At 38.1% G+C, this 83876-nt stretch carries 89 protein-coding genes, 1 tRNA gene and 3 pseudogenes (1 of these 93 only partly in view); 29 read left to right on the top strand and 64 right to left on the bottom strand.

What is annotated here, in order from left to right; all coding sequences use genetic code 11:
• Nucleotides 1-162 precede the first annotated feature (162 nt).
• Entirely contained in the window at nt 163-576 is a 414-nt protein-coding gene (locus GD441_RS06760; protein ID WP_191992118.1) for a hypothetical protein, read from the top strand.
• A gap of 22 nt (nt 577-598) precedes the next feature.
• On the opposite strand, the pseudogene GD441_RS17150 reads toward GD441_RS06760, so the two are convergent.
• A pseudogene (locus GD441_RS17150) lies at nt 599-1102 on the bottom strand (IS3 family transposase); the annotation flags it as partial.
• An 803-nt stretch (nt 1103-1905) separates the two neighbouring features.
• Between GD441_RS17150 and GD441_RS06740 the strand changes: the two are divergent.
• Both GD441_RS06740 and GD441_RS06735 read left to right on the top strand, forming a co-directional pair.
• Nucleotides 1906-2358: a helix-turn-helix domain-containing protein gene (locus GD441_RS06740; RefSeq protein ID WP_153125015.1), complete on the top strand. Its 453-nt coding sequence runs from the start codon at nt 1906-1908 to the stop codon at nt 2356-2358.
• A gap of 577 nt (nt 2359-2935) precedes the next feature.
• Nucleotides 2936-3349 (top strand): annotated as a pseudogene (locus tag GD441_RS06735) (tyrosine-type recombinase/integrase); the annotation flags it as partial.
• A gap of 107 nt (nt 3350-3456) precedes the next feature.
• Here GD441_RS06735 and GD441_RS06730 read toward each other — a convergent pair.
• The 7 genes from GD441_RS06730 to GD441_RS06700 form a co-directional block, all read right to left on the bottom strand.
• Nucleotides 3457-3529 (bottom strand) — tRNA-Val (locus GD441_RS06730).
• A gap of 146 nt (nt 3530-3675) precedes the next feature.
• Complete coding sequence (locus GD441_RS06725) at nt 3676-4383, bottom strand: hypothetical protein (protein ID WP_153125011.1); 708 nt, start codon at nt 4381-4383, stop codon at nt 3676-3678.
• A gap of 3 nt (nt 4384-4386) precedes the next feature.
• Nucleotides 4387-5199: an ATP-binding cassette domain-containing protein gene (locus GD441_RS06720; RefSeq protein WP_153125009.1), complete on the bottom strand. Its 813-nt coding sequence runs from the start codon at nt 5197-5199 to the stop codon at nt 4387-4389.
• A gap of 423 nt (nt 5200-5622) precedes the next feature.
• Nucleotides 5623-7614: a TRAP transporter permease gene (locus tag GD441_RS06715; protein WP_153125007.1), complete on the bottom strand. Its 1992-nt coding sequence runs from the start codon at nt 7612-7614 to the stop codon at nt 5623-5625.
• Nucleotides 7607-8152, bottom strand: a complete 546-nt coding sequence (locus tag GD441_RS06710; RefSeq protein WP_153125005.1) for a DUF1850 domain-containing protein — start codon at nt 8150-8152, stop codon at nt 7607-7609. The genes GD441_RS06715 and GD441_RS06710 overlap by 8 nt, the downstream gene beginning before the upstream one ends.
• 204 nt (nt 8153-8356) lie before the next feature.
• Nucleotides 8357-9349, bottom strand: a complete 993-nt coding sequence (locus tag GD441_RS06705; protein WP_153125003.1) for a TAXI family TRAP transporter solute-binding subunit — start codon at nt 9347-9349, stop codon at nt 8357-8359.
• Between the two features lie 1057 nt (nt 9350-10406).
• Nucleotides 10407-10949 carry a phosphatidylglycerophosphatase A family protein gene (locus GD441_RS06700; RefSeq protein WP_153125001.1) on the bottom strand — a complete coding sequence of 181 codons (543 nt, stop codon included), beginning with the start codon at nt 10947-10949 and terminating at the stop codon, nt 10407-10409.
• 182 nt (nt 10950-11131) lie between these two features.
• Here GD441_RS06700 and GD441_RS06695 point away from each other — a divergent pair, with 182 nt between their 5' ends.
• From GD441_RS06695 to GD441_RS17140, 5 genes are all read left to right on the top strand, one after another.
• Nucleotides 11132-11857, top strand: a complete 726-nt coding sequence (locus GD441_RS06695) for an alpha/beta hydrolase (protein WP_153124999.1) — start codon at nt 11132-11134, stop codon at nt 11855-11857.
• Nucleotides 11858-12024: 167 nt separating this feature from the next.
• On the top strand, nt 12025-12537 hold the full coding sequence (locus tag GD441_RS06690; RefSeq protein ID WP_153124997.1) for a YjcG family protein: 513 nt from the start codon (nt 12025-12027) through the stop codon (nt 12535-12537).
• A gap of 6 nt (nt 12538-12543) precedes the next feature.
• Nucleotides 12544-12966 (top strand): GNAT family N-acetyltransferase, encoded by a 423-nt coding sequence (locus GD441_RS06685; RefSeq protein ID WP_153124995.1) that lies wholly within the window; start codon nt 12544-12546, stop codon nt 12964-12966.
• A gap of 269 nt (nt 12967-13235) precedes the next feature.
• Entirely contained in the window at nt 13236-13568 is a 333-nt protein-coding gene (locus GD441_RS17145) for a hypothetical protein (protein ID WP_225434155.1), read from the top strand.
• The gene (locus tag GD441_RS17140) at nt 13565-13927 is read left to right on the top strand and encodes a DUF421 domain-containing protein (RefSeq protein WP_263862429.1); all 363 of its coding nucleotides are present in this window, start codon (nt 13565-13567) and stop codon (nt 13925-13927) included. Before GD441_RS17145 ends, GD441_RS17140 begins: the two co-directional genes overlap by 4 nt.
• Nucleotides 13928-13968: 41 nt before the next feature.
• Here the strand turns inward: GD441_RS17140 and GD441_RS06675 are convergent, their stop codons facing one another.
• Together GD441_RS06675 and GD441_RS06670 are read right to left on the bottom strand one after the other, a co-directional pair.
• On the bottom strand, nt 13969-14592 hold the full coding sequence (locus tag GD441_RS06675) for a YdcF family protein (protein ID WP_420849661.1): 624 nt from the start codon (nt 14590-14592) through the stop codon (nt 13969-13971).
• A 291-nt stretch (nt 14593-14883) separates the two neighbouring features.
• A complete protein-coding gene (locus tag GD441_RS06670; RefSeq protein ID WP_153124989.1) occupies nt 14884-15204 on the bottom strand; it encodes a hypothetical protein in 321 nt (106 codons plus the stop codon).
• A gap of 179 nt (nt 15205-15383) precedes the next feature.
• Here GD441_RS06670 and GD441_RS06665 point away from each other — a divergent pair, with 179 nt between their 5' ends.
• On the top strand, nt 15384-17672 hold the full coding sequence (locus GD441_RS06665) for an ATP-dependent helicase (RefSeq protein ID WP_153124987.1): 2289 nt from the start codon (nt 15384-15386) through the stop codon (nt 17670-17672).
• 99 nt (nt 17673-17771) lie between these two features.
• Here GD441_RS06665 and spoVIF read toward each other — a convergent pair whose 3' ends face one another.
• The 9 genes from spoVIF to GD441_RS06625 all read right to left on the bottom strand — a co-directional run bounded on the left by spoVIF (nt 17772) and on the right by GD441_RS06625 (nt 22436).
• A complete protein-coding gene (spoVIF, locus tag GD441_RS06660; protein WP_153124985.1) occupies nt 17772-18026 on the bottom strand; it encodes a sporulation-specific transcription regulator SpoVIF in 255 nt (84 codons plus the stop codon).
• Nucleotides 18027-18253: 227 nt separating this feature from the next.
• Complete coding sequence (locus GD441_RS06655; RefSeq protein WP_153124983.1) at nt 18254-19051, bottom strand: hypothetical protein; 798 nt, start codon at nt 19049-19051, stop codon at nt 18254-18256.
• Between the two features lie 325 nt (nt 19052-19376).
• Nucleotides 19377-19514, bottom strand: coding sequence for a YjcZ family sporulation protein (locus GD441_RS06650; protein ID WP_191992116.1), 138 nt, complete (start codon nt 19512-19514; stop codon nt 19377-19379).
• Nucleotides 19515-19794: 280 nt separating this feature from the next.
• A complete protein-coding gene (gene spoVAE / locus GD441_RS06645; protein ID WP_153124981.1) occupies nt 19795-20151 on the bottom strand; it encodes a stage V sporulation protein AE in 357 nt (118 codons plus the stop codon).
• Between the two features lie 87 nt (nt 20152-20238).
• On the bottom strand, nt 20239-20394 hold the full coding sequence (locus GD441_RS17135; RefSeq protein WP_420849660.1) for a hypothetical protein: 156 nt from the start codon (nt 20392-20394) through the stop codon (nt 20239-20241).
• 98 nt (nt 20395-20492) lie between these two features.
• Nucleotides 20493-20966 (bottom strand): stage V sporulation protein AC, encoded by a 474-nt coding sequence (gene spoVAC / locus GD441_RS06635; RefSeq protein ID WP_153124979.1) that lies wholly within the window; start codon nt 20964-20966, stop codon nt 20493-20495.
• Nucleotides 20967-20982: 16 nt separating this feature from the next.
• Nucleotides 20983-21480, bottom strand: a complete 498-nt coding sequence (locus GD441_RS06630) for a sporulation protein (protein WP_153124977.1) — start codon at nt 21478-21480, stop codon at nt 20983-20985.
• A 353-nt stretch (nt 21481-21833) separates the two neighbouring features.
• Nucleotides 21834-21968: a hypothetical protein gene (locus tag GD441_RS17425; protein WP_263862428.1), complete on the bottom strand. Its 135-nt coding sequence runs from the start codon at nt 21966-21968 to the stop codon at nt 21834-21836.
• A 114-nt stretch (nt 21969-22082) separates the two neighbouring features.
• A complete protein-coding gene (locus tag GD441_RS06625) occupies nt 22083-22436 on the bottom strand; it encodes a DUF1360 domain-containing protein (protein ID WP_153124974.1) in 354 nt (117 codons plus the stop codon).
• A gap of 157 nt (nt 22437-22593) precedes the next feature.
• Between GD441_RS06625 and GD441_RS06620 the strand changes: the two genes are divergently transcribed.
• Entirely contained in the window at nt 22594-23142 is a 549-nt protein-coding gene (locus GD441_RS06620) for a CotY/CotZ family spore coat protein (RefSeq protein ID WP_153124973.1), read from the top strand.
• Between the two features lie 44 nt (nt 23143-23186).
• Here the strand turns inward: GD441_RS06620 and GD441_RS06615 are convergent, their stop codons facing one another.
• From GD441_RS06615 to mgtE, 3 genes are all read right to left on the bottom strand, one after another.
• Nucleotides 23187-23768, bottom strand: coding sequence for a CotO family spore coat protein (locus GD441_RS06615; protein WP_153124971.1), 582 nt, complete (start codon nt 23766-23768; stop codon nt 23187-23189).
• A gap of 220 nt (nt 23769-23988) precedes the next feature.
• Nucleotides 23989-24756: an enoyl-ACP reductase FabI gene (fabI, locus tag GD441_RS06610; protein WP_153124969.1), complete on the bottom strand. Its 768-nt coding sequence runs from the start codon at nt 24754-24756 to the stop codon at nt 23989-23991.
• A 244-nt stretch (nt 24757-25000) separates the two neighbouring features.
• Complete coding sequence (mgtE, locus tag GD441_RS06605) at nt 25001-26374, bottom strand: magnesium transporter (protein ID WP_153124967.1); 1374 nt, start codon at nt 26372-26374, stop codon at nt 25001-25003.
• 224 nt (nt 26375-26598) lie between these two features.
• Between mgtE and prpE the strand changes: the two genes are divergently transcribed.
• Nucleotides 26599-27339: a bis(5'-nucleosyl)-tetraphosphatase PrpE gene (prpE, locus tag GD441_RS06600; protein ID WP_153124965.1), complete on the top strand. Its 741-nt coding sequence runs from the start codon at nt 26599-26601 to the stop codon at nt 27337-27339.
• Nucleotides 27340-27476: 137 nt separating this feature from the next.
• Here prpE and GD441_RS06595 read toward each other — a convergent pair whose 3' ends face one another.
• The 5 genes from GD441_RS06595 to GD441_RS06575 form a co-directional block, all read right to left on the bottom strand.
• On the bottom strand, nt 27477-27656 hold the full coding sequence (locus GD441_RS06595) for a hypothetical protein (protein ID WP_153124963.1): 180 nt from the start codon (nt 27654-27656) through the stop codon (nt 27477-27479).
• 141 nt (nt 27657-27797) lie between these two features.
• Nucleotides 27798-28697, bottom strand: coding sequence for an RluA family pseudouridine synthase (locus tag GD441_RS06590; protein WP_153124961.1), 900 nt, complete (start codon nt 28695-28697; stop codon nt 27798-27800).
• A gap of 18 nt (nt 28698-28715) precedes the next feature.
• Complete coding sequence (locus GD441_RS06585; RefSeq protein ID WP_153124959.1) at nt 28716-29510, bottom strand: NAD kinase; 795 nt, start codon at nt 29508-29510, stop codon at nt 28716-28718.
• Nucleotides 29511-29564: 54 nt separating this feature from the next.
• Nucleotides 29565-30194, bottom strand: coding sequence for a GTP diphosphokinase (yjbM, locus tag GD441_RS06580; RefSeq protein ID WP_153124956.1), 630 nt, complete (start codon nt 30192-30194; stop codon nt 29565-29567).
• A 26-nt stretch (nt 30195-30220) separates the two neighbouring features.
• Nucleotides 30221-30589, bottom strand: a complete 369-nt coding sequence (locus GD441_RS06575; protein WP_153124955.1) for a UPF0738 family protein — start codon at nt 30587-30589, stop codon at nt 30221-30223.
• A gap of 140 nt (nt 30590-30729) precedes the next feature.
• On the opposite strand from GD441_RS06575, the gene GD441_RS06570 reads away from it, so the two are divergent.
• The 5 genes from GD441_RS06570 to GD441_RS06550 all read left to right on the top strand — a co-directional run bounded on the left by GD441_RS06570 (nt 30730) and on the right by GD441_RS06550 (nt 34696).
• A complete protein-coding gene (locus GD441_RS06570; protein WP_153125040.1) occupies nt 30730-31314 on the top strand; it encodes a CYTH domain-containing protein in 585 nt (194 codons plus the stop codon).
• A gap of 30 nt (nt 31315-31344) precedes the next feature.
• Nucleotides 31345-32019, top strand: a complete 675-nt coding sequence (locus GD441_RS06565) for a lytic transglycosylase domain-containing protein (protein WP_225434154.1) — start codon at nt 31345-31347, stop codon at nt 32017-32019.
• Nucleotides 32020-32183: 164 nt separating this feature from the next.
• The gene (locus GD441_RS06560; RefSeq protein ID WP_153124953.1) at nt 32184-32570 is read left to right on the top strand and encodes a globin domain-containing protein; all 387 of its coding nucleotides are present in this window, start codon (nt 32184-32186) and stop codon (nt 32568-32570) included.
• Nucleotides 32571-32652: 82 nt separating this feature from the next.
• Nucleotides 32653-33543, top strand: coding sequence for a ClpXP adapter SpxH family protein (locus GD441_RS06555; protein ID WP_420849659.1), 891 nt, complete (start codon nt 32653-32655; stop codon nt 33541-33543).
• 664 nt (nt 33544-34207) lie between these two features.
• Complete coding sequence (locus GD441_RS06550) at nt 34208-34696, top strand: hypothetical protein (RefSeq protein WP_153124951.1); 489 nt, start codon at nt 34208-34210, stop codon at nt 34694-34696.
• 256 nt (nt 34697-34952) lie between these two features.
• Here the strand turns inward: GD441_RS06550 and pepF are convergent, their stop codons facing one another.
• The 5 genes from pepF to spxA all read right to left on the bottom strand — a co-directional run bounded on the left by pepF (nt 34953) and on the right by spxA (nt 41185).
• Nucleotides 34953-36767, bottom strand: coding sequence for an oligoendopeptidase F (pepF, locus tag GD441_RS06545; protein ID WP_153124948.1), 1815 nt, complete (start codon nt 36765-36767; stop codon nt 34953-34955).
• Nucleotides 36768-36842: 75 nt separating this feature from the next.
• A complete protein-coding gene (locus tag GD441_RS06540) occupies nt 36843-38036 on the bottom strand; it encodes a competence protein CoiA (RefSeq protein ID WP_191992115.1) in 1194 nt (397 codons plus the stop codon).
• Nucleotides 38037-38187: 151 nt separating this feature from the next.
• Nucleotides 38188-39699: a cardiolipin synthase gene (gene cls / locus GD441_RS06535; RefSeq protein ID WP_153124945.1), complete on the bottom strand. Its 1512-nt coding sequence runs from the start codon at nt 39697-39699 to the stop codon at nt 38188-38190.
• Nucleotides 39700-39881: 182 nt separating this feature from the next.
• On the bottom strand, nt 39882-40541 hold the full coding sequence (gene mecA, locus GD441_RS06530; RefSeq protein ID WP_153124943.1) for an adaptor protein MecA: 660 nt from the start codon (nt 40539-40541) through the stop codon (nt 39882-39884).
• Between the two features lie 248 nt (nt 40542-40789).
• Nucleotides 40790-41185 carry a transcriptional regulator SpxA gene (gene spxA / locus GD441_RS06525; protein WP_153124941.1) on the bottom strand — a complete coding sequence of 132 codons (396 nt, stop codon included), beginning with the start codon at nt 41183-41185 and terminating at the stop codon, nt 40790-40792.
• A gap of 605 nt (nt 41186-41790) precedes the next feature.
• Here spxA and GD441_RS06520 point away from each other — a divergent pair.
• Nucleotides 41791-41982: a hypothetical protein gene (locus tag GD441_RS06520; protein WP_153124939.1), complete on the top strand. Its 192-nt coding sequence runs from the start codon at nt 41791-41793 to the stop codon at nt 41980-41982.
• Between the two features lie 132 nt (nt 41983-42114).
• Here GD441_RS06520 and GD441_RS06515 read toward each other — a convergent pair whose 3' ends face one another.
• The 5 genes from GD441_RS06515 to GD441_RS06495 all read right to left on the bottom strand — a co-directional run bounded on the left by GD441_RS06515 (nt 42115) and on the right by GD441_RS06495 (nt 47918).
• Complete coding sequence (locus GD441_RS06515) at nt 42115-43056, bottom strand: ABC transporter ATP-binding protein (protein ID WP_153124937.1); 942 nt, start codon at nt 43054-43056, stop codon at nt 42115-42117.
• Nucleotides 43057-44100, bottom strand: a complete 1044-nt coding sequence (locus GD441_RS06510) for an ABC transporter ATP-binding protein (protein ID WP_153124935.1) — start codon at nt 44098-44100, stop codon at nt 43057-43059.
• A 14-nt stretch (nt 44101-44114) separates the two neighbouring features.
• On the bottom strand, nt 44115-45143 hold the full coding sequence (opp3C, locus tag GD441_RS06505) for an oligopeptide ABC transporter permease (RefSeq protein WP_153124933.1): 1029 nt from the start codon (nt 45141-45143) through the stop codon (nt 44115-44117).
• Nucleotides 45143-46072, bottom strand: a complete 930-nt coding sequence (gene opp3b, locus GD441_RS06500; RefSeq protein WP_153124931.1) for an oligopeptide ABC transporter permease — start codon at nt 46070-46072, stop codon at nt 45143-45145. The genes opp3C and opp3b overlap by 1 nt, the downstream gene beginning before the upstream one ends.
• A 151-nt stretch (nt 46073-46223) precedes the next feature.
• Nucleotides 46224-47918, bottom strand: a complete 1695-nt coding sequence (locus GD441_RS06495; RefSeq protein ID WP_153124929.1) for a peptide ABC transporter substrate-binding protein — start codon at nt 47916-47918, stop codon at nt 46224-46226.
• Between the two features lie 358 nt (nt 47919-48276).
• Between GD441_RS06495 and GD441_RS06490 the strand changes: the two genes are divergently transcribed.
• The gene (locus GD441_RS06490) at nt 48277-48636 is read left to right on the top strand and encodes a DUF3899 domain-containing protein (protein ID WP_153124927.1); all 360 of its coding nucleotides are present in this window, start codon (nt 48277-48279) and stop codon (nt 48634-48636) included.
• A gap of 136 nt (nt 48637-48772) precedes the next feature.
• The gene (gene trpS / locus GD441_RS06485; protein WP_153124925.1) at nt 48773-49759 is read left to right on the top strand and encodes a tryptophan--tRNA ligase; all 987 of its coding nucleotides are present in this window, start codon (nt 48773-48775) and stop codon (nt 49757-49759) included.
• A 48-nt stretch (nt 49760-49807) separates the two neighbouring features.
• On the opposite strand, the gene GD441_RS06480 is transcribed toward trpS, so the two are convergent.
• From GD441_RS06480 to GD441_RS06455, 6 genes are all read right to left on the bottom strand, one after another.
• Nucleotides 49808-49948, bottom strand: coding sequence for a hypothetical protein (locus GD441_RS06480; RefSeq protein WP_153124923.1), 141 nt, complete (start codon nt 49946-49948; stop codon nt 49808-49810).
• 370 nt (nt 49949-50318) lie between these two features.
• Nucleotides 50319-51071 (bottom strand): YjbA family protein, encoded by a 753-nt coding sequence (locus GD441_RS06475; RefSeq protein WP_153124921.1) that lies wholly within the window; start codon nt 51069-51071, stop codon nt 50319-50321.
• Nucleotides 51072-51143: 72 nt separating this feature from the next.
• The gene (locus tag GD441_RS06470; protein WP_338091699.1) at nt 51144-51425 is read right to left on the bottom strand and encodes a YuzI family membrane protein; all 282 of its coding nucleotides are present in this window, start codon (nt 51423-51425) and stop codon (nt 51144-51146) included.
• 333 nt (nt 51426-51758) lie between these two features.
• Nucleotides 51759-52490, bottom strand: a complete 732-nt coding sequence (locus tag GD441_RS06465) for a DUF2268 domain-containing putative Zn-dependent protease (RefSeq protein WP_153124919.1) — start codon at nt 52488-52490, stop codon at nt 51759-51761.
• Nucleotides 52491-52720: 230 nt separating this feature from the next.
• The gene (fabF, locus tag GD441_RS06460) at nt 52721-53962 is read right to left on the bottom strand and encodes a beta-ketoacyl-ACP synthase II (RefSeq protein WP_153124917.1); all 1242 of its coding nucleotides are present in this window, start codon (nt 53960-53962) and stop codon (nt 52721-52723) included.
• A gap of 40 nt (nt 53963-54002) precedes the next feature.
• Nucleotides 54003-54935, bottom strand: a complete 933-nt coding sequence (locus tag GD441_RS06455) for a beta-ketoacyl-ACP synthase III (protein ID WP_153124914.1) — start codon at nt 54933-54935, stop codon at nt 54003-54005.
• Between the two features lie 193 nt (nt 54936-55128).
• Here GD441_RS06455 and GD441_RS06450 point away from each other — a divergent pair, with 193 nt between their 5' ends.
• Nucleotides 55129-55380 (top strand): hypothetical protein, encoded by a 252-nt coding sequence (locus tag GD441_RS06450; protein WP_153124912.1) that lies wholly within the window; start codon nt 55129-55131, stop codon nt 55378-55380.
• Nucleotides 55381-55512: 132 nt separating this feature from the next.
• Here the strand turns inward: GD441_RS06450 and GD441_RS06445 are convergent, their stop codons facing one another.
• The 6 genes from GD441_RS06445 to GD441_RS06425 all read right to left on the bottom strand — a co-directional run bounded on the left by GD441_RS06445 (nt 55513) and on the right by GD441_RS06425 (nt 60693).
• A complete protein-coding gene (locus tag GD441_RS06445) occupies nt 55513-56718 on the bottom strand; it encodes a hypothetical protein (protein ID WP_225434153.1) in 1206 nt (401 codons plus the stop codon).
• Nucleotides 56700-57344 carry a tetratricopeptide repeat protein gene (locus GD441_RS17125; RefSeq protein WP_225434152.1) on the bottom strand — a complete coding sequence of 215 codons (645 nt, stop codon included), beginning with the start codon at nt 57342-57344 and terminating at the stop codon, nt 56700-56702. The genes GD441_RS06445 and GD441_RS17125 overlap by 19 nt, the downstream gene beginning before the upstream one ends.
• A gap of 447 nt (nt 57345-57791) precedes the next feature.
• Nucleotides 57792-57980 carry a ComZ family protein gene (locus GD441_RS06440; protein ID WP_153124910.1) on the bottom strand — a complete coding sequence of 63 codons (189 nt, stop codon included), beginning with the start codon at nt 57978-57980 and terminating at the stop codon, nt 57792-57794.
• An 18-nt stretch (nt 57981-57998) separates the two neighbouring features.
• Nucleotides 57999-58958: a BMP family ABC transporter substrate-binding protein gene (locus tag GD441_RS06435; protein ID WP_153125031.1), complete on the bottom strand. Its 960-nt coding sequence runs from the start codon at nt 58956-58958 to the stop codon at nt 57999-58001.
• A 136-nt stretch (nt 58959-59094) separates the two neighbouring features.
• Nucleotides 59095-59907 (bottom strand): hypothetical protein, encoded by an 813-nt coding sequence (locus GD441_RS06430; protein ID WP_153124908.1) that lies wholly within the window; start codon nt 59905-59907, stop codon nt 59095-59097.
• A 57-nt stretch (nt 59908-59964) separates the two neighbouring features.
• A complete protein-coding gene (locus GD441_RS06425) occupies nt 59965-60693 on the bottom strand; it encodes a hydrolase (RefSeq protein WP_153124906.1) in 729 nt (242 codons plus the stop codon).
• A gap of 283 nt (nt 60694-60976) precedes the next feature.
• Between GD441_RS06425 and GD441_RS06420 the strand changes: the two genes are divergently transcribed.
• Complete coding sequence (locus GD441_RS06420) at nt 60977-61165, top strand: YjzD family protein (protein ID WP_153124904.1); 189 nt, start codon at nt 60977-60979, stop codon at nt 61163-61165.
• A gap of 41 nt (nt 61166-61206) precedes the next feature.
• Here the strand turns inward: GD441_RS06420 and clpB are convergent, their stop codons facing one another.
• Both clpB and GD441_RS06410 read right to left on the bottom strand, forming a co-directional pair.
• Complete coding sequence (gene clpB, locus GD441_RS06415; RefSeq protein ID WP_153124901.1) at nt 61207-63807, bottom strand: ATP-dependent chaperone ClpB; 2601 nt, start codon at nt 63805-63807, stop codon at nt 61207-61209.
• 181 nt (nt 63808-63988) lie between these two features.
• Complete coding sequence (locus GD441_RS06410) at nt 63989-64168, bottom strand: YjzC family protein (RefSeq protein ID WP_153124899.1); 180 nt, start codon at nt 64166-64168, stop codon at nt 63989-63991.
• A gap of 149 nt (nt 64169-64317) precedes the next feature.
• Here GD441_RS06410 and GD441_RS06405 point away from each other — a divergent pair, with 149 nt between their 5' ends.
• Entirely contained in the window at nt 64318-64506 is a 189-nt protein-coding gene (locus GD441_RS06405; protein ID WP_153124897.1) for a hypothetical protein, read from the top strand.
• A 3-nt stretch (nt 64507-64509) separates the two neighbouring features.
• On the opposite strand, the gene argF is transcribed toward GD441_RS06405, so the two are convergent.
• The 7 genes from argF to argC all read right to left on the bottom strand — a co-directional run bounded on the left by argF (nt 64510) and on the right by argC (nt 73959).
• Nucleotides 64510-65463: an ornithine carbamoyltransferase gene (gene argF, locus GD441_RS06400; protein WP_153125029.1), complete on the bottom strand. Its 954-nt coding sequence runs from the start codon at nt 65461-65463 to the stop codon at nt 64510-64512.
• Nucleotides 65464-65465: 2 nt separating this feature from the next.
• On the bottom strand, nt 65466-68591 hold the full coding sequence (locus tag GD441_RS06395; protein WP_153124895.1) for a carbamoyl phosphate synthase large subunit: 3126 nt from the start codon (nt 68589-68591) through the stop codon (nt 65466-65468).
• Complete coding sequence (locus GD441_RS06390; RefSeq protein WP_153124893.1) at nt 68584-69663, bottom strand: carbamoyl phosphate synthase small subunit; 1080 nt, start codon at nt 69661-69663, stop codon at nt 68584-68586. Before GD441_RS06390 ends, GD441_RS06395 begins: the two co-directional genes overlap by 8 nt.
• Nucleotides 69664-69731: 68 nt before the next feature.
• Nucleotides 69732-70895: an acetylornithine transaminase gene (locus GD441_RS06385; RefSeq protein ID WP_153124891.1), complete on the bottom strand. Its 1164-nt coding sequence runs from the start codon at nt 70893-70895 to the stop codon at nt 69732-69734.
• Nucleotides 70892-71665 carry an acetylglutamate kinase gene (argB, locus tag GD441_RS06380; protein WP_153124889.1) on the bottom strand — a complete coding sequence of 258 codons (774 nt, stop codon included), beginning with the start codon at nt 71663-71665 and terminating at the stop codon, nt 70892-70894. Before argB ends, GD441_RS06385 begins: the two co-directional genes overlap by 4 nt.
• A gap of 11 nt (nt 71666-71676) precedes the next feature.
• On the bottom strand, nt 71677-72909 hold the full coding sequence (gene argJ / locus GD441_RS06375; protein WP_153124887.1) for a bifunctional ornithine acetyltransferase/N-acetylglutamate synthase: 1233 nt from the start codon (nt 72907-72909) through the stop codon (nt 71677-71679).
• Nucleotides 72910-72924: 15 nt separating this feature from the next.
• The gene (gene argC, locus GD441_RS06370) at nt 72925-73959 is read right to left on the bottom strand and encodes an N-acetyl-gamma-glutamyl-phosphate reductase (RefSeq protein ID WP_153124885.1); all 1035 of its coding nucleotides are present in this window, start codon (nt 73957-73959) and stop codon (nt 72925-72927) included.
• 250 nt (nt 73960-74209) lie between these two features.
• Between argC and GD441_RS06365 the strand changes: the two genes are divergently transcribed.
• The gene (locus GD441_RS06365; RefSeq protein ID WP_153124883.1) at nt 74210-74905 is read left to right on the top strand and encodes a Crp/Fnr family transcriptional regulator; all 696 of its coding nucleotides are present in this window, start codon (nt 74210-74212) and stop codon (nt 74903-74905) included.
• 254 nt (nt 74906-75159) lie between these two features.
• Here GD441_RS06365 and GD441_RS06360 read toward each other — a convergent pair.
• The 5 genes and pseudogenes from GD441_RS06360 to GD441_RS06340 form a co-directional block, all read right to left on the bottom strand.
• Nucleotides 75160-75279 (bottom strand): annotated as a pseudogene (locus GD441_RS06360) (YwiC-like family protein); the annotation flags it as partial.
• 115 nt (nt 75280-75394) lie between these two features.
• Nucleotides 75395-75847 (bottom strand): respiratory nitrate reductase subunit gamma, encoded by a 453-nt coding sequence (locus GD441_RS06355; protein ID WP_153124878.1) that lies wholly within the window; start codon nt 75845-75847, stop codon nt 75395-75397.
• Nucleotides 75848-77307: 1460 nt separating this feature from the next.
• The gene (gene moaA / locus GD441_RS06350) at nt 77308-78324 is read right to left on the bottom strand and encodes a GTP 3',8-cyclase MoaA (protein WP_153124876.1); all 1017 of its coding nucleotides are present in this window, start codon (nt 78322-78324) and stop codon (nt 77308-77310) included.
• A gap of 263 nt (nt 78325-78587) precedes the next feature.
• Complete coding sequence (locus tag GD441_RS06345; RefSeq protein ID WP_153124874.1) at nt 78588-78896, bottom strand: metal-sulfur cluster assembly factor; 309 nt, start codon at nt 78894-78896, stop codon at nt 78588-78590.
• A gap of 51 nt (nt 78897-78947) precedes the next feature.
• Nucleotides 78948-79715 (bottom strand): prolyl oligopeptidase family serine peptidase, encoded by a 768-nt coding sequence (locus GD441_RS06340; protein ID WP_153124872.1) that lies wholly within the window; start codon nt 79713-79715, stop codon nt 78948-78950.
• Nucleotides 79716-79863: 148 nt separating this feature from the next.
• Between GD441_RS06340 and GD441_RS06335 the strand changes: the two genes are divergently transcribed.
• The 3 genes from GD441_RS06335 to GD441_RS06330 all read left to right on the top strand — a co-directional run bounded on the left by GD441_RS06335 (nt 79864) and on the right by GD441_RS06330 (nt 81162).
• A complete protein-coding gene (locus GD441_RS06335) occupies nt 79864-80676 on the top strand; it encodes a Cof-type HAD-IIB family hydrolase (protein ID WP_153124869.1) in 813 nt (270 codons plus the stop codon).
• Between the two features lie 150 nt (nt 80677-80826).
• On the top strand, nt 80827-80982 hold the full coding sequence (locus GD441_RS16980; protein WP_191992114.1) for a hypothetical protein: 156 nt from the start codon (nt 80827-80829) through the stop codon (nt 80980-80982).
• Nucleotides 80983-81162, top strand: a complete 180-nt coding sequence (locus tag GD441_RS06330) for a DUF3813 domain-containing protein (protein WP_153124867.1) — start codon at nt 80983-80985, stop codon at nt 81160-81162.
• Nucleotides 81163-81277: 115 nt separating this feature from the next.
• Here GD441_RS06330 and GD441_RS06325 read toward each other — a convergent pair whose 3' ends face one another.
• Complete coding sequence (locus GD441_RS06325) at nt 81278-82120, bottom strand: YitT family protein (protein ID WP_153124865.1); 843 nt, start codon at nt 82118-82120, stop codon at nt 81278-81280.
• A gap of 169 nt (nt 82121-82289) precedes the next feature.
• On the opposite strand from GD441_RS06325, the gene GD441_RS06320 reads away from it, so the two are divergent.
• The 3 genes from GD441_RS06320 to GD441_RS06310 form a co-directional block, all read left to right on the top strand.
• Nucleotides 82290-83150 (top strand): DegV family protein, encoded by an 861-nt coding sequence (locus tag GD441_RS06320; RefSeq protein ID WP_153124863.1) that lies wholly within the window; start codon nt 82290-82292, stop codon nt 83148-83150.
• Nucleotides 83151-83229: 79 nt separating this feature from the next.
• Complete coding sequence (locus GD441_RS06315) at nt 83230-83361, top strand: DUF3941 domain-containing protein (RefSeq protein WP_153124861.1); 132 nt, start codon at nt 83230-83232, stop codon at nt 83359-83361.
• A 107-nt stretch (nt 83362-83468) separates the two neighbouring features.
• Nucleotides 83469-83876, top strand: partial view of a YajQ family cyclic di-GMP-binding protein gene (locus tag GD441_RS06310; RefSeq protein ID WP_153124859.1) — the 5' portion only. It continues 84 nt past the right edge of the window; 408 of the gene's 492 nt are visible here — the first part of the coding sequence; it begins with the start codon at nt 83469-83471; the stop codon falls past the right edge of the window.

Below are 83876 nucleotides of genomic sequence, written 5' to 3'. Positions count from 1 at the left end.
TGTCACTTCCATTCTAGGTTTTTGGGTGTGTGGTAACCTCAATTATCCTTAGAATTCAGGGAGTGGCAATTTTTTTGCTTATAAAGCCCTCTATCTAGGCATTTTATAGCCTATTTAATATAAAAGTTTTGACAATACGATCTTTATAGAGAGGGGGATTTTATGAATTTTATTAGTAAATTCATTCGAAAATTATTTTTCAGTGAATTAGATAGATTTAGCCAAAGTTTAGGTTATAAAACTTGGGATGTACTGATGGAGAATACCTATCATATATTTACAATTCCGCCAGATGCAGAATGGTTTGCAACTGAACTACCTAATAAGAATTGGGCGGTGTGGAATGATGAGGGGGAACCGCCGTTTCCATTTACTGAGTTTTCGAAACGGGAAGATGCTATAAGATATTTGAGAAATATTTTTGAAAAGAACGGTTATCCAGAAGAAAATTGGGACCAGAAAGAATTGGTATTAGGTCAATATAGTAGACACAATTTTTTAGGCTTAAATCCTCTACCGCGCTATCGCTTGGTGGCCTCTTCATTCAAGTACAGAATGTCTTCTGTACTTGAATGAAGAGGAAAAGGTTGGTCTTGTGTTAACTGGCTAACTTCTTATAGTACATTTGTTCGTATTCTAAAGGCGATAAATACCCATTTGAAGAGTGTATTCTTTTTGCATTATAGAATACCTCGATATATTTATAGATTTCTTTTTTAGCCTGTTCCCTGGTTTTGTACTTCGTTAATTAGATCAGTTCTTTCTTCAATACCCTATGAAACGATTCTATACATGCATTATCATAACAGTTGCCTTTTCGGCTCATACTTACATCCATTTTGTAAGATTTTAATAGTTTTTGATAATCCTTCGATCAGTACTGGCTTCCTCGATCAGAGTGATGGAGAACAGATTCCTTTGGCGGTTGTTGCCGATTGTATGCTCTTTTTAGAGCTTGTATGACCAATTCCTTTGTCATAGTTTTGTCAACCGACCAACCTATAATCTTACGAGAATATAAATCCATAACGCTTGCCAAATAGATCCATCCTTCCGCAGTCGGGATATAAGTAATATCAGCTACCCAGACTTTGTTCGGTTTTGCCCAAGATAAAAAAGGCAAATTAAAGGATACAAAAGGGTAGCTCTGTTTTATGGATGGCTAACGGGTGCTTTAACAAAGGGTCGCTACTGCGGCTCTTTTTCTTGTTCTTCTAACGGGGCAGGTTACTTCAATAGTGAAACTATATTAATCGGTAATCGTATAGCCATATAACGATTAAACGGGGAGTGAATTTATTGGAGATTTTATATAGTTTTGTAGTAGGAGTTTTGTTCTTAACTGTTGGTATTATTGCTTTTTCCCTACTCCAAAATTGCCTTGGGTAATGAGATTTTCTATTATTTTTATTGGCATAGGATTTATTTTATATTCCCTATTAATGTTGTTCGACTTAATTTCTTCTTAAAGTAAAGGGTGCGTTAGTTGAAGATTATAAGCTTATTTGCATCTGTGTTTTTATTTTGTTATTCCATTAAAGGGCGCGTTCATCGAGCAACGCGTCTTTTTTGTATAGGGACATATTCTGGAATAAGGAAGGAAGGGGACATCTGAAATTGTAAGTTATTCAAGAAATGGGTAGTTTAACGGAATAAGACTTACAATAATTTAAGGTGACCTGACAAAAAGGTCACTTTATTAATATAGTCGTAGTTGATTTTTGTTTTTCAGCAAATGTGCAAGATTGTTCGGACTCGAATATATCTGGTTTTCAAATGGTGATTAAACTAGGATTTATAGATGGCAACTAGGGGTTGCGGGTGTATTGCAACTACCGTTATCTTTACTTTTAGCATTGGGTTTAACAATAATGAATTATAGATTATAGAAAAGTGATTGGTGGAATGATTTTTGGTGAGAAATTAAAAAGTGAAAGAAAGAATAGAGGTTGGTCTCAAGAAGAATTAGCAGAAAAACTTTTTGTAAGTCGACAGTCAGTTTCAAAATGGGAGACTGGTCAGAATTATCCAAGTATTGAAATCATTTTTAAGTTAAGTGATCTCTTTGGTGTAACGATTGTTGAATTGTTAAGGAGTGATGAAGAATTGACAAAGAAAGTAATTAAAGATAGTAAGCAATTGGCTCATCCGAAATTAAAATTTATGTTTGATGTTTTATTTTTAATAGGTGTTGCTCTTTTGGTGATAAAAATAGGTATTGTTATTCTAAACAAATTTACTGCTTTAGATTTTACTTTGTATGGTGGATCGTTTTTTTGGAATTTTGGATCTTTAATTTTAATGTTTGGTGCAGGTATTGGTTCCAGCATTGTTAAAGAAAAATATAAAGAAGATTAAAACATTTTCATCTCATAAGTACTGTTTTAACAGCTTATCCGTAATGGAATAAGTATTGCTATGATCAAAACAAATTAGATTAAATTTTTAAGCAACCGGGGGCTTTAACAGAAGTCCTCTTTTGTTTTTTTTCTAAAATCGATCTTCCGCAAACGGGAGCGATTGTGGAGCAACTTAGGTAGATAACTATCAAACTTTTTTATAAAATCGAAACTTAAATCTGCTAGATAAGAATCCATTTTGAACAGTCTTTTTTCAAAATGGATTCTTTTTGTTTACTGTATAATGTAGATTTTCCGGATATTTTTGATTAATTTTTTTTCAAAATCTTCGAAACTGTCTATATGTCGATGATTATAAAGCTCAAGCCTTATTTGATTTCATCGAAAAATACGGAAAATAAAAGAGAGCCATAATCAATCCTCGAATATAAATTCTACATTTTGAGATATCCATTTACTTACAAAGAGAGATAAAACAAAAAAAATTAAAAACCTCTAAATTTACTCTTAGAACGGCAGAAAACCGAAGCTATAATATCTGAGAATTAACCGGTGTTTATACAAGACTAAAAACAGTTAGATCGAGAAGGCAAATCCCGATTTCTAACGCTGTTGTTTACGAATTGCTTGTATATAAAGCAAAACAAGAACAATGGAAAGAGCGATTAAAAGAGGCTTTTGAAGACAATGATCTTGTCATTTGTACGGAAACAGGTACGCCACAAGATCCTCAAAATGTTTTACGAGTGATGCAGCGTTTTTGTGAAGCAGCAAAAGTTCCTAAGATTCGTTTTCATGATTTACGGCATACACATGCTTTCATTTTACTTTCAACAGGTTTGGATATTGTTAAAGTATCAGCTCGACTTGGACTCGCTAATCCGAGAGTCACATTAGAAATCTACGCTCACATTTTACCAAGCAATCAAGATGAAGTAGCCGAAATTTTTGAAAATGTTATGAAAGCGAAAAGGCACAAATCGTGTTAGCAAAATGTTAGCAAATGACCTTCACGGCTTAAATAAGGTTGCTGTATCACAAATAACAAAAAGCCTGTATCCCTTGCTACACAAGGATTACAGGCTTCTGTTCAATATGATTCCGACTGGGATCGAACCAGCGACCTCCACCCTGTCAAGGTGGCGCTCTCCCAGCTGAGCTACGGAATCGAAATATGGTAAAGACATATATAAATATATCTTTTCAGTACAAGGTTGTCAATATCTTTAGGATAAATTTCTCGCATCTTCCTATCCGTAACCAATCAATCATTCGATCCCCTACCATTTTCATGGGAACGTAGGAGATTCCCTCCTCACCTTTCCCTGCGCAAATACAGCTTCTGGATGATGACTACTGCAACCAGCATGTACGCGATCACAAGAAACAGATCACTGAGGAATTCTTCAGGAAGTCTTCCTGCATCTCCCCCTTTTAACGGTGTATAAAGGAGAGAAAGTGGCGGCAGAACATAAATTGTCCAATCCAGCCACGACGGTAGAGCTTCATGAATTTGAGAGGCTGCTAGGGATGTTGTAACTGTAATAGCAGCGAGCAGCCAGACATATTTGACGGCTACCAATCGAGTGGCGGTAAAAAAACTGCCGGTTAATATACCGAGACTTCCGAGTCCAATATGAGCGTAAAAGGATAGCAGGTGGTGAACCAGCGTAACATTGCCTCGGAAATGTCCGAATACGATAGGGTAAAAATGAGCGACTATAAACAGCGGCAGCATGAACAGAAAAGCTGTCAGCCATTTCCCATACAAAAACCTTGTTTTATCTCGAAGTGCCAGCTGCAGCAAATGCTTTTCATTTTCAGCCTCTAACCGAAAAATACTCATAGAAATCCAGGTCATGATTACAAAAAGGACAACGGCTGAATTCGCATAGCTGCTTAAAATCGGTACATTTCGATAAGCATATAAAACCACGATCCATGTTATATACAAGGCGTATGGTGGAATGATTTGAAGAGAACGGAGAAAGTTTTTGGCTTGGTAGGTGATAAAATGCTTCATTCCTTATTTTTTCTCCTTTACTTCCAGAATCGAACAGCCGCTTTCTAGTAAGTTCATAAGCAGCTTGTCCTTTTCATCTTCACGAACGTCACAAAAGATTTTGTTGTTCTCCTGATGACATGTGTCAAACTTTGAGTCCTTCCATCCTGGTGGAATTTCAGCTAAAACAAAAAACACCTTCTGCTTCTCTCTCATCATACTATCTGAAAGGATTCGGCCGTTTTCTAAATGAATCACACGATCCGCTAACAGCTCCACTGTATCCTGCTCATGAGCTGTAAATAAAATCGTACGGCGTTCTTTTTCTTCCTTAAATATAGTAAGCAATTCTTTTTGCGACGTTTCATCTAAACCGGACAGTGGTTCGTCTAGCAGCAGCAGTTCACTTTCCACAAGCAGAGCTTGCAGAATTCCTGCTTTTTGCTTGGTTCCTTTTGAGCATTTTCTCAGTGGCTGGTTCAAAAAAGGTATTAGTTCAAGCCTCTCTGCATACGCAAGGATCTTTTCTTTTAAATCACTTTCTTCCTTCCCAGCCATTTTTCCAAGCAGTAGCAAATACTCCTGAAGCCGGAATCGAATGTGTTCAGGAAAATGCTCCGGTACATAGGCAATGCTGTTTGTATCTACCTTCCATTCACCCGCATCACAACCGTAAATACCAGCTGCAAGCTTTAAGAGACTGCTTTTCCCAGAGCCATTATGCCCCGTGATCGCGACCTTCTCACCTTTATCAATCTGAAATGAAAGATCCTTTAGAATGGAAATGGAATCGATCTTTTTATGTACATTTTTTGCTACAATAATTGGCTGTTTCATAACTTCCCTCGAGTTTTTCTTTATTTTACCATAATGAAGCTATTTAATTGTATACGTTGATGCGAAAATCAACCTGTACGCTCTGATCCTGTAGTTCCCAATTAAACAGCAAGCCAAAATGAATGACAAATGTAATTCAACCGATAGCGAAAATAATTCAACCCGTTCTTAAAATAATTCAACCCGTTCTGGAGATTATTCAACCCATTCTGGAGATGATTCAACCCATTCTGGAGATAATTCAACCCGTTCTTGAAATAATTCAACCCGACTTCGGAATAATTCGACCCGTTCGGGAGAAAATTCAACCCAATTTTTAACGTATTCAACCTAAATTCGAAATGATTCAACCCGACCGCTACAGAACAGCTCCCCTTAATCCTATATGAAAAAAGCCCTCCGAAGAGAGCTTTTCATCATTCGTTATAAAGAACCTTTAACAGATTGTTCCGTATGAGTATCCTTATTTTTTATAACAATTTGCAACACTAGTAGAGTGGCGAATAGTCCAAGTCCAACCATATCTGAAATGCTTTCCGGATAAATCAGGAGAAGACCTGCTATGATACCAGCAGCTCTTTCGTACCAGAAGAGCTTTCGGAACCAATACCCGATCATTCCTGCTCCGATGGCGATCATTCCTGTAAATGAAGTAAATACAACCCAAATAATCTCTGGAATCGTTGTATCAATCAGAAGCATTTCAGGTGACAGCACAAATACATATGGAATGATGAAGGCTGCTATAGCAAGCTTGGCTGAAATAACGCCTGTCCGGATTGGTTCCCCTCCTGAAACCCCTGCAGCTGCAAAGGCAGCGAGTGCAACAGGCGGAGTGATGTCTGCGATAATACCAAAATAAAAGACGAATAGATGCGCTGATAAATCCGGTACACCCATTAGGATAATGGCTGGAGCGGCAATCGTGGATGTAATAACATAGTTTGCTGTTGTCGGTGAGCCCATCCCTAAAATTAATGAGGCAATCATTGTAAAAATGAGTGTTAATATTAATTTTGCATCTGCACCTGATACAAGCGTACCTGCAAAGGTAATGAGTCCAGTTGCCATTTTTAATCCAAGTCCAGTCTTTGTAACAACCCCTACGATGATCCCTGCGCAGGCAGTGGCTGCGGCTACGGACAATGCCGTTCTCGCACCATCCACTAGTGCATCGATAAATCCTCTTATTCCAATTCTTGATTCTTTTCTGATTTCACTAACCACTACCGTAATCAAGATCGACCAGAGAGCTGCTCTCATCACACTCATATCTGACATAAGTAGAATAATGATGGCCAAAATCGGGATTAACAAATAAAGCTTCTTTAAAACTTCTTTAAGACTAGGCATCTCTTCGTCTGTTAATCCACGAAGTCCTAGTCTTTTTGCTTCAAAGTGCGTCATGATCCAAATCCCAGCAAAATACAGTACGGCTGGGATGGCTGCTGCTTTGGCAATATCCCAATAGGTAATGCCTCCACCGATAAACTCAACCATAAGGAACGCAGCTGCTCCCATGATTGGTGGCATAAGCTGCCCACCAGTTGATGCTGCTGCTTCAACGGCACCTGCGAAATCCTTTTGGTACCCCAATCGTTTCATCATCGGAATTGTAAAGGCCCCTGATGTTACTACGTTTGCAACAGAGCTTCCACTGATTGTACCTTGCAATGCGCTGGAGAAAATCGCTACCTTAGCCGGACCACCAATTCTTTTTCCAGCAATGGCAACGGATAAATCATTAAAGTATTCTCCAACACCCGTTCTGACAAGAAATGCTCCGAATAGAAGGAAAACAAAGATAAAGGTTGAAGACACGCCCAACGGTGTTCCCAAAATTCCTTCTGTTGTAAAAAACATCGTTTGAACTAGACGGTCAAGTGTAAGACCTCGGTGCGCCAAGAATCCCGGCATATACGGGCCGTACAAAGCATAAATCATAAACAAACCTGCAATAATGGTAATCGGTAACCCAACCGTTCTTCTTGTTGCCTCTAAAACCAACACGATGGCTGCTAGTCCAACATAATAATCCATCGGTGTTAGGTTACCTACTCTCATAACCAGATCTTCCATCATAATCGGCCAATAGGAGCCTACAACCACACCCAGTATGGATAAAACGATATCATACCAGGCAACCTTGCCTTTTTTCAGGTTCTTTTTTCTTGCCGGGAAAAGTAAGAAAATTAAGGCCAATGCAAAGCCAAGGTGAATAGAACGCTGAAGCTGTGCCATTAAAGGCTTATCAATAGCTGTGTAGACCTGAAACAACGAGAAAGCGAGCAAACCAAAGAAGACGATCCATCCCATAATGCCGTTGAGCTTTCTCATTCCAGCTTCCGGATCATATTTTTCAATCAGTTCCTGCTGCTCCTCTAATGAAAGAGTTCTTTCTTTTAACTCACTCATGGATGTTCACTCCTTTCATTCTCTTCCAAAAGCTTAATTTTTCAATATCAATCCTGACCCAAGTGCCTGGCTTAACGAAGCTTTTCATTTCATACTCCTGCCCGTTTACAATCAATCTATGGTTTGCACGCACTTGTCCAACTTTTAGATCAATATACGGGAATACACGATTCATGTTTTTTATATAATATTTTCCATCTTCCTTCACAAATTTTTCTCCCTGTCCCGCATTGGCAGGCATCCCGATCGCAAAATCCTCAAACTCTAATTCTGTTTGACGGATCTCACCCTTATTGGTAGCTTCATAGGTTTCGACAACATCAGATAAATGGATCGAATGAGTATATTTAATTTGGAAGGTATGGTTCTTTTCTAAAGGCAAATAAGCAAGCAAGGTGTCGGTATTCTCATAATAGAACACGACTGATTTTTGAAATGGTATAAAAATAAAGAATAAAATCAATACCAAGAATAAGAGGGGTAATAGTATAGAGAGCGGCCTTTTAAAAAGCCTATTGTTTCGATTTCGTTTTTTCATAGCATCTCCACTCTAGGCAGGTGTCCTCAAGATTATTAAAAGAGGTTCTCTACTCTAAAAATCAATAAGTGAGAAACTATTTTAATAGATTTAACTTCAATAAAGCTCCAATCGACACGTAGATTCCTAAACATTTTGCTTAAAGCTAAACAGCAAGAAAAGATAGACCAGCAAGAACCGGCCTATCCTTCACGATTTTAGCGCTTATTTTTTTACGCCCTTTTCATCAAAGTACTTTTGAGCACCTGGGTGTACGTCAATTCCCACACCGTTCAGTGCATTTTCAACTTTGATGATCTTACCTTTTGCGTGAGTTACTTTATCAAGATTTTCGAAGATAGCCTTTGTAATGTCATAAACAAGATCCTCTTCAAGATCGTCACGAACTACAAGCATCGCTTGAACCGCAACTGTTTTTACAGGTTCTTTAATTTTGTATGTGCCTGCAGGAACCTCGTCTTTAGCGTAGTAAGGATATTTCTCAATTAACGCATCAATTTTATCTTCAGCAATTGGAACGATGACAACGTCAGTCGTTGCAGCAAGACCTTCTACAGCACCTGTTGGAGTACCAGCTGTAATGAAAGCTGCATCAATTGTGCCGTCTTGGATTCCGCCTGTAGACTCGTCAAAAGAAAGATTTTGAGCCTTGATATCCTTCATGGTCATTCCGTGAATTTCAAGGATTTGCTCAGCATTTGCATACGTTCCAGATCCAGGAGCCCCAACTGATACGGACTTTCCTTTAAGATCTTCAACAGATTTAATTCCAGATTTAGCAGTTGTAACGATTTGAACTGTCTCAGGATATAAAGAAGCAAGCGCTTTTACGTTTGTTACTTTCTTTCCTTCGAACATTAATTTACCTTCTGTAGCGTAAGAAGCGATATCGGTTTGAGTGAACGCGATATCTGCATCACCTGTTTTAATAGATTCCATGTTTTCTGCAGATGCTCCGGAAGATTGAGCAGTTGCTTCAGCATTTGTATTTTCTGTGATGATATTAGCAAACGACCCGCCAAGTGGATAATATGTACCGCCAGTTCCACCTGTAACGAGGTTAAGAAACTGTTTTTTTCCGCCTTTATCCCCTGAATCCTTGCTCTCCCCAGCATCATCTTTGCCTCCACATGCAGCTAAAACAAGTGAAAGCGTCAGCATGAATACTAGTGATAGTATAAAGTTTTTACGTTTCATTCATATTCCCCCTTTGTATATTTTAAAAGTTACGATTATTATTTTAACACAAAATATTTAGAATATGCTAATTTTTTCTCGGAATAATAATCATTCTAAAAAATCTATAATTAATAAATATTCATTCATTTATAGCGAGTTTACATGCTGAATGCTTACAAAAAGATTCACAACCACCCGACAACACACATCATTGTAGATGTGATAACTCAAACTTTTTTAGGCATGCCAAAAGGCTGCTTGTTAAAACCTAGAAAGTTAAACAAAAGAGGGATTTCATTTAGTAGCTCAAATAGACGTCAACCCTTACACAAAGTTTTACTTGATGTACAACCTAAAACCGTCTGGAATTTGGGAAATAAAAAAGGCCGATTGAGTATATTTCAATCTGCATTTCTTTCAAAGTGCTGAATGAATCATTCGAATTGCCACCTAAATCATTCAACTCGTTCTCGAAATAATTCAACCCGTTCTCAAAATAATTCAACCCATTCTCAAAATAATTCAACCCGTTCTCGAAATAATTCAACCCGTTCTCGATTTAATTCAACCCGTTCTCGAATTAATTCAACCCGGTCTCGATTTAATTCAACCCATTCTCAAAATAATTCAACCCGTTCTCGAAATAATTCAACCCGTTCTCAAAATAATTCAACCCATTCTCAAAATAATTCAACCCGGTCTCGGATTAATTCAACCCGTTCTCTAAATAATTCAACCCGTTCTCGATTTAATTCAACCCGTTCTCGAAATAATTCAACCCGGTCTCGGATTAATTCAACCCATTCTCGATTTAATTCAACCCGTTCTCAAAATAATTCAACCCGTTCTCGATTTAATTCAACCCATTCTCGGATTAATTCAACCCATTCTCGAATTAATTCAACCCGTTCTCGATTTAATTCAACCCGTTCTCGAAATAATTCAACCCATTCCAACATTATTCAATCTGTCGAGTTTATGATTGTCCCCGCACCTCATTAACTGATTGCCCCCTCTCTATTAATCAAAGAAAAAAAGAGCCTTTCAAAATGAAGGCTCTAATACATTCAATCTATCAATTAACTTTCTCTTTTTCTCGTTGATCCATAAGGGCTTCTTCTTCGTCTCTTAATCGATGGGCAAGTCTTGAGGCAGCACTTGCTGCAATGCTTCCCACCATATCATCTAGAAAAGTATGGACTCCGTTACCCTTTTTCGTATCTAATTCTCGAATAATCCCGATTTTATTTTTATCAAGATGGCCGAAGGTTGTTACAGCGATACTTCCGTAGCCTAGTACAGCTCCAAAGGCGATTGTTTCATCGACACCGAACAAGCCTTCGTCACTTTCAATAATACTTTGCAATGGCTCAGACAATTTCTTTTGCTCAGCCAGCTTGTCCAATTCGATTCCGACCAATAAGGCATGTTGGATTTCTCTTTTCTCTAAAACCTTTTCTACACTTTCAATACAATCCTTCAGCGTTAAATTTTTATTATAGGGAATTTGCATTTCATATACGATTTCAGCGATTGCTTCAATGCTTACGCCACGTTCGATTAAGGCATCCTTTGCCGCTTTTGTTACATCTCTTGAATGTACTCGTTTTGCATTCATTTTATCCCGCCTCTCCTTCAGCTGTAATATAGTTTGCTATTGAACCCATTATATCATGTCTTTTCATCTGGCTTGCTAGATTTTGTATAGGTGATCCGAAAGCTTTAAAAAGATATTTTCCCTATGTCTATGTTACAATACTAGTTAAGAAAACCCTTACAAACCATATTAGGAGGTATTTCATGAGTGTTCCAAAGGGGTCTATCAAAGAAGTAACCTTTTACAGCAAGGCTTTAGGAGAAGAATTGACTCTTTTAGTATATTTGCCAGCAGTCTTCTCTCCCCTCTACAAATATTCATTGATCCTTGCCCAGGATGGAAAAGACTATTTTCAATTCGGACGGATTGGCAGGGCTGCAGATGAGCTTCTGCACAATCGAGAAATCGAGAATGTAATCATTGTAGGTATTCCCTATAAGGATGTGAAGGATCGAAGAAGCAAATATCATCCGCAGGGCGAAAAGCATGAATCCTACCTTCGTTTTCTGGCACATGAGCTTGTACCGTTTCTAGATAAAGAGTTTCCAACCTATCAAATCGGAATGGGAAGAGCGTTAATGGGTGATTCCCTAGGGGCAACCGTATCACTCTTAGCAGCCTTGAAGTATCCGCATACTTTCGGGAAAATCATTTTACAATCACCTTATGTAAATGAAACCGTACTTGAATTAGTTGAGAATTTCACCACTCCACATCTCTTACAGCTCTATCATGTTGTCGGTACCAATGAGATTGAAGTGCCTACAACGGACGGTAAGAAAAAGAATTTTATTGAGCCGAACCGTAGACTACAGGAATTATTTAAGAAAAAAGGATTCGCATGTTTTTATGAGGAATTTGAAGGCGAGCATACATGGAAGTACTGGCAAAAGGATCTACCTCGTGCTCTTAAACAAAACTTTCGTTAGGGCAATGGATCTGGTATGTTGTATACATAGTAAAAGGATTAACCGATTTCGTTTTCTTATTGTCCGAAAATTTTGTTATAATAATAAACGAAAGACAGAATGAGAAAGAATGATTCGTTTCAACAGTAAAAATAAACGGATCACACAGATCTTTAGGAGGTATTTGTATGAAATACGGAGTGGCTATTTTTCCATCAAAAAAGCTTCAGGACCTTGCCAATTCATATAGAAAACGTTATGATCCGCATTACTCTCTTATTCCACCTCATTTGACATTGAAAGGACCGTTTGAGGCAAACGACGAGCAAATTAAAGATATTGCTAGAAAAATAGAGGACATCGCCAAAAAATTTGATCCGTTCACTATGAAAATACTAAAGGTTAGCTCATTCCAGCCCGTGAACAATGTCATTTATCTGAAAGTTGAGCTTAACGATACGCTTCAAGGCTTGTATAATAGCTTGCATGACGATTTCTTCGGTGAAAAGCCTGAATATTCGTTCGTTCCTCATATTACAATTGCTCAAAAGCTTTCAAATGACGAGCATTCTGATGTGTATGGTCAATTAAGAATGCTTGATATCAAACATGAAGAGGTCATCGATCGATTCCATTTGCTATATCAATTAGAAAATGGTGCATGGACCGTATTTGAAACATTTCGTCTTGGAAAGGAATAACAAATCGTGAATGTCAAGATCGTTAGCAATGAGAAAGAGCTTCAAGATGCTTTTTCAGTAAGAAAAACTGTATTTGTTGATGAGCAAAAGGTTCCCGTTGAAGAAGAAATCGACTCATTCGAAGATGAAGCGGTGCATTTTGTTTTATATGATGATGAACAGCCTGTCGGTGCCGGGCGTTTTCGGTTGGTAGATGGAATGGGAAAGGTTGAACGCATTTGCGTATTGTCTTCCCACCGGAAAAAAGGGGCTGGCAAAATAATTATGGATGCCATTGAAGAGTATGCTGCGAAGCAAGACTTGAAAAAACTAAAGCTGAATGCCCAAACACATGCCATTCCTTTTTACGAAAGACTCGGATATGAAGTGGTCTCTGAGGAATTCCTCGATGCCGGCATTCCCCACAAAACCATGATGAAAACGATATAAATCCAATCAACACGATTAATTCACATTCAGACTGGATAACGATTGTCATGGGGTAATATCAATAATTAGAAGTTAGAGATCGGGACTTCATCAATCGGTCGGTTTGTTTAATTTATCAGTCAGATTGGTAAATAGATCAGTCGGTTTGGTAAATAGATCGGTCAGTTTAAATAAATGTATCAGTCGATTTGGTAAATAGAATCGGTCAGTTTAAATAAATGTATCAGTCGGTTTGGGTAAATAGATCGGTTCTAGGATCAAAAATTCGGTTGTCTCGAGCAGGATATCGGTCGTTAGGAGCAATATATCGGTCGTCAGGAACAATATATCGGTCGTTAGGACCAATATTTCGGTCGTCAGGAGCAAGATATCGGTCATCAGGAGCAAGATATCGGTCGTCAGGAACAATATATCGGTCGTCAGGAACAATATATCGGTCGTCAGAAGCAAGATATCGGTCGTCAGGAACAATATATCGGTCGTCAGGACCAATATATCGGTCGTCAGGACCAATATATCGGTCGTCAGAAGCAATATATCGGTCGTCAGAAGAGAGCCATCAATTGTCATTCACAAAGGAAAAATCAACTATAAACAGTTGAAAAAAAATCATTTAGACATTAACCAACTTCAGCACTTGCTTCGTTCAAAAGATGTGTTTTCAATTAGGGAATGTGAATACGCCATTTTAGAAACGGATGGAACAATATCTGTCATGAAAAAGCAGCCTTATTCCAATGTAACACTTGAAGATTTAAAGATTTCCAAGAAACAACAAACTCTCCCCGTTTCCTTGATCTTGGATGGAATGGTGATAAAAGACAATTTAGCAAGCATACAAAAAGACGAATCCTGGCTTTTGAATGAGATTCGTCAAAGGGGAGCAAAAACCGTAGAAGAGGTTTTATACGCGGAATGGCTGGAAGAGGAGCCGCTACTTGTTCAAAAATATGAAGGGTAGATGGCTTCCCTACCCTTATGCGTGAATAATATCGTGTAAATTCAAACAGAAAGCCGGAAATATACAAAAGAATCCTGCAAATGAAAAGGTGATAAAATTTGGTAGCCTGTCAGATAAATCCATTCCTTTAAAAAGAAAGGAATTTTTGTTTTGTAGGTTTTATAAGCCGATTCAGGCGTAGGGGATGAATGAACAGCCAAGCCTAAGTCCTCTGCCATAACAATTGCTCTTTTCATATGAAGTGGATCGCTTACAATGACAAAGGTTTTAAGGTTTTCTTTCTCTGCTAATTCTTTTGCATACTTGAGATTTTCTTCTGTAATGGTCGATTGGGTCTCTAAAAATATATCTCCTTCGCTTACCCCTTTTGACATAGCATACAGCTTAGAGGCTTCTGATTCTGACAGCTTTTCGCCTGCCGCCTTTCCACCAGTAAAAATAATCTTATCGACCGTCTTATTTTGATAAAGCTCAATCGCATGATTGATTCTTCCTTCAAGTACTGGCGACGGCTTTCCGTTCCAAGCGGCAGCTCCTAGTACAATCGCTGCATCCGCTTTCACATCGTTCTCTACGACCTTACTATAATACAAGATTTCTGCCGCATTATATAAAATAAACATCATCCCAATGACCAGGATCCACTTTGCTGCTTTCTTCAACAATGTTATTCTTCCTTTACCACCATTCATCTATTTTTTCGATGCTTCGCTTCGAACTTCCTTTTTTTGTAAGGCTTATTACAAGGGTTGCTACAGACACTCGGGACAATGCCCAGGAAGAAAGATTTTTTTGTAGTAGCTGATGAAATTTATTCTACCATGATTTTTCCGATTATGAGGTGACATTTTTCTGTCATTTCTTGGAGACATTGGAGGTTTTTTTTTAACAATAGCTTTATAATAGATTCTATTGAATTCTATTTTACCACTTACAAACCTTTTCTGAACAGTTTGTCAAATTATTTCGTTAAAGAGCCTGCCTTTTCCTGTAATCTCGGCAGCTGTTTTTTGAACAAGTTCAGCCTGCATCGCTTTTTTATACTTATTTTGAATGATATACGGAAGTTTTGTTTTCTGCTTAGGATTCTTAAGGTGTGCTTCCTCACGGGCTTCATCGTCTTTATCTTCTTGATCTTCCGATACCCTATGATACTTAACCGGTAAAACAGGACGCAATCCCTGTACAAATTGGAACGGTTTTTTCTCTCCATCCGTTTCAGTTCTTTTTGCATACTGCAAATAATCATATCGAGTTACTGGCGCAATATACCCCATGATTTCACCCCCTGTACGATGTTCCTTACTATAGGATTCGTATGGCACGATTGTTTTCTTACCTTTTTATATAAATATTAAACACTCGTTGCATAGTGTTTTTTTATTATATGTTCTGTTATCATGTTGTTTGACAGTTTTATCTGAAGATTTTCGCTGGAAAATGAGGTTTTCACTATATGAAATTAGCAAAGTTCAATCAAGAAACTATAGACTTAGCTAAGCTTTCTTCGGACAGGTTTAGCATCATTTATGATTCGGCTAAACGGGATTTAATCACTTGTTTAAAGTGTGGAAAACCCGTTCGACTCTATTTGGGAATGCACGAAGAGCCTTATTTTTTCCATGATGGTTCGATTGAAAAATTCTGTGATGTCGACACTTCAGAGAATTCATCCACCTTTATATCCCAAGAACAAATGTATGTGGAAAGAAATGGATTTCGCATACCTGTTTCAAGAAGTATCACGGCTGAAAAGCCATTGCCTGGAAGTTCATCCTTTCGAGTGAGTACTCGAATTCAGAACAACCCACCCTTTTTACAAAAAGACATACCAAATGAGGACCTTTTGCCGTCTTATCTTGAGAAGCTTCGGCAGGAAGGAATTACCTTAGATCGTGAACAAAGAAGAGCCGTCACGTCCATCCATGGTCCTCTGCTCGTTTTGTCAGGTGCCGGGAGCGGGAAAACGAGAGTGCTGACTGCCAGAACCGCGTATATGATTCAGGAGGAAAAGGTCTTACCTAAAGAAATCATGCTCGTAACCTTCACAGCTAAAGCAGCCAAGGAAATGAAGGACCGTTTGCTTACATATCCAGATATGACCGGTGACATTGTCAATCAGCTTGTAACAGGTACCTTCCATAGCATTTTTTACCGAATCCTGATGTTCCACGAACGTAACAAATGGACCCGGGATGCCCTTATAAAATATGATTGGGAAAAAGAAACGATTTTGAAGGCGGCTGGAAGAGACTTAGGATTGGACGAGAAAGAGTTTGCTTATGATCAGGCTATTGCCCAAATCGGATTATGGAAGAATTCTTTGCTTTTCCCTTCCGATCTAAGAGCTTCTGACGCTTTTGAAGAATCATGCCTGTCCCTTTATGCAAAGTATGAGGAATATAAAAATGAAACGGGACGCTACGATTTCGATGACATGCTTGTAGGCTGTTACAGGCTGTTAAAGGAATCTCCGGATCTATTGCATTTCTATCAAAATCGTTTCCGATATTTCCTTATAGACGAGTTTCAAGATATCAATAAGGTGCAGTACGAGTTGATTAAGCTGTTAGCAAAATCTCACCAAAATATTTGTGCAGTAGGAGATGACGATCAGGCGATCTATTCGTTCCGGGGAAGTGATCCAGCTTACATTTTGAATTTTGATAAGGATTTCCCTCATGCGAAGGTCATTACCTTAACCGAAAATTACCGGTCGTCCCATGAAATCGTCGCAACAGCTAACCGAATCATTTCGAAAAATGAGAAGCGTAAGCCAAAGCGAATGACAGCCCAGCATAACTTCGGAGACGCACCCGCTCTTTTTTATCCTTACGATGAAGAGATGGAAGCGATTATGGTTTTGACAGATATTCAAGAAAAAATCAGACAAGGAGCCAATCCTTCAGAATTTGCCATTCTGTATCGTACTCATACGATGTCACGGGCGATCTTTGAACGACTTGCTCAGTCCAATCTACCATTTGTCATAGAAAAAGATGCGGAATCCTTCTATGATCGAAAAAATGTCAGAAGTATTCTTGCTTTTTTAAAACTGAGCCTGAATCCTCATGATAGCACGGCGATTGGCGAAATTTTGCCGTCATTATTTTTGAAGGGAAGCATCCTTAAGGAGTTAAAGGCTCAAACCATCCTACAGGATTGCGATTACATTTCTGCTCTTGGACACGTGAAGACGGGTTTTTCTTTTCAAGAAAAGAAATTACAAAAGCTCCCTGCCATTCTTCGAGGGCTGAAGGATATGTCACCAGTAGTGGCCATTGAAGTGATTGAGAAAGATATTGGATTTTCGGATTACTTAAAAAAACGGGGAAGCGAAGTTAGCAGGCTCGAAAAAGGCTCGGATGATTTGAAGGACTTGAAGGTGGCAGCGAAAAAATTTCGTTCCGTTTTGGAATTTGTGGAGCACGCCAACCATATGCGGGCAATGAATAAAGAAGTGAAAGAGCTGTCCAAGCATTTTCGGGAAGCCATCTCCCTATTGACCATACATCGGTCAAAGGGTCTTGAGTTTCCTTATGTATATGTGTTAAGTGCAGTTGATGGTTCCATTCCGCATGATTATGCATTAGAAGACCTTCGAAATGGAAATAAAGATGCATTAGAAGAAGAAAGACGGTTGATGTATGTTGCAGCAACTCGGGCTATTAAAGAGCTAAATATCTCCATACCTCAAACGCGGCGTGGTCGAGAAGCCTATCCATCACGATTTTTAAAGATTTGACTAAAGGGACGGAATACTGAAATGAGACAATTTCAGTGTTCTGTCCCTTTTTCCTAGATTTGCATTGCATATGTTCTTTGAAACAAAGCAGGTGAAAAGCTATTTCTTATTTAGCATGTTTGCAATCGTGCTTAAATCAATTTGTTTTCCATCGTTTATAACGGATTGTATAATTTTATCCTCAAGCTCTTGGCTAACAGGCTTATTCGCGATTTGAGATACTCTTTTTATAACACTGCGAATCGTATGTTCATCCTTAAAGTTTGCCCCCTGTAGAGAATTAGCCAATTCGAAAATATCTTTCATATTCACACCGGTCTTATTTTCCATGTTTTTAAAAAAATGATGATCCATTTTCATGCCCTCCTTCTCTGTATTTTTATCTTATGTTGGGCGAAAAAAAAAGTGCAAGTGCTCCTTAAATTTTATGTAAGTCTATGAAAAATGGATATCTCGACTTTTTTTTCGTTATTATTAATATTTATGTTTTTTATCCATAATGCTAGGATACTCGTCCATACCTTTTATTTATCACAACATAATATATGTTGAGTTTAAATTGAAAGGAGAAAAACAAAGTGTCATTTCCAAATAGAAATTCCTTTAAACAGGATAAACATTCTGATTCCATCAAAGGAACTCTTGTGAAAGTGGGCAAGGACTTTATTGAGTTGAAAAAAGACAGTAAGAGAACCATCATTAGATTTTCCAACATAAAAAAAGTCACCTTCTCTAAAGATTGCCGAGTAGATGACTGCCATTGCCATCATAACAAATGTTGCGATAGAAGGGACGATCATGACTTTAGATGCAGGGAGCACCACAAGTGTGATGATCGAAATGATGGCTTCAATTTTTTCGACCATTTTTGGAAAAAGCCGAACCATTTCAAAGACTGTGACAGGATGAGATTTAAACGTGATGACTGGGGCTTCCATAAAGGATTTGATTGTCACGATCATTGCTGTAGGCGTAATGACTGCCATGACTGTTGCAAGCATGATCATGACAAAAAGCATCATGACTGCTTTATGCATGATGATGGGCATTTTGAAAAAGATCCTGATTGGTGGATGAATGATGATTGGGATTTCAAAAAACGTCATGATGGGTGGATACATTTTAAAAAGCATCATAATTGGTTGAAGCATAATGGTTGGGACTTCAATAAGCATCATGATGATGATAGACATGACGATTGCGATTGTCATAAGCATCATGATGGTGATCGGCATAATGACTGGGATTTCAAAAAGCATTATGGATGTGATTTGCATGATGATTGCGATTGTCACAGGCATCATGATGGTGATCAGCATGATGACTGGGATTTCAAAAAGCATCATGGATGTGATTTGCATGATGATTGCGATTGCCACAGGCATGATGACTGCTGGAGGCATGACGATTGTAAGAAATGCTGCGACTGCTGCAAAAAGGATCTCACAACACGTGAAAGGCTGCATTGTTTGATTGGATGCAAAGTAAAAGTTTTTCTATGTTGTAACTAATATTATTGCACCCCTGCATATTTTTAGCGGGGGTGTTTTAATTTCGGTGACGACCTATTCAGATGATGACTGATATTTTGATGCTGACGACCAATATATTCGATGAAGATCGATATCTTAATCCTGACGACCGATATATTCCTTCAAATTAAAACGGAATGGTTTCCCATTCCGTTTTCTGATCCTGTTATTATCAGCAGAAAGATGCACCTACGATAATTAACAAGATGAATAATACAACGATTAAAACGAAGGTAGAGCCGTAACCTCCGCCGTAACCTCCGCCGTAACAACAGCCACCGTATCCACCGTATCCACCGAATCCGTACATTCCATTCACCTCGCTTCCGCTTAGTTCATTTATAACATATGAAAGTTCGGGCAAAGGTGTATGGGCTCTTCCCCATATACAAAGGCTTATTTTTCATTTAATAACAACAACTTATCTTGATTTCTCAGCATTTTTCTAAAGTTAACCTCTCTTTTCCTTCTTTAATCAGAAAAAAATTTTTTTAATTACTGAGCTTTTCTTGCATAACTCTACCATTTCAAATTCCTTCAATCTTCTTCAGTCTCTTTATTTACCGTTCTTACCTAAAGATCGAGCTGCTTCAACCCTTAGGCTTGAACAGAAGCGCTCCTAAAAACCCGAACACAATAGCTGATGAAATACCTGAACTTGTGACTTCAAACATTCCTGTTAGTACCCCAATAATTCCATGCTGCTCTGCCTCGTGAATAGCACCGTGTACGAGCGAATTACCAAAGCTTGTAATAGGAATCGTTGCCCCAGCACCAGCAAAATCAATTAGTGGCTCATACCATCCAAGACCATCCAAAATTGCACCTACTACAACCAATGTGCTTAAGGTATGTCCAGGTGTAAGCTTTGCTACATCAAACAAAAGTTGACCTATTACACAAATAATCCCACCAATTACAAACGACCAAAAAAACATGGGTAGCATACTTCATCCTCCTTTTATTCGATAAGATTCCTAGATGTGTTAAAATTCTCCAGCAACTGCATGAGCTATACATGAAATGGTTTCACCTTACTGATCGGATAGTGGTAATAACAACGCTCCTGTTGCCACAATTACCAGTCTTTTATATTTGACCTTCTTTATTTGATTTAATAAATGACCATTAATAACGGTTACTTTTTCCATCCATAAATCATCATGCAAGATATAAAATTCTTCAGCCAATTTACCGTTTTTCTCGAACGGTCCTCCTGATACCCCGGTTGAAAGGATTACCAGTGTATTTGTAAAGCGCCATGAATTGCTTGCCTATTAACATGTTGTTAGCCTGCAAGCTGCAGGATCAACGTTTTTATTAAAGCTACTACGAATGCGGAAAACACCCCAAAAATAATGACTGAGCCAGCTAGTTTAAAAATATTGCCGCCTACTCCAAGAACAAACCCTTCAGTGCGGTGCTCTATTGCAGCCGAAATCACAGCATTGCCAAATCCTGTGACTGGTACTGCACTTCCTGCACCACCAAATTGCCCTAATCTGTCATATATACCAAAGCCCGTTAATAGCATGGAGATAAAAATCATTGTAGCAACGGTAGGGTTCCCAACTGTCTGCTCAGTAAAATTAAAGAAATAAAGATACATATAAGATATGGCCTGTCCAATGACACAAATAATGCCTCCTACTAAAAAAGCTTTTACACAATTTTTCAACAAAGGTCTTTTCACTTCATGAATATCCTGCAGCTGTTGGTAGCTTTGCTGTTGTGGAGTCAATTTCGCTTTTTTATTGTTCATGTATTTTCCTTCTCTCTCATGTTTGTTCTTTTTGAAGCTTTAAAATCTTTTTAAACCTTTTTTTCGCCTTTTCTCTTGAATAATTAGGATCTTTTAATTTCTCGTTCAGTTCAACCGCTTCAATAAATATTTTGTAGTCGCTTGAAACAACAAATGTATGATGCGGATATTTTTTCTCTAGCTTTTTTTTCAGTTCTTTTTCGATTTTTTTCATGCGAAATCTGTGTAAATGCTTCACCTTGTATGCCACCAATATGTTTTTCTTTCCAGCTATAATGGCTGCATCGTAGATCTCAGGAAAGGATAGCACATATTTATGAAGCTCCTCAGAGAACTGAAATTCTTTCTTTGTCTCATGTAAAACGGCTGGATGTGGATTCGTTGTTTTTATCAACGCTAGCTTTGCTTCCTTTGATTTCTCATCTTTTGAACACCCTGTGATAAAAATAATTCCAAGTGACAAGATAAGAAAAAAAACATATATGTACTTCTTTCCATCTCTTTTGTCCTTCATACAATCACTCCTAATGACAAGTACATGATTTTTTGTTATTCTTTACTGAATCCGGAAAATTATAATTTAGGAACAGAAATATTTTGTCTTGAATAAAAAAAAGAAATGCAGATTGCCCTGCATTTCTTGGGGTGTAGCCAAAGTATATTTCACGCACATTCAGACTGATTGAAAACGCTTGTCAGTCGAGGAACGAACCCGTGCGAGGAGCGGAGTTACCCTAAATGGTAATGAGCACCGGAGTAGGGTGTGTGACGAAGAATGCGAGCGTTTGTCAACAGTCTGAAAAATGCAGATTGCCCTGCATTTCTTGGGGTGTAGCCAAAGTATATTTCACGCACATTCACATTATGTTAGTATGATTTTTTCTGTTTTCCACAGCCACATCCATTCTTTTTCATCATTGGTTGGCTTTGATTTTTGTATTGGCTTTCACTTTTTGGACTTGAATTGGTTCCACCAGAAGTTTTATATATCTTTTGCATCATGTTAATCCTCCTCCCATCCATAATATCTGCTTCATACTTTAGGATATGAGAACGGACAAAGTTTGCCTGTACAAATAGCCTATTGAAATGCTCTTTTTATCCATTTACTCTTCATTATGATTTAAGCCAATTTTGTACAGCTGTTTCAAAGAAGGAAGCGAGTCCTGCTACAGCTAGAACGGTAATGACAGGCCCAGACCAGGACGGTATGAAGTAATACGAAAATACAAGAATGATGGAAACCCAAACTCCTATACACCAATAACAACTTAGCAGTTCCCCAATCCAACCTTTTAAACCATCTTTTTTGGGAATGAAATAAATTTCTTTGACTCCGTTTTCCTCTTCTTCTACTTCATCAAAGAATGGTGATCGCAAAAATTCCGTAATTTTATCAAAAACAATCAGCCGAGTCAGACGAAAGCTGGCTAATCCCAATAATAAAAAGTGAAAAACATTGTCAAACATCTTTACACCTCCATATTATGAATAAAAAGTTTGAGATGCTGTCATTAATTTTGACTTGTCTATCGTTTTTGAAATAGGCATCTATCTCATACCTTTTCTAGTACACTTTCATACTCTGTAAGTGACATAAGTCAAATATATTATAGGAGGAATTTCAATGGGTTGTGGACATGATAGATCTACAAAAGAATGTGTTTGTGATGCATTACGTGCAGTTGCCGAAGCTCAGGATAGAGTTGATCGCGACTGTGATTCAAGTTGTAACCAAGCAGTTAGGGAATTAACGGGTCGTGAAAATAGAGATAATTTTGATACGATCCCATTACTGTTAACTTGCAATTGTAAACCATTTGAAGGAGTAGGTGCTAGAAGAAGCAGATTTGGCAATGATTTATATAATGTTGAGCGTAGTTTTTTATTCCGTGTTAATGAAGTAGATAAAAATTGCTGTGCAACATTAGAATTATTAGAGCCTATAGATTTTTCCCAAGATTCTTTTAGAGATGAAAGTTCAGATTCAAGTGACTCCAGAGAATTCTCTGAATTTCACAAGCATGGTAAAAATGATGATAAATCGGACTTTGATAAATTCTTAAAGAAACTAGATAAGGCTAGAAGAATTAGACGAACTGGCGTTTGTATTACAGTTGATTTAAATGCATTTACTTCCGTTTCTTGCTTATCACCTGTGAAAACCCACTTCTAATCAGAAGGCTACTGCTAAGCAGTAGCCTCCTTTCTTTTTCCTCTTTATAAACTCAATACTTTAATCGATTCAATATCCTCCAATTTACACTCCACCTGTTTTTGTCCAAAACCCGTCTTAATAAGGTAAAGATCCCCTTTTTTCTTTTCGATCGATCCTTGTATAGCAGTACCATTAATAACCATTTCACAAATCGGCTTTGGAACCACAAGAGGAATCCGGGCTAAAAAGTTCATTAACTCTTCTTTAGACATTTCACTGAATTTCTTTTTTTTATTATTTTTTTCAATCGTTTCTTCGTCTAAAATCAATTCCCTAGCAACAGAATTCTCCATGTCCAACTCTTTTTCAGCATTTTGCTCAATACTCGTACTAACCTCAACAACCTCCATTTCTGAAAAGCTTTCTTCATATGCATGTTCTGTTTGACTAATATTGGTAACTTCCATTCCATTTGATGCATGAGGTTTACGTTGAGCATTGCTTTCATCATCTATTTCTACCACTTCTTTGGACTTTCTCTTACTACGGTATTCTGACTGCATATTTTGCTGAGGAGGCGAAATGGATGGCTGAATGATATACATAAATGGCGTTTTCTTTTTTTCATCCTTTTCTCTACTCATTTATTTCCCTCCATGAAATCGTCGAGAGAATAATCCTGAAGGATCCTCTAGACAGTATTTTTTGTAAAATATATTCAAAAACAGAAAATATATGTTATTTTTCTTTCTTCGAAAAATGGAGAACTCAACTAATTAAAAATAGAAAAGGGACAGAACCCCTGTGTCACAATCACATAGCAAGATTGCGCACAGAACGAATCTGTCCCTTATCCAGCAATTTTTACAGGATATGAAAACCAGAGTCAACATGAATATTTTCCCCAGTAATCCCTCTTGACATATCACTGAATAAAAATACCGCTGTGTCCCCTACCTCTTCTTGTGTCGTAGTACGACGGAGCGGAGCACGTTCTTCAATTTCCTTAAGGATGGAATTAAAATCGCTAACCCCTTTTGCAGACAATGTACGAATTGGACCTGCAGAAATGGAATTTACTCGAATTCCTTTCTTTCCTAAATCATTTGCCAAATATTTAACGCTAGCTTCGAGTGAAGCCTTGGCAACACCCATTACATTGTAGTTAGGGACTACTCTTTCTCCACCTAAGTACGTTAACGTAACAATGCTGCCTCCTTCTGTCATTAAACCTTCAGCAGCTTTCGCAACAGCCGTTAAGCTGTATGAACTGATGTTATGAGCCAACAAAAAACCCTCTCTTGTTGTATTCATATAGTCACCATCAAGCTCTTCTTTATTGGCAAAAGCAATACAATGAGCAATACCGTGGATGACTCCAGCTTGCTCCTTAATTGTTGCAAAGCATTTTTCAATATCTTCGTCGCTTGTAACATCACATGGGAGAACGAGGGATTCTCCATCTAGAGATTCAGCCAATTCTCTTACACTTTTCTCTAAGCGTTCCCCTGCATAGGTAAAGATTAATTTTGCACCTACACTGTGAAGTGCTCTCGCAATTCCCCAAGCAATACTTCTTTTATTAGCGACTCCCATTACAACATACGTTTTTCCAGATAAAGAAAGCGTCATTTTTTTGCCTCCTATTTTATACAAGTTATTAGTACCTAGTACTAAGAATATATTATAACGAATAAAAAGAAAAGTAAAAGGCTTTTCCCTTCCTGTATTATTTTTTTGCAAACAAAAAACAGGACCGACCTTCTTAAAAGTAGTGGAGCCTGTCATACTATTTTAATAAAAAAGAGAATGACTGAATCAGTCACTCTCTACTCTTCAAATGCTGCTTAGCTCTAACTCTCACTCTCTTCTTCCTTTATGAAAGATACCCCATAAACAAAGTCGCCATGCCAAAGTATATTAAAATACTAATAATGTCATTAATGGTTGTAATAAATGGTCCTGACGCAACTGCAGGGTCAATTTTCATTTTATGCATAAGTAATGGAACCAAGGAACCTGCAAGTGTGGCAACCACTAGGGTTGAAAAAATGGAAAGGCCTACTAAAAAGCCTAAGAATAAATCTCCTTGCCAAAAATACACAATAAAGGTTACTAAAATCCCACAGGTTGCTCCAGTGATGACACCTGTTCCTGCTTCCCGTACAATCAGCTTCCATTTGCTCTCCTTTTCAAGGTCTCCTGTTGCAATACCGCGGACTGCAACCGCCAAGGCTTGTGTTCCTGTATTACCAGCCATCCCTGCAATTAAAGGAATAAAAACAGCAAGAATTGCTTTTTGATTCAACGTGGCTTCAAATCGGCCAATTAAGCTAGCGGTTAACATACCAAGGAATAAGAGAATAACAAGCCAAGGGAGCCTTTTTTTAGCGGCTCCTAATGGGCTCCGATCCATTCGGTCCATATCAGAAAGCCCTGCCAGCTTGGAATAGTCATCAGAAGCTTCCTCATCCATAACGTCCATAATGTCATCGGCTGTAATGATACCGATTAGATGATTTTGAAAATCCACAACTGGTAATGCCAAGAAGTTATAGTCTCTCATTTTTCTTGCTACTTCTTCCTGGTCTTCACTTACTGACACAGAAACGACACGGTCATTCATAATTTCTGAGATCATCGTGTCGTCATCTGCCACAATAAGGTCACGGAGCGAAATAACCCCCACCAGCTTCTTTTCCTCATCAATTACGTACACATAATAAATCGTTTCTGCTTGTGGAGCTTCATTTTTCAATATATACATAGCCGACCGTACCGTTTGATTGGCAGAGATCGCAATAAACTCGGTCGTCATGATACTTCCAGCTGTATATTCTTCATAATGAAGCAGCCCTTTAATTTCTTGAGCAGCTTCATCATCCATGATAGTTAAATAGCTTACCACCTGATCTTTATCTAATTCATTTAATACGTCTACCGCATCATCTGCGTACATGTGAGAAAGCATGTCTGCTACATAAGAGGGATTCATTTCAGAAAGCAGCTCTTCATATTCGTCTTCTTCAACCTCGAGGTTTTCAAATAAACCTGCCATCTCTTCAGGAGAAAGGTATTGATAAACTTTGGAACGTTCTTCCTTTTCAAGCTTCATGAATACCTTCGCTTGATCGTAAGAATGCAGTTCTGTAAATTCCTCTCTGAACAGATCAATATTTTCTTCTTTCAAGGCTTGAAGAATGAGCTCTTCATTTATTTTTTCTTTTACTCTTTCTTCATGTTCATTCATGTTTGTACCCCCTCTCTTGAAAACGACAATTTTTTTCAACAATCGTACTCATTATACTAACATTTCATATATTTTGTCGCTACCTACTTTTCTTGCTTAAAAGAAAAGAAAACATTGTACAGCTCCTACTATATTATTCCTTTATATTTTCTAAGGTGTGTTAAGATACTACTAATAAAGCTCACGTTCTACATATAAGAAATAAAAGATAAGGATGTTTGCATATGAAAATTGATATTATTGGCGATATTCATGGCTGCTATGAAGAATTTAAAAGCCTAACTCAAAAGCTTGGCTACGGCTGGGAAAAAGGATATCCTCTACACCCAAAAGGCCGAAGACTCGCTTTTGTCGGGGATTTAACAGACCGTGGACCAGAGTCGTTAAAAACGATCGAAATTGTATGGCAGCTCGTTGTAAAAGAAAAAATAGCATACTATTGCCCAGGGAACCATTGTAACAAATTATATCGTTTTTTTCTTGGGAATAAAGTTCAAATTACGCACGGACTGGAAACGACTGTTGCAGAGTATGAGCAGCTCAAGGAGAAAGAACAAAAGGACATCAGGCAAAAATTTATGAGACTATATGAAGATGCACCGCTGTATCAAGTATTAGATGAAGGTAGGCTGATTGTAGCACATGCAGGAATTAAGGAAGAATTAATTGGTAGAAATGATAAAAAGGTAAAAACTTTTGTTCTTTATGGAGACATTACTGGTGAAAAGCATCCAGACGGCTCTCCTGTCAGACGAGATTGGGCAAAATATTATAAAGGAGAGGCATGGATTATCTATGGACATACGCCAGTACGTGAAGCCCGGAAAGTGAACCGTACTTACAATATTGATACCGGCTGTGTATTCGGAGGCAAACTAACCGCACTTCGTTATCCAGAATTCGAATTAGTGCAGGTCCCATCCTCCATGCCGCTAGTAGAAGAGAAATTCAGGAGCTTTGACTAAAGTACATCATTTATTTTTAAAAAATTGGGATGTATCTGTAGACAGACGATAATTAGTTCCGGACGACCGATAAATCGGGATGACGGCCGATCTATTTGAGCTGACGACCGATATATTGGTCCTGACGACCGATATATCTAGCTGACGACCGATATATTGGTCCTGACGACCGATATATTAGTCCTGACGACCGATATATCCTGCCTGACGACCGATATCTCGAAATGACGACCGATATACTGTGCCTGACGACCGATATATCTAGCTGACGACCGATATATCCTGCCTGACGACCGATATCTCGAAATGACGAACATATTTTACCGCTGACGACTGATATCTCGAAATGACGACCGATATATGCTTTGACAAACCTATTTAATCCGTTTACATGTACATAAAATATACCTTGTCTACATCAAAAACATCGGCAGAACTTAATCTGCCGATGTTTTTGTTCACAAATGTAGAATGTTCTTCATATCTTGAGGCAAATCACACGTGAACGTTAGCCACTTTTCCTCAAACGGATGAAAAAATTGCAATTCTTTGCAATGAAGAGCCTGCCTGTTAATGAAGTCTCTTTTCCCGCCATACAGCTCATCCCCCAATAAAGGATGACCCAAATAAGCCATGTGCACACGAATTTGATGAGTCCGACCAGTAAGCAGCTTCAATTCCACATGAGTGAAATCCTGGCCGGTAGCCAAAACGTTATACAATGTACAAGCATATTGTCCATCTTCTCGTACTTCTCTCTCAATAATGCTTGTTGCTTTTCTTCCAATAGGGGCTTCAATCTTTCCTTCTTGCTCTTTCATGATTCCATGGACAAAAGCTTCATACGTCCTTTTTACGGTTCCTTGTTTTTGCTGCTCGCTCATCAGATGATGTACGTGTCTATGCTTTGCAACTAACATCAACCCGGACGTATCTCGGTCTAGCCTAGTGACCACATGAATGGTTGAAAAGATTCCGCGTTCCTCATAGTAGCCCGCTAAGCCGTTTGCTACACTTCCTGTTGGATGCTCTCTTGAAGGAATGGTGTTCATATACGGTGGCTTTTCAAGGACAATAAAAAATTCATCCTCAAACACAATATTGAGCGGTAAGCTTTCAGGAATTAACCCCTCGCTTGGTTTTTCCAGTGGGAACAAAACCTTGATGGTTTCAGTGGCCTTTAAAATATGCCTTACAGTAACCTCACGACCGTTGACTTCAATTTTCCCGCCTTTATACTTAATGTCCGTCAAAGCAGATTTTGATATGTTTTTCTCTTGTAAAAATTCTCTTAAAAGCTTTCCTTCATCCTCCTGAGCAGCTGTCCAGGAGAGGGAAAAAGAATGATTTGTATTCATATATATGGATCAATCTCCTTAATCTGCGATAAAGGAATCACGGACACGTTTCCAAAAAGGGAAAGGTCTAAAGCGGGCGAACCGGATCTTTTCTTGCGCTACACGAAATTGAATGGATTTAACATCCTTATGTAAAATTTGCAAGTGGTCAACTGTCACAATAAAATCCACTTGATTAACGGGTTTTAACATAAAGGTATGATGGTCCGGCAAAATAAGCGGAGAGCCCACTGTCCGAAATACTCGGTTGTTAATAGAAGCCATCTCGGCAACTTGAATAGCTCTGATCGATGGATGAATGATGGCTCCCCCCAATGCTTTATTATAGGCCGTGCTTCCTGAAGGAGTAGAAACACACAAGCCATCTCCCCGAAACGTTTCGAATTTCTGACCTTTAATCTCCACATCCATGACCAATGTTCCTTCAACACTTTTTACGGTAGATTCATTGAGCGCAAGATACTTCGTTTCCTTACCTCCGTGCTGGTAGCGAACAATCACCTCAAGAAGTGGATATTCAACAATCTGGTAGTGAGTTTTGGCGATTGCAATGACAAGCTTCTCAATCTCGTCTGGAGTCCAATCTGCATAAAACCCCAGGTGTCCAGTGTGCACACCGACAAAAGCCGTTTTATCCAGTCGGCTCTTATATCGATGGAAAGCATATAACAACGTGCCATCCCCACCAACAGATATTACGATATCAGGCTTTTCTTCATCATATTGAAGTTGAAAATCAAGCAAATATGATCTCATTTTATGCATAAGGGTATTCGACTTTTGATCCCCTTTTGAAGTGACAGCAAATTTCATAGGCTCCCCCTATTATAGTTTTTTAACCAATTCAATTATGTTAAAAGACAAGGCTTACTCTTCCTGTCCTTCTAGTTTTCGTAAAAAAACTCTTTGGGCTTCCTGAATTTCAAAGCGGATTTTAGACATTTCCTCATCTAGCAGAAATGCCGCCTCTGCCGCTCGTTTCAAACGAAGACGAATATCCTCTGGAAATTGCCCTTTATACTTATAATTTAAGGAATGCTCAATCGTTGCCCAAAAATTCATGGCAAGAGTCCTAATTTGAATTTCAACCAAAATTTTTTTCTCCCCATGAATCGTTTGAACAGGATAGCGAATAACAACATGATAGGAGCGATACCCACTGGCTTTTTTATGAGAAATATAATCTCTTTCTTCTACGATTTCAAAATCATTTCGCTGTCTTAATAACTGAACCACCTTCATTATGTCGTCTACAAACTGGCACATCATCCTCAAGCCTGCAATATCCTGTATTTCCTGGTCGATCCTCTCAAGCGGAATATTCTTGCTAGCTGCCTTATCGAGAATGCTCGCAACCGGCTTTACTCTGCCTGTTACAAATTCAATGGGGGAATGGGTATTTTCCCTTTCAAATTGTGTTCTCATTCCCTTTAATTTTACCTTTAGCTCCTCAACCGCTTGCTTATAGGGCGCTAAAAAGTCATCCCAATTCACCATGCGACAACACCACCTATCTGAACCTGCTACTTAAAGATGTTTTCTACCTTATTTACCATTTCTTCTCCATAATTGCTATTTCCTTCAATATTAGAAACCAAATACCTTAATTCTTCGTTAAATCCTGTAAGCTCCAAATCCTGTTCTGACCCCTTAAGAAAAACGGAATAATCGGATTCCAGTCCTTTTTTAAGCTGTGGCCATACTTTTTCCGGTATCGAAATATAAATATATTCATCCTTTTCTTCTGCTATGTATATAAAAGCCAATCCATCTGAATCAGCTAACATCTGTTCCTTCGGGGTAACCCCTTCCAAAGAATAGGTTTGATCAAGATGTAAAAATAACTTTTCCTTATTTATTTCGATCGATTTTACTTGTAATTTCTTTCGCATGACAAAACCTCCCATATTAACATTTTCATTTTACCACATCATTTCAAGATTTCGTAAATTTGAAGCAATTGGAAACAGACTGTAGAGCAGGAGGCTCAACTAATGGTACAATCATTTCTATAACAGAAAGGAAGGGTACGATGAACCAAAACCTTGAAATTGAATTTAAGAATATGCTCACCAAAGAAGAATTCATGCGAATCACCAATCATTTTCAATTATCAGAGGAACATTTTATCACTCAGGAGAATCATTATTTTGATACTCCCTCCTTCTCCTTAAAGGAAAAAGGCTCTGCCCTTCGAATCCGAAAGAAAAAGGGCTGTTATGAAATGACCTTGAAACAGCCTCACCCAAACGGCTTATTAGAAAGCAATGAACGATTAGACGAGGAGAAGGCCCTATCTTATTTACATAATAAACAAAAGCTTTCCGGGAAAATCAGTGAGTTGATTGAAAATATGGGTGTTTCCGTTCAGGACATCATCTTTTTTGGAACCTTGACAACAAAGAGAGCTGAAATCCAATATCGTAACGGCTTATTAGTGGTGGACCATAGCTTTTATCTCGGGGTGGAAGACTTTGAGTTAGAATATGAAGTTCCTGATGAAAAAAAAGGGTATGAAGATTTTTTAAATTTATTAAAAGAACTTCACATTCCTTTAAGAACGACCGAAAATAAAATTAAACGATTCTATAAGCAAAAATTTAAATTAGAAAAGTAACCAGTACCTTTTCTCCATGAGGTGAGAAGATTGAAAGTAAATGAATTGAAAACATTAATCGAATTACAAGCACTTCAAAATATGACAGGCTCTACAAATAGGTCTCAAGGATCTTCGACTGAAGGAATGTTTCAACAGATTCTCGCAGATTTTTTGAATCAATCAGACAGCAATGATTCCAACCCACTTATGTCAACATTAGGAAGCGTTAAAGAGGTAGTTGAAATCCTTGACACGTACAAAGATCATTCACAAAATATGTTAACGGACCTTGTTCAGCCAGTATTGAACACCTTGGATGAAGTGAAGGATGGTGCAAAGGCTTCTGTAAATAATTTTGAAGAGATGATCAAACAGGCTGCAGAAAAATACCATTTACCTGAAAAATTGATTACTTCTGTCATCCAGCAGGAATCCAATTTTAATCCGAATGCAAGAAGTCATACTGGTGCCTCAGGACTTATGCAGCTCATGCCCTCTACGGCAAAATGGCTTGGTGTAAGAAATGTTTTTGATCCTGTCGAAAATATTATGGGAGGAAGCAAGTATCTTCGCCAAATGCTTGATAAATATGACGGAAATATCGAGCTAGCACTTGCAGCCTATAACGCCGGGCCTGGAAATGTTGATAAATATAATGGTATTCCACCATTCAGAGAAACGAAGAATTATGTAAAAAAAGTATTGAACATGTATTTGAGCTGACCAAAGCAAAAAAAATCATTTGTCTACAACGAAGCATTCGGTGAAAATCCCGAGTGCTTTTTATTGTGAGGAATCATTTTACATTTACCTGTAAGCTAGATGTTTGAGATATTACCTTTCTGTTGTTACAATAACTTTACAGAATCGCTGAAGGAGTATAGATTATGACCGAGAAACCACTCACACCATATGAAGCAATTGGACAGGAAAAATTGTACGAGCTGATTGACTGTTTTTATGATAAAGTGAGCAAACATCCGCTTTTATCACCTATTTTCCCTGAAGATTTAACAGAAACTGCAAGAAAGCAAAAGCAATTTTTAACACAATATTTAGGAGGCCCATCTTTATATACTGAAGAGCATGGACATCCTATGTTAAGAGCGAGACATATGCCATTTGAAGTGACTCCGGCTCGAGCAGAAGCATGGCTTTCCTGTATGAGTGAGGCAATGGATGAGGTCCATTTAACCGGGGAAATCCGGGAATTTATATTTCATAGACTGTCACTAACTGCCCAACACATGATAAACACACCAGAAACCTTATGATGACTTGATTAATTCTTAAAGACCATGTCATAAATTTATGGATTAAACAGGTTAACTTTCTTAGCCAGAAAGGAGAAAGCAGTTGAGTTCTCAAAAGCCCGTTATTAGTTTTTCCGATTGGTTTCAAACCCAGCTTTGTTCAAACTCCACCAAAAAACCTGTCGAAATTTATGTATTTATTGATCCTCTTTGCCCTGAATGCTGGGCAATGGAACCTTATTTAAAAAAGCTTCAGGTCCAATATGGTAAATACTTTAGCATAAAGCATGTTTTGAGCGGAAAATTAGCCAATTTGAATAGTAAAGGCAGTAAAAGCTACGAAGGGATTGCGGAAGTCTGGGAAAAGACTGCCAGCAGAACTGGCATGTCTTGTGACGGAAGCCTATGGCTCCAAAATCCCATCTCCACTCCTTATAACGCTTCGATTGCCATAAAGGCAGCTGAGCTTCAAGGAAGACGCTTAGGTATTCGTTTCTTGAGAAAGCTGCAAGAGCTGCTTTTCTTGGAAAAGCAAAACATTTCTGAAATGCCCGTTTTAACGGAGTGCGCCCGTACAGTCGGACTGGATGTAGAAGAATTTTTGAGAGACATCCACTCCCATGCTGCAGCAAAAGCGTTTCAATGTGACTTAAAGATCACGACAGAGATGGAAGTAACGGAAATTCCAACCGTCGTTTTCTTTAATCAAAATATTGAGGATGAAGGAATAAAAGTAACAGGAGTCTATCCGTATGAGGTTTATGTAACGATTTTGGAAGAAATCCTTTCTGAGACACCTACACCTTCTCCTTTGCCTCCATTGGAAACCTTCATACGGTATTATACTTTAGTCGCTACAAAGGAAATTGCAGTTGTCTACGACATGAAAGAATCAGATGTGGAACTTGAAATGAAAAAACTTGTCCTGCGACAGATTGTTGAAAGGATTCCTGCTAAATACGGAACTTTTTGGAGATATATTGGTGAGGCATAGATTTCATGGAGATAGGATGGAGCTGAGTTGCGCGGGTCATCCAAACAAACATTGGTAAAACATGTTTCTCATGGAAAAATGCTCTTCCCCTTCCGAAGTCCAAAAGGGGGAGGTTTTTTAAAGGGATGAGGCAAAAAAAGTGAAAAAACCCTGCAGGGATTGGCAGGGTTTTTTCTATTCATACGAACAAAGGGGATGGGAGAAATTTTTCACGGTCAAACAAAGGGGTATATGTTTGCTTGTGATCAACTTCACACTCATAATATATCAGATGTAAGCTGCCCTTTTCAATAGATTGTTAGTTATTTCACAATATTGTCAAATTCTAAGAATAAAGTCATGACTGAGACCGTATTTTATAGAAACAAGCATTTTTAAAAGGAGGTTCCTATGAGTAAGCTGGCTTTATTTTCTTTCCTTGTCCTAATAATTGTCGCTTTTTTTACACATTTACTTGCTTTAATGGAGATGTTCCCACTCTTTATAAGTACTCCCTTTCTATTCTTTAGCATCTTTTGCTTCCTTTTCTCACTCACCCACCGGAATAGATTTAGAGGGTTTTAATGAAAGGAATCATATTTTAAAATAAAAATTTTCTGCTAAGAAGGTAGGGAGAATTTACTCTATATAAATATCGGATAATCTACGGGATATAACGGATACTTTGCATGATAGATCTACCATTCTGCTGACTTTTATGTATATTATATCGTCCATTAGTTCAAAATATCGGTCGTTAAGAGGAATATTTCGACCGTCAGCTAATATATATCGGTCGTTAAGAACAATATTTCGGTCGTCAGCCAATTATATCGGTCGTCAGCTCAATTATTTCGGTCGTCAGTTCAATTATATCGGTCATCAGTTCAATTATATCGGTCGTCAGCCAATTATTTCGGTCGTCAGCTCAATTATTTCGGTCGTCAGTTCAATTATATCGGTCGTCAGCTCAATTATTTCGGTCGTCAGTTCAATTATATCGGTCATCAGCCAATTATTTCGGTCATCAGCCAATTATTTCGGTCGTCAGTTCAATTATATCGGTCATCAGCCAATTATTTCGGTCGTCAGCCAATTATTTCGGTCGTCAGCCAATTATTTCGGTCGTCAGCTCAATTATTTCGGCCGTCAGTTCAATTATATCGGTCATTAAGAACAATATTTCGGTCGTCAGCTCAATTATATCGGTCGTCAACCAATTATATCGGCCGTTAGCTCAATTATATCGGTCGTCAGCTCAATTATTTCGGTCGTTAAGAACAATAGTTCGGTCGTCAGCTTAAATGATCAGCCATCCATCAAAAGCTTTCCGATTACACAATCAAATGTAGATCCTTCAACAACAATAATAAAACTGACTCACCCCTCCTATGGTCTATACGCCATAGGGGGATGAGTCAGTTCTCTTCTTATTTCAATAACTCTTCCATTTCCGTTAGTTTTTCTTCGAATACTTTTAGTGCATCTTTGATTGGTTCGGCCTTTGTCATGTCTACACCAGCTTTTTTGAGCACTTCAATTGGATAATCCGAGCTACCAGCCTTCAAGAATTCAATGTATCGTTCGACAGCAGGCTGGCCTTCTTCTAGGATTTGCTTGCTTAATGCTGTAGCAGCACTGAAGCCTGTAGCATACTGATAAACATAATAGTTGTAATAGAAGTGAGGAATGCGTGCCCACTCAAGACCGATTTCTTCATCAATATGAATGTTATCGCCAAAGTATTTTTTGTTTAAGGCGTAATATTCTTTTGTTAAAAGCTCAGCTGTCAATGCCTCTCCTTCTTGAGCCTTCATATGGATTAGATGTTCGAATTCAGCAAACATGGTTTGACGGAAAACTGTGCCTCGGAATCCTTCTAAATAATGATTGAGGAGATATAGGCGCTTCTTGTCATCGTCAATTGTTTTTAACAAATAATCATTTAATAGGTTTTCATTGCAGGTCGAAGCAACTTCCGCTACAAATATCGAATAATTCCCGTACGGATACGGCTGATATTTTCTCGTATAATAGCTATGGACAGAGTGCCCGAATTCATGGGCAAGCGTAAATAGATTATTTACGTTGTCCTGCCAGTTCATCAATATATACGGATTGGTTCCATACGCACCAGATGAATACGCCCCGCTTCGTTTTCCTTTATTTTCGTGAACATCAACCCAGCGGTTATTGAATCCTTCCTTTAACACGTTCACATATTCTTCTCCAAGTGGCGCAAGTCCTTTTAAAAGATATTCCTTTGCCTCATCATATGTTACCTTCATTTTTACATCTTTTACAAGCGGTGTATACAAATCGTACATATGGAGCTCTTCAATACCAAGCACCTTTTTGCGAAGGTCCACATAGCGATGCAGTAAATGAAGATTTTTATTTACAGTGTTCACAAGATTGTCGTAAACAGATTCCGGGATATTATTGTTGCTTAAAGCAGCATGACGGGCAGAGTTATAATGACGAACCTTTGCATTGAAGTTATCTTTTTTCACAGTGCCCGCTAATGTACTGGCAAATGTGTTCTGGAACTTGCCGTACGTTTCATAAACGGCTTTAAAGGCATCCTCGCGCACACGTCGATCTTCACTTTCGAGGAAGCGAATGTAACGACCATGTGTGATCTGAACCTCCTCACCATCCTCGTCCTTTATGGATGGAAACTCAAGATCTGCATTGTTCAGCATGCCAAATGTATTGCTAGAAGCATTCATGACCTCTGAAGCCTGTGCAAGCAGCGCCTCCTGTTCAGCGGAAAGCACGTGAGGACGCTGAAGATTGATTTCATCTAGAGCATGCTCATATAATCTCAGCTCTTCTTTTTCCTGCAAGAATTGTTTGAGTTTTTCTTCCTCGATACTTAAGATTTCAGGGACTATGTAAGATAGCTCACTTGAAGCCTGAGTATAGACGGTCTTAATTCGGTCATCCATACCTTGATAAAAGGAATTGGTCGTATCTTGATCGTATCTCATGTGAGCATATGCATATAGCTTACCTAAACGCTCCGTTAAAGAATCCTGAAATTGCAGAGCAGCATATAGCTGATCTGCACTTTCTCCTAATGTCCCTTTAAATGATTGAGCTTTCTTAATTTCTTCCTTAACCAGACTGAATTCTTTTTCCCAGTCTTCATCTGTTGCAAAAATATCTTCAAGCCTCCAAGTATCCTCTATGGCAATTTCATTTCGAGCAGGTAATGTTTTTGCTTTTGTTTCCTGTGTCATCGTGATCCTCCAATCTATCAAAAAATTCCTACTTCCTACTATTTCTTGATTTCGAGAAAAATTCCTGCATTTCCACTATGTTTTTATATGTTTTAGGATAACATGCTTCAATGTTTCATGAAACATTTTCTGTTCCTCTTCATTTAGTATAGTTGAAGGGGAAAGCTTTTTTAACACCTGGTGCTTATGTTGTGTAAGCCTTTGGATTACTCCAAGTCCGGCAAGTAAAGAAAAATATTCTTCGACTGGTCTCATCACATCTTGAGGTAGCATGAACGGTAAGTTGCGTAGTTTAATATCCCCTTTTTCTACCCTATTCATAACTGCCTTTTTCAATTCCAACAAAGAAAAATAACTCCCTGTTTCTTTTTTCCTCAAAACATCATACCAAATCCAAAATTGCCATTGGATCGGCGGTGTTTCAATAAGGTAGCCATACTGAACAGGTATTCCGATTTCATTTGGGAGTGTTGATGGTGACAGACCTGAAAGATACATGGAGTTAAAAAATGTATGGTGTGAACCTGCAGAAAGGTGTGCACACCTTTTCCAATGCTCTTTTTTCTTTAACCATGGTTTAATATAAGCGGAAGATTGAACTTTGGTCTCTTTAAATAAGTCAGTCCATAAAATGGGGCCAATCGATTTTGATGTGATGAGAGGGAAGATCACTCTTGAGGAAAAAGAATATGGGTTTTGAAGTTTTGTCAGCAGCTGCGTTTCGGGTGAAAAAAAGAAAAGATGAGGGGCTTCAAGGCTTCCTGTAAGAAAAGTCCAAAGAAATTCAGACAGATGGATTTCTCCACCGTTTTTTCTTTTCAAAAAAGTGTGAGAAAGAATCCAAATGGGGGAAATCCCTGCTTCTAGATACTTTTTAGTCCGTAAAACAACTTCTTCTTTCGGAATGACAGAGCATTGAAATTCAATCGCGTATTTTCTATCGTCTTTTTCAAAAAATAGATCGGATCTTTGATGAGTAGTAGGTAAGAAATATTCTAACTGGGGATTGAGTTGTTGCCTTTTCAACCACTCGTAAAGCTGCCACTTTCCTTCTAAATGTAACTGGGTTTCTGATTCTGAGGCTGCTCTGCATTCAGCATGTGCTATGTGGGAAAAATGAGGGATCTTAACCGTACCAAACTTGAGAATGACCTTTTGATTACAACAAGGACAATACAATAACTCCTTCCTTAGTTCTTGGACCATTTTTGTGGGTAGTTCTCTCTTTACAATAATCAACTCGCCGTTTTTTCTTCTTGCTACGAGCATGACGTCACCTCCTGCTATGATCATTCGCTACTTAAACTCAGAATTCCTCTTTTTCACAAAAAACAGGCTGTCCATAAGTTTCCAGTTCCATCAGTCTTACCTCAATTTTTTAATATTGAGTTAGGAATGGATGTATAGGACAGCCTAATCTCTATAACAATGGCGAAAGTAATCTGCAAAAGGATTCAAGAATCTTGATCCCGATATGTCTTTTATTAAAGGAGTCAATGAAAAGCTCTTGTGCCTCTTTTAAATCATCCAAATAGTCCTGAACTAGCTTTTTCGTACTGTTTGTTTTATATAAAAACGCATTTACTTCAAAATTCAAATGAAAGCTTCTCATATCCATATTGGATGTACCGATTGAAGCTAGCTCCTTATCAATGATGACAATTTTGCTGTGCAAAAATCCTCGTTTATATGCAAAAATTCTGACTCCGGCTTCCAATAAATCAGGAAAATAGGATCGAGAAGCATGCCAAACGATCCATTTATCAGGATTTTGAGGAACAAGAAGTCGAACGTCTACACCGCTTAATGCAGCTACCTTCAAGGCCTGGAATATATCCTCATCAGGGATAAAATAAGGAGAAGCAATCCAGACGGATTCTTTGGCAGAAGTGATCATAGAAAAGAAAATATCTTTAATAACACTCCACTCATTATCCGGACCACCTGCAATCATTTGCACACCGCCATGTTTATGCTCAAGCGGAAGGCTAGGCGATAAATACTCATCTGTCAAAAAACTATGGTTTGTACTATAGTACCAATCTTGGAGAAATATAAGCTGCAGAGAACGTACGGCTTCTCCTTTAGCCATTAAATGCGTGTCCCGCCAAAAACCAAAGCTTTTACTTCGTCCTAAATATTCATCCCCGATATTCAAGCCTCCAACAAAGCCTATATCCCCATCAATGACGATAATTTTTCTATGGTTTCTGAAGTTAAATTTATTGTTTAAAAAAGGAAGTTTAACAGGACCAAACGGAGCCACTTCAACCCCTGCATTTCGCAAATCTTTAATATAAGCCTTAGGCAACGTCCAGGATCCCACCGCATCGTATAAAAAACGAACCTTAACACCGTTCTTTGCCCGATCCATTAAAATGGATTTAATCTCTCTCCCAATATGATCATCACGAACAATATAATACTGGATATGAATATGATGCTTTGCGTTTTTTAATGATTCAAGAATATGAGAAAACGTTTCATCACCATTTGTGAGAACTTTCGTTTCTGTAGCAAAAGAAATTGGACTATTCCCTAATTTTTGTGCTAAATGAAACAGCTTCCGATTATGTTCACCTATTTCATTCAGTTTTTTTTCACTGACATCTCGCTCACCTTCAATTTTTAAAAACGCTTGCTTATCCAAAAAATATTTTTTACGATACATTTTTTCCTTGCGATAATTGCGCCCAAATAATAAATAAAAAATGAAGCCTAATAACGGGAATGCACCGAAAACGACAAGCCACGTCAACGTTTGGGTTGGATGCCGGTTTTCAAGAAATATGACAAAACCCATTACAATGGAAGAAAATGTAATAAGTAAACTAAAAAAACCAAAAAATCCTCCTTGCACATGATCCTTCAACAAGTACCAAATAATACATAATAAAACGATAAAAATGCCTAACCTAACTGTATTCTTCATTCCACTCACCTCAAAACCAAAGCAAACAAATGGAAAAAACTAAATATGGACTTACATAATTTACCTTAGTTAATCATAAATTATATTTTATATTCAATCTATACCTATTTGTTTTAATTGGGCTTATTTATTCTATATATAAAAAACCGATTTCTCATGAGAAATCGGCTGATCATCTATGATTAGAAATATTGATTCAATTTATTGAATACATCCTCTTGGATAATGACTTTTCCATATTCCTCTAATCTATGAATCGTTAGCTGTGATTCATGACCATATTCCAAAAGAATGCTTAATATATTATCAATGTCCTCTTCTTCAATCTCCTCTTCCACAAACTCAACATAGAGATAGTATTTACCTTCAAAGGAATAGAGCTTTGTTTGGAAACCTTCGAGCCCGCTCCGCTTACTTAAAGAAATCACATCTTCAATATCATTGAACATGAGGACGAAATCAAGCGGCTCATCTTCAAATTCAGAATGATCAGAATCAGTAGATTTTGGTTTAAAATGCTGGTCGAGAAGGGATTCAATTCGGTCATCAACAGGCAGATCCTTGAGTTTTTCTTCATCAAAAGAAGCTTGTAAATCCTTACTTAAATGAGCCTTCGTCACTAAGACTTCAAGGCCTCTGTCTAAGGCTTGTACCTGTATCCATAACGGACCTTCAATGGAAAAATCTTCTTCGTGATTAATTTCATCCATCATTTCCCAAAAGAGCTCCTCACTTTTTTCGCGATTATACCAGATTTCATCGCGATCAAAGCCTCTTTCCTCTATATCCATGTAAGAAATGTAAAACTTCACCGTATGCTCATTTATTCTTTCGATCTCCATTCATTCCCTCTCCCTTCTTCACTGTATTTTGAAGGGAATTACCCCCGAAATTAAACTTTATTATATAACAATACCCTTAATAATTTAATATTAATCATTGAATAGGTATTTCCTTTTATTTTACTTTATTTTATGATAAATCGCTACAGAAGGAAATGAAAATGCATCAATTTACAAAAAACAATTATATGCCTAAGGGGATTCCCTTTATACAAAAAAGCCCTCGTCTTAAAGACAAGGACTAAATATTAGTTAACCATTCGCTGTGCTTCACGAAGATGGAATGTACGGACTTTTCTTGGTAAGAAACGTCTGATTTCATCTTCATTGTACCCTACTTGAAGACGTTTTTCATCAAGAATGATTGGTCTGCGAAGTAGTCCAGGGTTATCTTTTATAAGCTTATAAAGCTCTTGAAGCGGCAAGGTTTCTAAATTAACATTTAACTTTTGAAAGGTTTTTGATCTTGTTGAAATGATTTCGTCTGTTCCATCCTCTGTCATGCGAAGAATTTCTTTAATTTCTTCGATGGACAGTGGCTCAGAGAAAATGTTTCTCTCAACGTAAGGAATTTCATTTTCTTCTAACCAAGCCTTTGCTTTTCTGCATGAAGTGCAACTAGGTGATGTATACAATGTAACCATTATATTCACACTCCCTTATTATAGAATCTTTGATCTATGCTGGGAAAATCTTTGTACGTTTAATGACACTGGGCTATACTCTTACACTATTACTAAATTGAAATTAATTTAAAAAAGTAATTTCTATAGTTTATTATACATGAAACTTTGAAAAAAAAATACCTTTTTTAAAAAATATGAAATTTGTTATACAAACGTTATACTCTAAGGTTTTTATCCTAATTTTCCAATGAATAGATCATAATCCCAATATCCTATCATTTGTAAAACAATTGAAAAAACGGAGCCCATATTCTCATTTATCACGATTCAATCAAAATTTTAACACCCAACCCATTTTCCATACTTATATAGACGTTTTAATACCCTAATAGGTTTCATTTTATTTTAAAAAATTTCACCTTCCCATACATTTATTGTATCGAAGGAAACTTAATTTTTCCTTAAGATATATAGATATTCATTCATATATTTTTACAATCGTATGAGTTCCATGAGTTTATGAAATAATGAACGAAACATATTTTTTGTACTTTCCTAAAAAGTGTGAATTATATACAATGATATTAAGGGGAAGTTATTTTTTATAGAGGGGAGATCTCAACATGAGCGGATACATTTTTGACTTAACGATTGTAGCCTTACTAGTGATTGGTTTAACAGCTTTAAACGGAGTCATTACCAATAGTATTGGCGAAAGACTGTTCGGTGGAACTAAAAGAAATGAATTCAGGGACCAATCGATGAAAACCCAAACAGGCTGGAAAGCCATTGGTGGAAAAAAGAAACCGATTTAATCTTTTATACATATATAAAAATGAAAAGAGGGTGATCCGACTTTTTTTGGGGATCCCCTCTTTTTATATTTTTAAGGTGTATAATGAACTAGTTGTTACTGGTATTCAAAAATTAAGAATTCAACTGCTTAATTATTTCTTTGACATTGCTCTGTATTGCTCCAATTCCTTTTCTGAACAGTATACAAAATGTCCTGGTGTCACTTCACGCATCTTTACCTCTTCGCCTTCTGCATAGTCATGCATGTTCGGATTGTACGTAATGCGCTTCCTAGTCCGTTCACTGATTGGATCTGGCTGTGGAATAGCTGATAAAAGCGACTTCGTATAAGGATGAAGCGGATTGTTGTATAGTTCATCACTTGTAGTTAACTCTACTAATTTGCCAAAATACATAACGCCAATACGGTCGCTAATGTATTTGACCATCGATAAATCGTGGGCAATAAACAGGTACGTTAACCCTTTTTCTTTTTGGAGCTTTTTCAGCAGGTTGACAACCTGGGCTTGAATAGAAACGTCAAGAGCTGAAATCGGCTCATCAGCGATAATAAAATCAGGTTCGACAGCAAGTGCGCGTGCTATTCCGATCCGTTGGCGCTGTCCACCTGAGAATTCATGCGGATAGCGGTTTGCATGCTCCTTGTTTAATCCTACGGTCTCTAGAAGTTCAATGACACGGTTCATGCGCTCTTCCTTTGTTTTGGCTAAACCGTGAATATCGATTCCTTCTGCAATAATATCCGATACCTTCATGCGCGGATTAAGAGATGCATATGGATCCTGGAAAATCATTTGCATCTTCCGGTTGAATTCACGTAGTTCAGATTTTGATTTTTTCCCGTGAACATCTTTTCCACGGAACAATACTTGACCATCTGTCGCATCATAAAGGCGAATAATCGTCCGTCCAGTTGTCGATTTTCCACAACCAGATTCTCCAACAAGTCCAAGCGTTTCCCCTTTATAAATTTGAAAGGAAACATCGTCAACAGCTTTGACCATGTTTGGTTTTCCTACATTAAAATACTGCTTTAAATTTTTAACCTCAAGTAATACTTCTCGGCTCGCCATTTACTTCCCCCCCTTTGCAGCAAGAAAATGACTTCTGCGCTTTAAGACTGCCTCTGGCGGACTAACCTTTGGTGCGTCCGGATGAAGCAGCCAAGTAGCCGCATAGTGAGTATCAGAAACCTTAAACATCGGCGGCTCTTCCTCTAAATCAATTTGCATGGCGTATTGATTTCTTGGTGCAAACGGATCTCCTTTTGGAGGATTCAAAAGATCCGGAGGTGTTCCCGGAATTGCATAGAGTTCAGTTCCGCTCGTTTCTAAATCTGGCATGGAGCTGAGTAATCCCCAAGTATATGGGTGCTGAGGGTTGTAGAAAATTTCATCTACCGTACCAATTTCTACTATTTTTCCTCCGTACATAACAGCCACACGATCTGCAACATTGGCTACTACACCAAGGTCATGAGTAATAAAAATAATAGAAGTGTCGATTTTTGTTTGCAGATCCTTCATCAACTCCAGAATCTGTGCCTGAATCGTAACGTCCAATGCAGTTGTCGGTTCGTCAGCAATTAAAATCTTAGGATTACATGCAAGCGCAATGGCAATAACCACCCTTTGTCTCATACCACCAGAAAACTGGTGAGGATATTGCTGGAAGCGAACTTCAGGCTGCGGAATGCCAACAAGGCGAAGAAGCTCAATGGCTCTTTCCTTTGCAGCTGCTTTACTTAATTTCTGATGCTTGATAATCGGTTCCATAATTTGTTTTCCAATTTTCATCGTCGGGTTTAACGAAGTCATTGGATCCTGGAAAATCATCGAAATTTCTTTTCCACGGATTTTCTGCATTTGACGGTCCGATAGCTTTGTTAAATCATTTCCGTCAAAAAGAATTTCGCCTTTTTTCACTTCAGAGTTGCCCGGTGGCAGAAGCCCCATAATCGATTTTGTCGTTACAGATTTCCCTGAACCGGATTCACCAACAATGGCTAAAGTTTCACCCTTCATTAAATCAAAGCTTACTCCACGAATGGCCTTTACTTCTCCTGCAAAAGTGTGAAACGAGATATTTAAATCTTTTACTTCAAGAACTTTTTCCATCCTTATCACCTGCCTTAATCACGCATTTTTGGATCGAGCGCATCACGAAGTCCATCAGCCATCAAGTTGAAACAGATCATAATTAAACTGATCAAAACAGCTGGTGTGAACATTTCGTGTGGATATAGTCGTAAAACCTTAAATCCTTCGTCAATCAATGTACCTAAAGAAGCATTCGGCGGCTGTAAACCTAGGCCAATAAAGCTTAAAAACGCTTCAAAGAAAATCGCATTTGGAATCGTAAACATCGTATTAATTATAATGACACCAGCAAGGTTAGGAAGCAGATGCTTAAATATAATTTTCCCATGACTGTTTCCAAGTGTTCTAGACGCTAAAACGTACTCTTGTTCTTTTAGCTTTAATACTTGGGCACGAACAACACGAGCCATCGTTACCCAGCCAGTGATGGTCATAGCAATGGTTATCGAAAGGATTCCCGGTTCCAAGACTAGAATAAACAAAATAACAATGACTAAGGTTGGAATTCCGTACAATACCTCCGTAATACGCTGCATGATGTTATCAATTTTGCCGCCAAAATAACCCGAAATCGCACCGTATGAAACACCGATAACCATATCAATTAATGCGGCAAGAAATGCGATCAATAAAGAGATTTGTGTACCCTTCCATACACGTGTAAAAAGGTCACGTCCAAGTGCATCTGTACCAAACCAATAATATTCATCTATTTTTTTCTGTTCGTACACGTTCACTTCTTGTCCATTCTTCAAAACCCTTACACCATCAAATGGAAGCCATTCAATTTTTTCTAGACCTTGAATTCGCGGAGGAAGGTTTGAATGAGGAAGATTCTGCTTGTCGAATTCCTTTCCACTAATAACAGGTCCTAAAAACGCCATGATGACGATTAAAGTCATGATCATCATACTGACAATGGCTGCTTTATTCTTTCTTACGCGCATCCATGCGTCCTGCCAGAAACTCAAGCTTGGTTTTGAAATTTCTTCACCCTTTGCAGTATCCATAATGGCAGGCTGAAATTTTTCTTTTGGTATTTTCACGTCTTGGTTTGCCATTACTTTTTACCTCCTGCCAGTCTAATACGAGGGTCAATAATTCCGTAAAGTATATCCACAACTAAAATGATTACAACAAATAAAAAAGCAAATAGTAAAGTTGTTCCCATAATAACAGGATAGTCGTTCACTGCAACCGATTTAACAAACTGCTCACCGATTCCAGGAATAGCGAAAATTTTCTCAACGACAAGTGAGCCGGTCATAAGCGAAACAGCAAGTGGTCCCAATACCGTAACAACAGGGATTAAAGCATTGCGTAGAGCATGCTTAAAGGCAACTTCAAAATAGCTCGCACCTTTCGCCTTGGCAAGCGTAATGTAATCCGAACCTAATACCTCAATCATTTCCGTTCTCATAAAACGTGCTGCGATCGAGATTGGGAAAAATGAAAGGGCAATGGTTGGAAGGATTGTATATTCAAAGCCTTTCCAGAATAGAACAGGCAACCAACCAAGTTTTACACCTACATAATATTGTAAAAGACCCGCAATAACGAAGCTTGGCACTGACTTACCTAATACCGCCAGTAATGTGGAGGTATAGTCAGCCCATGTGTTTTGTTTTAGTGCTGCAATGACACCTAAAATGATGCCGACAATGGATCCAAAGAACATCGCTTGAAATCCTAACTGTGCAGAAGGCCCGATGCGATCCATAATTAGATCGGTAACTGGTGTATTATTGAATTGGAAAGAAATCCCTAAATCACCTTTCACCAAATTGGTCATGTATTGAAAGTATTGAACAGGAACAGGTTTGTCTAGTCCATACTTATCTAACATGATGGCTAATTGTTGAGGGGATAACTTTTGAAAACTCGCAAACGGAGTACCCGGGATTAGCTTCATGAGGAAGAAAGAGAGGGATGCAATTAAGAATAATGTGATTAGCATGTAAAAAATACGTTGTGCAAAGTACTTGACCATTTGAGCACCTCCTATAAAATCAAAGTTTTATCCAAATTTTCTCCAAATTTCGACAATTAGTTTACAGGTAAAAAGAGAGTATATTGAGAAAATATACTCTCTTTAGACATGTTTAAATTATATATACTTTTCGGTTATTCGTAAATAGAAATTATTCAGTAATTTCGATCCATTTGAAGCTATAGTCAGCTCCAACGTTGTGGTAAACGAATCCTTTAACCTTCGGTGCAATTAGAAGGTTTGTAGCACGTTGGTAAACAGGTGCGAGACCAGCATCTTCTTCAAGAAGGATTCTTTCTGCTTCTTGTAAAGCTTCCCAACGCTCAGCAGGCTTATCACTTAGCTCACCCATAGCAGCCTTGATCAGCTTATCATATTCTGGGTTAGAGTAGTTCATGCGGTTGCTTCCGCCATTAGTTACCCAAAGGTCAGAGAAGGAGATTGGATCAAGGTAGTCAGCACCCCATCCAGCAAATTGAATGTCATAATCTTGCTTGTTGTCACGTTCTAAACGAACTGTGAACGGTACGCTTTCAAGCTTGATTTTTAATCCTGGAAGATTTGTTTCTAATTGGTTAATCATGTATTCGTCCGTTTTCTTAGCCGCTTCAGTGTCTCCACCAAGGTATCTAATGGTAAGTTCTTTTTTACCAAGCTCTTTTAAACCTTGCTCCCAGTACTTTTTAGCTTCTTCAACATTATAAGTAAGCATATCTCCGTTCTTTTCACGGAAATCTTTGCCATCTAACTTGAATGATTCAGCTGGTACTGCATAGTTTGCAGGAACAGAGCCGTTGTTTAGAATGCTATTTACTAGATCTTCTTTGTTAAATGCCATTGCAATGGCGCGACGAATGTTTTCGTTAGCAAGTGCTTCGTTCTTTTGGTTAAGCTTTAACCAGAATACAGTTGTTTCAAGGTAGCGAAGTAAACGATCGTCTCCCTCATATTGAGGTACGATATCAGAAGAAAGCTTAGGTGTGATATCAGCTTCTCCAGCTTCGAATGCGTTTACAGCCGCTTGAGAGTCTTTAACAACGTTCGTTGTAATTTTTGTTAACTTAACGTTTTCAGCATCCCAGTAATTTTCGTTCTTTTCCATTACCCAGTCAGTGTCAGCTGGACCGTCCCAGTCAGTCATTTTGAATGGCCCAGAAGCAAGTAAGTTCTCTGCGTTGCTAGCGTATTTTCCGCCAGTAGATTCAAAGAATTTTTTGTTGATTGGGTGGAAAGTAGCAAAAGCCATTAAAGATTTGAAGAATGGGATTGGCTTTACTAAAGTGATTTCAAGCGTTTTATCATCAAGTGCTTTAATACCAAGAGTATTTACATCGTAAGGCTTTTTCGCAGCAGCAGCGTCAGTAATTTCTTGTGCTCCTTTAATTTTACCGCCCATTAAGTATGGACCGTATGGAGAAGCAGTTTTCGGATCGATTGCACGTTGCCATGCAAATACGAAATCATGAGCAGTGATTGGATCACCGTTAGACCATTTTGCATCTCTTAACTTGAACGTATAAACCGTTCCGTCTTCACTTACTTGCGGCTCTTCCGCAGCAAGTGCAAGAACTGGCTCTTGGTTTTGGTCGATTCGATACAACCCTTCACTAACTTGGTTTAAGTATAAAAAGCTCGTGGAACCTTCAGCAAGTGAGCTGTCCATTGTTGGAATCTCAGCAGACTCCAATACCTTTAATTCTTGTGGTACACTAGGTGCTTCTTCTTTAGTCGTTCCTTCTTTGCTGCCTTCAGCTTCTTCTTTCTTATTTCCGCCAGAGCAAGCAGCTAGAAACATACTAAGTACTAGTGTAAGAATTAAAAACAAAGAAAATTTAGACTTTTTCAAATTTTACACCCCTTTTATGTATTTAAATATTCTTACAATGTCCATTATACAATTTTTTGATTATTTGTAAATTCATTTTTTTAATAAAATTTACAAAAGTACTATAGAAACCTTATTAATCCAATAAAAATATGTAATATTATGTAATATAGACAAGTATTTTATTTCACTAAAGCATTAATAAGTTTGAGCAGAAAAGGCTTTAAATTAAAATTCCCTAAACATTATTTTTCAGACTTACGCAAAGTTTGTTATCTATTTTTTACCGAATATTGAGCGTCTTTATTCTTATATAATATTCCTCCATAGTATGAGGTTTTGATATACTTGTAATATGACTTAAAAAGGAGTTGTACGAGTGAAAAGAATTGGAATGTATGTCATGACATTATTGATTTTTATTTTGCTTTGTTCTTTAATCCTATATAAAAAAATAACTCTCATATCCTTTATCAATCTTTCGTTTTATGTTTCCAGTCTGCTGATTCTTTTTTCATTATTGGTTTTTGTTATGCAAAAAGGCTTTTTTGACGGAATAAGCTATGGATTCCGCAAACTGTTTAAAAGAAACAATAAAGACCCATTCGGAAGCTATGAGCAAGAGGAGGAAATTCTGCCTTTATCAGAAATGATCCGTATTTCCTTTTCTCCATTGTTGATAAGTGGCCTTATTTTGCTTTTATTAATGCTAATTGGATTATGGATTTATTCCATATGAAAAATAGCTTGTCTAAATAATTTTTTTTATGAAATAATGGAAAAATATCAGACTGTGTCTGAATGAACGTAAAATATATTTTGATAACAATCTAAAAATCTAAATATGAAGCAGTGTTTTGAGGAGTGACTTTTTAATGAAAACGATTTTTTCCGGCATTCAGCCGACCGGCTCAGTAACTTTGGGAAATTATATCGGAGCCATGAAGCAATTTGTGGATTTGCAGCACGATTATAATTGCTATTTCTGTATTGTGGATCAGCATGCCATTACAGTACCGCAAGACAGATTAGAATTACGGAAAAACATAAAAAGCTTAGCTGCTCTTTATCTTGCAATTGGCATTGATCCTGAAAAAGCGACCATTTTTATTCAATCAGAGGTTCCGGCACATGCTCAAGCAGGCTGGATGATGCAATGTGTCTCTTATATCGGAGAATTAGAAAGAATGACACAGTTTAAGGATAAATCTGCCGGACGTGAAGCCGTTTCATCCGGATTGCTTACTTATCCTCCATTAATGGCAGCCGATATTCTTCTATATAAGACTGACCTTGTCCCTGTTGGAGAGGATCAAAAGCAGCATATCGAATTAACAAGAGATTTAGCGGAACGTTTCAATAAAAAATACAATGACATTTTCACAATCCCTGAAATCCGGACACCAGAAATCGGAGCACGTATCATGTCTCTACAAGAGCCGACAAAGAAAATGAGTAAATCAGATTCGAACAAAAAGTCGTTCATTACTCTTCTTGACGATCCAAAACAAATTGAAAAGAAAATCAAGAGCGCTGTAACCGATTCAGAAGGGATCGTGAAATACGATAAAGAAAACAAACCAGGGATTTCGAATTTGCTATCGATTTATTCGATTTTCACAGGTAAGAGCATTGAAGAATTAGAAAAGCAATATGAAGGCAAAGGCTATGGAGAATTCAAAAGTGACTTAGCCGAAGTCGTCATCAACGAAATCGTTCCAATCCAAGAAAAATATTATCAATTGATAGACTCTCCTGAACTTGATGAAATTCTGGATCGAGGAGCAGAAAAAGCAAACCGCGAAGCGAATAAAATGCTTAAGAAAATGATGAATGCTATGGGATTAGGTAGAAAAAAATAAGATTCAAAAAGAGGGGCCCAAAATTGCAGCTGCTGGGCACCCTCTTTTTTATTTCTTGAAAGTCTTCTCGTTTTTTGGCGAATAACCGATATTTTTTTGATTTTGACCGATATATCCAAATGACAACCGATATTTTGCTCCGGACGACCGATATTTTGAGATGCCATCCGAAATTCTTGCTCTCCACAAGCTCTAATTCTTTTGATTTAAGCGGAAATTTTGTTGATTTCAGCGTTCAGTGCTTTGATTTAAATGTTCATCGCTTTGATTTAAGCGTTCATCCCTTTGATTTAAGCAAAAATACCCTCGATTCAAGCGAAAACCCTGGTGATTTAAGAGAAACCTTTTTCACGGTCTGCCTACTCCCAATATTTTGGTCAAACCGAACGATTTTTGGCTAAACCGATTGTTCTATTGGTTAGACCGACCGATATATTACTCAGACCGATCGATCTCCTATAAAAACTGGCCAATCAATTCTAATAGGATAGGATAGAGAAAAGGGGCACCCATAAGCTTATTGGGAGCCCCAGTTTTTCCACTATCAAAGAGAAATCCCCTATAGCATAGAAGGCCTGTCCCCAACTTCCATTTCCCACAGCTTTTCAAAAAAAGGCTGTCCTTTTATAAGATTTTCACATAATTGAAGGTGCTTGCTTGTCCAACCTTTATTTATTTCTTCAAATAATTCTTTCCAAGCCTCTTCAAATTCTAAGCTTTGAATATAGTGATATTTACTTGGTGACCATTCCGTATACCAATATCTAATTTCTGCGGTATTTTTTGATGTGTAGAGCTGATCCAGCGCCATGAATAATAGCTGTTTTAGCTGCCGCTCTTTTCTCGTCAATCCTTTCATTAATGCAGGAGAAGGAGATAGTATGTGATATTCCTTTTCATACCCATGATGAATCCATTCATATTCCTGTACTGGATGATTTTCTACCATTTCATAAACAAGCTGTTCTTGTCTTGGAATAAGCCTGCTTTTTCTAATTGGAATTGTATAGCCAATTGTATCGACAGCCAGGATACCGAAACCGTCCGTTACAAGGAAACAGTAATCCAACTGTATACGTTCATGATTTTTACGTAAAAAAGCTTTTTGATGAACATCATCGAGTAATGATTGAGGTAACTCAGATAAATCGTTTTCGATATAATGATATAAGGGAGAAGTTACTTTAATTAAAGGTACCTGGTCTAATAGCTCAATCCCATCTTCTTTTCTCCATTCATGAAAATGGCAGATATTATAACTGTTCTCTTCACCTTCAAACCAATTCACCCAAACATCATGGAGATATAGCATTTTTACCCCTCGCTATCATGTAATCTATTTGTCCATAAGTATAGGCAGAGGCAGCTAAAATTATTCCTTATTCTACAATTGCTTGTAATCATTTTTGTTTTTGGTGGAAAATGGTCCCGAAAAATAAATACTGGCAACCATCATGACCAGTCCAATGGGGAGTAAATAAAATTCTGGTCTTCGTACTAAAAAATATAGATAATCTATGTAGTTGTGGCCGGTTGACAAAAGATTCAAATAAGAAATGCTGCTTACACTACCTGAAACTGCCAACCCAAAGCCTGTCAGCAAAGAAAAGAATCTAAATAGCATTTCGATGAACATTCCGAAAACCTCATTCCATTTGTTCGACATACATGGAATTCCCTCTCTTCCCCTTCTTTCTACATATATATGAAAAAATGTTGGGAATATGTACAAGCTATTAAGCGTTGATATTGATGCTTAGGTACATCCACTTTCCATGTTACAAATAAACAAAAGATAAACAAAACTAAAAAAAAACGGCTGTCTAGTAATCGACAACCAATCATATGAATCCATGATTTTTCAATTTCTTTGCTTTGACGGTCTTCAGCTCTGTTATCGACTTTCCACCAACAAGATTCCGGGCCTTCCATGAACTTGTTCCTCGATTGCTAGCACTTTCAAACCGTCTAATAAGTGCAAAATATCTTAGTCTTCAATCTATTGTTCTGATAAAAATTCTTCTAGAAATTTTAATGAAGGAATTGTAAAAGAAGCTTTTGAAGAAAAATGTTTGTTTTTGTAGAATTTCTCAACTAAATAGAATCCAAAACAATAGCCCAGCATTCTTGGTATACCTGTTGCTCCAAACATAATTGAATCGTGTTGATGATCTTTCCTCGTAGACTGCAAATCATCTTGAATATACTTCTTCCAGTAGGCCAGTAATTGGTTTTCACTGTACATTTTTGTCCACCTGGCTAAATTTTTTTCTCCCACTTGATCTTTTACTGTGTATTCCGCTAGTCCTTCCATAATCATACTATCGAGCAATGTAAAATCAAGGGCTGTTTTCTTTTGGGCATTGATCCTGCAAATATGGTGGTATTCATGAACAAAAAGAGCCTCTAATTCTTCTTTTTCCAGATAGGGTGACAAAAACAATAACATCTTATCCTTAAAGGCTATTCCTGACTTTGAATAACCTCTTGAAAACAAATTTCCTTGTTGAATGGGAAAAATGTAAATGGGCACATCTGGTCCATCCCAAAGTTTAGAATATTTTCGGTTCAACTCTTCTACAGCTGACCATGCATCAAGCTTTTCCAGCTTTTTCACTTGGTCTAAAGCTCTATTCCCAGATTTGAACATACCTTGTTTTTGTAAAAATTCATGTAGCTTTATAATGTCTTTTTCATCAAATGCTTTGCTAAGCTTTTTTGCGATCTCCATCGTATTATTATAATGCTCTTCTACCCAACTCTTCGTGTTGATTACCCCATGTCCTCACCATTTCTTTTCTTTTTTTCACAATTGTCGTGTGCCATATTTTATGCAAAATGTGAAGAAGAGGAACCAGTAGTACTCTATACAATGAATGCATCTGCTCAGAAAGCTTGTCCTATCAAAAAGAACTTTTTCGACAGAATACATAATAAAAAGAGCCGGATTACCGACTCTTTTTAATTGTTATATTTCTTAAAAACGATTGTCGCGTTATGTCCACCAAAGCCAAGCGAGTTGCTTATAGCCGCATTTACTTGCTCCTTGCGTGAAGCATTCGCCACATAATCAAGATCGCAATCTGGATCTGGTGTTTCAAGGTTCATGGTTGGTGGCAAGACATTTTCTTTTACGGCTAAAATGGTAAAAATTGCTTCTACTCCGCCAGCTGCGCCTAGCAAATGTCCGGTCATGGATTTCGTTGAGCTTACCGCAAGCTTATAGGCATGATCACCGAATACTTCTTTAATCGCCATCGTTTCAAATTTATCATTATATGGCGTACTTGTACCGTGCGCGTTGATATAATGAATATCTTCCGGTTTCAAGCCAGCATCGTTCAAAGCCATCTTCATGGCACGCGCACCGCCTTCTCCTCCAGGCGATGGAGCAGTAATGTGATACGCATCTCCTGTTGCCCCGTACCCTACGATTTCTGCATAAATCTTGGCGCCGCGTCCTAAAGCGTGCTCTAGTTCCTCAAGTACAACGATTCCAGCTCCTTCACCAATGACAAAGCCATCTCGATTTGCGTCAAACGGCCGGCTAGCAGTCGCAGGGTCTGGATTGGTGGACAATGCCGTGTTCGCACAAAAGCCTGCAACTGACATTTTTGTAATCGGTGCCTCTGCCCCACCAGTGATCATGACATCTGCGTCTCCGCGCTGAATGACTTTAAAAGCATCACCAATTGAATTGGTTCCTGTTGCACATGCCGTTACGGTACAAGAGTTAAAGCCTTTCGCTCCTAGTGTAATAGAAACTTGACCTGTAGCCATATCAGGAATCATCATTGGAACAAAGAAAGGACTAACGCGACGATAGCCGCGATTTAAAAACGTTTCATATTGGCTCTCAAACGTCTCCATTCCTCCGATTCCAGATCCAATCCACACACCGACTCTCGTTGCGTTTTCTTCCGTAATCTCTAAGTTAGCATCCTTCACTGCCATAAGGGAAGCCGCAACTGCATAATGAGTGAAGCGATCCATTTTTCTCGCTTCTTTTTTATCAATGAACTCTTCAATAGTAAAGTCTTTTACTTCGGCAGCAACCTTTGCTGGATATTCATCAGCATTTAATCTTGTTAAAGGACCGATTCCGGAAATTCCTTTTAAGATGTTTTCCCATGCAGTTGTAACATCATTCCCAACTGGTGTAACAGCTCCTAAACCAGTTACAACAACTCTGCGTTTCATGATTTTTCACATCTCCTTATTCGTAAAAAGTTTGGCCTCTTCATTATCTGCCCCAACGTAGAGCAATCGCACCCCAGGTTAATCCTCCACCAAAGCCAACCATCACAATCAAATCTCCGTCCTTAATTTTTCCTGCCTTTAATTCTTCTACAATCGAAATTGGAATCGAAGCTGCAGAAGTATTTCCATATTTATGGATCGTTTTGGACATTTTTTCAATAGGAAGCTCCAAACGCTCCCTTGCCGCTTCCATAATTCGTACGTTTGCTTGGTGAGGAATGAGGAAATCAACGTCAGATTTAGATAATCCAGCTTTTTCAAGGACATTTATACAAGATTCACCCATTTGACGGACAGCAAATTTGAAAACTTCTCTTCCATTCATTGAAATATATTCGTCTTGATACAAATATTTTCCTCCGCTGCCATCAGCACCTAGTTCAAAAGAAATAATCCCTTTACCTTCAGAAACAGGTCCTATGACTACGGCACCTGCTCCATCTCCGAATAGAACGGCCGTATTGCGGTCTTTCCAGTCCATTATTTTGGATAGTTTTTCAGCACCTACTACCAACACATTTTTATACGAACCAGATTGAACAAATTGTCCTGCTGTAATAATACCATACATAAAGCCAGAACAAGCAGCACTGATATCCATCGCTGCGGCTTTTCTTGCACCAAGTCGCTCTTGGATGATGCATGCGACAGAAGGGAATGGACGATCCGGTGTGACGGTAGCCACCAAAATGAGATCTAAATCCTCCGCCGTAATATTTGCATCCTCTAGCGCTTTAACTGCTGCTTCATATGCCATATCAGATGTATTAATCTTTTCATCAGCAATTCTTCTTTCTTCAATGCCTGTTCTAGTACGAATCCATTCATCTGATGTATCCATCATTTTCTCAAGATCATGATTCGTTAAGATCTTTTCGGGTAAGTACCGGCCAATTCCAATTATTCCAGCATTCATATGAGTAGCCCCTTTACATGATTAATCATTAACAAAAATTAATATCAATTATTATGACTTGGTACTAATTTTATCCGAATCAAGTGTAAATTTCAATAGACTTTCAACTTATCGGTCAAAAGTCCAAGCCGCCAAAGGCTGTCCTTTCATATATATTACAGTAGGTTTAGTAACTGAATAAGGAGGTTTATACATGCCTTTTTTTGACCCTAAAAAACCGCTCAGAAGCGATGAACACTTTTCAAAATTAATGTTTAAGCAAAAAGGAGGATCGTTCTCATCCGTTTCAGAAAATCAAACAGAAGAAAAAGCTTCACATGCTGATTTTGATTTATACGAAATCATGAATCATGTAGATGTATTGATGAGTGCATATTCACAATTGAAGCCACTTATGAGGAATATTACTCCTTTAGTTGAAGCATTTAAAAAAGGGAAGAATTGATATGAATCATATAGAAAACCCGCCGATTGATGAGCCTTGCAAAGGCAAAGACAGAGGTGTAGTTTCGGAAAGTTTTATGCTTTCCCATCTGTCAAAAATAAAACAGAGGGAACGTTCCCTCTGTTTTTCTATTTAGTCCTCCAAGTAAACAAGGGGCTGATTTTTGATTTCTTTCGTTGCACCTATCATCCATTCGTACTGTCTCAGGCGAAGTTCAAATAAGGATAGCTGTTCTTGGTACTGTTCACGGTTAATGCTCATGTCATCAAGCTGCTGCTGGTGATCTTGAATAGCGAGATGCGCTTCTTCCACCAGAGCTTTTAGCTCATTATTAGGCCCGCTGAAGAATAATAGGATATCACGTTCGATCGCTTTTTCGAACAATTCGAATTGAAGAAGAAGTTTGGATGTAACAGAATTCGTTGTTTCTTCATAGTCTTCTGTTGCAATGAATTTCTTATATTGGTTATAAAGAATGTTTTTGTTTTGTGGAATAGCGCTGAAGAGCTTTCCTGCACTCTTTAATAGGAATTGTGAAGGTGTAAAACGAAGCAAAATATTTTCCCGTTCCATTTGAATTCCAGCCGTCATTCTGTTAATATCTCGGCTCCAATCATCTAAAATCCTAAAGTCGCATTCTAGCTTCAGCTTTTCCTCGCCATATAAAAGATTAAAACTTTCAGCCATTTCATCCAACGTCCCTTTACTTTGCATCAATTCTTCCTTCGAATCAGCAAGCCATTCTTGAAGCAAACGGTAAAAGCGAGGCAAAATGGAATCTTGAACATACCTTTGAATTCTCCTGTTCATTTCCTCGTTTAATTCTAGATGCAGTGTTTTAAAGTTGCTATCTTCATGGATCAGTGAAGAGCAATCCTTTAACAGCTGAGGAATATTTTTTCTTAAGTCCACTGCAATCTCTTCTTTACGAGAGTAAAAACGATTTTGGAGGACACGGATTTTTTCTTTCCTAAGGTGATCCACTTGATGGATAGCCTCGTCAAGTTTTATCAGCATTTGTTCATTCCAGTTGATCGTTTCTTTAAAACCTTCCTCCATTTGTACCAATTTCTCCAAAAGATCATGAATCGTTTTTCTAATAATGAACAGTAATTTTTCTGTCCTTTCATCAGACAAATTGATTCTCGATGTTATAGATGAGAAAAATTTAGAGATCTGTTGTTTTTGGTGGATATTTTCATATTTTGAAGAAATAGATAGGACTTTAGCATCTGGCACTATTTCAAGTATTCTTGTGTAGGCATCGTCAACGATCCTTTTTACTTCTTGTTTATTATAAATCGTATCTAGCTTCGTAATCACAAAATGAATTGGCATGTTACTAGCAAGCTATTTGAAAAATAATCCGGATGTATAGCTTGAGAATAGCCTTTTTCTATATAGCCAATTAAGGTATCAAACCATTCGATAGACCCAGTACGGATTCCTTCTTCTATTGCAAGCTCAATCGCATTGGCCCAGTCTTCCCTTTCTTCAAAAAAGCGCTTTGCAATTCCTGTCACATTTTCATAATCTGGATTTAATGAAACAGCTTTTTTAATATACTTAATTGCCAATTCCTGTTTATCTGTTTCGATAAAGATTGAGAAAAGCTGAAGGGCGATCTCCGTTTGCAGGACAAGATTGTCTGTTTGAATGGATTTATATGTATCAATAGCTGTTTGCAATAACCCAAGCTCATAGTAGGCATCTCCCACATTCTTTTTTGCCCAAGGTTCCAGCTCATTTGAGATATGTTCCCACTTAAAAATCGCCGCTTCATAATCCTTGTTATGAAAATACACTTCACCCTGTGCAAAACGGATATAAGATAGATCAGCCACATCCTTCCCGTTTTCTTCCATGAACAGGTCCCCAAGTACTTTGATAGGATGACCTGTTCTTTCCTCAGATAAATACGTTTCAAAAAATGTCTTTTTACTCCATTGATTTTCTGCTGTCATTTTTGTTCCCCTCTATTGATGTACATATTGATCGATTGATTAAGTCCTAACAATGAATGCCTATTAGCAGCATTCATCTGGACTTTCGATTTTTTCTATCTTAGTATTCTAGCAAAGATCCTATTGCAATCATTTTTCAAAAGGCTATCAATTTTGATACAAGATTATGAGGGTTTTGTAATATTTTTAACATATGTAAGGTAGAGAAATTCATAAGAAAAGGCTGTCCCAGCGATATTTTGTCTGGGACAGCCTCTCATTTACCCCGCATTTACGGGCAGTAAGACTTTTATTCAAGACTTAGAGAAATTGATGAAGTACTATGTGGATGTCAACTGCCCGTAAAAGACCGCCACGTCGTGTGGCAACGTCTGTGTGACCCACATCCTGTGGGCCTCAGGCTAATCAGTGGGGGTGAAAAAATCCCCCACTGATGGAAGTTTCACTTTACTTCTCTTCTAATGCATCTTTACGCCCTAGTTCGTATGCTTCTTGCATAACTTTTGTAAATAACTCCATAAAAGCAGGAAGGATTTCCATGGAGATTTCAATACCTGCTTCATCTAATTTCGCTTTCGCTTCAGGAAAGTATTTCATCGCGATTGCCATAAATTCAAGATTTTTTTCTTGTGACATCAATCATCCCTCCTCTATTCATTCGTTTGGTAATTTCCCTGTTTTAATGTACCTTTGGATATGCTGGTCCATTTTTTTCTGAAATTTCTTTTCGACTAATGGACTGTATTTTCCCATTGTGATTACATGTTCTTGAAAGTCAAATACTAGATTACCAGATTGAAGTTTTCCATCGTTGTATAATTCAGCCGCATGTTCGTACAAACGATCAACATGCTGAATCGTACTCGTCAAAACAGTTGTTTCCCCAAGGTCAGATTGGTCGGAAACATAGCCGATCACATAACAGCCTTTTTCCTTTATTCTTTCAATGACAGGAACATTGAATCCATCTCCTGCAGGATAATACACATCAACTCCAGATGCAAGCATCGGCTCCAAAAGCGCAAGAGCCTTTTCCTCATTATCCCAATCATTCACATAAGAAACCTTTACTTTGACATGCTTGTTTTGATAAGTGGCCCCTTCCATAAATCCTTTGACTTCGGGCTGCCAATCATGAGCAGCAATTATGCCTACTGTATTGCTTTTAGTCATTTCTGCTGCCACCATACCACCAAAAAAACCCATCGCATAACCGTCAAAGTTTAAACTCGTTGTATTCTTCTTCTTAGCATCGCCATTGAAGCTTACAAAATGAATGGAGGGATACTCATCTGCCAAGTGATTAAAAAATTCCGCATACTCATTCCCATGTCCGATAATTAAATTAACACCTTTGTGGTGGAACTCCTTAACAGCTCTTTTTACTAGGGCCTCCGAATTCATTCCTTCTTTATAGTACACGTCAATTTCAAATTTGGATTGGATATTTAATAACCCCTTGTACCCTTTTGTTCCCCAAACCTGATCATTTACGGTCTCCGGAATTAGAAGACCTACCTTTTCCAGTTGCCCCTTTTTCACATTGTAATCACAGCCGGAAAGAAGAAAAAGAAAAGTCAAAAGGATCATGAATGATTTTTTCTTGTTCTGCATGTACATGTAAGTAAAGCAGTCCCCTTCCTTCTTCTCTCATAAAGAGAAACTGATACAAAACAACTGAATGAGCTATTTTACAGCCTATTTAGTCTATTTTATTCTACTGGTTTGAAAAAAAAATGAAAAGAGAATTTTACCTCCGCTTCCATTCACCAATGGTAGAAAGGTACTTGTTGTGCTTTATTTGGTTGTCTAATCCAGCTGCAGGTGGCGTGGCGTTAGATAATATCCAAAGTCTTTCGTATCTTGGCTGATTGTCGAGATAATGAATTTGGGGCAAGTGGTCTGTATCATTTTCAAAGATCAGCTTAACATATTCAACAAGCTGATGATCTTGAGGAGGTTTTACATACAATATTTTGTCGTTTACTTTTTGCAGCTTTTCCCAATCTTTGATTAGATCATCCACAAAAACCGCATCACTGTTCATAAATGTCCTAGATGGAAAGTCTTGAGGTTGATGCTTCATAAAGAGTAGCTTTTGAAAGTAATCCTCTTTCCTTTGCCATGATCCTAAAATAGTCGGAGTTAAAATAATTGTAAGATTTGACAAATCCTGTTGGAGCCTGCTAACCCATTCTTGGCGTTCCTGCATTTGTATAGGGACAAAACAAAAAAACCTGGATGAACTAAAACACTTTGTCTGCTCTATAAGTCTTTCATAGGATGCGTTTTCTAATTTATATTCTTGTGAATCAATGCTCAAAAAATCATGAAAAGGAATGCATACAGTGGCATTTTCTATAGAAAGGGGTGGCAAATCATCTAAGTTCCTAAAGATGAAGTTTGCATTTCTGCCGAAAGAATACCTTTTCTCCTCTTGTTCTTCAAGGAATTCATCGCTCAGCCAATCCATGCCTACTACATCTTCTCCTTTTTCTAATAGGTACTTACAAAGATGAATCCCTATAAATCTATAGCAGCCAAGAATTACTGTTTTACCCATACGACACCTCCTTTGTTAGTATCGTATGCTTCAAATTATAGGATTATCATGGTTTACTTATAAATCATTTTCAAATTGTTGAAAAAATTTAATGGTTTGAAAAGGTATTTTATATCTTTTTTCTCCAAGAAGATACTCTACATCAATGATTGCATTCCTTTCTTGGGCTTTCTTCTCCATGAGCTTATACAGACATGATTGATCATCTTCTACACTGCCAATGACATGAAAGATTTTCAATGGAACCTCATAGGACCAATCAAAGTCTTCAGACGATATCAGGGATCGTTCCAATTCTTCAGGAGTTGTTTCATGTGCTTCACAAATTTCTGAAAGGATTTTTTTATAATAGAATTTATGTTCCTTTTCCTGTTGAATTCTCATTTTTAAAGACAAGCAAGGGTTGACTAACACCACAGACCTGACTTTCTCTCTAAAACCCTTAATGATTTGAAGAGCAAGCAGCGCACCCTTTCCTTCAGCGAAAATATGGATTTTTTCGTTCAGTACTTCACTTTTCATGACAATAAAATATAACCGTTTTGCCAGAGAAATCGCTTTATCATTTCCCCAATTTTCCCCGTAAAAATTGGAAGAAAAAATGGTGTAACCTGCATGTCTCATTGCATTAAGAATCGTAAGCCTACCGGGATGCTCTAACCAAAAGCTACTATTTTCGTCCACAAAATGCTGATGATCACCAATAATTAGGACAGAAAAGCCACTTGGTTTATCGGGATAATAGACGATATTCCACTCCCCGTCCATTTGAAATGTACGTTGCATCGCTTTCTGCCTCCTTTTGCTTCCATAATCCTTAATTAATGTATGTGTTATGATCAATAGCGAATGGGGATTTGTCCTTTCCATTAAAAAAATCTGTGCATTGATTGAATTTTGTTCGGTTATGCTTTTAATACAGAACATCATCGACCTATTTTTTATAATTTTACTTTCTTTATTCTATCAAAGGGAATCGAAAGGTCATGAATGTTTTGAAAAAAGACATTTTCTAGCAGAGGGTAATATGGTAATATTAAAAATGATTGTGAATTAAAGAGGTGAGATAATGAGATATATTATGACCATCTTTTGGACGTTCTTATTGGTGAATATGCTTACATACGTTGTGAGTTCAATGATTGGAGTCCATTATTCTTTTTCTACAGGCTCTACCCTTGCGATCATAGCAGCGATCTTAATTTTTGTAGTAGCATCACTAATTCCTGATGAGCCAGTGGAGCATGCTCATCACTAAAAAGCATTAAGTATAAAATAACTCGCCGCTTAAGTGGCGAGTTATTTTTGTATGATTTTCAATTGGTTGTCAATCAGCTCAATTCTTACCTTTGAGTTTTCTTCGATCTCACCAGCAATGAGCTTTTTCGCTAGGTCTGTCTCGATGTATTTTTGGATATATCTCTTTAAAGGGCGAGCTCCATAAATTGGGTCATAGGCAGAACGAGCGATAAACTCCTTCGCTTCTTTGGACATTTCAATCGTAATACCACGCTCGGCAAGACGCTTTTGAAGTTCGTTCATCAATTTTTGTACGATGCTTCCGACCTCGTTGATTGTTAGTGGTTTGAACAATACGATATCATCGATTCTGTTCAACAGCTCAGGGCGGAAGTGCATGCGCAATTCCTTCATGACTGCATCCTTGCTTTCTTCCTTAATCTGTCCTTCATCATCTCTTCCTTCTAGCAAATGATGAGAACCAATATTAGACGTCATAATGATGACACAATTTTTAAAGCTCACGGTTTTTCCATGAGAATCAGTAATTCTTCCATCATCTAAAATTTGCAGTAAAATGTTAAATACATCATGATGCGCTTTTTCAATTTCATCCAGAAGGATAACGGAATATGGATTTCTTCTAACCGCTTCTGTCAGTTGCCCTCCCTCTTCATAGCCGACATATCCAGGAGGAGCACCAATCAAACGGGAAACCGCATGTTTTTCCATATATTCCGACATATCAATTCGTATGAGATGATCTTCGCTGTCAAACAATGCTTCTGCCAGCGCTTTTACAAGCTCTGTCTTTCCAACACCTGTCGGACCAAGGAAAATAAATGATCCGATTGGTCGGCGTGGATCCTTGATTCCAGCTCTTGCTCTTAAAACAGAGTTTGCGACAAGTTCGACTGCTTCATCTTGACCGACAACCCGCTCATGAAGAATGCTTTCTAGTCTCAGAAGCTTCTCTCTTTCCCCTTCCACAAGCTTCGTTACTGGAATACCAGTCCATCTAGAAACTATGGCTGCAATTTCTTCCTCTGTCACTTCTTCTCTTAAAAGCTTTGATTCTTGTTTAGTAGCGGCCATTTCCTCTTCCAAGGCTTTTAATTCTTTTTCAGCCTGAGGAATCCTACCGTGCCGCAATTCTGCTGCTTTGTTTAAATCGTATTCATTTTCAGCCTTTTCAAGCTCTCTTTTTAAGCTTTCAATCAGCTCTCTTTTTTCCTGAATCTTTTGAAGACCTGATTTTTCAAGCTCCCACTTCGCTTTCATAGCATTTGCTTCTTCTCTTACATCTGCAAGCTCTTTTTGAAGAGCTTCTAATCGTTTTTTGCTTTGCTCATCCGTTTCTTTTTTCAAGGCTGCCTCTTCAATTTCAAGCTGCATAACTTTTCTTGTAATCTCATCAAGCTCTGTTGGCATAGAATCGATTTCCGTCCGAATCATTGCACAAGCCTCATCAACAAGATCAATGGCTTTATCCGGCAAAAATCTTTCCGTTATATATCTGTTGGATAAAACAGAAGCCGCAACAAGTGCCCGATCGTGGATTTTCACGCCATGGTGCACCTCAAAGCGTTCTTTTAATCCACGTAAAATCGAAATGGTATCTTCTACGTCTGGTTCTTTTACCAGTACTTGTTGAAATCTTCTTTCTAAAGCGGGATCCTTTTCAATATACTGTCGATATTCATCTAATGTTGTAGCTCCAATGCAGTGCAGCTCACCCCTTGCAAGCATAGGCTTAAGCATATTTCCAGCGTCAAGCGCTCCATCTGTTCTACCAGCACCGACAATGGTGTGAAGTTCATCAATGAACAGTATGATTTTCCCTTCACTCTTTTTAATTTCATTGAGGACGGCCTTTAATCTTTCTTCAAATTCTCCTCGAAATTTTGCTCCGGCAATCAGCGCGCTCATATCTAAGGCAAAGATCGTTTTGTCTTTTAACCCTTCCGGAACATCCTTTCGTACAATTCGTTGCGCCAAGCCTTCGACAATTGCCGTTTTACCAACACCTGGCTCTCCAATTAATACCGGGTTGTTTTTTGTTTTTCTTGAGAGAATTCGAATCACGTTTCGAATTTCAGTATCTCTTCCGATGACCGGGTCGATTTTTCCCGATTTCACTTCTGCAACAAGGTCTCTTCCATATTTTTTTAATGCTTCATATGTGCTTTCTGGATTCTGACTTGTCACTTTTTGATTCCCCCTTATTTGCATAATCGCTTTTCTAGCGGCTTCTAGAGAAAGATTATATTTTTGAACAATTGGTTTTAGATCATAGTCTGGATTTTTCAGGCTTGCTACTATTAAATGTTCTGTCGATAAAAATTCATCATCAAGTGCTTTTGCTTCCTTCCAAGCCTCGTCTATCATTCCATGGAGAGAGGTTGATATATATATTTGTGGCTCACCTTGTCCAACAGAAACTTGTGGAAGCTTTTGAATTGCTACGGTTAGCTCATGCTTGATTGAATGGATATCCACTTCAAGCTCTTCTAATACTCTTTGAAATAAACTTTCGTCATCATGAAGTAAGGCATGCCAAATATGGACAGGCTTCAGTTCTTGCTGTCCGTTATTCCTAACATTTTCTTGAGCACGGAGGAATGCTTGCTGAACCTTTTCCGTCATTTTTTGAAAATCCATGTTCATCAACCTCCTATGTGTAGATTTGACCTTTTTTGACCTTTACCTACTATTATACAAATCTTATCTTACAAGTAAAGAATTTCAATTTTGCATTGCATTCAATCTCCAGCAAAAACAAAGCTGTCACAAAAGGTCGTTGACTAGCGACACGATTGTGACAGCTTTTCCATAACAATGATCAAGGCTTTCTTTGATATGTCCAATGACGATCATCATTTGAAGTCTCTGGAAATGGATCGCCTGCTTTCAGTCTGATCTTTTTCGGATTTTTTACCATGCTGCCCGTCTCACCAACTTCTACGTAAAAACCGTTATTGGGAGCCTTTTGACCGGATTTAAAACGATGGCTCTGACCCATATTGATTTTCCTCCTTTTACTGAATTCAACCATATGATTCCCCGAAATAATGAATTTCATTGACAAAAAAGTTCTTTTGGATTGAATCCTTACTAAACGGTTAATATATTTCGAGGATGTGGCGAATTATTCAAAAAACGGGTTGAATCATGTCAAATATATCGGTCGTCAGGCAAATTTATCGGTCATCAGGCAATTATATCGGTCGTCAGGCAAAATTATCGGTCATCAGATTAAATATATCGGTCGTCAGGCAATTATATCGGTCATCAGAAGCAATAGAGAACAAAAAAATACCCGCTCTTTCTAAAAAGATTATGAGAGTCGGGTATTTGTGAAAATTATCCCATTAAATCCACTAGTAATGCTTTTTGGGCATGCAGTCTGTTTCCTGCTTGGTGAAACACAACTGAATTGGGTCCATCAATGATTTCAGCTGTTACCTCTTCCTCTCGATGAGCAGGCAAGCAGTGCATGAATATATAATCTTTTTTAGCATGCTTTACTAGGGCTGAATTGATTTGATAAGACTTAAAGGACTCTAAGCGAATACTGTTTTCTGCCTCCTGTCCCATACTTGTCCAAACATCAGAATAAATAACGTCTGCTTCGTTCACTGCTTCAATCGGATCGTTTGTAATGATGACAGTTCCGTTCTGCTTATTTGCTTCCTCTTTTGCCAACTGAACAACATGAGCTTTCGGTTCATAGCCTTTCGGACATGCTAGGGAGAAATGCATACCGGTTTTTGCTGCTGCCAGCATTAAAGAATGGGCGACATTATTTCCATCGCCTATATAAGCGATTTTCAACCCTTGCAGCTTTCCTTTGACTTCTTGAATGGTTAGTAAATCTGCCATTGCTTGGCACGGATGGTACATGTCCGTCAAACCGTTAATAACCGGAATAGAAGCAAATTTCGCAAGCTCTTCTACCTTTTCGTGTTCAAACGTACGAATCATGATTCCGTCGATATATTCTGAGAGCACCTGAGCCGTGTCACTGATCGTTTCGCCTCTTCCAATCTGCAGCTCCTTGCCACTTAAGAACAATGCATGACCACCTAGCTGCAGCATCCCAACTTCAAATGAAACACGTGTACGAGTAGAAGCTTTTTCAAAAATCATGCCCAATGTTTTCCCCTTTAAGGGAGTATAGGAATCCCCTAATTGCATTTTAGTCTTGATTTTCTTAGCCAGCTCTAAAAGTGCGAGGATTTTTTCACTAGACACATTCGCCAATGTCAAAAAATCCTTTTGCTCCAAAATTTTACCTTTCGATGATGTATTGACCATCGTCATGAATGAATCACATCCCCTTTTTGTTTTTTCAGCCAATCCTGCATGGATGTTACCGTCCACTCCATACATTCCTTAGAACTTAAGAAGGCTGAAAATGTCTCTTCTTCTGTAAAGGTTAATAATCTATATTTAGCAGCTAAAATCCGTAAGCTTTTTTCCTGTTGGGAATACGATACAATCCCTAAAGCGCGGCCGCTTTTAATCCACTCTTCAAAGTCAATGTTTGAAACCAGCTTAATGCCAACCTTCTCTGCTTTCTTGACGGTTTCATCTGATAAAAAGATAGAGGATGACAAGAAAATCTCATTCTCTTTCCTTCTAAAGCCTCTCTCATAATAGTGATACGTTTTGTAAAGCGCTTCATTTTTATTGTTTCCTATGGCAATTCCTTCACCTGTCGATTTCATTTCCGGACCTATTTTCGAATCCAAACCGCTAAGGGCAAAGGTTGAAAATACAGGAAATTTCACGACAGTATAAGGAAGATCCTCGCTAAGCACTGTCCCGATAGCTAATTTCGACAAATTATATTTCCCAAGCAATATTTTTGTCGCAATTTGCACAAGTGGTGTTCCAGTTACTTTGCTGATAATAGGAACGGTCCGGCTTGCTCTTGGATTAACCTCCAAAACATATACCTCTTCGCCGTCAATGACGTATTGAATGTTCATCAGCCCTTGGTATTGAAGTGCTTTTACAATTCTTTCCGCATAGTCCACAATTTTTTTCTTTACGTTATTGGAAAGAGTTTGTGCAGGAAGATAGGCCATGCTGTCTCCTGAATGGACCCCAGCCTTCTCAATATGCTCAGCAATCGTAGGAATCAAAATGTTCCTGCCATCCGTCACCAGGTCAATTTCTACTTCTTTTCCTGGCAGGTATTGATCAATTAATAGCGGAAAGGCCATTTCAATGGTAGATTGGAGTCTTTCTTCTAGCTCAGCTTGACTATAGAAAATTTCCATTCCTCGCCCACCAATTACATAGGATGGACGAACTAGCAGTGGAAAACCTATTTCTTTTGTTAATGCAAGAAGCTCTTCTTCTGTTTCGGCTATTGAACCTGGTACATGGGGGATTTTTTCATTACGTAACAGCTGATAAAAACGATCACGATCCTCTAGCTGATCGAGCACATCAAAAGAAGTACCGAGTAATGTCACACCATATTCCTCTAAATCTTTTGCCAGATTAATGGCCGTCTGACCGCCGAATTGAACGATGACATCCGTTATGGATTCTGCTTCAATCACGTTTAACACATACTCGAGCTTAAGAGGTTCGAAATACAGCTTATCTGCTGTTGCAAAATCTGTGCTGACCGTTTCTGGATTATTGTTAATCATGATGGTTTCGATTCCTTCTTGTTGAAGAGCATATACTCCATGTACTGAGCAGTAATCAAATTCAATGCCTTGACCAATTCTAATTGGCCCGCTGCCTATAATTAGCACTTTCTGCTTATCGGATGACCTTTGTTCATTCTCTCCAAAATAAGTAGAATAAAAATAGCTTGTATGCGACTCAAACTCTGCTGCGCAAGTATCGACTGTTTTATAAGCTGCGGCGATTCCCATGTCTTTTCTTTTTTGACGGACTTCCCTTTCAGTCACATTCCATTTTGCAGCCAAGTATTCATCAGAAAAGCCCTTTTCCTTAAGATATGCCATTGTCATTTTGTCTACTGTTTGAAGAGTGACTGTCTCAACCAACCTTTCCAAACTCACAAGCTTTTGGAAAGAGTTTAAATAAAAGAGATCCATTTTGATCTCTTTATGGATATCATGAATCGAAACATTTCTTCTGATCAGCTCTAAAATGACAAAAAATCTTTCATCATTGCTTTCTCTCATGATATCCCATAACTCTTCTGTTGCTTTGTCTTTTAATGCTGGAAGGACCAGCCCTTCTGTTTTCAGCTCAAGAGAGGAAACAGCCTTCCAGAGCGAGCTTTCTAAATTGCGATCTATGGCCATTACTTCTCCTGTCGCTTTCATTTGAGTCCCTAGCTTGCGATGCGCCTGAGGGAACTTATCGAATGGCCATCTTGGAAATTTCACAACTACATAATCTAATGCCGGTTCAAAGCTAGCATATGTGCTTTTTGTTACTGGATTGATCAATTCGTCCAATGTATACCCAACGGATAGCTTTGCAGCGATTCTTGCAATTGGATATCCCGTTGCTTTTGAAGCAAGCGCGGAAGATCTACTAACCCTTGGATTTACTTCAATTAAATAATATTGTTTACTATTCGGATCTAGAGCAAACTGAATATTGCAGCCCCCAATAATGCCTAATGCTGAAATAATTTTTATGGAGGCAGCTCTTAGCATTTGGTATTCGTCATCTGTCAATGTTTGGGAAGGAGCGACAACAATGGAATCTCCGGTGTGGATGCCCACAGGATCAATGTTTTCCATGTTGCAGACTGTAATGCAGGTTCCCATTTGATCCCGCATAACTTCATATTCAATCTCTTTAAAACCGGCAATACTTTTTTCAATCAAGCATTGGGTAATCGGACTTTCCTGTAAGCCTCCGCGGACGAGCTCCTTAAACTCCTCCATGCAGCTTGCAATTCCACCACCAGTTCCTCCTAATGTGTAAGCTGGTCGAACAATAATGGGGAAGCCTATTTTTGCAGCGAAATCTTCTGCTTCCTGTAGTGAGTGAATAATTTTACTTTCTGGAACTGGTTCATGAATCTCAAACATTAGCTTTCTAAAAAGCTCGCGATCCTCCCCTTTTTTTATGGACTCAATCGGTGTACCCAATAGTTTGACACCGAATTGGTCTAAAATTCCCGATTCATGGAGATCATACGCTAGGTTTAAACCGGTTTGACCTCCCAAAGTTGCTAAAAGCCCATCAGGCTGTTCTTTTTCTATGATTTTTTTTATGGAATCTAAAGTTAGTGGTTCAAAATATACAACGTCCGCATTCAAGTCATCTGTCATAATGGTGGCTGGGTTGTTGTTTACAAGTATGACCTTATAGCCTTCCTCTTTAAGAGCAAGACAGGCCTGTGTTCCTGCGTAATCAAATTCTGCTGCCTGGCCGATCACAATTGGTCCAGACCCGATGACCAAAATGGTTTGTATACTAGAATCTTTAGGCATACACTTTTTCTCTCCTGATTTTGTAATGTACCATCTGTAGAAATTCTTCAAATAAACCTGCCGATTCAGCCGGACCCGGATTCGCTTCGGGATGATACTGGGCAGTAATAATCGGAAGGCTTTCATGTGCCATTCCTTCAACCGATCCATCATTAATGTTCCGGAATCTTACGTACAAGCCTGTTCCTTTCAAGCTTGGTTCGTTTACAACATAGCTATGGTTTTGAGAAGTCATAAATACTTTTTTCCTGATCAAATCCATAACTGGCTGGTTTGCACCACGGTGACCAAATAATAATTTTTCTGTATTTCCTCCAAATGTAAGAGCTACTAATTGGTGACCTAGACAAATGGCCATTGTCGGAAAGCTACTGATAATACTTTTAATCGAATTCAAATATGGTGTAAGTTCTTTCGGATCTCCTGGTCCATTTGAAAGAAGTACGCCATCTGGTTGAAGAGAAGCCACTTTCTCAGCACTCGTGTTAAACGGCACAACCGTAACCTTGCATTCTCTTTCTAGCAGTGAATCTAAAATTGATTTTTTATAACCAAAATCCATTAATACAATGTGTATGTCTCCCGAACCATAAGAACATATTTCTTTTGAAGACACCTCTTGAACAGCCTTGCCTGTTCGATCAACAAATTCTTCCTTTAAATGCGGAGTATTTGTCAAACAGGAGGGCATCGATCCATTTGAGCGGATCCTTTTAACAAGTGCTCGCGTATCCACATGTCCTAACATTGGAATGTTCCATTTTTCCAAATACTCTTTTAAGGAAGATTTTGCATTATAATGGGAAAACTCCATACTCCCCTCATAAACAATAACTCCTGCAACATGGGGCTGTTCACTTTCAAAATCTATATCATTAATGCCATAATTGCCGATTAGCGGATAGGTGAATACAATAATTTGATTTTTATAGGAAGGGTCTGTCAAAACTTCTTGATACCCTGTCATTCCTGTATAAAAAACAACTTCTCCAAAAACATCCTGATCAGGCTTAGATGTAATCCATTCACCTTCAAAAACCTCACCGTTGCTTAGATGTAGAAAACCTTGCATGCTGTCACCTCACATTATGAATATTTATTTAAACTAAAGTATTTTTATTCATTTATACCACAAAATATTCAGCTTGTTAAAGCTGTTTTTTCAAAATGTATGAGAATTTCGCAAATTTTGCTAATCGCACAATCCATTTCTTCCCTTGTTACCGTAAGAGGAGGCAACAGTCTTAATACATTTGGTCCGGCAACTAAAGTGAGTAAACCTTCCTTTTGAAGAGCTTCTAAATAAGGTGCAGCTTGTTCCGTCAACTCGATTCCTATCATTAAGCCCAATCCACGCACTTCTTTTATTGTGCTCTGCCCTTTTAATCTATTTTGCAGTTCAGACTTCATATACTCTCCCTTATCTATTACGCCTTCTAAAAAATCTTTGCTTGTAACGATGGAAAGAACAGCCTTTGCCGCAGCTAAGCTGACTGGGTTTCCACCAAATGTAGAGCCATGACTTCCAGGACCGAATACTTCCTTCCATTCTTTCCTTCCAAGCATCGCTCCAATTGGAAGTCCATTTCCAAGTCCTTTTGCTACAGTAATAATATCCGGTTTTATTTGAAAATGCTGAAAAGCAAAAGTCTTACCTGTCCTGCCAATTCCGGTTTGAATTTCATCAACAATCAAGAGTGCTCCAAATTTCTTTGCTACAGATTGTACGGCCTGTAAAAATTCCTCAGTTGCTGGATGAACTCCACCTTCTCCCTGTACGATTTCAATCATGATGGCTGCAGTCTCTTCATCTACGTTTTTATATAAATCTTCAACATGATTAAAAGCACAATAAGAGAAGGACTCAAGCATTTTCCCATAGCCATTTCTGACTTTTTCTTGCCCTGTTGCGGCCATCGTAGCAAAGGTCCGTCCATGAAAGGATTGAAGACACGTAACGATTTTTGACCTGCCCGTTGCCTTTCTTGCTAGTTTGATTGCTGCTTCGTTTGCTTCAGCACCGCTGTTTGCAAAGAAAACATAATCAAGTCCACTTGCATCGCATAACAGCTTTGCCACTTCCTCTTGGATCGATTGAGGAAATAAATTAGAAATATGCCAATATTTATTGAGCTGTTCGATTACAGCTTCTTCTATCTTCTGGTGGCGGTGTCCTAGATTTAGAACCCCAATTCCAGAGGTGAAATCTAAATATTTTTTGTTCTCTGTGGAAGTCATCCAAGCGCCTTTTGCCTCAAGAGGCTGTATACTCCATCTTTGATACGTCGGAAAAAGATTGCTCATAACTTGATTTTCTCTCCCTTACAAAACGTAGTCCCAATCATTGTGCCGTTTTTGAAAAAATAATCCTTCCCACTTACGATCATGACATTTTTAATTCCTGTTTGAAGGACCGATAATGCCGTTTTGACCTTTGGAATCATCCCTCCAGAAATAACCTGCGATTCCATAAGAGTTTTCGCTTCATCTTCGTTTAGCACTGGAATTAAATCTTTTCCATTTAGCACGCCCTTAACATCCGTAACGAATATGCATGATTGAGCCTTCATTGCTTTGGCCACTGCTCCGGCCGCCATATCAGCATTCACATTAACCTTTTGGCCATTCTCTGTAACAGCCAGCGGGGTTAACACTGGTGATAGATTCTTTTCAAGCAATGAACGTAAAAGCTCTGTATTTACATTTGAAATTTGACCGACTAATCCCCATTTTTCTTCATTTATTAACTCAGCTTCTAAAAGCTTAACATCTGTACCATTTAAGCCAATGGCAGAGATTCCGTTTTGCTCTAGCATTTCAACTAGCAAACGGTTCGTCTTTCCCGATAAAACCATTTCAACAATCTCAAATACTTCAGGTGTTGTTTTTCTTAAGCCTTCATTGAATTCTACAGGAATTTCAAATGTATCGAGCATGGAATTGATATCTGGTCCTCCCCCATGAACAAATACCATTTTGTAGCCTGATGCCTTCAGGTCTTTCAAGCTTTGAAAAAACTCTCGGCTTACATCATGTATGGTACTTCCCCCAAGCTTGATCACCAATAGATTCATAAAATCTCCCCTTATGTTCGGTAGCTTGCATTAATTTTCACATAGTCATAAGTCAAATCACATCCCCATGCAGTACCGGACTCGTTTCCTTCAAATAATTGGACATTTATTACCACTGTATGTCCTTTTAAATATTCTGCAGCTTCTTCTTCCGAAAATGTCACAGGTTCACTGTTTTTCAATACGTTAATGTCTCCAAAATAAATGTCCACCTGGTGAGGATTAAACTCTACTCCACTTCTTCCCATTGCACCGATAATTCTGCCCCAGTTAGCATCTGCACCATAAACTGCACTTTTCACCAAATTAGATCCGACAATTGTTTTTGCGATGATTTGTGCATCCTTTTTACTTGATGCACCAGTTACATTCACTTCAATTAGTTTCGTAGCTCCCTCTCCATCCTTGGCAATCATCTTGGCCAAGTCGGTACTAACATTTTTCAATAATTCCACAAATACATCCCAATCTTCATGCTCAGGAGTTAATGATTGGTTTCCAGCTAAGCCATTGGCTAAAACAATCACCATATCATTTGTCGATGTGTCCCCATCAACTGTGATTTGGTTAAACGTGACGTCTGTTACTTCCGAAAGTGCTTTTTGTAAATATTTCGATTCAATCTTCACATCTGTCGTGATGAATCCAAGCATAGTCGCCATATTTGGATGGATCATTCCGGAACCTTTCGCTGCTCCTCCCATCGTTACTCTAGTTCCATCTATAACAGCCTCGTAAGCGACATGCTTCATTACTGTATCTGTTGTCAAAATAGCGGTTTGAAAGTCTTCAGCTGATGATGTAGTTGAGTCAGGTTCTAGCTGCCAAATCCCCGTTTTAATTTTTTCCATCTGCATATATTCACCAATTACACCTGTTGATGCAACTGCTACATAGTGTTCAGGCAAGCTAAATTTGTCAGCGCAGATGGCTCGCATTTCATAGGCATCTTTTAATCCTTGTGCACCCGTACATGCATTCGCACAAGCACTGTTTACGACAACAGCCTGAATTGTCTCTTCCTTTTGAATACTGTCCTTTGTAACGATTAGCGGAGCTGCTTGCACTAGACTTTGGGTATATACAGCAGCACAGGAAGCTGGTACCTCTGAAAATATGACTCCTAGATCCTTTTTCGAATAACGCAATCCTGCATGAACTCCCGCTGCTTTAAATCCTCGAACTGTTAAGATATTTCCATCCTCAATTTTGTTGATGTTATTTGCTGATTTTAACGTTTCCATGCTTTCCTCCCAAAATTATGGATATAAAGGAACTCCCATCAGCCCCTCAGTTTCTTCCAATCCAAATAGTAAATTTGCATTCTGAACAGCTTGGCCTGCTGCCCCTTTCATTAAATTATCGATCACTGAAACAATGGTAATTTTATTCGTTCTCTCGTTATATCCGACTCCTATATCACAATAATTCGATCCATAAACTTGCTTAGTGCAAGGGTATTGGTTGATGGGCTGAACCCTAACGAAATGTTTCTCTTCATATGATGACGTATATAGCTCATGAAGCTCTTTTGTAGTCACAGGATTTTTGGGCTTAATATAAATCGTGGCCATGATTCCTCTCGTCATCGGAACTAGATGGGTGCTGAACTCAATCGGTTCGATCCCCGCTGTCCATTCTTCCAGCTGCTGTTCAATTTCCGGTATATGCTGATGTTCATGCACCTTGTAAATCTTAAAGTTTTCATTTACCTCACTGTAGCTTGTTGCAAGGCTTGCTGACCTACCTGCACCAGACACTCCTGATTTTGCGTCAACGATAATATCGCTTCCATCACAATAACCATTTCTTATTAGTGGAGCTAAGCCTAATAATGTGGCAGTAGGATAACATCCAGGGTTTGCTATTATGGTCGCTTTTTGAATCCTTTCTTTATTCCACTCGCTTAGTCCATAAACGGCTTCCTTCAAAACAGCCTCGGGAGCCGGTTTTTTTTTGTACCATTTTTTATAAAAATCGCTGTTTTTCAGACGCAGATCACCTGATAAATCAATGACTTTAAGTCCCAGTTTCATTAATTGAGGTGCCAGTTCAGAAGATACACCACTTGGAGTTGCTAAAAAAACAACATCACATTCTTCGGCGATCTTTTCTAGATGAATTTCCTCAAACTGATGCTGAATATGCATAAGATGTGGATATTCTTCTGATACGTTTCTGCCAGCTTTTGAAGAAGTAAGTAGAGACTGAACCTTAAAATGGGGGTGATTTTGCAATAGTCTAATAAGTTCCAGCCCACTATAACCGGAAGCACCGACTATAGAAACCTTCATGTAATATTCAATCCCTTCTAATCTTTGCAATTTTTTCCTTAGTAATTAATATTTCTATTATTATATGATTGAATAAAAATAAAATCAATTGTATTTTTATAAATTCTTTCATCATTTTCTATATTGTTATATATTTACATTTACACTATAATGATAGGTAATAAAATGATTGTATGTTGACTCTTAAGCTATTTTCCTTTTAAATCAATAGTAGCGATTACAAATCGCACCTCTTAAAGGTGGTAATGTTATGCTTCAATCCATTCAATCATTTTCAACCCAATTAAAGGAAATTCTCACCTCTGTCCATCATGTTAAAAAAATTGAAAAAGGTACATATTTGTTTCAAGAAGGATCTATAGCGAAAGAATTATTCGTCCTATTAAGTGGTAAGATCCAAATCAGTAAAATCATTCCTGACGGACGAGAGTTGACTTTAAGAATTTGTTCAAAGGACGACATCGTTGGTGAAATGATTTTATTTACTGAATCTCCAAAATACATGGTGAATGCAAAGGTTATGGAAGATGGAGAGGTGGCAGTGATTCTAAAGGATGAACTTGAGGATAAATTGGCTGTGAACAGCTCTGCGGCAATGGAGTTTATGAAGTGGATGTCTGGTCAACACAGAAAAACACAAACGAAGTTTAGAGACCTTGTTTTGCACGGAAAAAAAGGAGCACTCTATTCAACCTTGATTCGTCTTTCCAATAGTTATGGAGTAGAAACTGAGTCAGGCATTACGATCAGCTTGCCCTTAACGAACCAGGAGCTGGCCAACTTTTGTGGAACCTCCCGTGAGGTTGTGAACAGAATGCTAAGCGATCTTAGAAAATTAGAAGTAGTATCGATTGATAAAGGAATCATTACCATTCACGATATCGATTATTTAAAAATGGAAATAGATTGCGAAAACTGTCCCGTTGATATTTGTAATATAGAATAAAGGTGACGCGTCTAGGATTGGCCCCTCCAATTGGATGAGCCATTCCAGACATGTCACCTTTTTTACTAGTTTTTTCCGCATGTAACGGGCAGTAATACCACCACTGTTGGAAGTTTCACTTTCTTTAGCTTTTCGCTAACCCTGATCGACTTTCTATGTCCCAAAATTATAGATTGGCTGGTAGCATGATGATAAAAAATATCACTGAATTGATGATCTCATAAATGCCGACTTTTATAAATGGCATCGGAAAACAGCCAACCAATAAAGGACAGGATGTGTATAAAAGAAAAATGGGATGCAGCGGCTCCTAGCCAAAACGGTATGAGAAGCATCGCCCATGCTCCATGCTGTTTCGGTAAAAAAATTTTCATAGTCATCACCATATAACCATTGATACTTCAATTTTATTCGAATAGGTGTGATGGTGTTGTGAAATAAATCACAAAATTCTTCAAAAAAAAAAAGACTTTTCATCTAAAAAAGTCGTTATATTTCTTCTATCCTATTCAGATTATTTTTATAGGTTTTACGTTTATATTTTAACCAGCGATGTGGTTTTAGAAAGAATCTTAAATAATGGCTAAAAGATAATACTAATAATAAGGTCATTAACAGAACAACATGAGCTTGAGAAAGGATGGAAATGCTTTTGATTATATCCATATCAGGATTTAATTGAATTAGGCTCATTACCCATAAAAAGAGTTTTTTCGGCTCACTCACCATGCTATAAAAATGAATAATGCCAGCTCCTGTAAGAAAACTCATCAAAAATAATCCTTTTATGATCCATTTTTGGAGCTTCAATTTAAGATTTTTCTTACTGCAAGCATTTCCCTCAACATGCTTTTCGTCATATTGCCATACAATCCCCATCCCCAAAATAGCAACGACTACGTAAGGATAAATGACCCAAATCATCATTTGAAGCAGATCCACCGATTCTCACCTCATTTCTCTATATGCACAAACTATAGTACCCCGTACCTAAATAGTAACAGCATGAATGTGACAAATCAGTGACATAAGTTACACATTTGACGATTTTATTAACTTTTTTTAAACATTTTAAGAACACGAAAAAATGTGAACAAAAAAGCCGCCAATGCCATATAAGTAGTTTAGTTTTGAAGTAGAATTTTACGGTTATTCGGACAGGACCAGCAAAAAATTGCCTCTGGCTGTCCGAATGACAGAACTATTCGGACAGGACCAGCAAAAAATTGCCTCTGGTTATCCGAATGACAGGACTATTCGGACAGAACCAGCAGAAAGTACCCTCTGGCTGTCCGAATGACAGGACTATTCGGACAGGACAAGCAAAAAATTGCCTCTGGTTGTCCGAATGACAGGACTATTCGGACAGGACCAGCAGAAAGTACCCTCTGGCTGTCCGAATGACAGGACTATTCGGACAGGACAAGCAAAAAATTGCCTCTGGCTGTCCGAATGACAGGACTATTCGGACAGGACCAGCAAAAAATTGCCTCTGGTTGCCTGAATGACAGGACTATTCGGACAGGACCAGCAAAAAATTGCCTCTGGTTGTCCGAATGACAGGACTATTCGGACAGGACCAGCAAAAAATTGCCTCTGGTTGTCTGAATGAAAGGACTATTCGGACAGAACCAGCAGAAAGTACCCTCTGGCTGTCCGAATGACAGGACTATTCGGACAGGACCAGCAAAAAATTGCCTCTGGTTGTCTGAATGAAAGGACTATTCGGACAGAACCAGCAGAAAATCGCTTCTGGTTGTCCGAATGACAGGACTATTCGGACAGGACCAGCAAAAAAATTGCCTCTGGCTGTCCGAATGACAGGACTATTCGGACAGGACCAGCAAAAAATTGCCTCTGGTTGTCCGAATGACAGGACTATTCGGACAGGACAAGCAGAAAATTGCCTCTGGCTGTCCGAATGACAGGACTATTCGGACAGAACCAGCAAAAAATTTCCTCTGGTTGTCCGAATGACAGGACTATTCGGACAGGACCAGCAGGATATTTCCTATGAGGGTACAAATTTGGAGGGACTTATATAAAGAATTTCATTTAAATCAGACTTTTTTCTCCTATCTGGTATCGAGATGAACATTGAAATTAACATTTAAATGGACAGAGACCCGTACATATTGACCATCAACTATTAGATATGCTTTTTTTCATGATATTTTATATGGATTTTTTAAAAATAAAAAGTCCAATTCATATGTGAATTAGACTATAAATAATGGTATAAATCTATTTTTTCTATCTTAAAACTGAACTACTTACAATGCCATAGCAGCTTTTCTTTTTGATGATTGTAATCCCGTAGCCCATCTATTTTTAAAATCGCACTTTTCAGAATTCAAAGCACTTCTCAGTCAGTCTGATTTTCCACTCAAAAGAATAAGACCTTATCCTCCAATATAGGACATCTCAATTTTTTCACGACTGTTTGAGGAGCCCATCATTCTTTCATCAGAGTAACGGTCGCTTCTATCATGCCAGATTTTCGCAATGGCCGCTTTCAATTCTTCCTCAGAAGCATCGCTTCGAACAATGGATTTAATATCATGCCCTTTTCCTGTAAATAAGCATGTATATATTTTTCCATCCGCCGATATCCTGGCTCTTGTACAGCTTGAACAAAATGATTGGGAAACGGAAGTGATAAATCCTACTTCAGTTTTTGAATCCCTATATATATACCTTTTGGCCACTTCTCCAAAATATGAGGGATCGACAGGCTCGAGTTCAAATTTCTCTTGTAAAATACGTAAAATTTCTTTCATGGAAATAACGTGATCCATTTTCCAGCCATTTGTTGTACCAACATCCATAAATTCAATGAATCTCAAATGAAGATCACGCTCTTTACAATAAACAGCCATAGGCAGAATTTGATCTTCGTTTAGCCCTTTTTTGACGACCATGTTTATTTTGATTCCAAGACCTGCTTCCTTTGCCGCTTCAATTCCTCGAAGAACACTAGCAGTACCTACTCCTCGTCCATTTATTTTTTTAAACAGTTCGTCATCCAAGCTATCTAGACTGATGTTCACTCTTTTTAAGCCGGCAGTCTTTAACTCTTTTGCATATTTAGGCAAATATACCCCGTTAGTTGTCAGTGCCACATCCTTAATACCGGAAACTTTCACGAGTTTTTCCACTAATCTAGGCAAATCCTTTCTTAAGAGCGGCTCTCCTCCTGTTAAACGGATTTTCTCGACACCAAGCTCCGCAAAAATGGTAGCTACCTTTTCTATTTCTTCATATGTCAAAAGTTCATTTCGAGGGAGAAATTGAAAATGATCATGAAAAATTTCAGCTGGCATGCAATATTGACAGCGAAAATTACAGCGATCAATGACAGAAATCCTTAAATCACGCAACGGCCTGTTCAACGCATCCTTCGTTTTGACTTGTCCCATTTGTCTTCCTCCCTCGTTGAAATGTATTACAATCATTATAACAACGAATTCATTTTTTTACAGTATTTAACTTCCAAAACAGACTATCTTTCGAACAACTCTTTGATCTGCAAATGTTTATGATAAAAAACAACCTCCATTTATAAAAAAAGAACCGATTCTTTAAAGAAATCAGTTCTTGTTATTCGATCAGCTAATCGTAATGATTTCATATTTTTCAGCTAGGTCAAGAAAATGAGGCATTCCACTTATTTTGCCGGCAATTACTGAATTCCCAGCGCAATCTTAGCATATCGGGACATTTTGTCTTTTGTCCATGGCGGATTCCACACGATATTTACTTCTGTATCTTTTACCTCAGGTAAATCACTTAAGGCTGTTTTTACTTGATCGATAATCGTTCCTGCCAATGGGCAGCCCATAGAAGTTAAGGTCATCGTTACAGTAACAATGCCTTCATCATTTATATCAACATCGTATACAAGACCTAGGTTCACAATATCTATACCGATTTCCGGATCAACAACCTGTTCTAAAGCTCCCATTATATTGTCTCTCAAATCTTGGTCCATTCCTATCACTCCTTTTCTAGCTATCATAACAAAACAATTGATATATACGCTCTATAGATGCTTTTCAAACCACTTGACCGTCTCATTAACAGCATAGAGTGTTACGACATGAACCGCTTTTTCCTCTAAATGAAAAGACAATTCTACATTAGCCATTTTATAAAGCGGTTTAAGTTTTTCATAAAAAGAATACGCATTATTGTACGGAACTGTTGGGTCTTGTTGTCCATGCCAAAACATTAGCGGGCGAACATTCCAATCAGAAAGCTTCTGTGTTGGATCATACGCCTTCAGGCCTTCGAATTCATTTTGAAGTTCTTCTTCAGTAAAAGGCAATTCTTTTACGACTTTTTGTAATTTGTTGATTTGCAGCTTGGCAAAGTCTACATACGCTGGATCTCCCATCAGTGATACTGCCGTTTTAATCCAAGGATATTTCGCAAAAGCACCAAGGGTTATAATTCCTCCCATCGAAGTACCCGCGAGACCCATTCGTTCCGAATCTACAAGTCCTTGCTTCACCATCTCATCTTTAATTGTTTCGATTTCATGAATCGTATTTTTAACTATACTCCAAAAACGTAAGGTTAATTCAAGTTCATTCAAATTTTCGCTTCTTTCCCCATGCAGCAAAGCTTCCGGCAAAATGACTCGATAGCCTTTTTCAGCCAGCATATAAGCTACATGAAGATTTCTCTCCTTGACACTTGTAAATCCATGGACAAAGATGATAAGCGGTAATTTTTCATCCCAAATGTCTTGTTTAGCTAAATGCAAAGCAGGAATTTCTTTTATCATTTCTTTTTTGACCAAAACCATCTCATACTCCCCCATTTTTATCACAATGCACCTATATTTACTATACTCTAAAAATAAACAATTGGAAAAAATTTTAACTTTCCCTTAAAATGAGTTTTACAGTTATTGTATTAAATGAAGATTCACTTCATTTAGAAAGGAATGACCTATGGCAAATACGCATTTAATTGTTTTGGATTTAGATGGTACGTTACTGAAGAATGATAAAACGATATCACGAAAGACGAAAAATGTTCTAGCTCAATTAAAAAATGATGGGCATCATATTATGATTGCAACTGGAAGGCCTTTCCGTGCTAGTGAAATATATTACCGAGAACTTAATCTAAATTCCCCGATTGTCAATTTCAATGGAGCCTTCGTGCATCATCCCTTAAATAATAGCTGGGGGGAGTATCATACTCCTCTTGATATTAAAGTGGCTAAAGAAATCGTCGATGCTTGCGAAAATTTCCACTACCATAATATTATTGCGGAAGTTCAAGATGATGTATATTTTCATTATCATGATGAAAAGCTAATTGATATTTTTAAGATGGGAAATCCAAAAGTCACTATAGGTGACTTACGGAATTTCCTTGAAACTTCACCGACAAGCATGCTTATTCATACGGATGAACAACACGTTGCAAATATCCGAAATCACTTATCTGCTGTTCATGCTGAGGTTATTGATCATAGGAGATGGGCTGACCCGTTTCATGTAATTGAAATTGTTAAGAGTGGTTTAAACAAAGCTGTCGGTATAAAGAAGGTTGCAGACTATTACGGAATACCAAAAAGACGAATTATAGCTTTCGGTGATGAAGACAATGATTTAGAAATGCTTGAGTATGCAGGTTGTGGTGTAGCAATGGGAAATGCCATCTCCACGTTGAAGAGCATCGCGAACGAAACAACTCTTTCAAATGAGGAAGACGGTATTGCCATTTTTCTTGAAGAAAGATTTAAATTAAAATGAAACTGAATGATTTTAAAGAACTAATTATAATGTGAATTGGCATCGCAATCAAACCCATAAATTACCCTTCTTGTTCCTTTTCATAATAGACATACTATGTATGACACAGTGGCTTCTGTGTTAATTGCTTAGACAACGGGGGGCATAACGATGGGAAAAAGCAATAAATCAAAACGTTTTGTAAAGCAGGGCAAGGATGTTGTCTCAAAGCATGATGAAAAAATTCCGTATCATATGACGTACGCTGAGGCAGAAGCGAAAAAGCTGAAAAGTCACGGGACGGATATGACGCTCGGAGGGTTTTAAATGGGAAATCAACTCTTCCAGCAAGCAAGAAAATTTGTTTCATTAGCCGTTCAATCAGAAGGCGATGAGCAAGCCATCGCCAAAGCAAAAAACGCCTTGTCTTCCGCTTATGCAAACAGCACTAGAGCAGAACAAGCGCAATTAAGCGAAATGCAGGCAGAACTAGATCAACTTCAGTAAAAAAGGACCTACCCAAAAGGTCACATAGAGTGACCTTTTGGTGTCGGTCTTTTTTTTTGCAAAATAAAATGATGCCTCAAAAGGTCGTTTTTTCGACCTTTTGAAGCATCCCCTTTTACTCTTTCCGAAACAATCCAAATACCCCTGCTGTTTCAACAATATTCGTAAATGCTCTTGGGTCTACTTCCTTAATGATCCGTTCTAAATCATAAAGCTCGTAGCGAGTAATGACAATCATCAGCATTTCTTTATTTTCGTTAGTGAATGCTCCTTTAGCAGGCAGAATCGTTATACCTCTTACTAGCTTCGAATGAATCGCAGCTTTCATTTCGTCGGATTTTTTTGTAATGATTAAAGCCGTCAATTTATTATGTTTCGTATGGATGGCATCGACAACCTTAGTCGCAGCATACAATGCAACTAAAGTATAAAGTGCTTTCTCCCATCCGTAAACATAGCCTGCTGTAATCACAATGGCAGCATTTAAAATAAACAAATAAATTCCTACAGGTCTGTCCTTCATTCTTGAAAGAACCATGGCAATAATATCCATACCGCCTGTAGAAGCTCCGTATCTCAATGTAATTCCTACGCCAATCGCTCCAATCACTCCTCCAAAAACTGCATTCAGTAAAATATCAGGTGATACCTTTAGTACTGGGATGACTTCCATAAAGAAAGACATAAGGAATACACTTAGAAAGCTATAAAGAGTAAACGACTTCCCTACCTTTTTCCAGGCAAGTATTGTCGCTGGTACGTTCAAAATAAATAACAGAATTCCGGTAGAGATCGTGAATGGTGTAAACAACGAAAATAAACTGGATAATAGCTGAGCAAGACCTGCAAAGCCACTGGCATATACATTAGCAGGAATTAAGAATAAGTTCATTGCTATGGCGTTCAATAGTGCACCAATCACGACGATGATGATTTTTTTCAATTCGTTCCAATACAATGTATGACCTCCTGTTTCTATTATTTTCTTAATATGTATCAAAAAGAACAAATTTAATGGCACCTCTTCATTTTTAGTATTTACAAAAAAGTTCTCTAAACTTTTCTAGCGACTGTGACAATGCTAAACTAAAAAAGAAATCATTCTAATTGATTAAGAAGGTGAATGTATGAGTGTACATATTTTGGCAGATAGTGCATGTGACTTACCTATTTCTTATTTTGATAACCATTCCGTATCTTTTATCCCTCTTAAGGTTCATTTAAATGGAAAAGAATATGAAGATGGAAAGACCATCCAGTCTAAGACTGTGTATGAGGAAATGAGGAATGGAGCAGCACCGAAAACATCCCAAGCTTCGCCTGAATATATGGAAAAGCTTTTTACAAATTTAGCAGTTGAAAAAAAGCAGGGCATCTATATCGCGTTCTCCTCTGAATTGTCAGGAACCTATCAAACCGCGGTGATGATTCGCAATCAAGTAAAAGAAAGCCATCCCGATTTAGACCTTGAAATCGTGGATTCAAAATGCGCATCTATGGGTTATGGCCTTGTGGTCATGAATGCGATAAAGCTTGCTTCAGAAGGAGCATCTAAAGAAGAAATTTTAAAGGATGTTAAGTTTCGTTGTCAACACATGGAACATTTATTTACCGTAGATAATCTTGAATACTTATCTCGAGGGGGCCGGATTTCCAAAGCATCCGCATTTGTGGGTGGACTATTGAATATTAAACCACTCTTGCATGTTGAAGAAGGAAAGCTAATTCCACTAGACAAAATCAGAGGCAAAAAAAAGCTGTTAAAACGTGTCATCGAGCTCATGCATGAACGTGGTACTGGTTTGAAAGATCAAACGATCGCCATCAGCCACGGAGATGATGAAGAAACAGCTCTTGAATGGAAGGAAGCCATTCAAGCTGAGTTCGGAACAGAACATATTGAAATTCAAATGATTGGTTCAGCAATTGGTGCCCATGCAGGTCCAGGAACAATCGCGTTGTTTTTCCTAAATAAACTTCCTGAGTAAACTTTTCTAATCCGAACTTTACATACTCCCCAGCCTTTTAAGCAAAATAATGGTTAAAAGGAAAGGAGTGCTGCAGGTAATGCCAAAGACATCGGATAATGATAAAAAAGGACAAGATAACCAAGCTCTACATCATGAAAAAAACATGATGCGCGAAAAAAACCGGAAAGCCGGCAAGTATCAATACTCAAAGAAAACCGATCATCTTTAAACCCAGAATCCCGGGCTCTCTCATACGTAGAGATTCCGGGATTTATGTTGTATTAGCATCGGCGATTGGACTATAATTAGACGAAATATTTTTTAGGAGGGGACAATATGTCAAAAGAAAGCTCATTTGATATCGTTTCAAAGGTTGACTTGTCCGAGGTCACGAATGCAATTAACATCGCTATGAAGGAGATCAAAAACCGTTTCGATTTCAAAGGGAGCAAAAGTGATATTTCTCTTGATAAAGACGAACTTGTTCTCATTTCCGATGATGAGTTTAAGCTCGATCAGCTTAAAGATGTATTGGTTTCTAAACTAATAAAAAGAGGCGTATCGACAAAAAATATCCAATACGGAAAAATTGAAGGGGCTTCTGGCGGAACAGTCCGTCAGCGCGGGAAAATGATACAAGGTATCGATAAGGAAAACGCTAAAAAAATTAACACCATCATTAAAAACAGCGGTTTAAAAGTAAAAGCCCAAATACAAGATGATCAAATTCGTGTGACCGGAAAA

The organism is Peribacillus tepidiphilus (assembly GCF_009466385.1).
Classification (GTDB): Bacteria; Bacillota; Bacilli; order Bacillales; family DSM-1321; genus Bacillus_BN; species Bacillus_BN tepidiphilus.
Note: the sequence above shows the minus strand (reverse complement) of the source record. Positions and strands in the feature narration are given on the sequence as shown.

What these genes read in the sequence shown, in the direction of transcription:
- GD441_RS06760 (WP_191992118.1), top strand. Translation starts at nt 163, where the DNA reads ATGAATTTTATTAGTAAATTCATTCGAAAATTATTTTTCAGTGAATTA.
- GD441_RS06740 (WP_153125015.1), top strand. Translation starts at nt 1,906, where the DNA reads ATGATTTTTGGTGAGAAATTAAAAAGTGAAAGAAAGAATAGAGGTTGG.
- GD441_RS06725 (WP_153125011.1), bottom strand. Translation starts at nt 4,383, where the DNA reads ATGAAGCATTTTATCACCTACCAAGCCAAAAACTTTCTCCGTTCTCTT.
- GD441_RS06720 (WP_153125009.1), bottom strand. Translation starts at nt 5,199, where the DNA reads ATGAAACAGCCAATTATTGTAGCAAAAAATGTACATAAAAAGATCGAT.
- GD441_RS06715 (WP_153125007.1), bottom strand. Translation starts at nt 7,614, where the DNA reads ATGAGTGAGTTAAAAGAAAGAACTCTTTCATTAGAGGAGCAGCAGGAA.
- GD441_RS06710 (WP_153125005.1), bottom strand. Translation starts at nt 8,152, where the DNA reads ATGAAAAAACGAAATCGAAACAATAGGCTTTTTAAAAGGCCGCTCTCT.
- GD441_RS06705 (WP_153125003.1), bottom strand. Translation starts at nt 9,349, where the DNA reads ATGAAACGTAAAAACTTTATACTATCACTAGTATTCATGCTGACGCTT.
- GD441_RS06700 (WP_153125001.1), bottom strand. Translation starts at nt 10,949, where the DNA reads ATGAATGCAAAACGAGTACATTCAAGAGATGTAACAAAAGCGGCAAAG.
- GD441_RS06695 (WP_153124999.1), top strand. Translation starts at nt 11,132, where the DNA reads ATGAGTGTTCCAAAGGGGTCTATCAAAGAAGTAACCTTTTACAGCAAG.
- GD441_RS06690 (WP_153124997.1), top strand. Translation starts at nt 12,025, where the DNA reads ATGAAATACGGAGTGGCTATTTTTCCATCAAAAAAGCTTCAGGACCTT.
- GD441_RS06670 (WP_153124989.1), bottom strand. Translation starts at nt 15,204, where the DNA reads ATGGGGTATATTGCGCCAGTAACTCGATATGATTATTTGCAGTATGCA.
- GD441_RS06665 (WP_153124987.1), top strand. Translation starts at nt 15,384, where the DNA reads ATGAAATTAGCAAAGTTCAATCAAGAAACTATAGACTTAGCTAAGCTT.
- spoVIF (WP_153124985.1), bottom strand. Translation starts at nt 18,026, where the DNA reads ATGGATCATCATTTTTTTAAAAACATGGAAAATAAGACCGGTGTGAAT.
- GD441_RS06650 (WP_191992116.1), bottom strand. Translation starts at nt 19,514, where the DNA reads ATGTACGGATTCGGTGGATACGGTGGATACGGTGGCTGTTGTTACGGC.
- spoVAE (WP_153124981.1), bottom strand. Translation starts at nt 20,151, where the DNA reads ATGCTACCCATGTTTTTTTGGTCGTTTGTAATTGGTGGGATTATTTGT.
- spoVAC (WP_153124979.1), bottom strand. Translation starts at nt 20,966, where the DNA reads ATGAACAATAAAAAAGCGAAATTGACTCCACAACAGCAAAGCTACCAA.
- GD441_RS06630 (WP_153124977.1), bottom strand. Translation starts at nt 21,480, where the DNA reads ATGAAGGACAAAAGAGATGGAAAGAAGTACATATATGTTTTTTTTCTT.
- GD441_RS17425 (WP_263862428.1), bottom strand. Translation starts at nt 21,968, where the DNA reads ATGATGCAAAAGATATATAAAACTTCTGGTGGAACCAATTCAAGTCCA.
- GD441_RS06625 (WP_153124974.1), bottom strand. Translation starts at nt 22,436, where the DNA reads ATGTTTGACAATGTTTTTCACTTTTTATTATTGGGATTAGCCAGCTTT.
- GD441_RS06620 (WP_153124973.1), top strand. Translation starts at nt 22,594, where the DNA reads ATGGGTTGTGGACATGATAGATCTACAAAAGAATGTGTTTGTGATGCA.
- GD441_RS06615 (WP_153124971.1), bottom strand. Translation starts at nt 23,768, where the DNA reads ATGAGTAGAGAAAAGGATGAAAAAAAGAAAACGCCATTTATGTATATC.
- fabI (WP_153124969.1), bottom strand. Translation starts at nt 24,756, where the DNA reads ATGACGCTTTCTTTATCTGGAAAAACGTATGTTGTAATGGGAGTCGCT.
- mgtE (WP_153124967.1), bottom strand. Translation starts at nt 26,374, where the DNA reads ATGAATGAACATGAAGAAAGAGTAAAAGAAAAAATAAATGAAGAGCTC.
- prpE (WP_153124965.1), top strand. Translation starts at nt 26,599, where the DNA reads ATGAAAATTGATATTATTGGCGATATTCATGGCTGCTATGAAGAATTT.
- GD441_RS06595 (WP_153124963.1), bottom strand. Translation starts at nt 27,656, where the DNA reads ATGTTCGTCATTTCGAGATATCGGTCGTCAGGCAGGATATATCGGTCG.
- GD441_RS06590 (WP_153124961.1), bottom strand. Translation starts at nt 28,697, where the DNA reads ATGAATACAAATCATTCTTTTTCCCTCTCCTGGACAGCTGCTCAGGAG.
- GD441_RS06585 (WP_153124959.1), bottom strand. Translation starts at nt 29,510, where the DNA reads ATGAAATTTGCTGTCACTTCAAAAGGGGATCAAAAGTCGAATACCCTT.
- yjbM (WP_153124956.1), bottom strand. Translation starts at nt 30,194, where the DNA reads ATGGTGAATTGGGATGACTTTTTAGCGCCCTATAAGCAAGCGGTTGAG.
- GD441_RS06575 (WP_153124955.1), bottom strand. Translation starts at nt 30,589, where the DNA reads ATGCGAAAGAAATTACAAGTAAAATCGATCGAAATAAATAAGGAAAAG.
- GD441_RS06570 (WP_153125040.1), top strand. Translation starts at nt 30,730, where the DNA reads ATGAACCAAAACCTTGAAATTGAATTTAAGAATATGCTCACCAAAGAA.
- GD441_RS06560 (WP_153124953.1), top strand. Translation starts at nt 32,184, where the DNA reads ATGACCGAGAAACCACTCACACCATATGAAGCAATTGGACAGGAAAAA.
- pepF (WP_153124948.1), bottom strand. Translation starts at nt 36,767, where the DNA reads ATGACACAGGAAACAAAAGCAAAAACATTACCTGCTCGAAATGAAATT.
- GD441_RS06540 (WP_191992115.1), bottom strand. Translation starts at nt 38,036, where the DNA reads ATGCTCGTAGCAAGAAGAAAAAACGGCGAGTTGATTATTGTAAAGAGA.
- cls (WP_153124945.1), bottom strand. Translation starts at nt 39,699, where the DNA reads ATGAAGAATACAGTTAGGTTAGGCATTTTTATCGTTTTATTATGTATT.
- mecA (WP_153124943.1), bottom strand. Translation starts at nt 40,541, where the DNA reads ATGGAGATCGAAAGAATAAATGAGCATACGGTGAAGTTTTACATTTCT.
- spxA (WP_153124941.1), bottom strand. Translation starts at nt 41,185, where the DNA reads ATGGTTACATTGTATACATCACCTAGTTGCACTTCATGCAGAAAAGCA.
- GD441_RS06520 (WP_153124939.1), top strand. Translation starts at nt 41,791, where the DNA reads ATGAGCGGATACATTTTTGACTTAACGATTGTAGCCTTACTAGTGATT.
- GD441_RS06515 (WP_153124937.1), bottom strand. Translation starts at nt 43,056, where the DNA reads ATGGCGAGCCGAGAAGTATTACTTGAGGTTAAAAATTTAAAGCAGTAT.
- GD441_RS06510 (WP_153124935.1), bottom strand. Translation starts at nt 44,100, where the DNA reads ATGGAAAAAGTTCTTGAAGTAAAAGATTTAAATATCTCGTTTCACACT.
- opp3C (WP_153124933.1), bottom strand. Translation starts at nt 45,143, where the DNA reads ATGGCAAACCAAGACGTGAAAATACCAAAAGAAAAATTTCAGCCTGCC.
- opp3b (WP_153124931.1), bottom strand. Translation starts at nt 46,072, where the DNA reads ATGGTCAAGTACTTTGCACAACGTATTTTTTACATGCTAATCACATTA.
- trpS (WP_153124925.1), top strand. Translation starts at nt 48,773, where the DNA reads ATGAAAACGATTTTTTCCGGCATTCAGCCGACCGGCTCAGTAACTTTG.
- GD441_RS06475 (WP_153124921.1), bottom strand. Translation starts at nt 51,071, where the DNA reads ATGCTATATCTCCATGATGTTTGGGTGAATTGGTTTGAAGGTGAAGAG.
- GD441_RS06470 (WP_338091699.1), bottom strand. Translation starts at nt 51,425, where the DNA reads ATGTCGAACAAATGGAATGAGGTTTTCGGAATGTTCATCGAAATGCTA.
- GD441_RS06465 (WP_153124919.1), bottom strand. Translation starts at nt 52,490, where the DNA reads ATGGAGATCGCAAAAAAGCTTAGCAAAGCATTTGATGAAAAAGACATT.
- GD441_RS06455 (WP_153124914.1), bottom strand. Translation starts at nt 54,935, where the DNA reads ATGAATGCTGGAATAATTGGAATTGGCCGGTACTTACCCGAAAAGATC.
- GD441_RS06450 (WP_153124912.1), top strand. Translation starts at nt 55,129, where the DNA reads ATGCCTTTTTTTGACCCTAAAAAACCGCTCAGAAGCGATGAACACTTT.
- GD441_RS06445 (WP_225434153.1), bottom strand. Translation starts at nt 56,718, where the DNA reads ATGCCAATTCATTTTGTGATTACGAAGCTAGATACGATTTATAATAAA.
- GD441_RS17125 (WP_225434152.1), bottom strand. Translation starts at nt 57,344, where the DNA reads ATGACAGCAGAAAATCAATGGAGTAAAAAGACATTTTTTGAAACGTAT.
- GD441_RS06440 (WP_153124910.1), bottom strand. Translation starts at nt 57,980, where the DNA reads ATGTCACAAGAAAAAAATCTTGAATTTATGGCAATCGCGATGAAATAC.
- GD441_RS06435 (WP_153125031.1), bottom strand. Translation starts at nt 58,958, where the DNA reads ATGCAGAACAAGAAAAAATCATTCATGATCCTTTTGACTTTTCTTTTT.
- GD441_RS06430 (WP_153124908.1), bottom strand. Translation starts at nt 59,907, where the DNA reads ATGGGTAAAACAGTAATTCTTGGCTGCTATAGATTTATAGGGATTCAT.
- GD441_RS06425 (WP_153124906.1), bottom strand. Translation starts at nt 60,693, where the DNA reads ATGCAACGTACATTTCAAATGGACGGGGAGTGGAATATCGTCTATTAT.
- GD441_RS06420 (WP_153124904.1), top strand. Translation starts at nt 60,977, where the DNA reads ATGAGATATATTATGACCATCTTTTGGACGTTCTTATTGGTGAATATG.
- clpB (WP_153124901.1), bottom strand. Translation starts at nt 63,807, where the DNA reads ATGGATTTTCAAAAAATGACGGAAAAGGTTCAGCAAGCATTCCTCCGT.
- GD441_RS06410 (WP_153124899.1), bottom strand. Translation starts at nt 64,168, where the DNA reads ATGGGTCAGAGCCATCGTTTTAAATCCGGTCAAAAGGCTCCCAATAAC.
- GD441_RS06405 (WP_153124897.1), top strand. Translation starts at nt 64,318, where the DNA reads ATGTCAAATATATCGGTCGTCAGGCAAATTTATCGGTCATCAGGCAAT.
- argF (WP_153125029.1), bottom strand. Translation starts at nt 65,463, where the DNA reads ATGGTCAATACATCATCGAAAGGTAAAATTTTGGAGCAAAAGGATTTT.
- GD441_RS06395 (WP_153124895.1), bottom strand. Translation starts at nt 68,591, where the DNA reads ATGCCTAAAGATTCTAGTATACAAACCATTTTGGTCATCGGGTCTGGA.
- GD441_RS06390 (WP_153124893.1), bottom strand. Translation starts at nt 69,663, where the DNA reads ATGCAAGGTTTTCTACATCTAAGCAACGGTGAGGTTTTTGAAGGTGAA.
- GD441_RS06385 (WP_153124891.1), bottom strand. Translation starts at nt 70,895, where the DNA reads ATGAGCAATCTTTTTCCGACGTATCAAAGATGGAGTATACAGCCTCTT.
- argB (WP_153124889.1), bottom strand. Translation starts at nt 71,665, where the DNA reads ATGAATCTATTGGTGATCAAGCTTGGGGGAAGTACCATACATGATGTA.
- argJ (WP_153124887.1), bottom strand. Translation starts at nt 72,909, where the DNA reads ATGGAAACGTTAAAATCAGCAAATAACATCAACAAAATTGAGGATGGA.
- argC (WP_153124885.1), bottom strand. Translation starts at nt 73,959, where the DNA reads ATGAAGGTTTCTATAGTCGGTGCTTCCGGTTATAGTGGGCTGGAACTT.
- GD441_RS06365 (WP_153124883.1), top strand. Translation starts at nt 74,210, where the DNA reads ATGCTTCAATCCATTCAATCATTTTCAACCCAATTAAAGGAAATTCTC.
- moaA (WP_153124876.1), bottom strand. Translation starts at nt 78,324, where the DNA reads ATGGGACAAGTCAAAACGAAGGATGCGTTGAACAGGCCGTTGCGTGAT.
- GD441_RS06345 (WP_153124874.1), bottom strand. Translation starts at nt 78,896, where the DNA reads ATGGACCAAGATTTGAGAGACAATATAATGGGAGCTTTAGAACAGGTT.
- GD441_RS06340 (WP_153124872.1), bottom strand. Translation starts at nt 79,715, where the DNA reads ATGGTTTTGGTCAAAAAAGAAATGATAAAAGAAATTCCTGCTTTGCAT.
- GD441_RS06335 (WP_153124869.1), top strand. Translation starts at nt 79,864, where the DNA reads ATGGCAAATACGCATTTAATTGTTTTGGATTTAGATGGTACGTTACTG.
- GD441_RS16980 (WP_191992114.1), top strand. Translation starts at nt 80,827, where the DNA reads ATGGGAAAAAGCAATAAATCAAAACGTTTTGTAAAGCAGGGCAAGGAT.
- GD441_RS06330 (WP_153124867.1), top strand. Translation starts at nt 80,983, where the DNA reads ATGGGAAATCAACTCTTCCAGCAAGCAAGAAAATTTGTTTCATTAGCC.
- GD441_RS06320 (WP_153124863.1), top strand. Translation starts at nt 82,290, where the DNA reads ATGAGTGTACATATTTTGGCAGATAGTGCATGTGACTTACCTATTTCT.
- GD441_RS06315 (WP_153124861.1), top strand. Translation starts at nt 83,230, where the DNA reads ATGCCAAAGACATCGGATAATGATAAAAAAGGACAAGATAACCAAGCT.